This is a genomic window from Mucilaginibacter jinjuensis (assembly GCF_028596025.1).
GTDB lineage: Bacteria > Bacteroidota > Bacteroidia > Sphingobacteriales > Sphingobacteriaceae > Mucilaginibacter > Mucilaginibacter jinjuensis.
In genome coordinates this window covers 4,725,548-4,840,890 of sequence record NZ_CP117167.1, presented here as the reverse complement: position 1 = coordinate 4,840,890, position 115,343 = coordinate 4,725,548, and the positions used below count along the sequence as shown (strand labels likewise).

General features: G+C 42.3%; 103 protein-coding genes and 1 tRNA gene (2 of these 104 running past the window's edge). 48 read left to right on the top strand and 56 right to left on the bottom strand.

Translation table 11 applies throughout. The annotated features are described in order from the left end of the window. Positions 1-1,334 carry the 5' portion of a 30S ribosomal protein S1 gene (gene rpsA, locus PQO05_RS20880; RefSeq protein ID WP_273629389.1) on the bottom strand. 637 nt of this gene lie to the left of the window's left edge, so 1,334 of the gene's 1,971 nt are visible here — the first part of the coding sequence; the start codon lies at positions 1,332-1,334; its stop codon lies beyond the left edge, outside the window. 241 nt (positions 1,335-1,575) lie between these two features. Here rpsA and PQO05_RS20875 point away from each other — a divergent pair, with 241 nt between their 5' ends. After that, positions 1,576-2,832 carry an MFS transporter gene (locus PQO05_RS20875; protein ID WP_273629388.1) on the top strand — a complete coding sequence of 419 codons (1,257 nt, stop codon included), beginning with the start codon at positions 1,576-1,578 and terminating at the stop codon, positions 2,830-2,832. A gap of 7 nt (positions 2,833-2,839) precedes the next feature. Here the strand turns inward: PQO05_RS20875 and PQO05_RS20870 are convergent, their stop codons facing one another. Together PQO05_RS20870 and PQO05_RS20865 are read right to left on the bottom strand one after the other, a co-directional pair. Then, positions 2,840-3,517 (bottom strand): hypothetical protein, encoded by a 678-nt coding sequence (locus PQO05_RS20870; protein WP_273629387.1) that lies wholly within the window; start codon positions 3,515-3,517, stop codon positions 2,840-2,842. A gap of 355 nt (positions 3,518-3,872) precedes the next feature. After that, on the bottom strand, positions 3,873-4,904 hold the full coding sequence (locus PQO05_RS20865) for an IS110 family RNA-guided transposase (protein ID WP_273629386.1): 1,032 nt from the start codon (positions 4,902-4,904) through the stop codon (positions 3,873-3,875). A gap of 805 nt (positions 4,905-5,709) precedes the next feature. On the opposite strand from PQO05_RS20865, the gene tyrS reads away from it, so the two are divergent. Continuing rightward, positions 5,710-6,993, top strand: a complete 1,284-nt coding sequence (tyrS, locus tag PQO05_RS20860) for a tyrosine--tRNA ligase (protein WP_273629385.1) — start codon at positions 5,710-5,712, stop codon at positions 6,991-6,993. A gap of 71 nt (positions 6,994-7,064) precedes the next feature. On the opposite strand, the gene PQO05_RS20855 is transcribed toward tyrS, so the two are convergent. Both PQO05_RS20855 and PQO05_RS20850 read right to left on the bottom strand, forming a co-directional pair. Continuing rightward, positions 7,065-7,715, bottom strand: coding sequence for a PH domain-containing protein (locus PQO05_RS20855; RefSeq protein ID WP_273629384.1), 651 nt, complete (start codon positions 7,713-7,715; stop codon positions 7,065-7,067). Positions 7,716-7,769: 54 nt separating this feature from the next. Then, positions 7,770-8,756: a long-chain-fatty-acid--protein ligase gene (locus PQO05_RS20850; RefSeq protein WP_273629383.1), complete on the bottom strand. Its 987-nt coding sequence runs from the start codon at positions 8,754-8,756 to the stop codon at positions 7,770-7,772. Between the two features lie 164 nt (positions 8,757-8,920). On the opposite strand from PQO05_RS20850, the gene PQO05_RS20845 reads away from it, so the two are divergent. Then, positions 8,921-9,133 carry a hypothetical protein gene (locus PQO05_RS20845; RefSeq protein ID WP_273629382.1) on the top strand — a complete coding sequence of 71 codons (213 nt, stop codon included), beginning with the start codon at positions 8,921-8,923 and terminating at the stop codon, positions 9,131-9,133. A gap of 74 nt (positions 9,134-9,207) precedes the next feature. Here the strand turns inward: PQO05_RS20845 and PQO05_RS20840 are convergent, their stop codons facing one another. From PQO05_RS20840 to PQO05_RS20780, 13 genes are all read right to left on the bottom strand, one after another. Further along, positions 9,208-9,546, bottom strand: coding sequence for a hypothetical protein (locus tag PQO05_RS20840; RefSeq protein WP_273629381.1), 339 nt, complete (start codon positions 9,544-9,546; stop codon positions 9,208-9,210). After that, positions 9,546-11,996, bottom strand: a complete 2,451-nt coding sequence (locus tag PQO05_RS20835) for a penicillin acylase family protein (protein ID WP_273629380.1) — start codon at positions 11,994-11,996, stop codon at positions 9,546-9,548. The genes PQO05_RS20840 and PQO05_RS20835 overlap by 1 nt, the downstream gene beginning before the upstream one ends. Positions 11,997-12,178: 182 nt before the next feature. After that, positions 12,179-12,373: a hypothetical protein gene (locus PQO05_RS20830; RefSeq protein ID WP_273629379.1), complete on the bottom strand. Its 195-nt coding sequence runs from the start codon at positions 12,371-12,373 to the stop codon at positions 12,179-12,181. A gap of 5 nt (positions 12,374-12,378) precedes the next feature. Beyond that, a complete protein-coding gene (glgB, locus tag PQO05_RS20825; protein WP_273633542.1) occupies positions 12,379-14,280 on the bottom strand; it encodes a 1,4-alpha-glucan branching protein GlgB in 1,902 nt (633 codons plus the stop codon). 468 nt (positions 14,281-14,748) lie between these two features. Next, a complete protein-coding gene (locus PQO05_RS20820; protein WP_273629378.1) occupies positions 14,749-15,519 on the bottom strand; it encodes an SDR family NAD(P)-dependent oxidoreductase in 771 nt (256 codons plus the stop codon). Between the two features lie 59 nt (positions 15,520-15,578). Continuing rightward, the gene (locus PQO05_RS20815; RefSeq protein ID WP_273629377.1) at positions 15,579-16,160 is read right to left on the bottom strand and encodes a sigma-70 family RNA polymerase sigma factor; all 582 of its coding nucleotides are present in this window, start codon (positions 16,158-16,160) and stop codon (positions 15,579-15,581) included. Positions 16,161-16,257: 97 nt separating this feature from the next. Then, a complete protein-coding gene (locus PQO05_RS20810) occupies positions 16,258-17,085 on the bottom strand; it encodes a hypothetical protein (protein WP_273629376.1) in 828 nt (275 codons plus the stop codon). 130 nt (positions 17,086-17,215) lie between these two features. Further along, the gene (locus PQO05_RS20805) at positions 17,216-19,681 is read right to left on the bottom strand and encodes a glycoside hydrolase family 31 protein (protein ID WP_273629375.1); all 2,466 of its coding nucleotides are present in this window, start codon (positions 19,679-19,681) and stop codon (positions 17,216-17,218) included. Positions 19,682-19,770: 89 nt separating this feature from the next. After that, positions 19,771-21,147 carry an MFS transporter gene (locus tag PQO05_RS20800; RefSeq protein ID WP_273629374.1) on the bottom strand — a complete coding sequence of 459 codons (1,377 nt, stop codon included), beginning with the start codon at positions 21,145-21,147 and terminating at the stop codon, positions 19,771-19,773. A 204-nt stretch (positions 21,148-21,351) separates the two neighbouring features. Next, positions 21,352-23,166 (bottom strand): alpha-amylase family glycosyl hydrolase, encoded by a 1,815-nt coding sequence (locus tag PQO05_RS20795; protein ID WP_273629373.1) that lies wholly within the window; start codon positions 23,164-23,166, stop codon positions 21,352-21,354. Between the two features lie 16 nt (positions 23,167-23,182). Next, positions 23,183-25,492 carry a glycoside hydrolase family 65 protein gene (locus tag PQO05_RS20790; protein WP_273629372.1) on the bottom strand — a complete coding sequence of 770 codons (2,310 nt, stop codon included), beginning with the start codon at positions 25,490-25,492 and terminating at the stop codon, positions 23,183-23,185. A 167-nt stretch (positions 25,493-25,659) separates the two neighbouring features. Next, complete coding sequence (gene pgmB, locus PQO05_RS20785) at positions 25,660-26,310, bottom strand: beta-phosphoglucomutase (protein WP_273629371.1); 651 nt, start codon at positions 26,308-26,310, stop codon at positions 25,660-25,662. A gap of 13 nt (positions 26,311-26,323) precedes the next feature. Next, positions 26,324-28,183, bottom strand: coding sequence for a glycoside hydrolase family 13 protein (locus PQO05_RS20780; protein ID WP_273629370.1), 1,860 nt, complete (start codon positions 28,181-28,183; stop codon positions 26,324-26,326). A 147-nt stretch (positions 28,184-28,330) separates the two neighbouring features. Here PQO05_RS20780 and PQO05_RS20775 point away from each other — a divergent pair, with 147 nt between their 5' ends. After that, positions 28,331-28,798, top strand: a complete 468-nt coding sequence (locus tag PQO05_RS20775; protein WP_273629369.1) for an SAM-dependent methyltransferase — start codon at positions 28,331-28,333, stop codon at positions 28,796-28,798. Positions 28,799-29,023: 225 nt separating this feature from the next. Here PQO05_RS20775 and PQO05_RS20770 read toward each other — a convergent pair whose 3' ends face one another. The 4 genes from PQO05_RS20770 to pfkA form a co-directional block, all read right to left on the bottom strand. Continuing rightward, positions 29,024-30,082: a hypothetical protein gene (locus PQO05_RS20770; protein ID WP_273629368.1), complete on the bottom strand. Its 1,059-nt coding sequence runs from the start codon at positions 30,080-30,082 to the stop codon at positions 29,024-29,026. Positions 30,083-30,258: 176 nt separating this feature from the next. Then, on the bottom strand, positions 30,259-31,254 hold the full coding sequence (gene gap / locus PQO05_RS20765) for a type I glyceraldehyde-3-phosphate dehydrogenase (RefSeq protein ID WP_273629367.1): 996 nt from the start codon (positions 31,252-31,254) through the stop codon (positions 30,259-30,261). Positions 31,255-31,260: 6 nt separating this feature from the next. After that, positions 31,261-32,109 (bottom strand): hypothetical protein, encoded by an 849-nt coding sequence (locus PQO05_RS20760; protein WP_273629366.1) that lies wholly within the window; start codon positions 32,107-32,109, stop codon positions 31,261-31,263. Between the two features lie 13 nt (positions 32,110-32,122). After that, a complete protein-coding gene (gene pfkA, locus PQO05_RS20755) occupies positions 32,123-33,109 on the bottom strand; it encodes a 6-phosphofructokinase (RefSeq protein ID WP_273629365.1) in 987 nt (328 codons plus the stop codon). A 126-nt stretch (positions 33,110-33,235) separates the two neighbouring features. On the opposite strand from pfkA, the gene PQO05_RS20750 reads away from it, so the two are divergent. Further along, positions 33,236-33,931, top strand: coding sequence for an NUDIX hydrolase (locus tag PQO05_RS20750; RefSeq protein WP_273629364.1), 696 nt, complete (start codon positions 33,236-33,238; stop codon positions 33,929-33,931). A 75-nt stretch (positions 33,932-34,006) separates the two neighbouring features. On the opposite strand, the gene PQO05_RS20745 is transcribed toward PQO05_RS20750, so the two are convergent. Then, on the bottom strand, positions 34,007-34,867 hold the full coding sequence (locus PQO05_RS20745) for an N-acetylglucosamine kinase (RefSeq protein WP_273629363.1): 861 nt from the start codon (positions 34,865-34,867) through the stop codon (positions 34,007-34,009). Between the two features lie 306 nt (positions 34,868-35,173). On the opposite strand from PQO05_RS20745, the gene PQO05_RS20740 reads away from it, so the two are divergent. The 4 genes from PQO05_RS20740 to PQO05_RS20725 all read left to right on the top strand — a co-directional run bounded on the left by PQO05_RS20740 (position 35,174) and on the right by PQO05_RS20725 (position 37,528). Beyond that, positions 35,174-35,326: a glycine zipper domain-containing protein gene (locus PQO05_RS20740; RefSeq protein ID WP_273629362.1), complete on the top strand. Its 153-nt coding sequence runs from the start codon at positions 35,174-35,176 to the stop codon at positions 35,324-35,326. Between the two features lie 288 nt (positions 35,327-35,614). Further along, positions 35,615-36,121, top strand: a complete 507-nt coding sequence (locus tag PQO05_RS20735) for a hypothetical protein (RefSeq protein ID WP_273629361.1) — start codon at positions 35,615-35,617, stop codon at positions 36,119-36,121. Between the two features lie 94 nt (positions 36,122-36,215). Continuing rightward, positions 36,216-37,097: a hypothetical protein gene (locus PQO05_RS20730; protein ID WP_273629360.1), complete on the top strand. Its 882-nt coding sequence runs from the start codon at positions 36,216-36,218 to the stop codon at positions 37,095-37,097. Next, positions 37,094-37,528 (top strand): hypothetical protein, encoded by a 435-nt coding sequence (locus PQO05_RS20725; protein ID WP_273629359.1) that lies wholly within the window; start codon positions 37,094-37,096, stop codon positions 37,526-37,528. Before PQO05_RS20730 ends, PQO05_RS20725 begins: the two co-directional genes overlap by 4 nt. A gap of 15 nt (positions 37,529-37,543) precedes the next feature. Here PQO05_RS20725 and PQO05_RS20720 read toward each other — a convergent pair whose 3' ends face one another. The 3 genes from PQO05_RS20720 to PQO05_RS20710 are packed head-to-tail and all read right to left on the bottom strand — an operon-like array spanning position 37,544 to position 39,127. Further along, entirely contained in the window at positions 37,544-37,669 is a 126-nt protein-coding gene (locus tag PQO05_RS20720; RefSeq protein WP_273629358.1) for a hypothetical protein, read from the bottom strand. Between the two features lies 1 nt (position 37,670). Next, entirely contained in the window at positions 37,671-38,648 is a 978-nt protein-coding gene (locus tag PQO05_RS20715) for an EamA family transporter (RefSeq protein ID WP_273629357.1), read from the bottom strand. Then, positions 38,645-39,127, bottom strand: coding sequence for a DoxX family membrane protein (locus tag PQO05_RS20710; protein WP_273629356.1), 483 nt, complete (start codon positions 39,125-39,127; stop codon positions 38,645-38,647). The genes PQO05_RS20715 and PQO05_RS20710 overlap by 4 nt, the downstream gene beginning before the upstream one ends. A gap of 84 nt (positions 39,128-39,211) precedes the next feature. On the opposite strand from PQO05_RS20710, the gene pdxR reads away from it, so the two are divergent. Next, the gene (gene pdxR / locus PQO05_RS20705) at positions 39,212-40,693 is read left to right on the top strand and encodes a MocR-like pyridoxine biosynthesis transcription factor PdxR (RefSeq protein ID WP_273629355.1); all 1,482 of its coding nucleotides are present in this window, start codon (positions 39,212-39,214) and stop codon (positions 40,691-40,693) included. Between the two features lie 283 nt (positions 40,694-40,976). After that, positions 40,977-42,770 (top strand): hypothetical protein, encoded by a 1,794-nt coding sequence (locus PQO05_RS20700; protein WP_273629354.1) that lies wholly within the window; start codon positions 40,977-40,979, stop codon positions 42,768-42,770. Between the two features lie 57 nt (positions 42,771-42,827). Here the strand turns inward: PQO05_RS20700 and PQO05_RS20695 are convergent, their stop codons facing one another. The 5 genes from PQO05_RS20695 to PQO05_RS20675 form a co-directional block, all read right to left on the bottom strand. Further along, complete coding sequence (locus tag PQO05_RS20695) at positions 42,828-43,214, bottom strand: hypothetical protein (RefSeq protein ID WP_273629352.1); 387 nt, start codon at positions 43,212-43,214, stop codon at positions 42,828-42,830. A 94-nt stretch (positions 43,215-43,308) separates the two neighbouring features. Further along, positions 43,309-43,548, bottom strand: a complete 240-nt coding sequence (locus tag PQO05_RS20690) for a hypothetical protein (protein ID WP_273629351.1) — start codon at positions 43,546-43,548, stop codon at positions 43,309-43,311. Positions 43,549-43,715: 167 nt separating this feature from the next. After that, positions 43,716-45,176 (bottom strand): Dyp-type peroxidase, encoded by a 1,461-nt coding sequence (locus PQO05_RS20685; RefSeq protein WP_273629350.1) that lies wholly within the window; start codon positions 45,174-45,176, stop codon positions 43,716-43,718. 73 nt (positions 45,177-45,249) lie between these two features. After that, positions 45,250-45,717: a hypothetical protein gene (locus PQO05_RS20680; protein ID WP_273629349.1), complete on the bottom strand. Its 468-nt coding sequence runs from the start codon at positions 45,715-45,717 to the stop codon at positions 45,250-45,252. 307 nt (positions 45,718-46,024) lie between these two features. Further along, positions 46,025-46,098 (bottom strand) — tRNA-Arg (locus PQO05_RS20675). A gap of 132 nt (positions 46,099-46,230) precedes the next feature. Between PQO05_RS20675 and PQO05_RS20670 the strand changes: the two genes are divergently transcribed. Beyond that, positions 46,231-46,605 (top strand): hypothetical protein, encoded by a 375-nt coding sequence (locus PQO05_RS20670; RefSeq protein WP_273629348.1) that lies wholly within the window; start codon positions 46,231-46,233, stop codon positions 46,603-46,605. A gap of 6 nt (positions 46,606-46,611) precedes the next feature. On the opposite strand, the gene PQO05_RS20665 is transcribed toward PQO05_RS20670, so the two are convergent. Genes PQO05_RS20665 through PQO05_RS20640 form a run of 6 tightly spaced genes read right to left on the bottom strand, consistent with a single transcriptional unit; the run spans position 46,612 to position 53,808 of the window. Continuing rightward, positions 46,612-49,239 carry a glycoside hydrolase family 2 TIM barrel-domain containing protein gene (locus PQO05_RS20665; RefSeq protein ID WP_273629346.1) on the bottom strand — a complete coding sequence of 876 codons (2,628 nt, stop codon included), beginning with the start codon at positions 49,237-49,239 and terminating at the stop codon, positions 46,612-46,614. Positions 49,240-49,263: 24 nt separating this feature from the next. Continuing rightward, the gene (locus PQO05_RS20660) at positions 49,264-50,358 is read right to left on the bottom strand and encodes an alginate lyase family protein (RefSeq protein WP_273629345.1); all 1,095 of its coding nucleotides are present in this window, start codon (positions 50,356-50,358) and stop codon (positions 49,264-49,266) included. Between the two features lie 9 nt (positions 50,359-50,367). Continuing rightward, a complete protein-coding gene (gene uxuA / locus PQO05_RS20655) occupies positions 50,368-51,555 on the bottom strand; it encodes a mannonate dehydratase (RefSeq protein WP_273629344.1) in 1,188 nt (395 codons plus the stop codon). A 39-nt stretch (positions 51,556-51,594) separates the two neighbouring features. Further along, the gene (locus PQO05_RS20650) at positions 51,595-51,957 is read right to left on the bottom strand and encodes a cupin domain-containing protein (protein WP_273629343.1); all 363 of its coding nucleotides are present in this window, start codon (positions 51,955-51,957) and stop codon (positions 51,595-51,597) included. Between the two features lie 4 nt (positions 51,958-51,961). Next, positions 51,962-53,188 (bottom strand): glycoside hydrolase family 88 protein, encoded by a 1,227-nt coding sequence (locus PQO05_RS20645; RefSeq protein ID WP_273629342.1) that lies wholly within the window; start codon positions 53,186-53,188, stop codon positions 51,962-51,964. An 11-nt stretch (positions 53,189-53,199) separates the two neighbouring features. Beyond that, complete coding sequence (locus PQO05_RS20640; RefSeq protein ID WP_273629341.1) at positions 53,200-53,808, bottom strand: NanQ anomerase/TabA/YiaL family protein; 609 nt, start codon at positions 53,806-53,808, stop codon at positions 53,200-53,202. 288 nt (positions 53,809-54,096) lie between these two features. Between PQO05_RS20640 and kduI the strand changes: the two genes are divergently transcribed. From kduI to PQO05_RS20570, 14 genes are all read left to right on the top strand, one after another. Next, entirely contained in the window at positions 54,097-54,930 is an 834-nt protein-coding gene (gene kduI / locus PQO05_RS20635) for a 5-dehydro-4-deoxy-D-glucuronate isomerase (RefSeq protein WP_273629340.1), read from the top strand. Positions 54,931-54,971: 41 nt separating this feature from the next. Beyond that, complete coding sequence (locus tag PQO05_RS20630) at positions 54,972-55,787, top strand: SDR family oxidoreductase (RefSeq protein ID WP_273629339.1); 816 nt, start codon at positions 54,972-54,974, stop codon at positions 55,785-55,787. Between the two features lie 42 nt (positions 55,788-55,829). Next, a complete protein-coding gene (locus PQO05_RS20625; RefSeq protein ID WP_273629338.1) occupies positions 55,830-56,867 on the top strand; it encodes a sugar kinase in 1,038 nt (345 codons plus the stop codon). Next, a complete protein-coding gene (locus tag PQO05_RS20620; RefSeq protein WP_273629337.1) occupies positions 56,857-57,516 on the top strand; it encodes a beta/alpha barrel domain-containing protein in 660 nt (219 codons plus the stop codon). Before PQO05_RS20625 ends, PQO05_RS20620 begins: the two co-directional genes overlap by 11 nt. Positions 57,517-57,534: 18 nt before the next feature. After that, on the top strand, positions 57,535-58,887 hold the full coding sequence (locus PQO05_RS20615; protein WP_273629336.1) for an MFS transporter: 1,353 nt from the start codon (positions 57,535-57,537) through the stop codon (positions 58,885-58,887). A gap of 95 nt (positions 58,888-58,982) precedes the next feature. Beyond that, a complete protein-coding gene (locus tag PQO05_RS20610; RefSeq protein WP_273629335.1) occupies positions 58,983-60,017 on the top strand; it encodes a LacI family DNA-binding transcriptional regulator in 1,035 nt (344 codons plus the stop codon). A gap of 248 nt (positions 60,018-60,265) precedes the next feature. After that, positions 60,266-61,063 (top strand): DUF4350 domain-containing protein, encoded by a 798-nt coding sequence (locus tag PQO05_RS20605; RefSeq protein ID WP_273629334.1) that lies wholly within the window; start codon positions 60,266-60,268, stop codon positions 61,061-61,063. Between the two features lie 185 nt (positions 61,064-61,248). Continuing rightward, the gene (locus PQO05_RS20600; protein WP_273629333.1) at positions 61,249-64,392 is read left to right on the top strand and encodes a SusC/RagA family TonB-linked outer membrane protein; all 3,144 of its coding nucleotides are present in this window, start codon (positions 61,249-61,251) and stop codon (positions 64,390-64,392) included. Between the two features lie 18 nt (positions 64,393-64,410). After that, positions 64,411-65,865: a RagB/SusD family nutrient uptake outer membrane protein gene (locus PQO05_RS20595; protein WP_273629332.1), complete on the top strand. Its 1,455-nt coding sequence runs from the start codon at positions 64,411-64,413 to the stop codon at positions 65,863-65,865. 42 nt (positions 65,866-65,907) lie between these two features. After that, positions 65,908-67,077 carry an alginate lyase family protein gene (locus tag PQO05_RS20590; RefSeq protein WP_273629331.1) on the top strand — a complete coding sequence of 390 codons (1,170 nt, stop codon included), beginning with the start codon at positions 65,908-65,910 and terminating at the stop codon, positions 67,075-67,077. 12 nt (positions 67,078-67,089) lie between these two features. Next, positions 67,090-69,561: a glycoside hydrolase family 2 protein gene (locus PQO05_RS20585; RefSeq protein ID WP_420490364.1), complete on the top strand. Its 2,472-nt coding sequence runs from the start codon at positions 67,090-67,092 to the stop codon at positions 69,559-69,561. Between the two features lie 3 nt (positions 69,562-69,564). Continuing rightward, the gene (locus PQO05_RS20580) at positions 69,565-70,734 is read left to right on the top strand and encodes an alginate lyase family protein (protein WP_273629330.1); all 1,170 of its coding nucleotides are present in this window, start codon (positions 69,565-69,567) and stop codon (positions 70,732-70,734) included. A 64-nt stretch (positions 70,735-70,798) separates the two neighbouring features. Next, positions 70,799-71,848: a glycoside hydrolase family 130 protein gene (locus PQO05_RS20575; RefSeq protein ID WP_273629329.1), complete on the top strand. Its 1,050-nt coding sequence runs from the start codon at positions 70,799-70,801 to the stop codon at positions 71,846-71,848. Positions 71,849-71,901: 53 nt separating this feature from the next. After that, positions 71,902-72,051 (top strand): hypothetical protein, encoded by a 150-nt coding sequence (locus tag PQO05_RS20570; RefSeq protein WP_273629328.1) that lies wholly within the window; start codon positions 71,902-71,904, stop codon positions 72,049-72,051. A 1-nt stretch (position 72,052) separates the two neighbouring features. Here the strand turns inward: PQO05_RS20570 and PQO05_RS20565 are convergent, their stop codons facing one another. Together PQO05_RS20565 and PQO05_RS20560 are read right to left on the bottom strand one after the other, a co-directional pair. Beyond that, entirely contained in the window at positions 72,053-72,541 is a 489-nt protein-coding gene (locus PQO05_RS20565) for a hypothetical protein (protein WP_273629327.1), read from the bottom strand. Between the two features lie 138 nt (positions 72,542-72,679). Beyond that, positions 72,680-75,019, bottom strand: coding sequence for a glycoside hydrolase family 3 protein (locus tag PQO05_RS20560; RefSeq protein WP_273629326.1), 2,340 nt, complete (start codon positions 75,017-75,019; stop codon positions 72,680-72,682). A 161-nt stretch (positions 75,020-75,180) separates the two neighbouring features. On the opposite strand from PQO05_RS20560, the gene PQO05_RS20555 reads away from it, so the two are divergent. The 4 genes from PQO05_RS20555 to PQO05_RS20540 are packed head-to-tail and all read left to right on the top strand — an operon-like array spanning position 75,181 to position 78,950. Continuing rightward, positions 75,181-75,873, top strand: a complete 693-nt coding sequence (locus PQO05_RS20555) for an aspartate/glutamate racemase family protein (protein ID WP_273629325.1) — start codon at positions 75,181-75,183, stop codon at positions 75,871-75,873. A 1-nt stretch (position 75,874) separates the two neighbouring features. Further along, on the top strand, positions 75,875-76,213 hold the full coding sequence (locus PQO05_RS20550) for a hypothetical protein (protein WP_273629324.1): 339 nt from the start codon (positions 75,875-75,877) through the stop codon (positions 76,211-76,213). 8 nt (positions 76,214-76,221) lie between these two features. Next, complete coding sequence (locus PQO05_RS20545) at positions 76,222-78,411, top strand: penicillin acylase family protein (RefSeq protein ID WP_273629323.1); 2,190 nt, start codon at positions 76,222-76,224, stop codon at positions 78,409-78,411. 41 nt (positions 78,412-78,452) lie between these two features. After that, the gene (locus PQO05_RS20540) at positions 78,453-78,950 is read left to right on the top strand and encodes a hypothetical protein (protein WP_273629322.1); all 498 of its coding nucleotides are present in this window, start codon (positions 78,453-78,455) and stop codon (positions 78,948-78,950) included. Here PQO05_RS20540 and PQO05_RS20535 read toward each other — a convergent pair. The 4 genes from PQO05_RS20535 to PQO05_RS20520 form a co-directional block, all read right to left on the bottom strand. Next, complete coding sequence (locus PQO05_RS20535; protein ID WP_273629321.1) at positions 78,947-79,681, bottom strand: DUF481 domain-containing protein; 735 nt, start codon at positions 79,679-79,681, stop codon at positions 78,947-78,949. The genes PQO05_RS20540 and PQO05_RS20535 overlap by 4 nt on opposite strands. 140 nt (positions 79,682-79,821) lie before the next feature. After that, the gene (locus PQO05_RS20530; protein WP_273629320.1) at positions 79,822-80,061 is read right to left on the bottom strand and encodes a hypothetical protein; all 240 of its coding nucleotides are present in this window, start codon (positions 80,059-80,061) and stop codon (positions 79,822-79,824) included. Between the two features lie 131 nt (positions 80,062-80,192). Then, complete coding sequence (gene trxA, locus PQO05_RS20525; protein WP_273629319.1) at positions 80,193-80,489, bottom strand: thioredoxin; 297 nt, start codon at positions 80,487-80,489, stop codon at positions 80,193-80,195. Positions 80,490-80,501: 12 nt separating this feature from the next. Continuing rightward, positions 80,502-81,023, bottom strand: a complete 522-nt coding sequence (locus PQO05_RS20520) for a hypothetical protein (protein ID WP_273629318.1) — start codon at positions 81,021-81,023, stop codon at positions 80,502-80,504. A gap of 264 nt (positions 81,024-81,287) precedes the next feature. Between PQO05_RS20520 and PQO05_RS20515 the strand changes: the two genes are divergently transcribed. After that, positions 81,288-82,430 carry a GAF domain-containing protein gene (locus tag PQO05_RS20515; protein WP_273629317.1) on the top strand — a complete coding sequence of 381 codons (1,143 nt, stop codon included), beginning with the start codon at positions 81,288-81,290 and terminating at the stop codon, positions 82,428-82,430. Here PQO05_RS20515 and PQO05_RS20510 read toward each other — a convergent pair. The 3 genes from PQO05_RS20510 to PQO05_RS20500 all read right to left on the bottom strand — a co-directional run bounded on the left by PQO05_RS20510 (position 82,423) and on the right by PQO05_RS20500 (position 83,973). Beyond that, positions 82,423-82,929: a MarR family winged helix-turn-helix transcriptional regulator gene (locus tag PQO05_RS20510; RefSeq protein WP_273629316.1), complete on the bottom strand. Its 507-nt coding sequence runs from the start codon at positions 82,927-82,929 to the stop codon at positions 82,423-82,425. The two genes, PQO05_RS20515 and PQO05_RS20510, sit on opposite strands and share 8 nt — an antisense overlap. Before the next feature lie 8 nt (positions 82,930-82,937). Then, on the bottom strand, positions 82,938-83,435 hold the full coding sequence (locus tag PQO05_RS20505) for a GNAT family N-acetyltransferase (protein WP_273629315.1): 498 nt from the start codon (positions 83,433-83,435) through the stop codon (positions 82,938-82,940). Between the two features lie 172 nt (positions 83,436-83,607). Beyond that, positions 83,608-83,973: a hypothetical protein gene (locus PQO05_RS20500; RefSeq protein ID WP_273629314.1), complete on the bottom strand. Its 366-nt coding sequence runs from the start codon at positions 83,971-83,973 to the stop codon at positions 83,608-83,610. Positions 83,974-84,348: 375 nt separating this feature from the next. On the opposite strand from PQO05_RS20500, the gene PQO05_RS20495 reads away from it, so the two are divergent. Then, complete coding sequence (locus tag PQO05_RS20495) at positions 84,349-86,157, top strand: PAS domain S-box protein (RefSeq protein WP_273629313.1); 1,809 nt, start codon at positions 84,349-84,351, stop codon at positions 86,155-86,157. A 222-nt stretch (positions 86,158-86,379) separates the two neighbouring features. Beyond that, on the top strand, positions 86,380-86,733 hold the full coding sequence (locus tag PQO05_RS20490; RefSeq protein ID WP_273629312.1) for a YtxH domain-containing protein: 354 nt from the start codon (positions 86,380-86,382) through the stop codon (positions 86,731-86,733). A 194-nt stretch (positions 86,734-86,927) separates the two neighbouring features. Here the strand turns inward: PQO05_RS20490 and PQO05_RS20485 are convergent, their stop codons facing one another. After that, a complete protein-coding gene (locus PQO05_RS20485) occupies positions 86,928-87,446 on the bottom strand; it encodes a DUF892 family protein (protein WP_273629311.1) in 519 nt (172 codons plus the stop codon). 202 nt (positions 87,447-87,648) lie between these two features. Between PQO05_RS20485 and PQO05_RS20480 the strand changes: the two genes are divergently transcribed. Further along, entirely contained in the window at positions 87,649-87,894 is a 246-nt protein-coding gene (locus tag PQO05_RS20480) for a hypothetical protein (protein WP_273629310.1), read from the top strand. Between the two features lie 25 nt (positions 87,895-87,919). Further along, positions 87,920-88,867 (top strand): Smr/MutS family protein, encoded by a 948-nt coding sequence (locus tag PQO05_RS20475; RefSeq protein WP_273629309.1) that lies wholly within the window; start codon positions 87,920-87,922, stop codon positions 88,865-88,867. A 180-nt stretch (positions 88,868-89,047) separates the two neighbouring features. Here the strand turns inward: PQO05_RS20475 and PQO05_RS20470 are convergent, their stop codons facing one another. Continuing rightward, the gene (locus tag PQO05_RS20470) at positions 89,048-91,420 is read right to left on the bottom strand and encodes an ABC transporter permease (protein ID WP_273629308.1); all 2,373 of its coding nucleotides are present in this window, start codon (positions 91,418-91,420) and stop codon (positions 89,048-89,050) included. Positions 91,421-91,768: 348 nt separating this feature from the next. On the opposite strand from PQO05_RS20470, the gene PQO05_RS20465 reads away from it, so the two are divergent. From PQO05_RS20465 to PQO05_RS20450, 4 genes are all read left to right on the top strand, one after another. Then, positions 91,769-92,587: an N-acetylmuramoyl-L-alanine amidase family protein gene (locus PQO05_RS20465; RefSeq protein ID WP_273629307.1), complete on the top strand. Its 819-nt coding sequence runs from the start codon at positions 91,769-91,771 to the stop codon at positions 92,585-92,587. 105 nt (positions 92,588-92,692) lie between these two features. Continuing rightward, positions 92,693-93,328 carry a peroxiredoxin gene (locus tag PQO05_RS20460; RefSeq protein ID WP_273629306.1) on the top strand — a complete coding sequence of 212 codons (636 nt, stop codon included), beginning with the start codon at positions 92,693-92,695 and terminating at the stop codon, positions 93,326-93,328. Between the two features lie 61 nt (positions 93,329-93,389). Then, positions 93,390-93,932 carry a peroxiredoxin family protein gene (locus PQO05_RS20455; protein WP_273629305.1) on the top strand — a complete coding sequence of 181 codons (543 nt, stop codon included), beginning with the start codon at positions 93,390-93,392 and terminating at the stop codon, positions 93,930-93,932. Positions 93,933-94,258: 326 nt separating this feature from the next. Next, positions 94,259-95,725 (top strand): glycoside hydrolase family 30 protein, encoded by a 1,467-nt coding sequence (locus PQO05_RS20450; RefSeq protein ID WP_273629304.1) that lies wholly within the window; start codon positions 94,259-94,261, stop codon positions 95,723-95,725. Between the two features lie 262 nt (positions 95,726-95,987). Here the strand turns inward: PQO05_RS20450 and PQO05_RS20445 are convergent, their stop codons facing one another. From PQO05_RS20445 to PQO05_RS20415, 7 genes are all read right to left on the bottom strand, one after another. Next, positions 95,988-96,821 carry a sterol desaturase family protein gene (locus PQO05_RS20445; RefSeq protein ID WP_273629303.1) on the bottom strand — a complete coding sequence of 278 codons (834 nt, stop codon included), beginning with the start codon at positions 96,819-96,821 and terminating at the stop codon, positions 95,988-95,990. Positions 96,822-96,928: 107 nt separating this feature from the next. Further along, positions 96,929-97,933 carry a YncE family protein gene (locus PQO05_RS20440; RefSeq protein WP_273629302.1) on the bottom strand — a complete coding sequence of 335 codons (1,005 nt, stop codon included), beginning with the start codon at positions 97,931-97,933 and terminating at the stop codon, positions 96,929-96,931. A 47-nt stretch (positions 97,934-97,980) separates the two neighbouring features. Next, on the bottom strand, positions 97,981-101,040 hold the full coding sequence (locus tag PQO05_RS20435; protein ID WP_273629301.1) for an efflux RND transporter permease subunit: 3,060 nt from the start codon (positions 101,038-101,040) through the stop codon (positions 97,981-97,983). Continuing rightward, positions 101,040-101,984, bottom strand: a complete 945-nt coding sequence (locus PQO05_RS20430) for an efflux RND transporter periplasmic adaptor subunit (RefSeq protein ID WP_273629300.1) — start codon at positions 101,982-101,984, stop codon at positions 101,040-101,042. The genes PQO05_RS20435 and PQO05_RS20430 overlap by 1 nt, the downstream gene beginning before the upstream one ends. 1 nt (position 101,985) lies before the next feature. Further along, positions 101,986-103,221, bottom strand: a complete 1,236-nt coding sequence (locus PQO05_RS20425) for a TolC family protein (RefSeq protein ID WP_273629299.1) — start codon at positions 103,219-103,221, stop codon at positions 101,986-101,988. A 77-nt stretch (positions 103,222-103,298) separates the two neighbouring features. Then, positions 103,299-104,555 (bottom strand): sensor histidine kinase, encoded by a 1,257-nt coding sequence (locus PQO05_RS20420; RefSeq protein WP_273629298.1) that lies wholly within the window; start codon positions 104,553-104,555, stop codon positions 103,299-103,301. Next, a complete protein-coding gene (locus PQO05_RS20415; protein WP_273629297.1) occupies positions 104,556-105,230 on the bottom strand; it encodes a response regulator transcription factor in 675 nt (224 codons plus the stop codon). A gap of 223 nt (positions 105,231-105,453) precedes the next feature. On the opposite strand from PQO05_RS20415, the gene PQO05_RS20410 reads away from it, so the two are divergent. The 9 genes from PQO05_RS20410 (at position 105,454) to PQO05_RS20370 (ending at position 113,701) form a co-directional block, all read left to right on the top strand. Continuing rightward, positions 105,454-105,867, top strand: coding sequence for an EamA family transporter (locus PQO05_RS20410; protein WP_273629296.1), 414 nt, complete (start codon positions 105,454-105,456; stop codon positions 105,865-105,867). A 21-nt stretch (positions 105,868-105,888) separates the two neighbouring features. Further along, a complete protein-coding gene (locus tag PQO05_RS20405) occupies positions 105,889-106,467 on the top strand; it encodes a peroxiredoxin (RefSeq protein ID WP_273629295.1) in 579 nt (192 codons plus the stop codon). Then, positions 106,464-106,799, top strand: a complete 336-nt coding sequence (locus PQO05_RS20400; protein WP_273629294.1) for a DUF1475 family protein — start codon at positions 106,464-106,466, stop codon at positions 106,797-106,799. The genes PQO05_RS20405 and PQO05_RS20400 overlap by 4 nt, the downstream gene beginning before the upstream one ends. After that, entirely contained in the window at positions 106,792-107,586 is a 795-nt protein-coding gene (locus PQO05_RS20395) for a DUF1295 domain-containing protein (protein ID WP_273629293.1), read from the top strand. The genes PQO05_RS20400 and PQO05_RS20395 overlap by 8 nt, the downstream gene beginning before the upstream one ends. Positions 107,587-107,872: 286 nt before the next feature. Next, positions 107,873-108,916, top strand: a complete 1,044-nt coding sequence (locus PQO05_RS20390) for an SAM-dependent methyltransferase (RefSeq protein ID WP_273629292.1) — start codon at positions 107,873-107,875, stop codon at positions 108,914-108,916. After that, positions 108,904-110,052: an alpha/beta hydrolase gene (locus tag PQO05_RS20385; RefSeq protein ID WP_273629291.1), complete on the top strand. Its 1,149-nt coding sequence runs from the start codon at positions 108,904-108,906 to the stop codon at positions 110,050-110,052. Before PQO05_RS20390 ends, PQO05_RS20385 begins: the two co-directional genes overlap by 13 nt. A gap of 163 nt (positions 110,053-110,215) precedes the next feature. Next, a complete protein-coding gene (locus PQO05_RS20380; protein ID WP_273629290.1) occupies positions 110,216-111,559 on the top strand; it encodes an NAD(P)/FAD-dependent oxidoreductase in 1,344 nt (447 codons plus the stop codon). 14 nt (positions 111,560-111,573) lie between these two features. Next, a complete protein-coding gene (locus tag PQO05_RS20375) occupies positions 111,574-112,389 on the top strand; it encodes a DUF1365 domain-containing protein (RefSeq protein WP_273629289.1) in 816 nt (271 codons plus the stop codon). A 31-nt stretch (positions 112,390-112,420) separates the two neighbouring features. After that, a complete protein-coding gene (locus PQO05_RS20370; RefSeq protein ID WP_273629288.1) occupies positions 112,421-113,701 on the top strand; it encodes an SAM-dependent methyltransferase in 1,281 nt (426 codons plus the stop codon). A 138-nt stretch (positions 113,702-113,839) separates the two neighbouring features. Here PQO05_RS20370 and PQO05_RS20365 read toward each other — a convergent pair whose 3' ends face one another. After that, positions 113,840-115,343: the 3' portion of a response regulator gene (locus PQO05_RS20365; protein WP_273629287.1), read on the bottom strand. It continues 851 nt past the right edge of the window; 1,504 of the gene's 2,355 nt are visible here — the last part of the coding sequence; the start codon falls outside the window, past its right edge — the gene reads right to left on this strand; its stop codon occupies positions 113,840-113,842.

The following is a 115,343-nucleotide window of genomic DNA, read 5'->3' as shown; positions in this document are numbered from 1 at the left end:
TCAACAAACACACCAAAGTTGGTCATGTTTTTAACTGTAGCGATGTGTTGTGTACCAACAGCATAACGCTCAGCAGCTTGTTGCCATGGATCAGGAGTTAATTGTTTAATACCTAATGACATTTTGCGCTCTTCGCGATCTAATGTCAATACTTGAGCTTCAACTTCGTCGCCAACTTTCAAGAATTCTTGTGGGTTGCGTAAGTTTTGAGACCATGACATTTCTGACACGTGGATCAAACCTTCAACACCCGGGATGATTTCTAAGAATGCGCCGTAATCAGCAACAGTTACAATTTTACCTTTAACCTTAGAACCGATAACGATAGCCTCGTCAAGGTTTTGCCAAGGGTGTGGAGTTAATTGTTTTAAACCAAGGGCGATACGTTTTTTCTCGTCATCAAAGTCAAGAACAACCACGTTGATTTTTTGATCAAGTGATAATACTTCTCTTGGATGCTCGATACGGCCCCATGAAATGTCAGTAATGTGCAGTAAGCCGTCAACGCCACCAAGGTCGATGAATACACCGAAGTCAGTGATGTTTTTAACTGTACCTTCCAATACCTGGCCTTTTTCAAGTTTGGCAACAATTTCAGTTTTTTGGTTTTCTAAATCGTCTTCAATCAGCACTTTGTGCGATACCACTACGTTTTTAAACTCGTGGTTGATTTTAACAACTTTGAATTCCATTGTTTTACCAACGTACACATCGTAATCACGGATAGGTTTGATATCGATTTGTGAACCTGGTAAGAAGGCTTCAACGCCCATTATATCAACAATTAAACCACCTTTAGTTCTGCTCTTCACAAAACCAGTGATGATCTCATCATTGTCCAGAGCTGCATTAATGCGCTCCCATGATTTCTGAGTTTTCGCACGTTTGCGTGATAATACTAACTGACCGTTAGCATCTTCTTGTGATTCTACGAATACATCAACAGTATCACCTACTTTAAGGTCTGGAGTATCGCGGAATTCTGATAATGATACCATACCATCAGATTTAAATCCGATGTTTAATACCACATCTTTGTTATTGATGTTTACAACTGTACCAGTGATAATCTCACCTTGGTTAATTGAAGAAAAGGTACCATCGTACAATTTCTCAAATTTCTCGCGGTCTGAATCGCTGTAGTTACCAAATTTTTTGTCATCAGCATCCCAGTCAAAATCGCCTGCGATAACGGTAACTTTAGATTTGATTTCATCAATAGAAATTGAATCAGCTTCTGACTCAATGCTTTCTTTTTCTGTCGGAAGACCTACTGTTTCCAGTTCAGCCTGCTTAGACTTTAATTCTTTTTCTGCTTCTTGTTTTTTTGCCATTAAATAAATTGTCTCCTTTTCCCAAGTCAATTGGGACTGCAAAGGTACGGATATATTTTTGGTAGATAAAAATATTTTTAATGTTAATTGCTGATTTTGAGCAAGTTTTTTATTGAAACAGAGAGGCTAACACTTACATAGAAGCGATTGCCTAAGTAAAAACCATGTTATAAACACCGATTTTTACATTCCACAAATTTTCGGCAAACATAAAACAGCGATACTTGTCGTTTTATTTACTATGTCCGCCACATTCAGATCATTAAAATACCCCAACTTTCGTCTTTATTTCGTAGGCCAATCGCTCTCGCTCATTGGCACCTGGATGGAGCGTATAGCCGTTAACTGGCTCGTTTACACCGTTACACATTCTGCCTTAATGCTCGGCGTGGTTAACTTCTGCGGGCAAATACCCACTATGCTACTTTCGCCTTACGGAGGTGCAATTGTAGACAGAAACAACCGTTACAAAGTATTATTAACCACGCAAATAGCCGCTATGATACAGGCCAGCATTATGGCTGCGCTGATACTATCGCATGTATATTATATGCCAGCCATTATTGCGCTAAGTATCGTATTGGGGATTATAAACGCCTTTGATACCCCGGCAAGGCAATCGCTCATGATCAGGCTGATTGATGATAAAAGCGACCTGCAGAATGCTATTGCGCTCAATTCGTCAATGGTTAATGTGGCCCGGTTGATTGGCCCTGCTGTAGCGGGAGTATTGCTTACTACTGTTGGTATGGGTGTATGCTTTTTGGTAAATGCCATTAGTTTTATTGCCGTAATAGTTTCGTTATTAATGATGAAACTGGCACCCGAAAAGGTGAACAAAGCCGTAGGCAGTATTTGGGAAAACTTAAAAGGCGGTTACCAATACCTTAAAGGAGAACAAAATATTAAACTGATGATTTTGCTGATGGCCTGCGTAAGCTTTTTCACTATGACTTACAGTACGCTGTTGCCCATCTTTGCTAAAGATGTATTTCATGGCAATGCCTCAACCTATAGCTGGCTTAACAGTGTATCTGGCTTGGGGGCACTTTGCGGGGCCGTGTATATGGCTTCTTTAAAATCGACAGAGAATTTGCGTAAAACCGTAATTATAGCCTCTATGATATGTGGAGCGAGTATTGCTGCTTTTGCATGCAGTCCGCAGTTATGGCTGGCACTCATATTTATAGCAACCGGCGGTTTGGGGATGATGATCCAGATTGCGGGTACTAATACCTTTATACAAACCACCGTTGCACCACAAATGCGTGGCCGCGTTATCAGTTATTATGTAATGGCTTTTATGGGCGTGCAGCCTATAGGCAGTTTCTTTGCAGGGTTGGCTGCGCACCATTTTAACGTTCGGTATGTGCTATTTTTTCAGGGTATTGCCGGGTTAATTTCAGCTATTATGTTTGGGTTGTTTTTTAAACGGGCGAAGGAACGCCGGATTGCATTGGCTGCTGTACAACCTCCGGGTGCCGAATTGATTCCGTAAGAAGTTCTTAATTAGATTGCACCGTAAGGCTGTTGCTAATCTGATCGAATATTTCCACAAACACAGGTTCCATCAATAGGCGGTAATCTACAATAATATGGCTCATTTCGGCTTCCTGTTCGGGAGTGAAGGGGTGATGCCATATGCGCATGCAAATCCTTTTCAATGCATAGGCTACCTGTGCGGTATCGATATAGGTATGCAGATAGCGGCTCTTTTTAAAGCCTTCGAAAAACTTCATGAAAACATCGGGGTTTTTCATCCCGCTGTAGATCAGAAATTCATAAATGATGTGGCGTTCACAGCCATCCAGGTGATCGTAAAAACCATCAACGGTAATTTCACCTGTGGTAAGCAGCAGGTTATCCAATATCAGTTCTGATGCAATATGCCCCAAAAAGAACGGCTTAACCGGCGACCCAACCAATGCCGGCAACAAAGCCAGTTTGAGCTGATGCGAATGATATTTGAAAAAATCGGATGAGTGGAAATACCTGTCCACATCCAAATGCTTTTGCCAGCCGCCAATTAAACTTTGGATCCGGTTATCGGGGTGGCGCAGTTTTTCGGGATGCAATATGATTGATTTATCTGCATTCTTCAACAGATCAGGCAGTACAGTGCCTAATACATGGTAACAATCGGTGGTATCCTTGTCGAAATAAAAATGAGATAGAAAATTCATACAGCATAGGCAAAATAGCCATTTAAAAACGGATATGGAAATTTTAGTGTGGGTTTTGTGTGATGATTTTGTTAAAAGTATGCTTACTGATCTGCCTTTTATCTTCACACGTCATTGCGAGGAACGAAGCAATCTCAGACCGATTAGTAGTAACTGGGGTAATGCAGAACTATTATGAATGAGTTATGGCATTATTAAAGTCAGTCCCGCTCAATCGCCGCGGGTTGGCTTGTTACTTTGTAGCCACAAAGATTCTGTGTTAAGTATCAAATATATTTTACATTTGTTTTATTAAAGGCGGCTTATGTCAGCTTGTTTAGGGCGGTCAACTTTTTAGTTGTATCGCCCTAACTCTTTAAAATGGTATTTCAATTGCTTTGTGCAGGTATCCAATGTCATAAATTTGACCAGTCTTTGCAATGATATAAGTTAGCTCCAGCAGCTTTCTCTGTATGGCTACTATGGCTTTCATTTTGATCCCATGCTTAGCTATTAACCTGGCGAATACAGCCCTAAAGCGTTCATCGTTTCTTATAGCAGCCAATGCGGGCAAATGCATGGCCTTTCGCAAATGTTTGTTCCCTTTTTTAGATATCCTTGGTTTGCCCTTTACAGAAGTTCCGGATTGCTTTTCCTGGACATCGAGCCCGGCGTAACTGACCAATTGTTTTTTACTTCGGATGAGTTCAAAACCATTCGTTTCAGCAAGTACGGTTACTGCTGTGAGGGTTCCTATGCCGGGTATGGAGGTAATGGTCTTAACCTGCTTAACCAATTGCGGATCATTTTTTATTAATTCTGCCAGTTCTGCTTTGATGTCTTTCTCCTGTCTGTTGAGTAATGTTATCCGCTCATTAACCCTGCTAATACTTCTTTCATTAGGAAAAGCTTCTGCCAGTTCAGCGTGTAGCTGATTTTTAAGCATAGTACGTTCGCCTATCAATTGGTCCCGCTCACGGGTCAGCTGCCTTAAGTCTTTGAATACTTTTTTGGGCCGCTGCCAAATCTCCAGCTTCCTTTCCAGGCCAAACCTGGTTATCGCCTGAGACGCGCTTTTGTCCGTGATCGTCTTAACATCAAGTGTTCTTACATAATTACTGATCTTGTTCGGCAATATAATACTTACCAAGTCTCCCCGATCTGAAAGATAATAAGCCAGGGCTTCATGATAAACCCCGGTGGCTTCCATCGCATAAAGTATCTTTACCTGATCTGAAAATAGCTTCTCTGTCCATTGTATAAGTTGGGAAAAGCCTTTCTTATTGTTACTAAATGTTTTGCCGGCGATCAGTTCGATATTGGTATCCTGGTCCATTTGACCAAGTGATACAACTAATTCATCCTTTGCCACGTCGATTCCGACTGTTTGTTTGAGTAGATTGATCATGTGTTCGCTAAGTTTAAACCTTAAGTGATAACCTTCCTTCGTCTTTTCTCCTGGTGGATATACTGGCTGTATAGATATACCATACGCCTTACATTCTGTTCAGACGCTAAAAGGCAAAAAAGAGGAGGCAGTATCTTTGTGTGAACATGCTTGTAATTGCTGTTTGTAACCAAACCTGCTCTCACTCTTCTTCACTTAATTAGAATACAAACATAGGAGTAACCAAAAGGCTCATCGGCAAAAGGCTTCTTTTCACACAAGGCCATACCACGCAAGCATTCAGAACACACAGGCCGGGATCTTTTGCCCTACTTGCGTTCGCTCAATCCAACCCTTCTGCAAAATCTCCAATGCCTCTTTCCGGCGCACAGGCCACCAATGTTCTGCCCGCTTTTGGCCGAAGCTGTTTGCCGACGTTAGAAGAAAAAGCAAGAATATAGAGTCAAGAAGCAAGATAAAAAATCTGGAAAGAAAACATTAGGACAATCAAAAGGAGCGTGGGGGTGAAAGAAAAGCGTGGCCGTGAAGTGGATATGTGCGGTGGAGCTTTTTTCTTTCTTGATTTTTGGTTACTTTTTATCAAGAAAAAGTAACTAAGCCCCTGCGGCTATGAGCAGACTAACGTTAATCTCAAAGCACAGACGTTGATCGTTACCTTAAACACTAATTAAAGCACAGCCTCTGTATTGTTCGCGATTGCTTCGTTCCTCGCAATGACGTGCGAGGAGGAAATGCACTCAAAAACGAACCACTCTCCCAATTTTACCTTCATTATTCTATCTTTGCAATCCTTATTTATACGATAATGAACTTTGTTGAAGAATTAACCTGGCGTGGCATGTTGCATACGATTATGCCGGGTACCGAAGAAATGCTGAATAAAGGCATGGCTTCAGGATATATTGGTTTTGATCCTACTGCCGATTCATTGCACGTGGGCCACTTAACCCAAATCATGACTTTGATCCACTTTCAGCGTGCTGGCCATAAGCCTTACGCGTTAGTAGGTGGTGCAACCGGTATGGTGGGCGATCCTTCTGGTAAATCTGCAGAGCGTAATTTACTATCTGAAGATATATTACAGCACAATTTAGAATGTGTAGAGAAGCAACTGGCTAAATTCTTAGATTTTGAAAGCGGTGCCAATAGTGCCGAGATGGTTAACAACTATGATTGGTTTAAGAACTTTACCTTCCTTGATTTTATCCGCGATGTAGGTAAACACATTACCGTTAACTATATGATGGCTAAAGATTCTGTAAAGAAACGCCTGGAGGGAGAAACCGGGATGTCGTTCACAGAGTTTACTTACCAACTGGTGCAGGGTTATGATTTTTACTACTTGTGGAAACATAAAAACTGCCAGTTACAAATGGGCGGTAGCGACCAGTGGGGTAACATTGTAACCGGTACAGAATTTATCCGTCGTAAAGATGCGGGTGAGGCTTTTGCCTTAACTACCCAGCTGATTAAAAAAGCAGACGGTACTAAATTCGGTAAAACAGAGAGCGGCGCGGTTTGGTTAGATCCGGCTAAAACATCGCCATACAATTTTTATCAGTTTTGGTTAAACACTACCGATGTTGATGCTAAAAGCTATATCCGCATATTTACCCTGTTTGAGCAGGATGTAATTGTTGCAATAGAGGCCGAGCATGAGCAAGCGCCACACCAGCGTGCATTGCAAAAAGCATTGGCAAAAGATATTACCATCCGTGTACATGGCGAGCAGGCTTATGAGAAAGCCATCAAGTCGTCTGAGTTTTTATTCGGTAACGTTGGTATCGAGTTTTTGAATGAGCTGAATGATGACGAGATTAAAGGTTTATTCGAAGGCGTTCCACACTACACCGTTTCTACATCAGAACTGGCAGAAGGTATTAACGCTGTAGAATTACTGGCTGCCAAAACAGTGGTATTCCCATCAAAAGGAGAGGCTAAAAAAATGATCCAGGCTGGTGGTACTGCCATGAATAAAACAAAGATTGCTTCAACTGAGCAAACATTTAGCTCTGCTGATCTGATCAACGGTAAATTCCTGATCGCACAAAAAGGAAAGAAAAACTACTTTTTGATTATTGCTGAATAATTAGCTTTTTCGATATAAAAAGAAAGCCCTTAGATCATCTCTAAGGGCTTTCTTTTTATCATATAAGTCGATTAAAAATCGCTTAGTAAATCTAATTTTTTAGCGTTGTACTCTTCCTGAGAGATTAAACCGTTATCGAAAAGCACTTTTAGTTTTTTCAATTTTTCGGTCAGCTCATCTGGCTTTGCTGCAACAACAGGTTCCGGTACATGTACTGGCTCAGGTATGGGTGCAGGTGCTGGCGGGGCAACTGGCGCAGGTGCTACTGGTTGTTGTGCAACCGGCTGCTGTGGTTCAGAAATATTGATGATATGGCCTTCTTGTCTTTCTACACGGCGGCGCTCTTCTTCACGGCATTGCTGCGAGAATTGGTAAAGCTTGCGTGCCTGTACTTTAGGCAAATAATCAACACCCATTTCGGCACCTTTAGTGGTGGTAACAGTAAATACCGCGCCGATAATTTCTTCCTTAACGTTTACATCGGCAATATCTTTCCAGGTAAAGTCCAGAAATTTGATAGACAGGCCCAGGTTTGCAGGGGTAAAAAACAGCACACGCCTGTTGGTAACCGCAATACAATCTGGCAAAATGTTTACCAAAGGTTTTTTCTGGGTGGCAATATATAGGGTTTCTTCGCCAACAGGCAATAACTCCCTTAAGCGTGAATATACTTTTTCAACTGCTTTAGGTTCCTGCTGGTCACTTAAAAATTTATCGATCATGTTGAGTTTGATTTTATAAACCGGGGCAAAAATAATTAAAATTATGAGCTAACATCAAGCAATCAGCAAATTACATCCGCGAATGTCGGCATTATCAAAGCGGCCCAATACTTCAAACGAACCATCGGCATAAATCTTACCCAAATCCTGCGTTGCAATAAACGAGCAGGAGTTAATATTAGCCAGATCGATGATGTTGATACCGCCTGTTCGATTGCCTGTTAGCGTAGTGATTGGGTCGTTGGTATCGCGCAAAATGATCTTCATCCAGAGTGGACAATTGAAAATACCTACACCTTTTGAATAGGCTTGCGAAAGTAATTCCGTCATCCCATATTCCGAATGGATATGTTTAACACCGAAACCATTACTCAGCGTTTCATGCAGTTCCTCGCGGATCATCTCTTTTCGTCGGCCTTTCATACCACCGGTTTCCATTACGATGAGTTCGGGGAAGTCGATTTGATATTGCTCAACAAAATCCAGCAAGGCAAAAGTAACGCCAATCAATAGCGTTGGCTTACCTGCCAATTGCTGTTTTTGTAATTGCTGATAAAGGTCTTCGTGATTATAGAGATAGAAACCGCTATCCGGGTTTTCTGATTGTTTGATCAGGTCATCGGCCATATAAATGAGCGATGAACCCTCGCGCTCCAAGTAGGATGGGAGCAGGGCCAGCACACAATAATTGCGGATGTCGCCATAAAACAACTCGAACGCACGCCGGAAACTTTGCTCATACCAGCTTACATCGGTTACGATATGACGGCTGGTAATCATCCCCGTAGTGCCCGAACTTGTAAAGGTAACCTGAGCTTCATCTGTAGAACTTACAATCTCCTGCGATTTAAAGAATTCTACCGGCAAAAAAGGGATTTTATAAATATCATTAACCGAAGCCGGATCAATATTTAAGCCCCTGATAAACTGGCTGTAAATGGCATTGTTTTCGGCCTGAAACCTGAAAACCTGTAAGGCGGTTTCGTCAAACTGCCGCCTATTGCTGATAGAAAATATTTGTTGCTGATTGGGCTTTTGCACAGTACAAAGATAATAATCATAAGATGCCTTCTGAAAACTATAACATCATCATAATTACATCTTTAATTAATTTAAACTATAATTATTAATTAAAAAATAATAAATATGAAACTTATTTTCGTCTGAGTAGTTGAGTAGAGACAATAAACTTAAATTATAAAATAATGCCAAACACTAAACACAGCCACCACGAAGACGCGGCTAAACACCATGATGAAGCTGCAAAAAGCCATCGTGCTGCACACAAAGAACACACAGAAGGTAACGACGAGAAAGCCGCTCACCATGCACAAAAAGCACAAGGCCATCATACACAAGCTGGCGAACATGCTAAAGAAGCTTCAAAGAAACATGCTACCAAGCATGCTTCTAAATAAGCCCTCACTAAACTAAAAGCAAATGGCCGCGATAGTTATCGTGGCCATTTGTATTTTAAGAAATTGAATATTTATTACACATGGGTAAAGGCTCGTTTAACCAATAAACCCGATAAAGCCGACATACCGCCCACTATACCACCGATCAGCATGGTGATAACCAATAACCAGATCCAGCCCGGCAGGTGAACCATTTTGGCAACGCGATCGGCCAGGATATGATCATTCGGCACACTTTTCAATAAAGCATGTACCCCCCAAACCGCAGCCACTGCTAGAAAGCCCGACCAAAACGATTGTGCCGCAGTTCTCCCTGCGTAAATAGTGGCTACAAAAGCAATAATGGCAGCCGCCCACCAGGTAAATAAAAACCCGCTGCAAAAGGTGGCAATGAATATGATTACAAACAGCATTATTTAGCGCTTAAAGTTAAGGTTGATTTTATTTTGTTCGATTGCTCGTTTGGCGATTGCATAAACAGTAATTCATTCAGCTTACCATCCTGCCATGTTTTTAGCATATCATCGTAAAAGTAACTTCCGGGATTACCAGATTCGCCACCGGGGAAAATACCGTAGCCTTTTACGTTAGGCCCCAGTTGCACTACCATGCGCCATGACGGGCCGTGTCCGTCTACCAATGCATTTACAGTTGATCCTGTTCCGCCGGCTTTAAACTTCCCTAAACCAAAACCCGGAATATTGGCCAGGTGGTTAATGTAAGTTTCTTTTACATTGCCCCATTGCCATTTGCTGTTGCCCGGTTTGCCATACTTATGCATTAACTGACTAACCGTTGCTGCGAAAGAATTACTCAAAACCTCACCAGCTGTTTCTACTACGGGAGTTTTAGTATTATTGAACCATTTGGATGTTGGGTCTTTCAGCAACAGCTGTACTGTACGGTCGCGGCTTGGCCATTTCAAATTGTTATTATCAGTAAGTTTCCCAAATTGATCTTGCCAGGTTTGGGTGTAAAAGTTGAGCCACCAGGTATTAAAAATGGTTGCGCCAACCTCATCGGCGTCAAACCTTTTGTTCCAGCTTTTAAGGATGTTGAGTACCTGGATCTGTGTTTCATCCAGTTTTGTAGGGTCGATATATTTCAACATTTCGGCCAATACATCTTGTGCAAAAATGCTGTAGTTATCAGTCTGCAATACACGCATGCTATCAACAGTAGCCTTTTGCATAGCAGCCAGTCGGGTATTAATGCGTTTGCCACGCTCATAAGGGCCAAATTGCCAGTTGATATAATAAGGATAGCTCGGATCGGTAGACGATTGATTGGCCGAACTTAAATAGCCCTGCGCCGGGTTTTTAGCCGTAGGGTTTTGTGATGCCGGGATCCAGCCATGCCAGTCGTTAGCCGGGTCGGTGCCATCCAGAATAAATTTGCCCTGATCTTTAAATTTTAACGGTAGCTTACCATTAGGTGTAATGGCAATATCTTTATCGGCACTGGCGAAAATAAAGTTTTGCGCAGGAGCCGTATAGTAAGTTAATGCTTCGCGATAATCGTCGTAATTTTTACCGCGGTTAAGTAGGTAGAAAGTTTTAAACTCGTTTGATTCATCGTGCGCTATCCATCGTAATGCAGTGCCCACTGGGATATTTTCATAGGAATCAGCAGGTTTTTTGCCTGCGTTTTCATAAACCACCGGGCCGTGGTGCGTGTACAAAACGGTATCATATAAAGGTTTTTCGCCACGAATGTTAATTACCTCCACACGGCGGGTAACCTTATTCCATTTGTTATTGTACCAATATTCGTTTTTAGTGTTATCCTTAAATTTAATCTGATACCAATCCAGTACATCCGCATCAACATTGGTTACACCCCAGCTAATTTTGTTATTATAACCAATAACCACACAAGGAGCTCCCGGCAAAGTAACACCATAAACATTTACGCCCGGTGCCTCCAGTTGCATCTGATACCAGATAGATGGCAGCGTTAAATTTAAATGCGGATCATTAGCCAGAATAGGGTAGCCGCTGGCTGTTTTACTGCCTGCAATTACCCAGTTATTACTACCAATGCCTTCCACCTTTTGTATGGTTTTAATATCGCTTTGCTCGGCCAGGAAAGTTTTTGATGGTTGGGGGATAGGCAGTGGTTTAAAATCCCATTTAGTACCTACAGGGATGATCGGATCCTCGCGGAAAGGATAATCAGGAAACAAGTCTTTAACTGTTGCTGCGCCGAATTTTTTTAAAGTACTGGTCATCAAAAACTCGTCGGAACCACCAGCCAGCGTTTCAGACATTAATTTTAAGAGAAATGCACAGTTAATGGGTTTCCACTCCTCAGGCGCGTAATCCAGTATTTTAAATTCTATCGGGTAATCGCGCGGACTTAGGTTGCGGATGTAACTGTTAACCCCTTCGGTATAAGCATTAATAACCTCACGCATTACAGGGTCTTTCATCATTCCCTTTAATGTATTTTCGGCACCATAAACCATCCCCATGCGGCGGTGGTAACGGTCGACCTCCAGTGCTTTGGGACCAACCACTTCTGATAACCTGCCTGATGCACTGCGGGTTTGAATATCCATTTGCCAAAGCCTGTCGCGGGCGGTAATATAGCCTTGTGCCAGGTAAAGGTCATGATTGTTTTTCGCGAAAATATGCGGGATCATATTGCTATCAAACCGGATGGTAACCGGCTGCTGTAAGCCTTCGATCTTTAAATCTTCAGCAACTAAAATGTGTTTGCTTTCCGAGTTTTGCCAGAAGCCATTGGCAGGGTTTAAGAAATTACCAAGAGGTAAATTGCTAAGTAATTCAAACCGATGTTGCAAAGCCCAGATCAGCGCTAAAGTTACAGCAACAGAAAAGATAGCCTTAAAATATTTCATTCGTATTTCGGATTTCGAATTTTCAATTTCGAATTTACCTTAAAGATACATGATCCTGCGTCATTTCAGATGTTGAATGTTCAATTTCGGAGTTAAATACATGGATATATTTATCCTAATCGAATTGGAATTGTGCTGAGGAGGATAAATTCGAAATTGAACATTCGAAATCCGAAATCAAACTACATCATTTCCTTATCCTTTTTCTCATGATAAGTTTTATTAGCCAGATAAAACAACACAATCACCATAAAGACTTCTAACGCAACTGATGTAAACTGAACGGCGGGGTAGGTGCTTGCAATGTTGTAAATCAACAATGCAAGCGCTATAATGCCTCCTATTAGATATAGATAAAAGAATCTCGAATTTGTCATCCTAATTATCCTTGTTTTTTAAATATCGATACAGCCAGTGGTGGCACAGTAATACGGATCGAATTTTCGCGGCCATGCCAGCTTTCAGTTTCAGAGTTTACAGCATCGTAATTGATAATGCCGCTACCCCAATATGCTTCCTGATCTGAGTTGAATATCTCTTTCCATTGGCCAGCCGCTGGTACGCCGATACGGAAATCGTAACGCACAACAGGGGTCATATTTAATACAACTACCAGGTCGTTTTTTGCATCGTTGCCTTTGCGCACGTAAACGAGGATGGAGTCGTCGGCATTGCCACCATCAATCCACTCGAAACCATGCCAGTCGAATTGTTTTTCGTACAAGGCTGGCTCGGTTTTGTATAACTGGTTGAGGCCTTTAACTGTTTCTTTAATGCCGTTATGGCTATCGTACTGCAGTAAATGCCAGTCTAACGAGTGCTGATAATTCCACTCGCCGCTTTGGCCAAACTCGCTGCCCATAAACAACAGTTTTGTGCCCGGGTGTGTAAACATATAGCCGTAAAGCAAACGCAGGTTGGCAAAACGTTGCCAATCGTCGCCCGGCATTTTGCCCAGCATAGAGCCTTTGCCATAAACTACCTCATCGTGCGAGAAAGGCAGCATAAAGTTTTCGGTAAAGGCGTAGATCAAACTAAAGGTGATCTGGTTGTGATGATACTTCCGGTGAACCGGGTTTTCGCTGAAATATTTGATACTATCGTGCATCCAACCCATCATCCATTTCATGCCGAAGCCTAAGCCGCCTGCATATACCGGGCGACTAACGCCGGTAAACGAAGTAGACTCTTCGGCAATGTTTTGTACATCCGGGAAATGCTGGTAAACGGCCTCATTGAATTCTTTGAGGAAAGAAATCGCCTCGAGGTTTTCATTTCCACCGAAAACGTTTTGTTCCCATTCGCCATGCTTGCGCGAGTAGTCGAGGTAAAGCATAGATGCCACAGCATCAACACGTAAACCATCCACATGGTAACGGTCGAGCCAAAAGAAGGCATTACTGATTAAAAACGCGCGGACTTCATTTCGGCCGTAATTGAAAATGTATGACTTCCAATCGGGGTGAAAGCCTTTGTTTGGATCGGCATGCTCATATAAATGTGTCCCATCGAAATTATATAAGCCATGCGCATCGCCCGGGAAGTGAGATGGAACCCAGTCCAGGATAACGCCTATGCCTGCTTTGTGTAATTCTTCTACCAGATACATCAAATCCTGCGGCGAGCCATAGCGCGATGATGCAGCGTAATACCCTGTGATCTGATAGCCCCAGCTTGGATAATAGGGGTGCTCCATTATCGGCATAAACTCTACGTGTGTAAAGCCCAGCTCTTTAACATACGGCACCAGTTTATCGGCCAGTTGGCGGTAATTCAAAAACTCATCCGGGCTTTCGGGGCTGCGTGCCCACGAACCGATGTGTACTTCGTATACCGAGTATGGTTTGTGCAGACTATTATTTTGGCGGCGATCGTACATCCATTCCTCGTCCTTCCACTCATAATAAGTGTCGGTTACGATGGATGCGGTGCTTGGCGGTATTTCCCAGCGCAGGGCAAATGGGTCGCCTTTTTGCAGGTCTTCGCCTGTATTTGAGTTGATAAAATATTTATAAACCTCGCCATTACCTATGTGCGGAATAAAACCCTCCCAGATACCCGAGCCATCCCAACGGGCATTCAGCGGGTGAGAACCTGCGCTCCAATAGTTAAAGTTACCAATCACCGAAACGTATTTGGCATTAGGTGCCCAAACTGCAAAGTAAGTACCAATTACACCCTGATGCTCTACCACGTGCGAACCCAGTTTCTCGTACAACTTAAAGTGTTTGCCCGATTTAAATAAAGCAATATCAAAATCGGTAAAGCGGGTATAGAATTCCATATAGCCAGCGTGGTCGCCGGTAATGGTTAGCGCTTCCGTTGGGTTACCATCTTCTGCAACTGTCTTTACCTTTTTTGGTGCCTTGGCAGGTTTAAGAGTTGATATTTTACCGGCTTCGGTTGGTTTCGATGCAGCTTTTTTGGTAGCAGCCGGTTTGGGTGTTTTTATAGGTTCAGTTTCAGGAAACGGAGCTGCATCAGCGCCCTTTGATGATTTTTTAACTGTTGGTTCTGTTTTAGTTTTATTAGTTTGCTTTGCCATAGGTTTAGCATTAAAGGCCGGTATGGATTAAGTTGTGATGGTGGCCTTTTTAAGTTGAACGTAAATATATGCTGCTTGTTTGTGCAAGCCCATGTAAAGTAGCAATATTGTTTGTTACCTGAAAGTATTTACGCTAAACTGGCAGAATTATATAGATAAAAGCCGCCTGATCAATTCAGCGGCTTTTATCTATATCAAACAAAGCTATTAATTACGGCCTGCCATTACACCGCCGTCTATATCCCAAACAGCACCGGTAACCCATGATGCCTGGTCTGATAACAAGAAGCAGACGGTTTGTGCAATATCATCGGGCCTGCCAACTTTGCCAATAGGGTGGAAGCTGTTAAAGCCTTGCAGGGTTTCTTCAATTTTATCTTTTTCGATAAAAGCGCCATAAATAGGCGTTACCACAACAGCCGGCGATACCGCATTTACCCTGATGTGGCTACTGGCCAGTTCCATAGCCAAATGCTGTGTTAAGCTGTGCAAGCCTGCCTTAGCCATAGAGTAGGCAGATGACGGCGTTGCCAGGATAGCCTGTTTAGCCCACATAGAACCGATATTAACAATAGCGCCATATTGATGCGCAATCATGTTTTTTACTACCTGCTGGGTTATAAAATAAGTGGCTTTGTTTAAGTCGAGGTATTTATCGTAATCGCTGGTGGTGTGCTCAATAAAACTTTTAGGGTTAAATACACCTGCCGCATTTACCAGTAAATCGGTACGATTAAGGTTTTTAACATAGTCGATAACCTTTTCTACATCGACCCAATTGGTTAAGTCGGCCTTAAAAGTTTTTACCTGTCCGTAAGCTGAAAGTTCTTGTTGTGCTTCATCTAATTTGGTTTGAGATTGGCCGATAATGGCTACCCACTCTGCACCCTGTTCTAACAATAGTTTAGCTGTTGCTTTACCCATGCCACTGCTACCGCCTACAATAAGCGCAGTTTTGTTATTGAATTGCTGATTCATAAAGAGATTTTTTAAATTCATCCCTATGACTGGCAACCCCGAAAAAGATGCAGGAAAATTTAAAATAGTTTTTCGAGCCGCATTTTTTCTGCCTGCAACTCCTTGCATTGTGGTTTAATATCGAAACTTATCATCTCACCATTTTCATCAAAGGCTACCGCGCAGCATTCCAGAAAACGCTCTTTAAGTTTTACCCGGCCGCGTTGTATGCGCGATTTGGTGTTTACCAGGCTAAGATTTAGTTTTTCGGCAATGTCTTTCTGGCTCATATCTCCCAAATCGTACATAGCCAATGGAATGGCGTACTCCTGGGGTAATAATTGAAGTAAAGCTTTGATATAAACAGATGCTTCGCCTATGGCCGATTCGCTGTTTTCTTCCTCTACCAGGTCATCAATCAATGGCTGATGCTTCCCGGCCTTTTTGTAATAGTCGATAATGGTGTTGGAAGCTATTTTATAAAGCCATGCTTTTAAATATAGCACAGTTTTGCCCTTTGAACAGTATTGATAGCTTTTTAAAAGCACTTCTTGTAGCAGGTCTTTAGCATCCTGCTCATACGGTAAGCGATTCAGGATAAAACGGTAAAGGGATGATTTATATTCTTCCCAAATTTCAAATATGTTGCAATCCTGAACCAATGCTTTAACTGTTTAGTTTGAAACATCAAAACTACACGATACTATTTAACTGTTTTGTCATTATTTAGTGCTGAGTATTAAAACTAAACATGTATTTCTATTTGTTATAAATCGGTGTTCTTTTTGCCAGGTACGATAATGTAACCTTATAGGCATCTACACCCGGCCAAAATGCCTGGTGGCTTTTGGTGAATATTTTTGTGCCGTGATCGTAAATATTCATCAAAATTATTGTGGTGTAGTTATCGTATGAACTCGAACTCCCCGAACTATAAGTGGTTGTTTTATCTTTCGAATCTGTTTTCTTTGTTGTTGATGTGCTGCTGCCACCGCCGGTTGTTGTTGAGCTTGCATGATTAAGTGTAACTACACCGGTTACCAGATATTCAACTCCTAACATGTGGCATAAGTCGTCCATCGTGTAGCCTTTGATAGTTTCGGGAGTTACATTATTTCTAAACAAGATTACATTGGTATTTGCCGGATCCTGGAACTTCATGCTCACTGCTTTTTGTGCAAAATTAGTATAGCAATCATTTTGTATCTGGGTTTGCATAGCTTCAGAACCTGGTTGGCCGCCCACAATTAATCCAAATGGTAGTATAGCCACCTGATTTTTGGTATCTGCGGGTGCTGCCTGGGCTGGGTTTACCGGCAAGTTCGGTTGTGTTTGTGGCTGATTAAATATCTCGACCCTGCCGCTGGCAAAAGTTACTTTGGCTATATCTGCCTTTTTTACGGTGTAGCTTAATGTTTCTCCCTTATAAGTGAATTTGATGTTATCTTCATTGATCTCGGTTATTTTACCCACCATTTCATCACCTGTAGTTTTTACTACTACATCATACTTATCGGCATTGGTTTGTGCAAAAGTTTTAAACAGGGATATTAATGCGATAAAACAAATAAGGATAGCTCTTTTCATATTGAATAGATTTGATTTAGAAATAAGATCAGGATATAAAAATCAGCCTGGGGCAGTGCTGTTTTAACTAAGATAATATATCCCAATATAAAGGGCAAGAAAAAAGCCCCATTTTTAGCGGGGCTTTTAATTATTTCACAATTTCGATATGCTTAAAGTTTTTAGAGAATTTAAACTCGTAGCATTTCTCTTCGGTCAGTACAAAATCTGTTACGGTTTTGCCATCTACAATTATTTTAGAAGGCTTAAACGGCAAACCGATTAATTTGAAATGATAGTTTTCGTATCGCGGTGTGTACAGGCCTTCCAGGCTCTGCTCAATGGTAAGTAGGGTATCTTTGCCGGTAACAATAAACTTTTTCTCGAGGTAGATATCCTGTTCGTAGGCAAAGGTTTCGCCGTAATCTTCAAACAGGAATGAGTTTACTTCGTGATCGGCATAGTAAACGTTCAACTTTACTTCTTCAATTTCTTTTTCACCTACGTACTGCATTACCGGGTATTCTGGTATTACAGCACCGGCTTTAATAAATACCGGGATGGTTTCGAGCGGGGTAGGTACCATTACTTCGGCACCGCCGGTTACCAATTCATTGTCCCAGAAATTATACCATTGGCCTTTTGGCAGATATACCGGGCGTTTGGTTTGGCCGGGCTCCATAACCGGGCAAACCAAAATTTTATCGCCGTAAGTAAACTCATCCTGGCGGGCTTGATTGGTTAATACATCCTGTTCTTGTAAAACTACCGGGCGTAATATCGGGAAGCCATAGCGGTGGTGTTCCCAAAAGGTAGAATACATATATGGCAGCAGGCGGTAACGCAGCTCAATAAATTTACGATTGATAGAAGTGTAAGGGTCTCCAAAACTCCATGGTTCACGTTCTTTAGTATCGCCGGCAGAGTGCGCACGCATAAACGGTGAGAAAGCACCAAACTGGATCCAGCGCGTAAACAGTTCGCCATCAGGTTCGCCGCTAAAGCCGCCAATATCTGTACCGCAGAACGGTACGCCCGACATTGACAAACGCTGGCACTGTATATTACCCAAACGCAAATGCTCCCATGAGGCTACGTTGTCGCCAGTCCAAACCGAGGCGTAACGTTGCAAGCCTGAGTAACCTGCACGGGTGATGGTAAACGGACGCTTATTTTTCATCAACTTGCGCAAACCTTCGTAGGTAGCGCGTACCATTTGCATCCCGTAAACATTGTGTGCCTTACGGTGAGATCCGCGGAAACCATCATACTGGTGGCGAACATCATCAGGGAAAGTACCTGCGCCAAAAACGGCAGGTTCGTTCATATCATTCCATACACCGGCAACGCCAAGCTGTACCAGTTCGTCAAACAAACCACCCCACCATTCACGAACCTCTGGGTTGGTAAAATCAGGAAACTGGCAACGACCAGGCCATACGTGGCCTTCCATAAAATAATCATCACAACGGCGGCAGAAATAACGTTTCTCTTTACCCTCTTTAAACACGCTGTAATTATCGTCTACACGGATACCCGGGTCAATAATTACCACAGTTTTAAAACCATCAGCAGCCAATTCCTTAATCATTTTTTTAGGATCAGGGAAATATTTGCGGTTCCAGGTAAAGCAACGGTAACCATCCATGTAATCAATATCGAGGTAGATACCATCGCAAGGGATCTGGTTGGCGCGGAAACCTTTGGCAACAGACATCACCTTACTCTCGGGATAATAGCTCCAGCGACATTGGTGGTAACCCAGCGCCCAAAGCGGCGGCATAGGGTGGGTGCCGGTTAAAAGATGATAACGTTTTACCACGTCCATCATGTGCGGGCCGTGGATGTAGTAATATTGCAATTCGCCGCCATCTGCCCAGAAACTGGTTTTGTTACGGTCTTCCGACCCAAAATCAAATGTGGCTTTAAATGTATTATCAAAGAAAATACCGTGAGCGATACCTTCGTTTAAACTTATGTAGAAAGGGATACTACGGTAAAGCGGATCCTGGTTCCAGCCGAAAGAGTAGGCATCGGTATTCCAGTTTTTAAACCTGCGGCCGCGAAGGTTAAGGTCTGATGCTTTATCGCCCAGGCCGTAAAATGCTTCATCGGGGTGGCAAACTTTTGTGCCGAATACGTAATAGCCACCAAACTGCGTATTTTCTTCCCAGTGCATTGGTACTGCATCCTGGTTGGTAACGTGGTTTTGAGTATCAGAAAAAGAGATATGAAAATCTATTTTACGGATGTGGCAATTTACTGTACTGGTTGATACGCGGTATTCCGATTCATCTTCATGCAGCGAAAAAACAGTGGCTTTTTGCTCGTGTTTAGGTACTGCGTAAGAGAACTCTTCGAGAAAAACACCGTGTGGCGCTAACCTGACCCGTATAATTTCATCGCTTACAACCGTAATTTCAACCCGGGCTTCGCTGTCGGTAAAGAAGAATTTATTACCGGCTGCTTTAACATCGGTAACGATGCCTAAATATTTTTTAACAATGGGCTTTAACCCGAGCACAGGATTGTTAAGGTGATGAAATTCATCGTCTTCCTCTTCTCCTATAATTTTACTCCCTAATAAATCGTCGGGATCAAGTATATTTTCGTCCATGAACCTTATTTCTTGGTGATCAATAGTGTCTCAGCTTAAAGAAGCCAATATATTGATATTTACCAACAATTAAGCCAACAAATGTCAATCTAACGGTCTGCTAATGCTTTCTTAACACTGATATCCTTGCTATCCTGTACAAACAATACAGAGAGAGCCGCGCAAAGCATAAAAATGCCTGCTAAAACGATTGCATATATCGCCTGGCCACCATAAAAATATTTTACGATAGGCCCGCCGAAAAATCCGTTAACAATTTGAGGGAAGGTGATAAAGAAGTTAAAAATTCCCATATAAACCCCCATTTTCTTAGCCGGGATAGAGCTCGACAGGATGGCGTAAGGCATAGCCAATATACTACCCCAGGCCAAACCGATACCTACCATGGGAAGAATTAACCACATCGGGTCTGCAATGAAAAATATTGATAATAAGCTGATTCCACCAAGAACTAAGGAGAAAGCGTGCGCCTGTTTACGGCTGGTAGCTTTAGCTAATGAAGGCAATATTAAAGCATAAATGGCCGATACGCCATTATAAACACCAAACAAAATACCCACCCAGTTACCGGCTTCGCTATATTTTGCCGATGAGGTATCGCCCGCAGGTACGTGGTAAATGTGTGCCGCAATGGCCGGGGTGGTAAATACCCACATTGAGAAAAGCGCGAACCAGGAGAAAAACTGCACCAGACCCAATTGCTTCATGGTTTTGGGCATGCGTTTCAGGTCGCCTAAAATTTCTGCTATGCCGCTTTTGGGTTTTTCTTCTGCTTCTTCTGCCGGGTGAAATTTGGCATATTCTTCAGGAGAGTATTCTTTGGTGCGGATGATAGTCCATAGTACGGTAAGCAGCAGGATAGTTCCGCCGAGATAGAAAGAATATTTAACGTTATCCTCAACCTGCCCGGCTGGAGCGGTAGATTGAACATGGAACCAATGCGTGAAAATATAAGGCAGACAAGAGCCTACCACAGCACCTAAACCAATTAAACAGGTTTGTACCGAGAAACCGATACTCCGCTGGCTATCGGGCAAGTTATCGGCAACCAAAGCACGGAAGGGTTCCATGGCCACATTAAACGAGGCATCCATAATCATTAGCATACCTGCACCAACCAAAATAGGAGGGGCGATTGAGGCAATAGCGGCCGAGTTAGGCATCAGAAACAAAGCGATAGCCGATAAAATAGCACCGGTTAAAAAATATGGCCGGCGACGGCCCAAACGGTTCCAGGTACGGTCACTATAATGGCCAATAATGGGCTGAACGATCATCCCTGTTATCGGCGCAGCCAGCCAAAACCAGGATAAATGCTCCACATCGGCACCAAATTTTTGAAGGATGCGGCTGGCATTACCGTTCTGCAATGCAAAACCAAACTGGATGCCCAGAAAGCCGAAGCTCATGTTCCAGATCTGCCAAAAACTTAATTTAGGTTTTTGGGCTATAGCGGGTTTACTCATTTAATCAGGGTTTATTTTATTGGTTCACTGGTTCATTAGTTCAATCGTTCATTGGTTGGGAACGGGTGAACTTTGTTTCTTCTTCTTTTTTCTCTCTTCTCTTCACGCGTCATTGCGAGGAACGAAGCAATCCCCGGCCTACAGAGCCGCTCTGTACAGTTCGCGATTGCTTCGTTCCTCGCAATGACGGGTTGGGGTAAATCCTCAAAACTTCAACATCACTCCACTGCTTGCCGGTAACGTGATATCCAATCCATTATTAATATCGTTAGCTCTGTAAGAGGTGCCATTCAACAAATCGGTGAAATTTACAGCCCCGCTTACATGTAACTGCTGCAGTAAATCGGCTGGCAGTTTCACATTTAAATGCTGCTCATTACGGTTAAAGTTGCTTATTACCAACACCTTTTGCTTATCGGTGTAGCGCAAGTACATATATACGCGCGTATTGAACCCTGTGTTGTGTTCATTCGCGATCATTAATTCGTAAAACTTGCCGCTGCTTAGCGCTTCGTTATCTTTAACGGTGTTTAATAATTTACTGTAGAAGTTGCGGAGGTTTTTCTGATCTTCTGATAACTGTCCGCCATCAAATTTGCCGTTGTTCAGCCATTTTTGATGCTCGGGTACACCCCAGTAATCGAAGATACTGCTGCGGCCATCTGCTCCGCTAAAACCTTCGGCAGTGGTGGCTGGTTCGCCAACTTCCTGACCGAAGTAGATCATTACCGGGCCGGTGTTTAGTGTGGCCGTAACAATCATCCCCGGAACGGCTAGCCAAGGGTTGCCTGCAAAATCATTAGAAGCAATGCGCTGCTCATCATGGTTTTCCATAAAGCGGATCATGTGCGCGTCCATGCCTTTGCAATCGTGGTTCCAAACAGCGTTTATGTCCCAGGTGGTGGCATTACCTTCGTTACGCACTAATCTTTTAATGGCATCGTATAAGCCCACCTTATCATATAGATAATCAAAATGTCCCTTAAATAAGTAATGTCCATATTCGTTTTTATTGTAGGCTTCGCCGATGAAAATGAGATTAGGATGTGTTTCCTTTAACTTCGGGATCACCCATGCCCAAAACTCAACAGGCACCATCTCCACCATATCGCAACGGAAACCGTCGATGCCTTTGTTACTCCAGAAGTTAAGGATGTCGTACATTTTTTGCCATACCGGTGGAATAGGGTCGAAGTGCCCGGTGCGGTTATTGGCATAGTCGACACCGTAGTTTAGTTTCAGGGTTTCGAACCAGTCATCAATAGATGGGCTAGCTGTAAAAGCATCGTTACCGGTTGCTTTGGCAGGGTTTTCATCAAAGTGGCCGTCTTTCAGTGAACTATGGAAATCATCTCCACCCGGGTTATATCCCCCTGGAACCTTAAATGGCTGACCAGGGATATAATAGAAATCATTTTTCGGATCGAAGCTTTTGGTTTTGTCATCATCCTCACCAAAATTGCGAACCCCAGCCGGCATTACATCCGAGTGGTAGGTACGGGCAACGTGGTTGGGGATAAAATCCATCAGCACCTGCATGCCGTTGGTGTGGGTACGTTTAATCAATGCTTCGTATTCGGCCATGCGGTTTTTGACATCGACGGCCAGATCGGGATCAACATCGTAATAATCTTTAACCGCGTAAGGAGAGCCAGCACGCCCTTTCACCACATCCGGATCATCAGGGTGAATGCCATAAGCCGAATAGTCGGTCATGGTGGCATGCTCAATTACGCCGGTATACCAAACGTGGGTAAAGCCCATTTTTTTGAGCTCCTGTAAACCGGCATCGGTAATGTCGTTAAACTTGCCAACGCCATTTTCTTCGATAGAGCCGTAAAACTTGTTTACAGTTTTGGCATTGCCAAACAGCCGCGGTAGCAGCTGATATATCACCAATTTATGATTCGGATCGGATTGCATACTTTTCTTTGTTTTTGAATGATTAGCCTTTGGTTGCGCTACTGCAATAACAGCAGGCAACAATGCAGCCAATATCAAAAAGTTTCTCCTTTTCATGAATAGCATTTTGCTATTAAGCTTCTAAAATGACATCGGCATTGGCTTTTACCACCTGCTCTTTGCCATGTACTATTACTATGGTTTCTGCTTCAGAATGGTTGGTGATCTGTACACCCTCTTTGCTTACTTTAACATTTAGCAAAGCGCCACGGAAACCAACATGGAACGAGAACGAGTTCCACTTAGCCGGTAAAAACGGTTGGAATGATAACTTGCCATCCTTAACACGCATACCGCCAAAACCTTCCACTACCGACATCCAGGTGCCTGCCATTGATGTGGTGTGGCAACCATCTTCGGTATCATTGTTATAATCGTCCAGGTCTAAACGTGAGGTACGCAGGTAAAACTCGTAAGCACGTGCTTCATCACCCAGTTTGGCGGCCAAAATAGCGTGCACGCATGGCGACAATGACGACTCATGCACGGTACGCGGCTCATAAAAATCAAAGTTTCTGCGGATGGTTTCCAGATCGTACTCATCTTCGAAGAAATAAATACCTTGTAAAACATCAGCCTGTTTAATAAAGCATGAACGCAGAATACGATCCCAGCTCCATTTTTGGTTGATAGGGCGTTGCGAAGCAGGCAGATCTTTAACTAGGATCTGCTCTTTATCCAGATAGCCGTCTTGCTGTAAAAACACACCCAGCTTTTCTGAATATGGATAGTACATTTTTTCAATAATGTCATTCCATTTTGCAGATTCTGCTTCGGCATTAAAGCTGATCTTTTCTACCAATGCATTGTATTTTGCAGCATCAGTAGTTTTAACCTGTTCGGCAACTTCCAGTGCATATTTCATACACCAAACGGCCAGTTTGCTGGTGTACCAGTTGTTGTTAATGTTGTTTTCGTATTCGTTTGGCCCGGTAACACCCAGCATTACATATTGTTGCTTATCATCGCTCCAGTTAACGCGTTGCGACCAGAAACGGGCAATAGCAATTAATACCTCCAAACCATAATCGGCCAGGTAAGCATCATCAGCAGTATAACGTACATAATTGAAGATGGCGTAAGCGATGGCACCGTTACGGTGAATTTCTTCGAAGGTAATTTCCCACTCGTTATGGCATTCGGTACCATCCATGGTAACCATGGGGTATAGTGCCGCGCCGTTGTTGAAACCAAGTGAAGCAGCATTTTCAATCGCTTTGCCCAGTTGTTTGTAGCGATAAAGCAGCAAGTTGCGGGTAACTTTTTGATCGGCAGTTGCCAGGTAAAAAGGCACGCAATAAGCTTCGGTATCCCAGTAGGTAGAGCCTCCGTATTTTTCGCCGGTAAAACCTTTGGGGCCGATGTTTAAACGATCGTCCTCGCCGGTATAAGTTTGATTCAGTTGGAATATATTGAAGCGGATACCTTGTTGTGCAGAGGCATCGCCTTCGATAATAATATCATTGTGTTTCCATTTCTCGGCCCATGCTGCGGCTTGTTCGGCCAGCATGATATCGAAACCTTTGGCTGCAATGCGTTGAAGTGTTTCGTTTAAAACTTGCTCTAACTGATCGGCAGGGTGGTTTTGTGACGATATGTTAGCCGCGTATTTGTAAATAGTAACAGGTTGGTTTTGGCTTGCCAGTATTGTAGTTTGCAGCGCAACATATTTCTCTTTTTCGATAGGCTGGAAGATAGGTTGACTTGCATGGCTGTGCTCGTTAACACTAACCAGCATCCCGGTTGCCACTTCGAAACCAGTTTTTTTGGTACGAAGCTGTACAAATGCGCCATTAGCAGATGTGCCTTTTTTTACCTCGTCCCAAAACTTCTCGTCGTAGTTGGCATCCTTGTTTTTAACATCGCCATCAACATAAGGCGTAATGGTAACTGCACCGCTGAAGTTTAACGGGGTAATGGTATAACGGATAGCACCCGTTTCGTCATCGGCCATGCTGCAAAAACGGGTAGACTCAACAGCTACCTGCTTACCGCTTTTGGTAGTGGCTGTGAAGTTACGTTTCAAAAAGCCCTCCTGCATATTAAGCTCACGGCTGAATTGCTGGATGCTGCATTGCGACAAATCCAATTGTTCGCCTTCGATGGTAATATCAATGCCTATCCAGTTGGCTGCATTTAATACCTTGGCAAAATACTCCGGGTAGCCGTTTTTCCACCAGCCAACACGGGTTTTATCGGGGTAGTAAACACCGGCTACGTAGTTGCCTTGCAGGGTATCGCCGCTGTAGGCTTCCTCAAAATTGGCACGCTGGCCCATACGGCCGTTACCCAGACTAAATATGCTTTCTGAAATCTTATTGTAATGAGGATCAAACCCTTCTTCGATAATCTTCCACTCATCAACTTTGATGTAATCTTTCATGTATAATTCTTGTAATAAGTCTTATTTATATGGTTCTAACGTTTAACCTACCTCTTTGTCATTTCGAACGATAGTGAGAAATCTTCTGCGATTGTAAGGCGTTGAACTTAGCAGGAGCAGAAGATTCCTCGTTATACTCGGAATGACAAATAGGAGGATAAGCGCTCTTATAATTTCTTCAATTTCTCAATCGTCATTTTATCCAATCCGCTAATCACCAAATCGGCCTGGTTCAATGTTTCCGGCGAACCGATGCCCACGGCTTTCATACCGCCATTTTTAGCAGCCTGTACACCGGCAATAGCATCTTCAAAAACAACGCATTCAGCAGGGGCAGCGCCTAATGCTTCGGCTCCTTTTAAAAATACTTCCGGATCGGGTTTTGGTGCGCTTACATGGTTGCCATCAACAATGGTATCAAACAGGTGCGCTATGCCAACTTTGTTTAATATGGTCATGGAGTTTTTACTGGCAGATCCTAAGGCAGTTTTTAATCCTGCTGCACGGCATGCTTCCAGGAAATTCAAAGCTCCGGGCAAAATTTCGGCCGGGGTCATTTGATTGATCATATCCACATACCACTCGTTTTTGCGGGTAGCCAGTTCTGTTTGCTCGGCTTCGGTTTTAGTAACGCCGCCCCAGCCTAAAATAAGTTGCAGGGAGCGCACACGGCTTACGCCTTTTAGCTGTTCGTTCTGCTCTTCGGTAAAATCGAAGCCCAGTTCATTAGCCAGGCGTTTCCAGGCTTTATAGTGGTAAACTGCAGTATCAACAATCACGCCGTCGAGGTCGAATATGCAGGCTTTTATATCAGTCATTGTAATAGTCAAATTATTTGTTTGCTGGCAAAAGCTCCAGTATTAAAGTTGATTTGCCGGGAATAGTTAAGTTGTTTAAATCGATGGTTTCATCGCTGATTACATTTTTGGCTTTTTTAACGCCTTTAATGCGTTCGGCAAAGTAATCTGTGGTGGTACTGGCTTCTTTTTCGTTGCTGTTGTAAACTATCATCACAGTCTTTTGATCATCGTATCTAAAGTACACATAAATACCCTTTTGCGGTATAAATTGCATCAATTTACCGGTTTGTATGGCGGGAGTGTTTTTGCGGTAATTAGCCAGTTTGCGCACGTAGTTAAAGGCATCGTTTTCTTTCTCGCTGCGGCCTTCGGCTGTAAACTTATTCACTTTATCTTCCTTCCAGCCACCGGCAAAATCTTCGCGAACGAGACCATCAGGGTTTGATTCGCCTTTCATCAAAATCTCGTCACCATAATACATTTGCGGTACACCACGCATGGTCATCAGTATGGCCATACCCGATTTGTATTTGGCATAATCTTCGTGTATGGTTGACAGGAAACGGCTCATATCATGGTTATCCAAAAAGATGGTATTTTTGGTCGGGTCGGCATATAAAAAGTCTTGCGCTATAACGGCGTAGAGGCGGTTAACGCCATCAGTCCAGCCATCTTTACCATTCAGTGCTTCGATGATGGCATCTTTTACTACACCATCGGTAACACCCGGTAAATGGGTATCAAAGCCACGGTTAACTTTATCGCCCTGTACAAAGAAAGCCTGGTTAGCTACACTCCATACCAATGTTTCGCCGAAGATAGAAAGGTGAGGGAATTCGCGTTGCACATCCTGAGCCCATTTAGCCATGTAAGCAGCATCATTATAAGGATAGGTATCCAAGCGGAAACCATCTATACCGGCATACTCAACCCACCAGATATGGTTTTGGGTAAGGTAGTTTTGTACGTAAATGTTGTTCTCATTCAAATCGGCCATGCGCTTGTCAAACCAGCCGTCTAACATGATCTTTTTATCAATTGCTGAGGCATGTGGGTCTTCTACAGCCATATCCCTGAAATTAGAGTTGGTGTATTTGGGCCACTGGTGTACCCAGCTTTTCATCGGCATATCCTGTATCAGGTAAGATTCTGTGCCGATGTGGTTATGAACCAGATCTTTAATAACTTTTAAACCCATGGCGTGGCATTTCTCCACATATTGTTTGTACAACTCGTTGGTGCCGTAGCGCGGGTCTATTTTATAATAATCGGTAACAGCATAGCCGTGGTAAGAAGCGTGGGGTTCATCGTTTTCAATCTCCGGGGTCATCCAAACTGCGGTTACGCCCAAATCTTTCAGGTAATCCAGGTGGTTTATTAAACCCTGAATGTCGCCACCATGGCGGCTATACATCGAGTCGCGGTGCAGGCCGGTTTCGCGCATACCGGGTACCACATCATTTTTGGTATTGCCGTTCGAGAAACGATCGGGCATCAGCAAATAAATTAAGTCTTTATTGGTTACACCTTGTGCGCGGTTGGCATCATGGTTACGAGCCCTCAACGTATAGCTGTAAGTTAAATCCTTTTCGCCCTTTTTAACAAACTTTATCGGGAACGTTCCCGGAACTACAGTAGAAAAAAGCTTAAGATCGATGAATAAGTAATTAGAATTTTCAACTTTATGCACCGCAACCAGCTTCACACCAGGGTATGAAAGTTGTACATCGCGGCTTGCAATATTGTTGCCATGCACTATCAGTTGCAGGTTAGGGTTGGCCATGCCAGTCCACCAAAACATGGGTTCTACGCGTTCTAAGGCAGGTATTTGGGCGCGTAAGCCCAAAGCCAGCAGTATACAGCAGGCAGTTAGCAGTAACGGTTTTCTCATAAAATTCATTTGTTATCAGGAATATAATTGGAGCGGTAGTGGCAAAGCTTTCCCGCGTTTCAAATTTATAATAAAATTGATTCGTTGCGGGAAAAAGTGAAAATTGTTTACTTTAAACTAAAAGTTACAAATTTTCGCCGTTTTGATATGAATATTACCCTGCAACCTATTGCTTATATCAGCAACAAAAGAGTCACCGCAACTGATGATTTTTGGGGAGATACCATCTCTGAAATTACGCTTGCAGAACACATCCCGACCGAAGCTTTTGATGGTATTGAGAGTTTCTCGCAGCTGGAGATAATTTATTATTTCGACAAGGCCGATCCTGCAAAAATTGTTTACTCGGGACACCCGCGTGGTAACAAGGCCTGGCCATTGCTGGGCATTTTTGCACAACGTAAAAAAGACAGGCCAAACCAGATCGGTTTATGCATGGTTCAATTGATTGAGCATAATGGCCGTACGCTTAAAGTGAAATATCTCGATGCTATTGAAGGTACACCGGTGCTGGATATTAAACCTGTTTTTAAAGAGTTTAAAGTGCCCGGAGAAATTAGGCAGCCACAATGGGTAGGGGAGCTGATGGTTGATTACTGGAAGCCGGAAAAATAGATGCGAAAATGAGGCATTGGGAAAAGAAGACATAATGAGGGAGACACAAAAAGCGGGAGACACAAGGTATTGTGTCTCTACGTTTAATATTCTTGAACAGGTACAAGGTTCTGTATTTACGTAGAGGCACAAGACCTTGTGTCTCTATCCAATGACGAAATAATATAAAAGATCTGTATTTATATAGAGACACAATATTTTGTGTTTCCTGAAGAATATAAATGTTTACCTACGTTCCATCTCCTCAAAAGATTCCTGATTTACAGTATTAAGCATTCCTGCCTCTTTTAACACATACAATGCATCAACTGTAACCCATTCATTGAGTTTGGTTTTGCTTGTTGCACCCCAGTTTACATAGTCGGCACCCAAATGCAGCGCGTTTGATGTTTTGTAGAAGGCTCTTTCTACCGGCCAGCCGCCTTTTGCGAGTTGTTTGCCTTGCAATAATTCTATAGCAGCATTACAGCGGGGGTCGGTAATAAAGCCTGTTTCGGCCATTACTTTTAGTGCGCCTAATATATCGTAGTGCCAGTATAAGGGGTAGTGCAGTTTGGTAAATTCGGGGTGAATAGTGAGCTCGGTTTGCTGACGTTTGTAGAGGTGTCTTTTCAAAAATACATCTGCCGCACGTTCTGCCGCTTTTGCAGCTTGCGGGCAACCGCTAATTTTTGCATATAAAGCCAGGCCGCGTAGTGGGAGCAGGGTTTCCATAAAGGAAGAATTTTCGGCATCCGGGTTTTTATCGCAGTTCCAGCCGCCATCGGGCCATTGCCATTTAAGGAGCAGTTGAACCAGTTCATCAATGCGCGAATCTGACAAGCCCAGTTTTAACAGCATGTAAAGTACGTTGCCCTGTTGTGAGGCGCACCTGCGGTAGCGGCCATGCATTATGGGTACACCTATTTGCTGGTAAGCCTGCGATTTGCTTTCGGCAATATATTCTTTATGAAATGTTTCGGAAAGCCAGAATTCGAGCAATTGATCCCGTATGGGTTCTAGCGAAGGATCGCCTTGAGGATAACCGATATCGGCCAGAGTAGCCAGTATCCAGTGCGCGCCCTGCCATTTATCGTAAACATTACGCTGGGAGAATATTTTACCACTGGTATCCTGTCGCGCCAACAATCTCTGAACGCGCACAGAGGTTTTAACCTCTTGCTGAAGTTGCTGAATAGCTGCCGACGCCGGGTCCTGGCCCAGCACATTCACCCTTACCTTATAACGGATAGAAAGCTCGGGCGACCGCAGCAAATGATTGATAATCGTTTGATGGTCAGTCAATAGTAAATAGTTAGTTAGGGTATCGCAAGCACAATTTACATTTTTTAGTTTTAAAATACAACTAACATTGTTAAACAAAATAGGAATGAGAAATTATTGATAATCTAAAGCCTATAAAATACAAAAGCCGTCCCAACATCAGTCGGGACGGCTTTTGAATATGTAGTGGAAACTAATTACAGTTTACCGATCTCTTGAACTAAATCAATGATTTTGTTTGAATAACCCCACTCGTTATCGTACCAAGATACAACTTTAACGAAGTTATCATTTAAAGCAATACCTGCTTTAGCATCAAAAATTGAAGTGCGTGCATCGCCTTTGAAATCTTCAGATACAACTTCATCTTCAGTGTAACCAAGGATACCTTTCATTTCACCTTCAGCAGCTTCTTTCATAGCAGCTTTAACTTGCTCGTAAGTAGCAGGAGTTTTTAAGCGTACGGTTAAGTCAACAACAGATACGTCAGCAACTGGTACACGGAAGCTCATACCAGTTAATTTACCTTTTAATTCAGGTAAAACTAAACCTACAGCTTTAGCAGCACCGGTTGATGAAGGGATGATATTTTGGTAAGCACCACGGCCACCTCTCCAGTCTTTTGCAGACGGACCATCAACTGTTTTCTGAGTTGCAGTAACAGCGTGGATTGTGCTCATTAAACCTTCTTCGATACCAAATTTATCGTTTAATACTTTAGCGATAGGAGCTAAACAGTTGGTAGTACATGAAGCGTTAGAAACGATAGTTTGTTCTGCTTTTAATGATTTGTGGTTAACACCCATTACGAAAGTAGGGGTGTCATCTTTTGCCGGGGCAGACATAACTACTTTTTTAGCACCTGCATCGATATGTTTTTGTGCAGTTTCCTGAGTTAAGAATAAACCGGTTGATTCGATAACAACCTCCGCACCTACTTCATTCCATTTAAGGTTAGCAGGGTCTTTTTCTGCAGTTACGCGGATGGTTTTGCCATTAACAACCAGGTGGCCACCTTCAACTTCAACAGTGCCAGTGAATTTACCGTGAGTTGAATCGTATTTCAACATATAAGCCATATAATCTGGCTCAATAAGGTCGTTAATACCTACTACTTCAATGTCAGGTCTTTCAATTGCAACTCTGAATGCCAGACGGCCGATACGGCCAAAGCCGTTGATTCCTATTTTCATGATTTTTTAATTTTTATTTGAATAGTATGTTAATAGATTATTGATAGGTTCTCTGATAATGTTACCAACGCCAATACCTGCAGCAGCGGTTGTTTCACGAAGCTCCTCTTGAAAAATCGCGGCAATTGAACCTGTAAAATGTACAGGAGTGCCTGGATACTCGTTTTGCAAAGGCAGCAAATAGGTGTCGATCAGTAACTCAAAACCTTGTTTTATCTTATTTTTAATGTAAGGGTCGGCGTGGTTTTCCGTATAGAAATCTGTGAACGAGCTCAGAAACAGGGCAGGCTGGCGCAAACGGTAAACTTTTTCGAGAATAGTTTTACGGTCGGCATCGTAGCGGTGCTCAAACTTCTTTTTTAAATTTTCAGGCAGTGTTTCGTTCATAAAAGCCTTAATCAATTGCCTTCCCAGCCAATTGGCCGATCCTTCATCGGCAAGTATATAACCTAAACCGTAATTATTGGGTTTAAGCTTTTTACCATCATACCAGGCGGCGTTTGAGCCGCTGCCGCAAATACAAACTATGCCCTTGCTGTTTTTGCAGCAGGCAATTGCGGCGGCAAGCATATCATGCTCAACAGATATTTTGGCGAATTTAAAAAAAGCAGACATAGATTTGCTAATCAAATCTTTTAATTCTGCAGTTGATGCCCCGGCGCTAAAAAAGTAAACACGTTTTACTTCTTCGGCGTGGTGTATCAGGTTGATGTTTTTATTGAGTAATTGCAGAATATGCTTCTCATCATTAAACTGCGGATTGATGCTGCTTGTTTTAAAGGACGCAATTGTTTTACCCTTGTTTGACAAGCGCCAGTCGGCAATGTGTGATCCGCTATATACTACTGCAATCATTCGTTTCCCTGTGTCAGATTGATAAGATCTCTACCATCTGCATCAAATCTTCCTCCAATTTGTACTCATGCACCTTTAAGGCCTCTTCTAATGAGGTGAGCCTGACAGAATTACCTTTAAGGCCTGCCATTTTTTGCGTTTCGCCATTAAGCAAACCTAAAACGGCAGCATAACCTAAACGGCTACCCAAAATACGGTCGAAAGCGCTTGGGCTGCCACCACGTTGTAAGTGACCTAAAATGGTAACTTTTACATCGTAGTTTTTAACCTCTTCTTTCACCATCTGGGCAACATCATAAGCACCGCCATGTTTATCACCTTCGGCAACAATTACTATGCTCGATGATTTTTTGTTGTGCTCGCCGGCTTTAAGGCCTTCAATGAGCTCATGTATGGCAGTTTCTTTCTCTGGCAATAAGATTGCTTCGGCACCGCATGATATACCGGCACGTAAAGCAATACAACCAGAGTCGCGTCCCATTACCTCAATAAAGAATAAACGGTCGTGTGCATCAGCAGTATCACGGATCTTATCCAGCGCTTCAATAACAGTATTGGTTGCGGTATCAAACCCTAAGGTATAATCGGTACCGCAAAGGTCGTTGTCAATAGTACCCGGTACGCCCATAACGGCAATGTCCGGATATTTCTTCGAGAAACGCAGCGCGCCGGTAAAGGTACCATCGCCCCCAATTACAACTAATGCATCAATACCTTGCGCTTTAAGGTTGTTGTAAGCAATTTCCATACCCTCATCGGTACGGAAAGGCAGGCAACGCGCAGTTTTAAGGATGGTGCCTCCCAGGTCGAGAATGTTACTCACCGAGCGGGGCGACATGTCATACATGTTGTTATCAATTAAACCCTGGTAGCCTTGTCTTATACCAACAACTTCGAGTTTATGGTAAATGGCCGTGCGTACTACAGCTCTGATGCAGGGATTCATACCGGGGGCATCACCACCGGAGGTCAGAACAGCAATTTTTTTTATTTTACTCATTTTTTCAGGTACCCTGGAAAATTCGCCCTAAGATAATGTGTATATTCAACACGATGTAATTTTTATTTATTTTTTTCCATTTCAAAATTACAACTATATTTAAATCCTTAATAAAACCTAAATAGTTTGGAAGTAAAATTACCTGAATTCGATTCCGTCTTTTCAATTGACTGCGTAATATTTGGCTTCGAAGCAGGAGAGCTGAAGATATTACTTATTGAACGTAACGAAGAGCCATTTAAAGATTGGCTGGCGTTGCCCGGATATATTGTGGAGCAAAACGAGAGTATTGACACCGCTGCCGAGCGTATTTTGTATGAGCTAACAGGCTTGCGCGATTTGCACATGGAGCAGTTTCACACCTTTGGCGAGGTAAACCGCCACCCGCAGGGGCGCGTTATAACCGTTGCTTATTATGCTTTAATACGTATTAATGGCCAAAAAGAGCTGCGCCCTGTAACGCAATATGCTAAAAAAGCTTTCTGGCACCCGGTTGCCGAATTGCCTAAACTTGCCTTTGACCACAGCGAGATCTTTAAAACCGGCTTTAATAAAATCCGCAGGAGATTGAGCTACCAGCCGATTGCTTTTGAGTTGCTGCCTGAGAAGTTTACGCTTACGCAACTGCAGATGTTGTACGAAGCCATCCTGAGTAAAAAACTGGATAAACGTAACTTCAGAAAAAAGATGTTGAGCTACGGCTTTTTGAAAGAGCTGGACGAAAAACAGAAAGGTGTATCGTATCGCGCTGCCAAATTATACAAATTTGATAAGCGTAAGTACACAAAAATATTTCAGAACGAGCTTACGGCCGAGATTTAAGCCTGATAAAAATCAAAAAGAAAAGGCGTTAATGTTAATTAACGCCTTTTTTATGCAATGAGATTTTTAAATCTCTTATAACTGGCTTGGTGAAAGCTCCAGGTGGTATTTAACCAGGCTATCTATAGGCGAGCGGATAATATTACCCACTACCATGCCATGCTCGGTAACAACTTCTTCTAATACGTTGCGGAAGTTATAACCTACAGAGCCGATACAGTTAAAAGTATATTTTTGATAATCCGGGTAATGAGTTACCAGGTTACGGAAAAAGTCTTCGAATGAGGTACGTACCAGGTTACGTGAGTACTCGATGTGTACGTTATTGTCATAAACAAACTTGCTGAAGCTTGCACAAAAGCGGTTAGCCAACGGCTGTGAATAAACGCGGTCGTTCACTTCATCAGGTGTAAGTTTAAATGTTTCCCAGAAAAGGCTGCGAACAGCTTCCGGCATATAACCTCTTAAATAATCGATCAGTAATTTTTTACCGATGTAGCAACCACTGCCTTCGTCGCCCAAAATGTAAGCGCCAGAATCAATGTTGTGGGCAATTTTTTTACCATCGTAAATACAAGTGTTGGTACCTGTACCTAAAATGGCAGCAAAGCCTTCGTTGTTGCCAAGCAAAGCACGTGCAGCAGCCAGTAAATCGTGGCCGATGTTAACTTTTGCTTTGGTAAATACCGCTTGCATAGCTTCCTCAACAATTTTGTTTTTTTCTGGTACAGAGCAGCCTGCGCCGTAGTAATCAACTTCCGTAATCTGATCTTTATCCAGATCAATAGGTAAGCTTTCGTTCAGGGACTGAATGATGTACTCAGTACTTGCAAAATAAGGATTGTAACCTTCGGTATTAAAGTAAACCTTTTTACCGTCTTCTGTAACCAAACACCAGTTTGTTTTTGTTGAGCCGCCGTCAGCGATGATGATCATGATTGTATTTTTGTTTAAAAATCGGTTAAAAGTATGATTTACTAATTGTAAAAAAAACACTTTGTACTTTTTTTACACAAAAGCCTTAACATTTCATTAACAATAATAGGTTTAAAAGGCCGTAAGGACATAATACTAAAATGAAAATTTTGTAAAGGAAATCGATTTTATTCTGATATTCTTCTAAAAAAAGTAAACTTTCTATATCATAATGGTGGGCTTTCGAACCGGCTTTTTTCAAAATGAAATAGTCGGGCGCTTATCTCAACGCTTTGGTTATTTTCGCAAAAAAATTATATTTAAGCTATGAACAAGAGAAACGGTTCGTTGGGTGTTGGCGTGGCCATTGGTGTTGCATTAGGTTTGGCTATGCGCAGCCTGGGCTTAGGCATTGCCATCGGCGTGGCTTTTGGTATAGCGCTCGATGGCTTGTATGCAAGGAAAGGCAAAAATCAGTAGCCCTTAACTAATCACCATAACACGCCCTATACTGCTGCATCGATTTATTGAAAATCTCCATTGCATTTCCATTTAAATTCTGATTATCGAAGGCCCCATATAAAGTATCGAACTGAAGCCAGGCTGTTTTTTGGTCGAAGATTTTTTAAATTTTTGGCTTAACAAACATGTTTCATCTAAATGAGAATTTAATGCGAGTATTAATAGATAATTGTTTTTGATAAAATAGTTTTAGTTGTCAACTATTTGAAAAAAATGATCTTGGAATCAAAACCAAACCTATCACAAATGAAACGACAGCTAAAATTCAAGCTAATTTTCTCAATTCTCATTTTTTTACTTATTTCATCAGCTCTCATATTGGGTTGTAAAAAAGAGATTTCTTCAACTCAATCAGAAGCAGTATCTGTTAAAAGGACTGATGCAGAGCTGATTGCTGATGCAAAAGCTTATTTTGAAAAGGAGATTGATATTGTTCAGGACGATAAAACTAATGCAACTGCTAATGCGGTAAAAACGCTTCGTCAAAAATTAAATAAGAAAACGGTTTTTAAAAATGCCTTTACTGAAGAAATGCCAATAGGTAAGATTGTAACAGTACCAGTAAGTTATGATGATAAAGAACTTTACGTAGGTAACAGGAATAACTTTGCCAAACTCTCGGCATCGACATTTTTAATTACTTACACTGATAAGAATAAGCGAAAGCAAGTTGAATTAGTTACAAAGATTCCTGATCAGGAATTTTTAAATGATACAACAAAAGCATTAAAGTTCTGGTATCGTAAGTGTTGAGGATTGGCACGGAAATTTTTTAAGAGCTTTTAAATATCGAAATGGAAATATTATAGCCACCCTGGGAGCTCCTGAAAATACCATTAGCTCAGGATTGCAAAAAAGTGTTAATACAATAAAGAAAGGGAATGATCTGATCTGTTACACCATCACATGGTGGAGTTATGCGATTGTTGCCGCGATACCCACCAAACAGATTAATACAATACTTTGCTGCAACTTTATAGATTCAGAAATGTTTTGCCAACAAACGGGTAGCTCGGGAGCCGGTAACAATATTAACGATCAAATAAATTACGGCAATGTTGGTGGTGGTGGATCTACAACGAATCCTGGAGGAGGGGCCGGCTGTGGATTTGCAACAAGTACAGCAATTAAAAACGGTAAAACAAGTAATGACGTTACAGACCCTTGCCCTCCGACTCCTGATTTACCATATTTAGCAGAAATGCTTGATACTACAGGCTTGTCAAGGTTTCCTAAACTCAAAGAGTTAGCTGCCGATCTTCCTGGATTTTTGAAGAAATATCCTAATATTACAAAAGCAATAGCTTATTACACCGGTTTTACAGAAGCTCAGGTAACTGCAATGATGAAACCGGGAGCAGGTCCCAAAATCACAGTTGTACCTAATTTGGTGAGCTCGAACGGTACATATTCAGTGGGTGAGTATAATCCAGAAACACGGGAATTAAGAATTTCAGAAAGTTTCGCACTTGGCTTGCAAGTAGTAACATCACCTAATGCCCAACAGGCTACGGCACTGTTACTAGCTATAACTGCCATGCACGAATTTATTCACTATGGACGTGACGCGAACCATTTAACTTATAATGCTACGGACATACATGGGTATAATGTCGAGGCAGGATGGGAGTTTGAGTACAATATCAGCTATCAATACAACACTGGTATAACAGCGTCGAATGCATTTACCTGGGTAAAGTTTTATCCTTATAATTTTGATTTACAATGAAAAATTTAATTTATGTAATTGTGCTATGGATGCTATTAGGTTGTAACCATAAAAGCACCGCTATAAATGACACAAAGGATACAGTTGATTTGTTAAAATCTGTTCTTCTTTCAAAGCAATTTATAAGAACACTGACCTCTGAAAAAGATACTATTTATATTCTTAAAACAAAGTTTTATCGGAAAAGCTGGCCCTTGCAAATTGGCCAACACCAAATTGTTTACATCGATGATAACCAACAAGCGAGAACCATAAGTACATATCCACATGTAGATGGCAGGATGCGTTATGGAATTTCTGATTTTAAAATTAATAAAGATTCAGCAGTTATTATGATTTGGCAATTTACAACACCAATTTACATCAGGTATCATTTTGAAAAAAATACCGGTTCTTGGAAAATAAAATCTCATGAGATGGGTATACAATAAACGATAGCCTTGTTTTTAGCCCTGGCCATTTTCACAGATATACTGGCGGTCATCATTGCAGATGGTACAAAGCTGCGGCACCATTTTACCGGGTGGGTATTGGGTGCCGCAGGTGGTGCATATTTGAGTGTTAGACAGCATTTTAAACTTTATTAACCTGTGGGTTGCAAATAAACATCGGAAGCCGGAAGCTGAGTTTGTATTTGGGCAGATTGATTAACAATACGCTGAAAAGGATAACAATTAAGCCGAAAACCTGTAAGCCCGAAATACTTTCATCAGCGAAACTTACTCCTAATAGCACTGCAATTACCGGGTTGATGTAAGAGTGTAAACTTACTTGTGTGGCAGGCCTTACCTGCAATAGCCAAACGTAAGCAGTAAACGCGGCGATAGAACCAAACACAATGAGATAAGCAATAGCCAGCCATGATTGCAGCGGAACCGTGTTTAAATGAAAACTACTAAACTCATGATGGGCCATAGCTGCAGGGATAAAAAATAAACCTGCAATAAGCATTTGCCACGCCGTACTTAAACGGGTTGAAAAATTGCTGCTGCTATGTTTTTTTGAATATAAGCTGCCGCCCGACCAGGCAATTGGGCCACACAATAAAAGGGCTAATCCTCCCAGTACCGATTTATCTACATTGCCCGAAAGCGATTTAAATAACGATTCGCCAAAAAGTAGAAGCACGCCGGTAAAGCCAATTAATAATCCCCAAACGGTGAATTTATTTTTAAGATTGGTGCGCCAGTTGGGTTTATCCAGAATAACAAACCAGATAGGGTTAACCGAAACCATAATGGCTACCAGAGCACTAGGCAGCTTCTGTTCAACCCATATTACTATGCCAACGGACATAAATAATACAAAGAACCCGCTGATACCTGCGTTGATTACATCTTTTTTGATCCATAATTTTTCGCCTTTTATTTTACTCCAGATCAGCATAATGGCACCGGCGGTTAAGAAGCGTACCGCGCCCAGAAGCATTGGCGGGAAGCCGTGCACTGCCATGCCGATAAAGAAATAAGTTGATCCCCATACGATAAATACCGTGGCAAAGGCCAGCAGTACTAACCAGGCAGGGGCTTTTTGATTTGATGTTGTGTTCATGATATTTGATTTTGAGTAGGTGTGAAGATTGGGTTGGTTGCGTGTAGACGTGCATCAATACTATAAGCATAGTAGGGCAGGGTTGACAACAGGAAACTGGCAGCACTCAGCGTGAAAACAGAATAGCCCAGTGGAGATTCAATCCCGAAAGAGATAGCCATAGCCAGTGCAAAACATAAACTCAATATACCGCTGCCAATAGCTGCATAGCGGGTAAATAAACCCAGGAGTAACATTAAGCCGAAAACACCTTCGCCCAGCGTAGCCATAACAGCCAGCGCCGGAACCCATGTAGTTGGTACAAAAGATATCACCTGGCGGGTGTAGGCAACAAAATGCCCCCAGTCGCCCCAGCCTACATGTGGTTGTCCGTGGCGGCCTAGTAGGCCAAGGCGGTCTGCAACTTCCCACAGGTAGGCCACAGCAATTGCTATGCGAAGGTATAGTGCGTATAATTTTGAGGCTGAGTGCATTTGCATGGTGTGATTTGTTTGCTTATTCAAAAATACCTTACATTTGGACTATGGTTGTAGTCCAAAATTTACAAACAAAGTAGTCCAGGTATGGCTTTAATTGAGAGTTTATTAAGCATTGATAAAGAGTTGCCGGTATCGGCATACTTGCAGGTTGCCAATGGTATTATAGCCTACATCAGGCAGGGAACTTTAAAGCCGGGTGCAGCCCTACCTGCAAGCCGGGTTTTGGCTAAATCGCTAAATGTACACCGCAAAACCATTGTGGCAGCTTATGATGAATTGTATGCACAAAGCTGGGTAGAGGTTTATCCGCGGAAAGGAATTTTTGTAGCCAATAACCTGCCCGATGTTGCGCCAAGGCCGATTCTGAAGATCGGACAAAGTACCGGGTTGGCTAAGGAAACCTTTTTCGGCATTGATAAACACATTGATGTTGCCTACCCTTTTGTAAAAGCCGTAGAGGGTAACCTGGTAATTAACGGCGGCTTTCCGGATATTCGTATAGCACCTGTAGAACTGTTGGTGCGCGAGTACCGGCGCTTTGCGGCATACAAATTCACCCCTAAATATTTGATGTATGGGCTTGAGCAAGGATCAGAAAATTTGCGAAATGAGATGGCGCGTTTCCTGTCAGAAACCCGTGGCCTGCAGGTGAGTGCCGATGATATACTGATCACCAAAGGGGTCCAGATGGCCTTGTATTTAACGGCCCAGGTATTGCTCAGTAAAAACGATGTGGTGATAGTTGGCGACCCCGGCTTCTCGGGTGCTAATGATGTTTTTGAGCAGGCTGGCGCCAAATTAGAGTTAGTACCCGTTGATGATTGCGGTATGAATATGGACGCGGTAGAAGCCATCTGTCAAAAGAAAAAGGTAAGGATGCTTTACGTAATACCACATCACCACACCCCAACTACCACAACGTTAAGCTCGCAGCGGCGCATGCGTTTGCTGGAACTGGCCATGAAATATAAGTTTGCCATTATTGAAGATGATTACGATTTCGATTTCCAATACACCTGCAGCCCGATACTTCCCCTCGCCAGTGCAGATTATTATGGTAGTGTAATTTATGTAGGCTCATTCTGCAAGGTTATTGCGCCCGGCATCCGCATTGGTTTTATGGTAGCGCCTAAAAACTTTATAAAAGAAGCTACGATGCTCCGCAGATTAATAGACCGACAGGGCGAACATTTGCTGGAAGAGGCCATGGCTAACCTGCTCAAAAACGGCGACATTGGACGCCATCTTAAAAAAGCAAACAAGCTTTATCACGAACGGCGGGACATGCTTTGCCAGTTAATGCGGGAACAATTAAGCGAATACGTTTCTTTTAAAACTCCCGACGGCGGCTTTGCGGCCTGGGTTACTTACCGGGATGATATTGATGCCACAAAAGTATCTCAAATTGCCTCTGAGATGGGTTTGTCTATCAGCAGCGGTGTCGACTATTATTATGATCCTAATTATAAGAATCAATCAATACGGGTAGGCTTTGCTTCTTTGAACGAGGCAGAAATGAATGAAGCCTTATCTATATGGAAAAAAGCAATTGAAAGGGCTATTTAATATATATGTAATAATCAGCCTGATCGTATTTATATAATTGTTATACAAATTATTATGTATTATAAATAAGTATGTATTTGTAACTTATTTTAATATATATTCGTATTAATAATAAACCTAAATCTATGATGTTATGAGCAATTGTAACATGCCTTTTTCGAAAGGCTTAAACGCGTTTGACGCTTCTCCACCAATCTTCGGGCATTTAGTCCGTAACTTTTTCGGATGCTCTTTTTCCGGATAACCTATCGAATCAATATAAACCCTAAATCCTAAAAAATCAATGAAATCTTCAATTAAAGCATTTGCCGTTGTTGCGGCATTCGGCGGTATTATGTGGGGCGGTTGCCTCATGAATAAAACTGCTGCTGTTGTATCAGGCGGCTTACCGCAAGATGTGCTGGATACTTGCCCAATCACTTCCACCGATTTTAATACCTGGTTTGCATCGGGCAAGGCCACACAAAATGGTGTGGTAACCCCGGCTAACAGCGTAACCTTTCAGCATCGTAACAATTGCGATTTTTACCAATGGTCTGAGCGGATGTTTTTATGGCTTACCTCGCCTGCGCCATCTAATTACGGTGGTGGTGGTACTGTAATGGCATCGCCGGTATTTTATGATGTTTCGCCCGAAGATTCAGCCGGGCATCGTGTATTGATACCGCATGTGGCTAATGTACCCGTATCAATGACCGGGCATATTGTTAAGAACGGACCAGACAGGTTGCCGGTTATCAAAGATAAATCGGGCAAATTGTTTGAGGTAGAAGACGCGAAACCAACGCTCAAAGCAAAAGCGCTGGTACAAAGTACGGCCGGTGCTATTGAAGTTGATCATGTGACCGAAGACAGTAAAGGCGTTATTACCTTTCTGGACAAAGCCAATAACGTTATTAAAAATCCAAAAGCAATTCTTCGTCACAAAAACAGCCACATGAATATCCTGGAGCGTTTTGCAGTCGGTAAGAAATTTGTTTTGCTGGATGCCAATGGTAATGTAGTAGAATCTGAAGCAGGGCAAGCCACCGGCGATGTGCTGATGGACAGGAACGGCTCGCTGGTTTACTATCTGAGTATGGTTAATGATGTTTATGCCTGGTATTTAACCGGTGCTTATAATCAACAGTTGGGCGATAGTCAGTTTCCAACCACAGCCGGTGCCCGCGATAGTATCTGTAAAATAGCGAGAGCTAATCACAAAATACTACCCGATTCTAACGCATTGGCAATGGAACTTAAAACATCTTGGGTAGAAGCCAGTACGCTTAAAGATCCGCAGAATTACGTAACCATTACTGCTGTAATACCAACTTATGATACAACCAGCAAAACAAAATGGGTACCAAACGGGCATAAAACAGTTAAAATGGCTATGATAGGTGTGCACATTGTAGGCAGTGTTGCCGGACACCCGGAGATGATCTGGGCTACCTTTGAGCAAAAAAATAATACGCCAAATGCAGCTTATGCTTACGTTGATGTAAACCATAATGTAAAGCAAGTACCGCAAGATACAGGCTCACATTGGTTGTTTAATACCAATACTGCTGATACCCCCTACAATAATAGCCACATGCAGGTTCAGTATTTTAATAATGTGGCCACAGATACTATCGTTGCCATTCATGACACAACAATTTCGGCAAGTAATACCTTGATGACCATGCCGTGGGGCAGCGCAGCCGATTCGGTAACCAACCCCGAGAATAAAAGTTCGGCAGCATCTAACAGCGAGGTTATTGCCGTTAATAATTCGATCCAGAAACTTTTGGTTGGAAATGATATACGCAAAAATTACCTGTTTATAGGTGCCACCTGGACCAGTGGAGGTGCGCCACCCAACGGAAAAAGTTATGGTGCGCCTGATACTACTGCCGGTGTTGCAATTGGTACCAATGTTTTGGCTAACACTACGATGGAAACTTATTTTCAAAACCCAAGCAGATCATGCTTATTCTGCCACTCTAACCAGGAAACGCCGTCTTTAACGCCAGGTACGCTAAGCCATATTTACTCGGCTATACAGCCACTAATTACCATGCACGATTTTATGAATAAGAAAAAGAAGAAATAATATTTATCATTATAAACAAGAAAAGGGCACCCTTTTCTTGTTTATAATGAATTTCCTTTATGGCATTACCTGGATAGCAGGTTTTACTGAAATAACACTATCAACTACAAAGTTGCTAACGCCGCGCCATGGTAAAGTGTGAAAGTATTCTTTATAATGTAGCTCCATAAATGCCCCCGCATTTTTATTGAGCTGATCTGCAACTTTCTGATCTGTAACAGAAAATGAAAATTGGTTAGATTGTATTGAACTGCCTGGTGTGCCTTTTAATCCTGTTTGTATTAAACGGCCTTCGTAGGTTTTAAATATATATCCTTTGTGCACAAATTGGTTCATAGTGCCGGCTTTAACACCATCGCCAAAAACAAAATAATACCGGTAATAAAATATGCCGCTTAATACTAGTATCAGAACTATTATAATAATGGGTACTATTCGTTTCATAATTAGTGTTTTAAATGCAGAACAATAATAACAAAAAATGCAATAGCTATGCTACTTGTGTTGTAGCAAAGTATTGCATTTTTGGTTGCAAATTTTACAAATTAAAATATTGGTCAATCTTTTCGCCAATATTATCAATGTCAGTTTGGGTAAGTTCTGTGGAATTTACTGCTACATATTTTCCGTTAGCGCTTTTGGCAATGCTGCCCAAACGGTTACGGCCCTGGGTTAAAAAGTAAGTGCTTTTAGCGGCATCTGGCATGTATTCTTTATGGGCAACAATATTGCTGGGTTCGCCCGCAATAAGGCATTGTATGTCTATCCAATCGTTCATAGCTATGTTTTTTTATACCAACAGTATTATGTGGTGCTGGTTTGGTGTAAAGCTAATCAAAATTGTAAGTACAAGGTTTTAAGCCAGTAATAATAATGATCAAGCCTCTCAATTTATGTTGAAAGGCTTGATCAACAATTTTAGTAATCAGATCGGGTACCTGAAGGCTATTTAGGAATATGCCCTTCAGCTATCCCCTTAAGTGATGAGATAGAGGGTAGCAGAAAGTAAGCTGTACCGCGCGTAACTACAAACTGAGGCAAAATACCGGTTGATTTTGGCCCCGGTACAGGCAGTACAACATTTTTGCCGTTAGCCATCGGGATGGTAAAAGTAGGGTCGATGTTATTACCGATAGGATCTGCACTGCGGTTGGCGATCAAGGGATCTTGCGTATTGAAATCGGGGCTGAACACATCACTAAAATTATTAGTGTTGATCCAACTATACAACGTTTCAAACTGCCCGCTGATATCCCCGCATAAAAACAGGCCGATAAGCCCGCGGTCGGCATCGGTATTATCATCAAGCAAGGGCGGTCCGTAAGCCATGCCGCGCCTTAGTATACGTGGCACAAGGGTTGATCCAGCAGCATCAACAGGTTCATCGCGAGGGTTAGCCACGCGTGTATGCGCAGCAAAAGGGCAGCGTAATCCCTGCGAATCATTGTTAACGGCCTGTTCATATCCAAAATCGGTACTCTTGGAGGTATCATGCTCAGGCATATCAGGCGAAAGCACAAGAGGCGAACCTTGCCGCCAGCGGCCGCAAATTTTTGCAGCAATCCATTCGACAGTTGTGTCTTTTTCTTTAGGGTTGATCTGTTGTGCCTGGTCTTCTAAAAAATTATCAAAAGTGACTACATCCTGGTACAGTACCCGGAAAGCGTTATAACAGCCATTTTTAGCAAACACAGCTTCGGGGCCATTGAGCGGTCCGGGGATGGGATTGGGTAGTGTGCTGTAGCCGATCAGGAAATTATTCAGATCTGCTTGGTCTGTACCTGCCGGGTTGTCATTCAGGTCGGGTTCGTCTATAGAATCCCTGTACTTGAAATGAATATAATCAGAAGGTATTAATGGATATTGCTCCAGCCTGCCTGTTTTTGATTTTAGTGGTAATAATTCGGTCACCGTACCTTTGCTGTTTTTTGCAGCTGTGGTTATCATATCAACAATACTATCCTGTGCGCCGGGGTTCATAGCGTAGGCATGCACAATGCAATGCACATCCTCGTTAGCAAATTTATTATTCCACCATTTAGATGGATCGCCATCCCCATAATCGCCAAGTGATAGCTGGGCACTATTAACATCCCATGGGCCGCGTTTAAATGTGGTAGAGAAGTTAGAATTATAAACGTTAAGATCTGACCTGACAATTGCAATGCCTCCGGCTGTGAGGCCAATATTCAGCATCATCTCTGGTTTTAGCGGTCCCCAGTCCTCAGCGTTTTGCAGGTGGGGCATTAAGGCTTTGAAAAAATGCCTGACACTGGTAAGATCGGCAGGTTTACTACTAAACTTAAATAACAGGTGTACAGAACAGGGATGCGTGTAGCCGCGAATAATTAGCCCCTGTATATCGGCCAGGTTAGGCCCGGGCGTAGTTTTTTTTAAAGCAGTCATAAAACTAAATTTAAAGGATGAAAAAAGCAGCCGGGTTGTTTTGCCCGGCTGGTGTATCTTAATTATTCCTTAACTATTTAGCTTTAGTAGCTGGTTTAAACTTGGCAACTATTTGTTTTACCGATTGTGGGTAAGCAAAATACAAATCGGCAGGTTTACTCACATTGCGATCATTAATAAAATTGGAGAAAATGTCGAAAGTGATTTTGTTAGGGTCAGTCGGGAAATCTTTAGGCTTGTTTGCCCATAAACCAATAAGAACAATAAATGCAGCTTTAATACCCGGCGAGTTTTCATAAAACGCTTGTAGGTAAGTGTCCATGTTACCATCAAATTCAGTTATTACCAATACCCCGGCTATACCCTGGCCATTGGTGTTAGGTACAAGGGCGATGCGGGCGTAATGAACAATGGCCATTTTATCTAACTGTTTCTTAGTTTCAGGGTTGTTAAAGTGGCTTTGTGCATAAGTTGCTGCTGCTTGTGCCTCCGCAGTTTGGTAAATAGGCACATACATGGTTAGTGGATTAGTATTTTGCATAATAGGTTTGGTTAGCTGCCTACTCTTTGATCCCGTTTTCGGCTACGCGGTGATATTTAAGAAATCTTGTAGAAGATCAATAAACCGGGATACAAAATGCTTTGCCCAGGGTTATAAATGGTTGATCTAATCTAAAATTATATTAGGCTAATTACCTAATAATTAAGTGTTTATTATAGGGTGATAACAGCTTTTTTTAAAACTGATAATATTGATAGGACATGGGTTAATTTGGGATTAACCGCTGGTCAGGAAATCTGTTATTTTAACCAATAAAAAAAGCCACCCGTTGAGAGTAGCTTTTTTGTGATTCCATCAGGATTCGAACCTGAGACCTACTGCTTAGAAGGCAGTTGCTCTATCCAGCTGAGCTATGGAACCATGCAAATATTTTTGCGAGTGCAAATATGCGAAAAATGTACCTTTAAAGCAACAGTTAAATTACATTTTGATTGATAGGGTAATATGTCATTAAGAAATATGTAAATTAGAGCATACTTATTGCCTTAGCCTATGAAAAAGAATTTATTGTTGTTGTTAAGTTTCTGCTTCAGTGTAACAACAGTTTTGGCACAAGTTACATCTCCACCGGCAAAATCAGATTCTGCAAAGGCTATTGTCCGTATTTGTGCGGTTAACAGGGGGAAAGCATTATCGGTTTTATTCGTAATTAAGTCAAAGAATGGAGAAGTTAGAGTTAAAGGTGGTAACGTGTTGTCAAATATAAATCCACAGGCAATCAAATCTATCAATGTATTAAAAGATAGTACAGCAACCAGAAAATATGGCAATGAAGCCCGTGATGGTGTAGTGGAAGCTGTTATTGATGATGATAAATACCCCGATCTTTATAAACAAATAGAAAAAGAAGTCGCAAAGAAAAACTGATTCCTCTTAATCTTTAATTCTCCTCAGCTGTATTGCATTTAATATCGGCTCACCTTTAATGGGTTTGAAACTGATATTAATGCCATTATTACCGATAACAGTTACCTCTGTTTTCTCTGTTCCGGCCGTAAGTGAGCCATATTTACTTGCCGCATTAAAGGTTGCCAGTAACGGCTTATCATTTGCCGATATGTCAAAAATACGTTCCTGTGATGTTTCCTTATTGGTGGTGTTATCCAGGTTGTAAGCTAATGCTTCTTTGGTTTTGTCTGTCGTAAGTTCGGCGAAATGTAAGGTAATTTCATAACGACCAGCCGGCACGTCGAATCTATAGCCCTGTATGCCTACCTGTTGAGTTTGGTAAATAGGGTCGTCGTTGGTGTTGATGATATTACGGTCGGTACCATAACTCTGGCGACTGTTGCCCTTCATGGCATAAGCTACACCGCCAATACTGCCGAAGCTGCCTGGTTTATAACTCTGATCGGGTTGCCAGATGTTTTGGTTTTGATCGATATAAAAACGTTTAGCTCCTAACAGGATGTTGATGTGTAAATCGGGTTGATTGTCTGCCTGTAATTTAGCAGGGATGAGGTTAAAATTAATGGTTGCTGCATCGGTGCAAGTTTGGTTACCTGCAATGGCTTCTATCTTATTTAACCTATTTTTAAAAGGCACATTGAACACAGTCATGCCATCAATAATATCTTTACTGCCTAAATTGATACCATTGACTTTTAGATTGACTTTCGACGTATTACTAAAAACCGTTACAGCCTGCGTACAAACAGATTGATTTAAACTATCGCTTACACCGGCCCTGATTTGCCATGTTGATATTTTAACAAATGGCTTTTTAGCCAGGTTAGCCTGATAGTAGTAGTAGGTGTCTTTAGGCTTTCTATCCCAGGTCAGCAAACCTTTATTGTTGATGTGGGGCATGGTTTCATCACGGGTTTCGGAGTTGAAATCGGCGAGGTTCCATACGGCAGCACCTGCTACAAATGGGCGTTCTTCAATCGCTTTCAAATATACTTTATGAAAGTCGACAGCATATTCTACGCTTTTATCAAATTTAATAGGCTGGGTAGCGTGGATTCGCGGATCGGCATCTGCACCAAATTCTGAAATGATAACAGGTAAGGCAGGAAAGTCTTTGTGGAAACTGTCCAGGAACTTAGCAAAATCTGAAGTCTGTCCCCCATACCAGCCGCTATATAAATTCCATCCGATGATCTGCGGAATTTGCACCAGGCCAACCGAGCGGTATTTGTTATAATCGCCGTGGCAGGCAATCATGGTATAGCGCGATGGATCTTCTTTGTGGGTTAAGCTATCCAGTGTTTGTGCCAGCTTTTTAATGTTGGCGAAGTATACCTGCTGGCGGGCTTTATCATCACCAAACTTAGGCCTCAACAGCACCTCATTCATATAAGCCCAGATAACTACACTTGGGTGATTGAAGTTCTGACGGATCATCTCCACCTGCATGTTTTTGCAGGTTTCGGTAAAGGCTTCGTTTTCTGTTATGGCATTTATAACCGGAATTTCTACCGAAGCGAGTATCCCCAGCTTATCACATGTTTCTAGGATTTTTGGGTCTTGCGGATAGTGCGACACACGGATAAAATTGCCGCCCATTTGTTTAATTAGTTCGACATCGCGCTCATTATAATTCGAAGGGATAGCATTACCAAAACCTTCAATATCCTGGTGCCTGCTGGTGCCCACTAATTTCAATGGCTTACCGTTCAGGAAGAAACCTTTCTCGCCATCAAATTTAAACCAGCGGAAACCTAACGGATTGGTGATTTCATCTAAAACCGCCCCTGTTTTGGCATCAACCAATTGTGTGCGCACCAGGTATAAATGCGGATCTTCAGGCGACCATAAATGCGGCTTAGCAATAGCCGGAATATTTTGAGTGAAATCAGACGATGTTAAATTGCTTTTTACTTTGGCTACTGTCTTAGCGCCATCAGATATGGTGGTTATTAATGATAGATGGGCTGTTGATCCTTCAATTTGACCGGTAATTTTTACAGAAGCTTTTGATGCAGAAACTTCCGGCGTAGTAATAAAAACACCATTAGCAGCGTGGCTTAAACTGAAATGACTTTTATTGGTAGCCACCAGGTACACATTGCGATAAATACCACCGTAAAAAGTAAAGTCGGCACTTAAGGGAGGGATATTTTCGTTAAAGCTGTTATCAACCTTTACAGCAATTTCATTAGTCTGATTTGCACCGATTTTTAAGTATTGATCGGCCTCTACACAGAAACGGGTATAGCCACCTTTGTGGCTACCGGCTTTATGACCATTAATGTAGACTTCGGTTTCTTGATTCGCACCGTTAAAATAAAGGAACAGGCTTTTGCCTTTATAGCTATCATTCAATGTTAAAGTCTTTCTATACCAACATGCTCCGCGATAATAGCCGGGCGTATCGTCCATCACATCATCCTTGTTCCAGGTGTGGGGCAGGTTGATGTTTTGTAGATGCGTGCTATCCTTATTGAATTTCCAGCCTTTATCCAGATTAATTTGCGTGCGTGATTGTGAGAACGCAGCAGCTTTTATTAAAACAAGTACAGCGAAAAAGAAAAGAACTTTAACCGTTTGGTTTGTCATGGTAGAGGCGGGTAGATTTTATTTTTAACGTTTAGGCTTCTTTCTTACTTCGTTTAATACCAGTTGCCAGTTTAAATATTGCGGGTCTTGGGCTGCTTTTTTAATGGTGCTGATGTAGCTGGGATCGAAATACGAAGCCAGTGATAACAAGTAGATGCCGCTTTTGGGTTCGAACAAAGTACCTGCCTCATAACCTTTTTCGTGGTTCTCGGCACGTTTTTTATCAAATGCTACCGTGCTTTTCACAAACTCGCCGTGCGTTTTTTCGCCGGTCATGTAGGGGATCATAAAGTCTGAACACTTTTTGATGGATGAACCGTTTGGTGTTTGATAATTGAAATAGTTTTTACCTGTTGCGCGGTATAATACGATGCAAGTGCTTAACAGCGGCTCAATATCATAGGTATGATAGTGGAAGGCATCGCGTTCAATAAAATCGTGTGTGGTGCCATCGGCATTCAAGTTTACTGCCAGTTGTTTTTCAAGTTCGGTGGTAATGTAGGTGTCGTATTTGTCGGTATGTAGGGTATAAGCAATCAAGGCAATCATCTTAATCCGGTGAGAGTTCCAGTTGTTGATGGCTGTGCCTTTGCCTGGCTTGGCCGACACGCTGTTTACTTCCGAATCAGCAATGCTATCAAACCATTGGTCTATCAGTGTTTTGTTTTCTGCCGATAGTTCAGCTCTCACCAAATCATAGCCAGTAACCATATCTTCGAGTTTGGTTTCGTCGATTGGGTCGCCGGTGGCTTTGTTGGTTCTGGCCCAGGCAGTCAGGAAATCTGTGGCTTTATCCAGATAATCCTTCTTGCCGCTAATACGATAAGCAAATGCCAGCGCATAAACTTTATAGCAATCCTGTGCTGCTTTTAAGCTTGCAGTTTTAGCCGGGTTGCCTTCGAGTAATCCCTGTGAAGTTATTTTCTCAATTGGGTTCGGTGTTTCTGTGAATGCTTTATCGGCTGCTGATTGTATGGGTTCGTAAACCTTTTTGTAGGCTTCATTTTTGTCGATCGAAACCTTTAATTGTTTTAGTTCGTCTTTATTCAAACTTGCAAATTGCGCTTTTGCACTCATCACAAAAGTCAAAAATCCCACAGCCAGCAGCAGCTTTTTCATTAGCAGAAATTAATAGTTAAACGCTTTTTTAATACCCAGTTCCAAGCCGCGTAATTCGGCTAAACCGCGTAAACGGCCAATGGCAGAATAACCCGGATTGGTTTTCTTATGCAGATCATCCAGCATTTTATGGCCATGATCGGGACGGAAAGGCATACTTAAATCTTCGCGACCGGCTGCTTTACGTTTCTGCTGTTCTTCTAACAAGGCTTTCATTACCGCATACATATCCACATCGCCAGCCAAATGGTCGGCTTCGTGGAAGTTGCCAAACTCATCGCGTTTGGTACTGCGTAAGTGAATGAAATGGATCCGGTCGCCGAGGCGTTGAACCATGCCCGGCAGATCATTATCAGCATTTACACCGAAAGAACCGGTGCAGAATGTTAAGCCGTTATTGCGGCTGTCTACAGCATTATAAATATCTTCAATATCTTTCTCATTGCTCACCACACGTGGTAAACCTAAAATAGGGTAGGGAGGGTCATCCGGGTGGATACACATCACCACACCGGCTTCCTCGGCAGTGGGGATTACCTGTTGTAAAAAATGAGCCAGGTTGGCTTTCAATTCCTGCGGACCAACGTTATTGTACGATGCCAGCACTTTCAGAAACTCTTCCAAAGTATAACCTTCTTCCGATCCTGGTAACCCGGCTATAATATTTTTAACCAAAAGCTTTTTAGCTTCTTCGCTCATGCTGGCATGGCGGGTTTTGGCTTTTTCTATAATTATATCGGTATAGCTTTTCTCCGCATCCGGGCGTTTCAGTATCAGCATATCAAATGCCGCAAACTCAGCCAGATCGAAGTTTAAAGCAGTCGAACCATCAGGCATCGGGTAATCCAGATCGGTACGTGTCCAGTCCAATACGGGCATAAAATTGTAGCATACTATGTTAATGCCGCACTGGCCCAGATTAGCTAAGCTTTGCTTATAGTTATCAATATACAGCTGGTAATTGCCGCTGCGTTTTTTGATATCCTCGTGTACGGGTACACTTTCAACCACACTCCAGGTTAACCCGGCAGCTTCAACAATGGCTTTTCTTTTTTGGATCTCCTCAACCGGCCAAACTTCGCCGTTGGGGATATGGTGCAGGGCTGTAACCACGCCTGTTGCGCCTGCCTGTTTTACATCTGCCAAAGAAACCGGATCATTCGGGCCGTACCAGCGCCAGGTTTGTTCTAAACTCATTTTTGTATTCTGTATTAATGCTTTCGGGGCGAATATATATTACAGCGCGTACTTTTCGCTATCGGTTTGTATAAAGTCCCATCTGCAGGGGCTAAATGAATCAACCAGCATGCCTTCTTCCAAACAAACACAGCCGTGTACAGTGTAAGGCGGCACATAATAACCATCGCCTTTGTTAATTATTTTCTTGGTATCGCCAATGGTCATCTCGAAAGATCCACTTTCTACGTAGCTGGCCTGCGCATGCGGGTGGCTATGTGGTTCCCCCACACCGCCTTTTTCAAACTTTACTTTTACCAGCATCAGTTTATCATCATAGCCTAATACCTGGCGTTGTACACCGGGGCCGGTTATTTCCCAGCCGGCTTGTTGTTCGTTCTGGAATAAATTACTTTGTATCATTTCACTAATTATTTAAAGTGCCGGCGGCGTTAATAACAGGTTTTTTATCGGCTAAATGTTTCTGGCGAAGCAGGGCTTCCAGGTAATAGTAATCAGCATAAATAATTGGCACATCAATCTCGCTTTTAGCAGGTTTGTGGCCGGTACTGTGCAGCAATAAAAAGCCGTGGGCACTATCGGGTTTTGCCTGGTAATGTTCACTCAGGCTTTTAATAATTTTATCAGCATTGGCTTTATAGGTTTTGCCATTGCTGCTGTAAGTGCTCAGCTCAAACAACGCTGAAGCCATAATGCTGGCCGCCGATGCATCGCGCGGAACGTTAGGGATTGCGGTGTCATTGTAATCCCAGTAAGGTACCAAATCCTTAGTCATGTTAGGGTTGCTGAAAATGAACTTGGCAATGTTCTCGGCTTGCTGTAAATAGGCTTTATTGCCGGTTTCGCGATAGCATAAAGTATAGCCATACAATCCCCAGGCTTGTCCGCGCGCCCATGCCGATTCATCTGCAAAGCCCTGGTGGGTTTGCTTGTGCAATACCTTGCCGGTTTCAGGATCATAATCAATTACGTGGTATGAGCTATAATCGGCACGGAAATGATTCTTCATGGTTGTATTGGCATGCGTTACCGCAATCTTATAAAAGCTCGAATCGCCGCTTAGCTTGGTAGCCTCAAACAAAAGTTCGAGGTTCATCATGTTGTCGATAATTACCGGGTATTTCCATTCCCTGCGGTTATCCCACGATTTAATGCAGCCAACTGTCGGGTTGAAGCGCGTACAAAGCGTTTTTGCGGCTTCGATAATTACATCTTTGTAATGGGCATCATGCGTTAAACGGTAGGCATTACCTACACTGCAATAAACCTTAAAGCCCATATCGTGTGTGCCGCCGTTGGTTTTTTCGCCTTCCATTATAGTGGTAAAAGGGATGGCTTTTTCTTTCCATTCCGGCTTGCCGGTAAACTCATATAGATACCATAGTTCGCCTGCAAAAAAGCCGCTGCACCAGTCTTTGCTGTTTACCAGTGCCAGGCTGCCATCAGGGTTAATATTACGGGGCGAAAATACGCCGGGCTTGGTAGCGGTAGCTTTAGCCTGTGCGGTTTCTTTCAGCAATACTTCTGTTTGATGCTGGGCAAAATCAAAAGCTTTATCGATAGATTTCTGTGCAAAAGCACCTAATGCCAGTGTTTGCAGTAATAATGCAGGGATTGCAAATTTAATCTTCATCCGTAAGTCGATTAATTAGCCATGTGAATTTTGATTACCAGTTTCTTCACCACATCGTAGCCATCAACCTTCATGTTAGGCTTGTGTACATCGTTAGGGAAAAACAGGAAAAAAGTACTTGGCTCGGCAGTATGCACTGTGCCGGTTGCACTATAGTTTGCTACATCCTTTGCAGCATCGTAAGGTTTGGTTACGGTTGCTGTGCTTAGTGGAGTAACCTCGATATTCTCTTTACCCTTAATTACATATTGCAGGTCGATGTATTTTTGGTGCGATTCCCAACCTGCTTTAGCAGGTTCTTTTGATGGCGCTTCAGTAATAGATGCATAAGCGTTATCGCCATCAATAGGATATTTACCGGGGGCGATGGTATTGAGATCGGTGTTTTTAAGATAGGTAAAAACGCTATCCCATAAAGCCTTGTGGGCATGGTATTGTTTGTAAAATTCAACCGCATCAACAGATGGGTCTACATTTTGGCTGATGCCGTTATTCCATGTTTTGCTTTGCAGCCATTTTTTAGCTTCCTTCTCATTAGGTTGTTGTGCTAAGGCAATATTTTCTATCATAAAAAAACTAATTGCGAATAAAATTACCGGTAATACTAATCTCGTTTTCATAGGTAAAAGCAGGGTTGGTTAACCGTTTGGTTATGTTTAATAATTGGTTTGTTGTGCCGTTTCCGGATATTACAACGGTCAATATTACGACGTATTCATCTTAAATTAACCAATCCTGCCCTATATTTCTACGCAAACGTTATCGGAAAACAGGGTGTTGTAACCGTTAAAAAGTTTCCGATAACGTTTGCGTAGAAATAACAATCCATTTGTTTTTAATTAAACATTGAGAGTTGTAGAATTGCTAAACCATTATAAAAAGTTAAATCCCTTTAAAGCATATATCCCTTGAAAGTATTACATAGCGTACACCCTGATGATTTTAAAACCTATCAGACCGCGTTGATCCGTGAGCGTTTTCTGGCTGACGGAATTGTACAAGCAGATCAAATCAATTGTGTTTACACCCATTACGACCGTATGATTGTTGGCGGTGTAAACCCGGAGAACAAAACGATTGAACTGGAGAACTACCCAAACCTGCGTGCCGAATACTTTCTGGAGCGCCGCGAAATAGGTATCATTAACGTAGGTAACGGCGCAGGTACAGTTACTGCCGATGGTGTTGCTTACGACTTAAACAAACTGGACTGCCTTTATATTGGTAAAGGAACTAAGCAGGTAACTTTTGCTGCTAAAGATGCTGCGAACCCGCCGGTATTCTTTTTACTATCGGCCCCGGCGCATAAAACCTATCCAACCACTTTAATGACTAACGAACAAGCCGTTAAAGTAAACGCAGGTGATATTACAACTGCCAATCATCGTACCATTAATAAATACATTCATTTAGAAGGTATACAAAGCTGCCAGCTGGTAATGGGCTTAACTATTTTGCATGGCGGCAGTGTTTGGAACACCATGCCACCGCACGTGCACGACAGAAGGATGGAAGCTTACTTCTACTTTGACGTACCGCAAGGCCAGCGTATTTTCCATTACATGGGCGAGGGCACAGAGACCCGTCATATTTTAATGGATAATTACGACGCAGTGGTATCGCCACCGTGGAGCATTCACTCGGGCGTGGGCACAGCAAGCTATAGCTTTATATGGGGCATGGCCGGCGAAAATCTAGATTATACAGATATGGATGCTTTAAGCATCCCGGAAATACGATAAGAACCTAAACCTTATCACTACAAACAAAAAGATTTTAATACGTGGAAAATAACTATTCATTAAAAGGTAAGGTAATTGTTGTTACCGGTGGCACAGGTATACTTGGCAATTCGTTTGTAAATGGCATTGTTGAGGCCGGTGGCGCAGTAGCCATATTGGGCCGTAACAAACAGGTAGCTGAAGAACGTGCTGAAGCTATTAATAAAAACGGTGGCCAGGCTATTGGCGTTGTTGCCGATGTTTTGGACGAAGCTGCCTTGCAGGAAGCAAAAGCTACCATCCTTGCCAAGTTTGGCCGTATCGATGGCTTGGTTAACGCGGCGGGTGGTAATATGCCCGAAGGTGTTTTAGCGCCCGAAGATGATATTTTTAAAATGAACATCGACGGTATGAAACGTGTACTTGATGTAAATCTTTGGGGTACATTAATACCTACACAGGTTTTCGGCGAAGCTATTGCGCAGAGCGGAAAAGGCAGCATCGTTAACATATCATCCATGAACTCTAAGCAAGCCGTTACCAAAGTGCTGGGCTATAATATGGGTAAGGCTGCTGTTGATTGCTATAACCAATGGTTTGCCGTTGAACTGGCTAACCGTTATGGTGATGCCATCCGCATGAATGCATTAGCTCCAGGCTTTTTCTTAACCGAACAAAATAAAAACTTACTGACTACTCCGGATGGCGGTTATACTGCACGCGGCGAATCAGTGATCCGCAAAACACCTTTCAAACGTTTTGGTCGTCCGGATGAATTGATCGGTGCGTTGGTTTGGTTACTGAGTGATGCATCGGCCTTTGTAACAGGTTCGATGGTTTGCATAGATGGTGGGTTCTCAATTTTTAGTGGTGTTTAAATTTAATTACATTTAAACACCAATAAATACTGATTAATAAACATGGGATTACAGGTTGATACTTCCGGTGCGGTTTTAACATTTGGCGAAATGCTGCTCAGGATTTGTCCGGATGGGGATAGTAACTGGCTGAAAGAAAACAACCTGCCGGTTTATGTTGGCGGTGCCGAGCTTAACGTGGCAACTGCGCTGGCCAAATGGGATATCGAATCTAAATACTTTACGGCATTGCCGGCCAATGGCATGTCGGAGCAATTGATCGGGTATCTCAATCAGCGTAATATTGATACTTCAGCCATTTACCATGGCGGCAGCCGTTTGGGCTTGTTCTTTTTAACCAAAGGCAGCGACATGAAGCATGATGCCCTCATCTACGACCGCGCCCACTCAGCTTTTGCTGAACTGAAGCCGGGAATGATTAATTGGGACGAGGCTTTGGCGGGCGTAAGGTGGTTTCACTTTAGTGCCATTTGCCCGGCTTTGACACAGCAAACGGCAGATCTGTGTGAGGAAGCTTTAGAAGCAGCATCGAGATTAGGAATTACCATATCTGTCGATATGAATTACCGCGCCAAATTATGGCAGTACGGTAAAGACCCTAAAGAAATTATGCCGCGGCTGGTTAAATATTGCGACCTAATAATGGGCAATGTTTGGGCATCAGAAAAAATGCTGGGCATACCGGTTACGCCGGATGTGAGCGAATCGGGACAGAAGAGTTTATACCTGAAATCGGCATTGCTGAGTTCGGAAGAGATTATGAAGCAGTATCCAAAATGTAAGGCGGTGGCTAATACCTTTAGGTTTGATGGGGGGAAGGACATCAATTACTACTGCGCATTATACACCGACGGTCATTTATACCACTCGGCCGAATACCAGGCCGATACTATTGTTGATAAAGTAGGCAGCGGTGATTGCTTTATGGCAGGGTTGATCTATGGTTTTTGCAATCAGCTGGCACCATCAGAGGTGCTTGACTTTGCAACTGCAGCCGCTTTCGAAAAATTATTTATCTGGGGCGATGCCACAACCAGCACCGTTCATCAAATTAAAGAAGCTATTAAGTATGAAAACTAAGCAGGATATTTTAGATAGCATTTTAACCCAGGGTATGCTGCCGCTGTTTTATCATAAAAGTGAAGAGGTAAGCATCGAGGTAACCCGTACCCTGTACAAAGCAGGCATCCGCGTTATTGAATATACTAACCGTGGCGAGGCAGCGCTTGATAACTTTAAGGCACTGGTACGCCTGCAACAGGAAGAGTTGCCTGAATTGATCTTAGGTATCGGCACCATAAAAACTGCACAGCAGGCAACAGATTATGTTGATGCCGGGGCGCATTTTTTAATCTCGCCAATAGTTAGTCCAGAGGTTGCCGCAGTAGCTGCTAAAAATGATTTAATGTGGGTTCCCGGTTGTATGACACCGACCGAAATTCACCAGGCGCAGCAATTTGGCGCATTGTTGATTAAAATTTTTCCGGCTAATATTCTGGGGCCAGCGTTTGTGTCATCAATAAAAGAATTATTTCCGGGGCAATTATTTATGCCAACGGGTGGTGTGGAGCTGGAGCACGAAAACATTTCGGGCTGGTTCCATGCAGGTGTGTGCGCAGTTGGGATGGGAAGCAAACTGATCACCAAAAATGTATTGGAATACAAAGAATACGACCAATTATATACAGAAACCTTGCGGGCATTGCAGATAGTGCAAAGCGCAAGATAAACCAACCTAATTAAAATTATGGGAAAAAGTAACGTAGGCAAATACAGATGGGTGATTGCATCTCTTCTGCTGTTTTCTACTACAATCAATTACATGGATCGCCAGGTAATCAGTTACCTGAAAGAGTTCTTCTGTTCGCCGGTTGCTACCGGTGGTTTCGGGTGGACTAATACACAATACGCTAACGTTACCTCCTTTTTCACAGCCTTTTATGCCGGTGTTACCATTGTAGCCGGTTTAGTGATAGATAGAATCGGTACTAAACTGGGTTTAGCATTTTCATTAATTATCTGGTCGGTTTTTGGTATACTGAATGCCTTTGCTGGCGCTACAGTTGCCTTGCACGTGGTAATCCGCAGCTTGTTTGGTTTGGGCGAGGCCGGTAACTTCCCGGCATCTATCAAAACAGTGGCCGAGTGGTTCCCTAAAAAAGAACGTGCACTGGCTACAGGTATCTTCAACAGCGGATCTAATATTGGTGCCATGATTGCCTCTTTGTTTGTGCCCTGGTGTTTGGGTTATTTCGGTACCGAGCATGGATGGAAATATGCCTACATTATTACCGGCGCATCTGGTTTTGTGTGGTTAATCTTTTGGTTCTTATTGTACAATCCACCATCAAAAACAAAAGCTTTATCGCAGGAGGAATACGACTATATCCACAGTGATGACCTGGCTATGCATGTAGCCGGTTCTGAAGATGTGGCAGTGCGCGAGAAAGTCTCATGGGGTAGTTTATTTAAATACAAACAAACCTGGGCATTTTTTACAGGTAAGTTTTTGACTGATGGGATATGGTGGTTCCTGCTTTTCTGGTTGCCCGATTATTTGAAGAAACAATTCGGAATGACGGGCCATGAGGTAATGCTGCCAACTTTTATCGTATACGGTACCGCCATATTCGGCAGTGTGTTCGGTGGTAGTATCCCTATGTTTTTCATCAACAAAGGCATGGAGGTTTACAAAGCAAGGATGACGGCTATGTTGATTATTGCTGTTATACCAATCACGCTTTTATCAACCCAATACTTTGCTAATAAAGATGCATTTGGCAGCAATGCCGTAATATTTGCTGTGGCAGTGATTTGCCTGGGTGCGGCTGCGCATCAGGCATGGTCTGCTAACTTGTTTACTACGGTATCAGATATGTTCCCTAAAAAAGCAGTGGGTTCGGTTACCGGTATTGGCGGCATGGCGGGTGGTATTGGCGGTGTGTTGGTACAACAACTGGCCGGCCACTTAACCGATTTTTATAAAGCAACACCACATATTGCTTATGGTATTATGTTTATGGTTTGCGCCTTCGCATACGTTATTGCATGGACTATTATGAAGACTTTAGTACCGAGATTTAAACAGATTGATTTATAATTCCATAGGCCTGTTTTGCCGCATTTGCTCAAGTTTATTTATATTGGCGGATTGTTTAGGTGAATGCGTCCGCATGAGCCAGGGGGGAGGCCAATATGAATTTTAATGCGATAACAATACGTGACATTGCCAAAGAATTAAATCTTTCTGTTTCAACGGTATCAAAAGCGTTGCGGGATAGTCATGAGATTAGCGAAAAGACCAAGAAATTGGTTATGGAGTATGCCCGCGAGAAAAATTATCGACCTAACCCAATCGCTCAAAGCTTGAAACAAGGCCTCAGCAAATCAATCGGTATTGTTGTTTCTACCATCGAAAACCAGTTTTTTTCGCAGGTAATTAACGGTATCGAATCGGTTGCTTATAAGGAAGGCTACAATGTGATCATCACCCAAACCCATGAGTCGTATGACCTGGAAGTGAAAAACGTTGGGCACTTAACGCACCGTTCTATTGATGGTCTGTTGATCTCGCTTTCTACCGAAACCAAAGACATTGAACACCTGCAAAGGTTGCACAGGCAAGGATTACCCATTGTTTTCTTTGATCGCGTAAGCAACGAGATTGATACCCACAAAGTAATTGCCGATAATTACCGGGGTGGGTATAATGCCACCAAACACCTGATCGAATCGGGATTTGACCGGATAGCGCATATTACCAGCCCCCCAAATATTTCTATCACTAAAGAGCGTTTAGCAGGTTATCACCAGGCATTAGCAGATGCGGGAGTAACTTTGCCTGATAACTACATTAAGTATTGCCCGCACGGTGGCCGCGATATCAGCGAAATTGAGAACGCATTAAACGAACTATTGGCACTGGACCCCAAACCCAATGCTATTTTCACCACATCAGACAGGATCACTACAACCACACTTTTCCTGATCAATAAGATGGGCATAAAGATTCCGGAAGAGATTGCCTTGGCCGGATACACTAACACCACCTTGGCCGATGTTTTAAATCCCCCGCTTACTTCTGTCTATCAACCGGGCTTCGAAATAGGCCAAAAGGCAACCGAGATGCTGATTAGCTTAATTACAAGCAAGCGCCCGGTTACCGAATTTCAAACGGCGGTATTGCCTACGCAATTATTCGTGCGTAAGTCTTCAATCAAAAAATCATAACAAACAGAACGCTTCATTACGTATCTCTCAATATACTTAGTGTGTTGAGAGAAAACTAATTTTTGGTGCATGAAACGGTTTAATACTATTCATTTTAGTTGAGCTGTTGCGAAAACGATTTCGTAAATAAATAAGTCAAAACTCTTCAAATCCTTATCTAATCAGGTATTTTTGATAAGTGCAGATGATCTAACACCAATAGTACCAATTGTAAACGCTGCACTCTCTTTTATTAATTTGTGATTTAAATGATACGTAAACTAATCTTTAGTACGCTCTTCGTGTTGTTAATTGTTTGTCGCGCAACATTTGCCCAAACAGTTACACTTGATTATTATTTCAACCATGAAACGCATATTAAAGATGGTGCGCCTCAAAGATTTCACTACTTGTGGGATGATAAAGCCAATACCGGCTTTTCTATCTGGGGTGATATTTTTAAACAACAAGGTGCTGTATTAGATACCTTGGGTAATGCGCCAACAGTGGCTAATTTGAAAGGTTCAAGCGTTTATATTATTGTTGATCCCGACACTAAGAAGGAAAATCCAAAGCCGAATTATATCCGTAGCGAAGATGCAGATCAGATAGCAGAGTGGGTAAAAGCTGGTGGCGTACTGGTTTTAATGGCCAACGATAGCGCCAATGTAGAGCTGCCTCACTTTAATATTTTAGCCGGCCGTTTCGGGATGCATTTTAATAACGATTTGCAAAATCATGTAATAGACGATGCCCACTTTGCAGATGGCGCAGTGGAGATGGTTAACAACCCTATATTCAAGACTACTAAGAAAGCTTTTCTGAAAGATGTATGCAGTATTGAATTGAAAGGTAAAGCAAAGCCTGCTTTTAAAGCTGCAAATGGCGCTGTAATTGCCGCCACTGTACAATACGGCAAAGGAATAGTGTTTGCCGTAGGCGACCCCTGGTTATATAACGAATACGTGAACGGCCGTTTACCTGCCGGCTATGATAATGATAATGCCGCCCGTGATTTGGCCAAATGGCTATTGGCGCAGGCCAACAGTAAGAAGACTAATCAATAAACCTCAAATAGTTTACTAAATTTTTAATGGATGGAAGAGTAAAGAAAGACTAATCATTAAACCGGGGTGCTGGCACATGCCCGATTTATAAAAGTCCCGCTCATTACCAAAAAATGAACAACGCGAGTTGTATGGGAACCTTTTTGTCAAAAAAATTAAAAAGTTTATTCAAAACAGCATATAATATGAAGAGAAGACCTTTACATTTAGATATACTTAAGCGTACTATTTTACCGGCTGTGCTCATACTGGGCAGTGTTTCGGTAGGTAACGCTAAAGCGCATCATGCATTAGCAAGTGTGGCATATAAAGCTGCGCCCTCGCTAAACAAAGCAGCAGCGCCAATAAAAGTAACCGGTGTAGTAACCGACGATAAAAACCTGCCCTTACCAGGTGCAAACGTAATTATTAAAGGTACCAAGCAGGGTACAACAACTGATGTTAGCGGCCGCTATACCATTACTGCCGATGAGGGTGCCACGCTGGTGATCTCATCTGTAGGTTATGATCCTAAAGAGATTCCATTGCAAGGGCGTACCAAATTGGATGTACAATTATTAACCAACGCCAAAAGCCTTAACGAGGTTGTGGTAGTTGGTTACGGTACCCAAAAGAAACGCGATGTAACCGGCTCGGTAGGTTCGGTAGCATTAACCAACGTTGCTAAAACGCCGGTTTTTGGTACAGCACAATTACTACAGGGCCAGGTGAGCGGCGTGCAGGTAACGCAATCTAACTCGCAACCGGGCGCATCGTTTACTGTGCGGATCCGTGGTACAAACTCTATCAACTTCAGCAGTGATCCATTGTACGTAGTTGATGGTTTTGCAGGTGCAGATATTACCGCTTTAAATCCCAACGATATTGCTTCGATGGACGTGCTAAAAGATGCATCATCAACAGCTATATACGGTAACCGTGGTGCCAATGGTGTGGTAATTATAACCACTAAATCAGGCTCGGTAGGCCGTAAAACTGTATCGGCTGATGTTTACTCAGGCTTTCAGCAAGTAGGCAAAACATTGGATATGATGAATGCCCAGCAGTTTGCTACTTACCTGAACAGGGTAACGGCTATTATTACGCCTGCTGCAGCCTTACCATTTACACAAGATCAGATCAATAATTTGGGCGAAGGTACCAACTGGCAAAAAGAACTATTCAGAACTGCACCGGTAACCAATGCCAACCTTTCTATCACAGGAGGTAGTGAGGATACCAAATTTTTGGTAAGCGGTAGTTTCTTCGATCAGCAGGGTATCATCATTAACTCGGGTTACAAACGTGGTACCTTAAGATTTAATCTTACCCACAATGTGAGCAGTAAAATTCACTTTGGTATGAACTCACAGGTGTCTTATGATCAGCAAAATCTGGCTAACGTAAATACTACAGGTGGTAGTACAGGTGGTACATTGTTAGATGCATTACGTGCCAGCCCAACCGTACCTGTTTATGATGCAACTGGTGCCTATACTTTCCAAAACGGACCAACAGGTTATACAACGGTATTAGGTAACCCGGTTGCTGCAGCACGTTTAAATACAGATGTTGCAACCAATATGCGTATCTTCTTTAACGGTTATGGCGATTACGACATTATGAAAGGCCTTAAGCTGAAAATAAGCATCGGTACAGATGATAAGTACAACCACGAAAAAATCTTCAGACCGAGCACTACTTATTTAGGTGCACAGAGTGGTGGCTATGCCCAAATCATCAACCCAGAAAACTTTAACTGGTTAAATGAAAACACGCTGAGTTATAATACAGTGATCAATAAAATTCACTCTATCAGCGCGGTGGCCGGTTTTACTTATCAGGAGTTTAAGTACAATACAAGCAGTGCTATTGCCCAGCAGTTAACTACTAATAACCTGGGTACAGATAACCTTTCGGTAGGTTCGAGCTTGTCTTCATCATCAAGTGCTAATAAAAATACACTGGCTTCATTTATCGGTCGTGTAAACTATAGTTTGATGGATAAATACTTGTTAACGGCATCTATCCGTCGTGATGGTTCGTCAGAACTGGGTGACTCTCACAAATGGGGAACATTCCCATCTGGTGCTGTGGCATGGCGCATCTCTAATGAAGATTTCCTGAAAGACGTTCACGCGATCAGTGATTTGAAATTACGCGGTGGTTATGGCGAAACCGGTAACTCAAACATCGGCCCGTATAATTCATTATCGCAATATTCTTTCAATAGCTATGTGCTTAACGGTGTGCGTGTGGTTGGTACCTCACCAAACAACATTGGTAATGCTAACCTGCAATGGGAATCAACCAAATCATACAACATTGGTGTTGATTTGGGCTTATTCCAAAACCGCATCACCTTTAACGCCGATTACTACGATAAAAAAACTTCAGAACTGTTGTTCTACCGTACTATCCCGTCAACTTCTGGGTTTAACACAGCTTTGGGTAATTTACCGGGTAACAACATCGAGAATAAAGGTTTCGAGTTTAACTTAAATACGGTTAACATCACCAGCAAAAACGTTAAGTGGACTACCAATTTTAACTTCTCGCGTAACATGAACAAGGTGCTTAACCTTGGCGGCATCCCTTACCAGTTAACCGGTAACGTAAGCTCGAGCTTATATCCTGGTGGTAACAGCGCAGGTATTTTGCAGGTGGGTAAACCAATCGGTTCATTCTACGGCTATGTGTTTGATGGTATATGGCAAAGCCAGGCCGAGATTACAGCAAGTGGTATAACAACACCTGTAAAACCGGGCGATCCTAAATACAAAGACCTGAATGGCGACCATTTGATCAACGGATCCGACCGTACTATTATTGGCCAGGCAGTGCCTAAATTTAGCTATGGCTTTAACTCAAACCTAACCGTTGGCCGCTTTAACCTGTTTGTATTAATACAAGGCGTTTACGGTAACCAGATTATGAATGAGAACTTAATTGAAGGCGAAAACGGTACTGTAGCTGATAATAAACTGGCTTATGTATTGACAGATAGCTGGAACGGACCAGGTACAAGCAATACCCTACCAAGTGTAGGTAGTACCCTGCGCCGCAGCTTAGGCCCAACCAGCGATATTTTGGAGAGCGGCAGTTACCTGCGTTTCAAAACCATTACACTGACTTATGATTTGCCTTTATCGAAACTTACACCGGTGTTTAGAACAGCAAGTATTTATGCAACAGGCCAAAACTTGTTTACCATAACCAAATACAAAGGTTACGATCCGGAGGTTAACTCTTATTCAAATTCGAGCGGTAACTATACTTCATTGGGTACAGATTATAACCCATATCCAAACATCAAAACATACACTTTGGGCGTAAGACTTGGTTTTTAATCAATTAAGAAAAACAACATGAAAAAGAGATATATATTATTTGCTTTAGCTGGTCTGGTACTGGCATCATGCAAAAAGCAGTTAGAAGAAAAGCCATACAGTATTTTAACCAATACTAACTTTTATACCAACGCAACAGATGCACAAGCTGCTATAAACGGTGTGCTTAGCCAGTTGCAGCCGCAGGCTTACTATCAGCGTACTATTTACATTATGACAGAGCTTTCGGGCGATTGCCTGGTGCCGCTGCTTACGCAAAATCAGGAACGTATTGATATGTACAAGCTTACCTACGGGCCAACCAATATTGAAATTACCAACTGGTGGCAAAATAGTTATAAACTGATAAGCCGTGCCAATGATGTGATTGCCAATGTGCCTAAAATTAATATGGATGTTACTGCCAGAAACAATATTGTTGGTAATGCCATGTTTTTACGTGGTATGGCTTACTTTGACCTGGTACGCTCATTTGGTGATGTACCTTTAATTACTGCACCAATTGTAAGCACATCAGACCCTAATTTATTACCTGCGCGTGCAGCTTCAAGTGCGGTTTATGCACAGGTGATCAGCGATTTAAAATATGCTGAAGCCAATTGCTTAACAGAAGATAAAATTACCTCTGCCAATAAAGGGATGGTTTCATCAGCTGCAGCTTCTGGTATGTTAGCAAGAGTATACCTGCAACGTGCAAGTACTAAATTTGCTGATGCCAACGATAACCAAAATGCTTTGGCAGAGTGTAACAAGGTAATTAATGCCGGTACATACAAACTAATGGCCGATTATACCGATGTGTTTAACTGGGATAAAAAATACTATCCAACTCAAACAGAGAATATCTTCTCGGTACAATTTGGTAACAACAGTACAAGCACTACACAAAACATTACCATCCGTATGTTTTCGCCTGCCGGCTTAGGTGGTTCGGGTTCGTTTACTGCTAATCCATGGTTGTTTAATAGCGCCTATTTTGGCCCGGATAAAAGAAAGGCCTGGAATGTTTCTAACAAAGTAGGTACAACTACGGTTACGCCATACATCTACAAATACCGCGATCCGCAGTGGGTATCGGGTTCAAACAACTCACGCATGAACTGGATTGTGTTGCGTTATGCCGATATATTAATGATGCAATCCGAAGCGATGAACAACATTAACCCGGGTGATCCTACCAAGTTTGATGGCTTAAATGCGGTTAGGGACCGTGCCGGGATGAATGCTTATCATCTTACTTTAGCTAATACGCCAACTGCAAGTGCATTTATTGATACTTTGGCAAAAGACCGTGCACGCGAACTTTGTGTAGAAGGCCACCGCCGTTGGGACTTATTGAGATGGGGTAAATTTAAATCGGTAATTCAGGCGGTTAATGGTTTCACAGCACAGGATTATCAATTATTACTGCCGCTTCCACAAACTGAGATGGATGCGAACCCTAATTTAAAACCACAAAATCCAGGATATTAATAATATATGCCGATGCTAAGAAATTTTGCACGAGCATTGATTTTGAGTTTAGTTTTTATTACTACCGGCTTTGCGCAAGGCAAAGCCGGTAATTTTAGTTTTATACTACTCGATGGACAGGTGCTCAATAAGCTGAATAATAATTACCACGAACGCGATACCGCCGCTGTAAAAGAAGTAAACAGGCTTATTCGCGAAGCAGATAGTCTGTTAAAAGCAGGCCCGTATTCGGTTACTTTCGAGAAAACTAAACTCGCGCCAAGTGGCAATAAGCACGATTATGTGAGCCAGGCGCCATACTGGTGGGCTGATTCATCAAAAGCAAACGGCAAACCTTATATCCGCAAGGATGGCCGCCGTAACCCTGAGATTTATTTATTGCATGATGCCAGCCAGATGGGTAAAATGAGCAGCAGTGTTAAACACTTAGCGCTGGCATATTACTTTACAGGTAACCAACAATATGCCGAAAAAGCGCGTCAACTTTTAAAAGTTTGGTTTATAGATGCCGATACCCGCATGAACCCGAATTTAAATTATGCCCAATATATTCCGGGAATAAACGATGGAAGGGGAATAGGCATTATTGAAACTGTAGGCCTAACCAGCGTTCCTGATGCTATTACCCTTTTACAAACCAGTAAGTATTTCGATGCTGCTTTTATAGCAGGTATCAAACAATGGTACAGAGCGTATGCCAACTGGTTGCTTACCAGTAAGAACGGTAAGGCCGAACGTTCGCAAATTAACAACCACGGCACCAATTACGATATGCAGCTGGCCAATTTTGCCTTATTCATTGGTAATAAGATACTGGCCATTAAGGTGATTCGGGAGTTTACCATCCCGCGTATCGACCAGCAATTTACTACCGATGGTATGCAACCTTTGGAACTGGTGCGTACCAAATCATGGGATTACAATACCATGAATCTCAATGCCTGGTGCAAGCTGGCCGTGATTGCCGATCATCTGAACATCGATCTATGGCATGAGCAAACGTTGGATGGCAAAGGAATTAAAGGCGCTATTCAATTTTTATTGCCTTACGCTTTGGGGCAAAAACAATGGACTTACCCCGAGATCGGCAAGTTTGACTATGGCAATATGAAACACATTGTACATGCTGCTAAGGATAAATATCCCGATGTTTCTTTTAAAGAATTTTACAACAAATTTCCGGCTGATAGCCAGTTACAATTGCTCAATTAATCTCTACTACCTATGTTAACTATAAAAAGGGCAAGTTTATTTTTATTGATCCTGATAATGTGTTGCGGAAGCTCAACCTTCGCGCAGCAAAAAACGCGTTTAAATAATAACTGGGAGTTTTTAAAGCAGGATCTCGGCGGCATTTGGGAAGCAGTTCGCCCGGTAACTGCAGGCAACCCCGAAAGCTTACCGATATGGAGCAACGTAACCCTGCCGCATTGCTTCAACGCCCGCGATGCCGTTGACCCCGATGTAAACTATTACCAGGGTCCGGGATGGTATCGTACTAAACTGGATATTAATAACCCTTATCCAAACGGTAGAACCATTCTACATTTCGAAGGTGCTGGTCAGCGTACCGAGGTTTATGTATATACAACCAAAGTTGGCTCACATTTGGGTGGCTACGATGAATGGTCGGTTGATATAACCACGGCAGTTGAAGATTTTAAAAAGACCGATGCCTTCAAAAAGCAATTCAAAGGTAAAATCCCGTTAGAGATCCGCTGCGATAACTCGCGCGATCTGGAAACGATCCCTTCGCAATTATCAGATTTTAATGTGTATGGTGGACTATATCGTTACCTGAATTTGGTTTATCAACCACAGGTAGGCATCGATAAATTATATGCCAATGCCAGCGTGGATACGATAACCAAGTCATGTTGGGTTAATGCGCAGATCAGCCTTTATAATCCCGATAATATTAAACAAGTTAACGGCGAACTAAAGGTAAAAGATGCTACTGGCAAAGTAGTTTTAAAAGCGCCATATTCATCAAATGATGTTAGTGATAAAGCCTTTTCGATAGCCAAACTAAAAATCAGCAAGCCTCATTTATGGACACCTGATGATCCTTATTTGTATACAATCGAAGTAACAGCTTCGGCTAACGGACAAACTTTTACGCAGACCGAAAAGATCGGTTTCCGCAGTTTCTTATTTGCGGATAAAGGCCCGTTTTATCTAAATGGTAAACGTTTGTTATTACAGGGCACCCATCGTCACGAAGACCACGCCGGTGTAGCCGCTGCTATGACCGATAGTATGATGCACCAGGAAATGCAGCTGATGAAAGATATGGGCGTTAACTTTATCCGCCTCGGCCATTACCAGCAATCGCGTATTATTTTAAACCTGTGTGATAGTTTGGGTATTTTAGTTTGGGAAGAAGAGCCCTGGTGCCGTGGCGGTTTAGGCGGCGATCAGTATAAAAATCAGGCGCGCAGCATGCTCACCAATATGATTCAGCAACACTATAATCACCCGTCTATTATTTTATGGGGATTAGGTAATGAGAACGATTGGGAAGGTGATTTTCCTGAATATGATAAGGCCAAGATCCACGCTTTTATGAGCGAGCAGAACGACCTGGCCCACAAGCTCGATCCGTCGCGTAAAACCACACTACGCCGTTGCGATTTTTGTAAGGATATTCCGGATGTGTATTCGCCATCTATCTGGGCTGGCTGGTACCGGGGCGTATATACTGAGTACAAAAAGGCTACTGAAGATGAGTTTAATAAAGTGCCGCACTTTTTCCACGCGGAATGGGGGGGAGATAGCCACGCGCTTCGCCATTCTGAAAACCCGGACAACGCTTTAGCTAAAATTAAAACAGGCACAGGCACCGACGAACGCTCTGGTGATGCTTCACTGATTGGCGGTGCAGCCCGTGTATCAAAAGATGGCGATTGGAGCGAAAGTTATATCTGTAACCTGTTCGACTGGCACCTGAAAGAGCAGGAAACGATGCCCTGGTTAACAGGCTCAGCTTTTTGGGTGTTTAAAGATTTCTCTACGCCCATCCGCCCCGATAACCCGGTCCCTTACATGAACCAAAAGGGTGTGGTAGAGCGCGATTTTACGAAGAAAGAAGCCTATTACGTTTTTCAATCTTACTGGACTAAAAAGCCGATGGCGCACATTTACGGCCATACCTGGCCAATTCGCTGGGGTGATGAAGGTGAGCAGAAAATGGTAAAAGTATACTCTAATGCCGATAATGCCGAGCTGTTTGTAAACGGCAAAAGTTATGGCGTAAAGAAACGTAATAGTCAGGATTTTCCGGCGGCAGGTTTGCGCTGGTTAGTGGTATTTAATAAAGGCAAAAACGATATTAAGGTAGTTGCCCACAAAGGCAAGGTGACGGTTACTGATATCATCAGCCAGATCTACCAAACCGAGAAATGGGAGAAACCAGCCAAACTGGTGCTCACCAAAATTGCTGATAAAAATGGCATAGCTACCGTTCAGGTAACCTTGTTGGATAGCAAGGGCGTGCAATGCCTCGATGCCATTAACTGGATCAATTTCTCCTTAACCGGCGACGGTATTTTGCTGGATGATTTAGGTACATCGAGCGGTTCCCGCAAGGTAGAGGCTTACAACGGCCGGGCAATTATCAGCATAAAAACAAATGGAGGTTACAGTATGATTGGCGTACAATCGCCTGGATTGAAAACGGTATTTTTAAATTTATAAGCGATGAAACTTAGATTATCCATCATATTGTTGAGCACAGTTTTACTGCTGAATAGTTTTACTACAGATCAATCAGTTAAGCAGCAGGCAACTGAAACTTTAAAGCCTTACATTTTAAAAGAAGCAGCCTGGGCTATGCTGCAACAGCCAATTACGGTTACTGCCGAAACCAGCCCGCGCAGCAGCGGCGGCAAGCACGATTTTTATTCGGAAGGTGATTATTGGTGGCCTAATCCAACTGATCCAAATGGACCGTATATTCAAAAAGATGGCTTGACCAACCCGCAGAATTTTGTGGCGCATCGGTTGGCGATGATTAGGTTTAGCCGGATTATTGGCGCTTTAGCATCAGCCTACAAAATTACACATGATGAAAAATATGTAAAGCAAGCCGTAGTGCATCTCAAAGCCTGGTTTATCGATCCAGAAACTTTAATGAACCCTAACTTACAATATGCGCAAGCCATAAAAGGCGTGGCAACAGGCAGAGGAATTGGTATTATTGATACCATCCAGTTGATGGAAGTTGTGCAGGGTATAGAGGCAATGGAAAATTCATCTTCGTTAAATAAGGAAACACTGGCAGGTATTAAATCATGGTTCAGCCAATATCTAACCTGGTTAACTACTCACCCATACGGCAAGGATGAAATGAATGCCAAGAACAACCACGGTACTTGCTGGACGATGCAGACTGCCTGTTTCGCCAAATTTACCGGCAACCAGGAGTTGATGAAGTTTTGTTCAGATCGGTATAAAGAAGTGCTGTTACCAACCCAAATGGCTACAGATGGCAGCTTTCCATTGGAATTAAAACGTACCAAGCCTTATGGTTATTCGATCTTTAATTTGGATGCTATGACAACGATTTGCCAAATCTTAAGTACCAAAGACAACGATCTGTGGAACTACCAAACTACCGATGGTAAATCAATCAAAAAAGGGGTTGAGTTTTTGTATCCATACCTGAAAGATAAAAATAGCTGGCCTTACCCGCACGACGTAATGCATTGGGAAAGCTGGCCAACAGCGCAGCCATCATTGATTTTTGGTGCAGCGGCTTATCAGAACCAGCAATGGTTATTAACCTGGAAAACTTTAGACCATGACCCGCAGGATGAGGAGATTATCCGTAACCTCCCTGTTCGGCATCCGTTGATTTGGTTGAATTAGTGATTTCGGCCAACAAATAAATGTTTTGAGGGTTTCTTTAATGTATTTAGAGAAACCCTTTTTTATGGCAGATTTAGCAAAACGATTCCCCGAAAATCCCTTATTACGCCCGGCGCATGTACACCCAAGCGCCGATGGCATGCAGGTGATTTGTTTATTGAATCCCGGCGTGTTTCGGTTCGATGAGAAAATCTGGTTGATTGTTCGTGTGGCAGAAAATACAGCTGCCAAAGAGGGGATGATCCTGATCCCAGTGATTAATGATGAAGGTAAAACTTCGATCATAGAAATTCCTGAAAAGCATCCCGAGTTGATTAATACCGATGCAAGAGTGGTACGGTTTCAAGGCCTGGATTATCTTACCACCTTATCGCACCTGCGCTTGCTTTGCAGCGATGATGGCATTCACTTTCATGAATCCGAAGGTTATGAACCGCTCTTCGGTAAAGGGATGCTCGAGGCTTTTGGGATAGAAGATTGCCGGGTTACTTATCTCGACAATAAATACTGGTTAACATACACCGCCGTATCGGCAAACGGGGTAACGGTAGGGTTACGCACCACTACCGATTGGAAAACTTTCGAATCGCATGGCGTTATCTTCCCTCCACACAATAAAGATTGCGCCATTTTTGAGGAAAAGATAAACGGCAAATATTACGCCCTGCACCGCCCAAGCAGCGTGGATCTGGGCGGAAACTTCATTTGGCTGGCCGAATCGCCGGATGGCATCCATTGGGGTAACCATAAGTGCATCATCAAAACCCGAAAAGATAGTTGGGACGATGCCCGTGTAGGCGCAGGAGCTGCCCCGATAAAAACCGATAAAGGCTGGTTAGAAATTTATCATGGCGCTAACTACAAACACCAATATTGCCTAGGCGCTGTTTTGTTGGATCTGAATGATCCATCTAAAATTATAGCCCGTAGTAAAGAACCCCTGATGGTACCTACCGAAGATTATGAAACCAGCGGTTTTTTCGGCAACGTAGTATTTACCAACGGTCATATTGTTGATGGTGATACCATTACCCTGTATTATGGCGCAGCTGATGAATTTGTTTGTGCGGCTAAGTTTTCGATAGCGGAAATATTAGAAACACTTGGTGTATAGCTCTTGTATTTTAAAAGGATAATTAATAGTTTTAATTATTCGATTTAAAATAAATGGAAAAACGTAAAGGCCTTATCTGGCGAATAATATTGATAGCTATAATTTACTCCTTGTTAAGCCATTGGGACGATGTAAAACGCGGCTTCATCGATGGCCTGAATGATGGTCATACCACGGCCATGAACACTAGGTCGGCTAAATAAATCAGATAAAAATATAGTCCGATTCGTGGAAAAATGGTCCCGGTTTTACTACTTCAAAATCATTTGCTTCGTACGTTAGCGCTACACCTGCGGCAAATATCAGGTGGGCCAGAAAAAGTTGTTTATAGAAATTCTTTACATCAACACCCGGTGGGTTTGGATGCGCTTTAAATGTAGTGTTCCAGATCAGGATGCCAGATAAACCACCTACTGATCCTAACAACAAAGCATTCGCCAAAGTAGGGCGTGTCTTTTTTAATTGGAGATATTTATCATAAATAGCAGTAAAGCCTACGCCCACACCCAAATGTGAAGCCCATCCGGCAGCCATTGCGGTATCTTTATCAAGTGTTGTTATTCGGTTAAGTAACTGACCTAATATTACAGGTTCGATAAAATTCTTTTTGGCAGCTTTGGTAACTGCATAGCTAAACAAGGTCATTACCGTTGTGCCCGCTGTTGCTGCTGTAAATATCTTTTTGAGGTTCATAGCTGCTTTATTTATCAATAAAACAGACCTTCGGTTTAAATGTTCTTATAGCGATTAGGAATATTTAATCGACTGATTGAAATAAAAAATCCCTGCCGCAAATCTGCAACAGGGATCATCTTATTATCTTTTGGTCAATTAGTTAACTTTTGTGTTATGCTGATATTTAGCAGTTCGGGTATCTTTAATAACACCCTTCCAGTTTAAACCGTAGGCGAAATCGTAAACATGGCCTTCACTGTCTTTATAGCATTTCATGTCTAAAGGCAAATCTTCGGCCTGGTGTTCAACAGTTGCCATATCTGCAGGCATTTGTAATGGTAACAAGCCCGATGGTTCTGTTTTGCCTGTCAATACATCTAATACAGCCTGATCTTGTACACCAAACTGCACTAACAAGGCGCTGGCATCCTGCTCAAATTCGCCGAATACGGTGGCGTTATTCATCATTACAGATACAATAACCGGTTTGCCTTTCATTTTGGTGTAGGTATCGGTCACCATATTTAAATCGGTTGTATTGATAGCTGTTGATGTTTTGCCTTTGTAACTGCGGTTAGCAGATTTCTCCAGCGGATCGCCGCCTGCAATGCTGGTTGCGCGGGCACCTGTAGCGGTATAGGGTTTATACTGCAAACTGATAGGCAGGTAACCATTGCCGCCGTTTTTAAGATCGTCGGCACTATAACCACCTTGTGATGCAGGGCTGTTGATAAATACCAGAGCATAATCAGCCTCGTCGGGATTATCAGTTACATTAAAGTACTTTTTAACCACAGCCAAACTTACCGGGTAATCTAATTTCTCCGGATAAGGGATCCCCAAAAAGTTTTTCCCGGCCGGCGTAAATTGTTTAGGTACATAAACTGTTTTATTTTTGGTAAGAGGTAATACGTTGCCCTTATTTTTCAGCATCACAATTGATTTAAGCTGAGCTTCATAACCCGCCGCCATAAACTCTGGTTTGCCCACAGTTGCCTGTGTTTCATCAGGATTCAAATAAGGGTTTTCGAATAGGCCGGTCCTGAAGATATTCTTTAACAAACGCACGGCCGATTGCTCAAAACGTTTGCGCATAAATGCTTCGCCATACTCTTTAACGCCCATTTGGTAAGCTGCCAGTACAGGTGCCGCATCGCTGTTGCCACCAAACTGGTCAACACCTGCTATTAAAGCTTTGTAGTGGCGTTCGGCTACGGTCAGTTTCTCTACTCCCCATGATTTTCCGGAAAGGAACTGATCAACTGCCGTTTCATCGGCAGTAACCAGCCAGTCGGTACAAACTACCCCGTCATATTTATACTTGCCGCGCAGCATATCATTAATAATGTACTTATTATAGTTATTACCCACGTTCTCACCATTTTTGGTATCCTGTGCGTAAGAAATAGTATAGTAAGGCATTACTGCCGATGCTTCACCAGTTTTACCTTTCAGCTTAAAAGCGCCTTCTGTAAAAGGCACCACATTTTTTTCGAACTGATGCGCCGGGTAAACCGCATACTTGCCATAACCATAATGTGCATCACGGCCACCTTCGCCACTGCCACCGCTTGGCCAGTGTTTTACCATTGCGTTTACGCTGTTATAGCCCCAGCCGCCAGAGATTTCTTTACTGCCTTCCGAAGTCTGGAAACCATCAATGTAAGCCCTTGCCATATCAGTAGCCAGTTGCGGGTCTTCGCCAAAAGTACCGCTTACACGCCACCAACGTGGTTCGCTGGCAATATCAACTTGTGGCGATAGGGCAGTGGCGATACCCAAAGCGCGATATTCTGAAGCCGCAATATGCCCGAAACCTTCCGTAACAGCAGGATCAAAAGTGGCTGCCATCCCTAACGAGCCAGGCCACATGGAAATTTGACCGCCCGCACCTGCGTTAAATTCGGCCGATGCCACGATGCCGTGACGAGGATCTGAACTGTTATTGGCCGGGATACCTAAACCAATACCTTCGGTGAGGGCCTGCATATTATTGTTCCACTCCGCAGCAATGGCAGGCGATTGTACAGAAGTAACCAGTACGTGCCTTACGTTATCCTTGGTTAAAAAGTCGGCTTGCTGATCGGTTAGGTCTGATGCCTTAGCCCCGCTCTCAGAAAATGCCTTACCATGATAAGTACCTGTAAACGGACCGGCCGGAGGTGCAGGGATAGGTTGGTGACGGCTGTATAACATCAACCCGGCAATTTGCTCCACGCTCATTTTACTGGCCAGGTCTTTGGCGCGTACATCGAAGGGTAAACGCCAGTCTTCGTACTTATCCAGTTTGCCGTTTTTGTTGAGGTCTTTAAAAGCAAGGCCATCAACCGTTAAAATTTTAACACCCGAGGCAGGGGAGTAACCCAGTGTTTGGCCGCCCTGGTTTTTTACAACAGTATAAGTACCCGCAGGTGTGCTGGTGTATTTTTGCTGCGCATAGGCCATTGACGTACCCAGCATAGCCATGATAAACGCGTACGAAGGAATTTTCTTCATAAAATGCTTAATTGATTTAATCTAATTGGTTTTTAGGGTTGGTTTCGAACCTTAATTTTATTGATATTAGCCACATACAAACGTTTCTGATCTGCTGCTTAATCAATGTGTTAAATTAACACAATAAACTTAAAAAGCAATTCTAAAAAAATAATTATTGCATGAAAACTATTGGTTTAATCGGGGGCATGTCGTGGGAGAGTTCGGTGTTGTATTATCAACTCATCAACAGAAAAGTAAACTCAGTTTTGGGTGGTGTACACTCGGGCAAATCGATTCTTTTTACAGTTGATTTTGAAGAGATTGCCGACTTGCAGCGCAAAAGCGATTGGGATACTTTAGCAGAGAAGATGATAGATGCCGCCAAGGCCTTACAAGGTGCCGGTGCTGATATGGTGTTAATTTGCGCTAATACGATGCACAAGGTATCTTCGGAAGTTGAGAGTAGTATAGATATCCCCCTGATTCATATTGGTGATGTTACTGCTGAAGCTATTAAGCAACAAGGTTTAAAAAAGATCGGTTTGCTGGGAACGAAGTATACCATGGAGCAGGATTTTATCAAGAACCGCATCGTAAATCAAGGTATCGAGGTGATTATTCCGGAAGAAGCTGATCGTGAGATAATTCATGACGTGATCTACACTGAACTGGCTAAGGGTATCATCAGCGATGATTCGCGCAAAGCTTATTTGAACATTATTGATAAACTGGTAGCCGAAGGCGCAGAAGGTGTGATACTGGGTTGTACCGAAATTGGTATGCTGATAAAGCCAACGGATACCACAATTCCTACGTTTGATACTACAATTATTCACGCCGAAAAAGCAGTTGAACTGGCTTTAGAGAAATAAGATGTCCGACAAGATTAAACTTATTCTGACTATGTTGGGGTTTTTGCTTGTAGTTATAGGAGGTTTGTATTGGATAAGTGTTTTTGCAAGGCAAAATAAAATACAAGGAATAGAAGCTATGAATCATGGTGTTGGCTATTCCAAAGGAATTATTACTGATTTTCATAGTTACAAAGGACATACTTTGACTGTTAGTTATAAGCTTAACGGGAGAAGTTATGAATACGATGGAGGATGGGATAGAAACCCGAAAAGGCTCAATAAAGGTGATTCGATCTCGTTTAAATATGCCCGGTCTAATCCTGAAATGATACTTACTGAATTGAATGACGATTATTAGAATTTTCGATGAAAAGAATTTTTACGCTTCTAACCTTTTTGTTACCTATTGCGGGTTATGCACAATTCAATAAAACTGATGCACAGCGTTGTGAGATACAGGCCAAACAAGTAACCATTATTCGTGATGATTACGGTGTGCCGCACATTTACGGTAAAACAGATGCTGATGTTGTTTTCGGACTGATGTATACACAGTGCGAAGATAATTTTAAAGGCATAGAGCGTAATTACTTATACCAATTAGGCCGCCAGGCCGAGGCTGACGGAGAAAGCCGCTTATACGAAGATTTGCAGATGCAGCTGATTGCCGATACTGCCGATGCGATAAAAGATTATAAAGCCAGTCCAATCTGGTTTAGAAAATTGATGAATGCCTTTGCCGATGGTATTAACTATTACTTGTACAAACATCCCGAAGTAAAACCGCTCGTATTTAAGCATTATGAACCGTGGTTTCCATTGATGTTTACGGATGGGAGTGTGGCTGCTACTAATTATGGCGATATTACATTGCAGGAGTCTCAGCAGTTTTATAGCAAAGGCCCGCAGCAAATGGGTGCAACTTTGCCCGGCTTAAAGCGTGAAATTGTAGAGGAGGTTGATAAGCGCGAGATGGGCTCTAACGGTTTTGCCATATCGCCAAGCAAATCAAAATCTGGTTACGCCATGCTGTATATTAACCCGCATGTGCCGTTTTATTTCCGTTCGGAGGTGCAGTTGGTGAGCGATGAGGGGTTGAACGTTTATGGCGCGGTTACCTGGGGGCAGTTTTTTGTTTACCAAGGCTTTAATCAGCATTGCGGCTGGATGCACACCTCGAGCTATGCCGACGTAGCAGATGTTTATGCCGAAAAGGTAATTAACAAAAGTGGCAAATGGGTTTACGAATATAACGGCGCACAAAAGCCGGTAACAGAGAAACAAGTTAAATTGACTTATTTAAAAGATGGCCAACAGGCAACCAGGCAATTCACCGGCTACCTAACGCATCACGGCCCGGTGCTGGCCAGTAGGGATGGCAGGTGGCTGGCTTTGAAACATTATAACCGTTCGTACAATGCCTTGCTCGAATCGTGGTTAATTACCAAAGCCAATAACCTGGCAGAGTACCGTAAGGCTATGGAACTGCGTGCCAACACCAGTAACAATACTGTTTATGCGGATGATAAAGGTAACACCGCTTTTTGGTACGGTGATTTTATGCCGAAACGTAACCCCAAGTACGATTGGCGTCAACCTGTTGACGGAACAACATCTGCTACCGAATGGCAGGGTACACACTCGATAGACGAGATTGTACATGTATACAACCCGATAAGCGGCTGGATCCAGAATTGTAATTCTACACCATTTACTTCGGCAGGAAAAGATAGCCCTGATAAGGATAAATACCCGCAGTATATGGCTCCTGATGGGCAGAATTATCGCGGGGTAACAGCTGCTAAGTTGTTGGCGGCATCAGGTAAGTTATCAATGGATGATATGATTGCTACGGGTTATAACCGTTATCTTTCAGCATTCGACGTGTTGCTGCCCGATCTGGTTAGTGCTTATAACCAATCAACCGATACATTGAAGCAACATTTGGTTGAACCGATGCAGGAGTTGCAGAAATGGGATAAAGTCTCTGCTGCAAATTCTATCGCTACTACTTTGGCCGTAGAGTGGGGCACCTTGATGTTTAAGAATCTACCCAAAGCTACATCGACAGAGGCAGGTACTTATCAGGCAGACCGGGTGGATAGTATGCTGCATAAAACTTCAGGCCATCAAGAGTTAGAGTACTTAAATGAAGTTGTAAAAAGCCTGCAAAACCGTTTTGGAACCTGGAAGGTAAAGTGGGGCGATGTTAACCGTTATCAGCGCCCGGTTAATGGCGTGTTTGATGATAATGCACCGAGCTTGCCTGCTGCATCTACAGCGAGTACCTTCGGGCAATTGCCATCATTTGTGAGCCGTACACAGAATACACAAAAACGTTATGGTTATTCAGGTAACAGCTTTATCGCTGCCGTTGAATTTGGGCCGAAGATTAAAGCCAAGACGATTGAAACGGGCGGAACATCATTCGACCCCACATCGAAACACTTTACAGATCAGGCACAAGGCTACCTGGATGGTAAGTTTAAGGACGTATTTTTTTATAAAGAAGACGTGCTTAAACATGCCGAAAAAACCTATCACCCGGGTTCATAAATCAACGCGTATTTTTATATCTTTGAGCTAATAAATTGATAATGAAGAAGTACTTACTCCTTTTAGTAATATTTTTAGGTTTCTCTAAAGCCGAAGCACAGCATATTAACTTCCAGGATATGCTGAGTTTGGTAGGTGCATCAACCGAGCAAATTAACCAGTTTTTAACTGTAGGTAAAAAGTTCGAGTATTTATCAACTGATATGACACAAGGTATTCCTGTAAATAGATATCAGAATAGGTTTGGCGAAGATGGTTTTCGTGAAACAGTAATTACCGGGATGGGTACGCCGATTGGCGGAGGCAAAACTTTACATGTTTTAAGCTATACCACCACCTCTGTAAAACACATTAACGAACTCATTAAGCAAATAACCAAGTACGGCTACCCTATGACATTTAAGGGTACAGATAACGATAAAACCATTCGCCAGTACGAAAGTGATATGTATGCTGTATCAGTTTATACGCCATTGCCCGGAAAAAATGATTATTACTCGGTAGAGGTACACGAAAAGCGCCTTATCTCGCTCGACTAAAAATATTTCTCGGCGGTCAGCCCGTAACTTAACAGTGAATTCTCACGTGCCGTGCGGTTCATGCGGTTGTAATTGTATGATGTTGTTAGGCTAAGCCACTTTCTCAGTTTCACAGAAAGGTTGGTGGTAGAGCGGATAATATAATCGCTGCCACGTGTAAACGAGTTCTGCACAAAATCGCTGCCATCAAGCACAATAATATCTTTAATTACAAACTTAAAAAGCACCCGGAACGAGTTTCGGTAAGTGTTGTATACATCGTGTGTGTCATCATCTAAAAATAAATCGCCACGGTCGTATAAAATACCATCGCTTAGGTTCAACATAGATACCTTGGTTTTCACAAGATCGTAGGCAACGCCACCACCGGCCTGTAACTGGTTATTAATTTTTAACGATATGCTGGTGGTATAATTAGCCAGCCCCCAGTAGTAAAAACGTGCGCTATCTTTTTGGATATCAAAATCGAGTGAAGTATTGAAATCATTATTCGTGATCTCATGATCGGTTTTACCATAAATCCAGTTGTTATTGAAGTTCATGGCGAGTGATTTCTTCTTAACACCGAACTTAAAGCTATTATTCAGGAGATATGTACTGCTCGATTCGGTTTTATTGATAGAACCTGACGAAGCAAATTTGGTGTAATAATGCGTGGTATCATTAAACTGCGCCAGGCAGTTGTGAGTTATCAGTATAAATAAAAGCAGGAGCAGATGCTTATAAGTCATAAACAGAATGATGTTTATTAGGCAACAACATGCATTCTATTATGTTCGGTTCTAAGTCAAAAGTTAAATAACAAGATCAAAGACGAAAGACAATGGATGATAGATAGGATAACTTAACTATTAACATAATAACTCAATAATTACATTGTCAAATCATGCGTGTTAAAGCATTTGTTAAACAGGTCGGTAATCTGGTTACGATCAGCTTTAGGGCAAGGCTTTTTAAATGATAGCCTCGGCTTAACACGGCTTTTGCTTTCGAACACGGGGAATCCCGGATGTTCTATCTCAAAATAATCCTTGTAGTTGGTTTGATTTATCCGGCTCAGCTGCTGCACTAACTGGCCGAATGTTACTAATCTTCTGTAAAACGGACTCATATTTCATCGCCTTTAATGTTGATTATAAGACAATTAGTATGCCATTTCTGTAGCTGTAATTTCAACAAATGTTTAAGAGTTTTCCACATTGTTAAAATATTTTCTTCGGTATTATCCGTTGAAATTGCAGCCTAAATATGTTGATCGATGATCTGCTTTAGCTGTGCAGCCTGCATCACACCAGATTGGCGCCATTTAGCTTGCCCGTCTTTAAACAAGATGAGTGTGGGTACACCCTGTATTTTATAAGCATCTGCTGTAGATGGGTTTTTGTCAATATCAATCTTTAAAATCTTTATACTGTCGCCCGTCATATCTTTCAGTTGCTTTAAAATAGGGGCCATCATTTTACAAGGCCCGCACCACTCGGCCGAAAAATCGACCAATACCGGTTTCTCATCTTTTAACAGATCTGCAAATGTTGCCATAGTTCTTAGTTTTTAAACACGTACGCCGTCTTTACTTAATTGTATGCCGCCATTGTGCCCAACGTGCACGCTTTCGGCAATGCTGTCGTCATCAATAAAAAGCTTCTCGTTATCAATAGTAATGTGGTGTTCACCAATCATAAAATCGCCGCGTAAGCGCAAAATATGAGTTTCGCCAATATTATGCAATTCATTAAGTACATGGCTCGAAAGTCCTTCGGCAGTATGCTGATCGAGTTGTAAAACATCAAGCACAGTATGCACGGTACCATTGGTAATATGTACCTGGTTATCGGTTCGTTGTACTTTGTATTCAGGATGGTCATAATCATTATCGGCCAGGGCAATGTTATGGCCAAGTGTATCTGTAATGTTGGTGTCTACAACCAGTAATTTGGCTTCCGAACCGTTTGCTGCCGGGGCATAAACACTTTTAATTCTTAATAATTCGATGGCGTTACCATCCTGTACGTAAGTGATAACGGGTTGATCAACGATGAAAGCGTTTGATCCGAGTAGGAATGTGTATTTCATGGCTTGAGCTATTTTCTAATACTTAATAACAAACAGCGCTTAAATGTTTAGGTTGTAAGTAATTAAATTTAGGGTGATAACACGAGGCCTTGCTATAGTGATTTAGCTGATTTTTAATTATTATTGAACAGATGTTCGGAATCAATAATAAGAGTAAAAATAAAAGACTATATTACGTACTAATGCCGAAACTCCCGATACTTAAAAAACGTATATAAAATATAAAAGCACACAAATTTACGCTCAAAGCCCCAACTGAGATCAATGATAAGTAGCGAAAGCAAAAGACTTGAGGCTGTAAGCCGTTTTATGGTATTGAATGACGATATCACTAAAGACCTTAATGATATTGTAAACCTTACAGCCCAGATTTGCGAAACACCCATTGCGATGGTTACGCTTATTGATGAGGACATGCAATGGTTTAAGGCAACCCAAGGCGTGGATATTTACTGTAATACACGTGAGGCATCGTTTTGCCGGTTTACCATTGAACAGGACGAGTTGTTGATTGTACCCGATGCCAGTAAAGACGAACGTTTCAGCAAACATCCTTTTGTTGAAGATGGGCCTAAAATAAGATTTTATGCGGGGGCTAACCTAACCACCCGTGATGGGCATAATGCAGGTACGCTATGTATACTGGATGTAAAACCCAAAGAACTTACCGAAACCCAGCAAACAACATTAAAAGTATTGGCTAAACAGGTAATGAACCTAATGGAGTTAAACTGGAGTTTGCAAACCCTGGATGAAAAACACCAGGAGGTATTAAAGCAAAAGGAAGATGCCGATGCTTCGCAACTGCATTTGAAGGCTATATTCGATAGCTCGAAAGACTTATTTATTTTACTGGGTAAACACCTGAATATCCTGGCGTTTAATAATGCGGCAGCAAAATACTACGATAGGACAATAGGCAAACAGATAATTGCAGGAGCTTTCTTATCGGATTATCTGGAGCCTGTGGTATTAAAAAAACTGGTAAGATATTACAGTGCGGCGTTAGCAGGGCATAATGTACGTACCGAATTTTTTGTCAGAAAAGACACTCCGTATGCCGCCTGGCTCGAGGTTTATTTTACACCGGTTAAAGAAGGAGCAGAAATATCGGGCGTGGCGCTTAATGTATCAGACATAACAGCGCGTAAAAAACACGAAGAACAAATTACGTTGCAAAATGAAGCGCTGCAACGCATAGCCATTATACAATCGCATGAATTGCGCAGGCCGGTAGCTTCATTAATGGGTATAATGGAATTAATTAAATTGGAAGAGGAACATCCTTACGATGACTACGCCTATTTTAAAATGATAGAAACCACTGTAAACGAACTCGACGATAAAATTTGCGGTATAGTTGCCGAATCTGAAACCACGCTTAATAACAGCATTATCGTTAATTAACCTTTTTCTCAGCTTTCAATTCATTAGCTGCCATAATAACCCTGGCGCGCTGGTAAAAGCTTTGTAGCTCCATTTGTTGCTCTACCTCTTCCAGTGCTTTCATCAGGTTGTTCTGGGTTTCGGTTAGTTGTGTAGAGGCGGCTATCATTACTTGCCATACAGGCTCCATCCGGGTTATGAGCGCTTGTCCTTTTTCTGTCAACTGCACCAGTCGCTTACGCTCGTCGGTTTTATCCTTTCCAGATTTTATCAGTTTCTGTTTTTCCAGTTCCTTTAATAGAGTGATGGTAGAAGGGTGTGAATAGCCAATCTCGGCAGCCAACTCAACCACGCTCAAAATAGGCTTTACATGTAGTGTATAAATTACAGGGAACCACTTGGGTTCAAAATCTACGCCATAGGCTTTATAGATCAGCAGGCCGTCCTTACGCATCTGTTCTGCGAGGCGTTGTAAACGGGTGGCAATAGCCAATATGCCCAGGTCGTTAATAACATTCATAGCGTGGTTTATTTGTCCAAATGTAACTGATAAAACATATTGTCGGTAAGCATGAGCGGAAAATACGATGGCAGATCATTAACCGCAATCGGCGTAAAACCATTGCGCTCATAAAACCGGTGTGCAGCTTTTAACTGATGAACTGTGCCCAGATAGATGTGCGTAATTTCCCGTTCGCTGCAATATTGCAGTAATGTATTAAGTAATTGTTGTGCAGTGCCCAGTTCTTTACCACGATACTCCTTTTTCACAAACATCTTACGGATGCAAGCCGAGTTATGGCCACAATTAATAAATGCGATGGTGCCAATCAGTTCGTCGCACATAAAAGCACCCCAGAAATTTCCGCCTCCCTGATGGTAATTGGCTTCGATATCCAACAGATCAAGTTGCTGATTAATAGTGATACTCAATCCGAACTCTTTTTGCTGAATGGTTAAGATCAGGTCTATGATCTCATCGCTGTAGTCATTATAAATGGGTCTGATAGATATTGTATTTTCCATATCAAATAATTATGTGCAAATATATGTAGTTAACTACATATATTTGCACATTTTGACAGACTTTTTTTATTCCCTGAAATTTTAAGCTTTCCAGACCGGGTTAATTCAATAAAAAAATGGCTATACCTTTAAGTATAGCCATTCTCATATTTCTACTATTTAATCTTATCTCTTAGTTCTTATCCAGCGTAAGCTGCGAAGTCTCGGTAACAATAATTTCTGGCTTGCCTTTGTAATCAATTATTTTGCCGGTAATACAAACTTTCTTGTTTAAAAAAATAGTTTCAGGTTCGCCGGTAAATTTTTTACGGTCATCGCCTTTAATAACCACAGTAAGCAGTTCGTTAGGATGTGGTGCGCCAACGTTAAGCAATGTTGTTTTCGAGTTATCGAAATACCTGCCGTCAACAATTTTATCGCAAACCATTACAGTTTCGTTAATGTGTTTTGCAGCATCTTTGGCCTCAATTTTTGTTTGTGCAAATCCTTTAATTGCACCTGCTACAACCAGCAGGCATATTATCACTAATTTTTTCATCTTGTTATCTTGTTGAAGTAAAATTATAATATTAAAACATAAAGCAAAGCTATTAATGGTAACAATTCGGTGCCTTAGGTTGTTGGGTGTTTTAAGGTTTATGAAGGTAAACCATTACACCCCATTATTCGTATTTACTGTGGATATTTGAATGTTGCTAATTAAATAATACCTACATTTAATAGAGGCACTAATATCGCTATGTTTTCCTTTTAATTAAATTATTGTTATTGAGATAATTTTGATGAAATTAGTTAATTCATGATTGATAGTTAATAGTTCATTGTAGAAATAAGCATCGTGCCCCCGACTATGATCTATGAACCATTAACTATAAACTAAAGAAGCCACCAAATACAATCAAAAAGCCAAAGTATGCAGTTGCTAAACCTTTTCGCGCAAAACCCTGCTCCGTTGGCAATTTTGAAAGGCCGTGAAGGGATCTTTGAAGTATTTAATCCTGCATTTATAAAGGTATTAGGCCATGCTGATATTCAGGGTAAACCGCTTAATGAGGTTTGGTCCGTTTTTTATCGCTATTGGAACGATGTATCGGCCCGGGTTTTCGAGCGGGGCGAAACGGTTTATCACTACAGCTACGCTGCCGAGGCCGACTGGCTCAATAACGGTAATAATTATACAGCATATTTCGATTTCGTTTTTTCGCCCAATCGTGATGATACGGGGGTGATAAATGGTGTTTTGGTTACCGGCCTCGATGTAACTAACAGGGTAGTAACGCTAACCCGCCTTGCCCAACAAGAACTGGTATTAAAAAGTGTTACCGAAGCAGCAGCAACCGCACTTTGGATGATTAATGTAAACGGTGATATTACCTACGTTAGCGAAGCCTGGGTGCGCTGGACCGGCAAGCCTGCCGAAGCACATTTGGGTAGGGGATGGCTAAACAGTGTGGTAGAAGAAGACCGCGAACACGTATTCCATCGCTTTGCTTTATACTTTGCTGCTAAAAAGATTTATAATATCGATTTCAGGATTATCCGTGCCGATGGGCATTTACAATGGATTGCGGCAACCGGTAAGCCCCGTTATTCTGCCGAAGGTGAATTTGAAGGGTACGTGGGCTCGTGCATGGATATTACCGAACGGAAGGAAACAGAACGCCACCTGAAAGAAAGCGAAGAACGTTTCCGTAAGATCGCTGACTCGGCTCCTGTATTTATTTGGATGGCCGATACCAGCGGCAAAACTATTTTCTTTAACAGGAGTTGGCTCGAGTTTACGGGAAAAAGTTTCGAAGAATCTGTTAATACCACCGAAACAGAAGAACTGCACCCGGAAGATGCAGAAAAGGTTTATAACATATATAGTGTCGCTTTTGAGAAAAGGGAACCTTATTATCTCGAGTTCAGACTGAAGCGTTACGATGATGTTTATCGTTTTATCGGCATGAAATCGGTACCCCGGTACTCGCCCGACGGTGAGTTTGAAGGGTATATCGGTTCGGGCATGGATATTACCGAAACCAAGGAACATGAGCAGATTAAGAACGAATTTATAGGTATGGCCAGCCATGAGTTGAAAACGCCTATTACTTCAATGAAAGCTTATGTGCAGTTATTGCTCAATATTTATAAGAATGAGGACGATGATGAATTCCTCAAAAAATCGTTGACTACTGTAAACAAGCAGATCAACAAACTTACCCGCCTGATAACCGATTTACTGGACGTATCGAAGATAGAAAGCGGCAGATTAAGCCTTAACAGCGAGGTTTTTGTGATGAACGATTTGCTGAAAGAATGCATCGATGAAGTTCAATATACAGCCCAAAGGCATGATATTGTGCTTGAAGAGGACGCAAGGCTTTCTGTTTATGCTGACCGCGACCGAATTGCCCAGGTGATTACCAATTTGCTTACCAATGCCATCAAATACTCGCCCGAAACAGACCGCATTGATGTACTCATCAGAAATATAGATGGCCAGGTACGTGTAACAGTTCATGATTATGGCATCGGCATTGGCAAAGAGGAACAGGATAAAATTTTCAACCGTTTTTATCGGGTTGAAGGCCGTAATGAGCAAACTTTTTCGGGATTTGGTATTGGGCTGTTTGTAGCCTCAGAGATTATCCGCAGGCATAGCGGCCGCATTTGGGTTGATAGCGAAAAAGGAAAAGGATCATTCTTCTCATTTGAGTTGCCGGTAGTTTATAGTTGATGGTTCATAGATCATAGTGAGCTGCTTATCAACTATAATTTATGAACTGTTTATCTTGCTATGATCTATGAACCATCAACTATAAGCTATCTTCTCCAACATCAGTCCTTTGTCTATTGTCTTTCATCCTTAAGTCCTCTTTTCAACTAATTTCATTTAACTTAAACAGTGGCCTCTGTATTTTGTTAACTTAGAGAATCATCTACTTAAAAGTAAAACGATATGAAAGATCAAACCAAAGTAATAGCAGCGCTTTTAGTGGGTGCTGCGGCGGGTGCCGCGATAGGTTTATTATTGGCCCCCGAAAGCGGAAGCGAATTACGTGAAGACATTGCCGATTATGTGAACGATTTATTTGAGAAAGCAAAAAATCAGGCGCAAAACACCGTTGGCGATGTTAAAGATTACACCAGCAGTGTAGTTGATAAAGCAAAATCGAAATTTAACGGTATTGTTGGCGATGCTAACGATTACAAAGATGAAGCTGTTGATGCTGCACAAGCCAAAGCTGATGAAGCTAAAGATAAAGTGAAAAGTACTGCTAATGATTGGAATAACTCTATCCAACAGGCATAACATATTTTACCGTATAAAGATGGCCCCGGCATGCCGGGGCTTTTTTTGTTGTAATTTTTTAATAAAGTAACGGAAATGTTAAAGCAGTGGGTTGTAAATTCTAAATATTTTTCATTTCTTTGTGATAGTTATTTTAATAGGGGTATTAAATGACTATGAATGAAAGCCGGATCTTAGGACCCGGCTTTTCTTTTTCATAATACCTGGTTTGGCGCGCCGAGGTATTCATCCGCAATCATCAGGAACAGTTTATCGTCATCGCGCGACTCATCAAAACATTCCACCATCAACTGTTCAATCTTTTTATAATTTAACAATGAAGCCAGGCGGCGCAGCATTCGGTACGATATAATGTTTACGTGTTCAACCAATTGCATGTGTACCATAATGTCCATATCGTTTACAATTACCGAATCGGGGTTGTTGCGCAGGTCGCAGGCATTTTGAATGATGGTTTTAATCGGCGCATCTGTAATTTCGGTAGGGGTTACGTTCAGCATTGCGTAGATCTCCTCCATGCGGTTTATCTGCGTTTTTACATCCTTTAGCAATTCCTCGAGCGCTAATTGTAAAACTTTTAATTTTGTTTTCTTAATTACAAGGGGCAGTTGTTCATTTAAATATAGTTTGCCGTCGTAAATTTTATTGAGATAATAAATAAAAAGCTCTTTTTGTATTTCGGGACTTGATGCCTTGTGTGGTGTTGTTTCCATGGTTTAGTTGCTTTAATTTAACTGTTAAAAAAGTATCAGCGAATATTTAATTATATGTTAAAGGTAGCGAATGCATCCCGCTAATTTTCAACTTAATACAATTTGCAGGTTGTAAGGTTTTCTGTAAAATTCTTGTTAAAAATCAACAACACTCCTACTTTTGCTGTAGTATTCTGCGAAAAGCGACCCCAACATCTTAAATATGAATCAGCATAACCGGCCCGGTGGGTCGTTCCACATCTCGTTCGATTTGTACGAGAACGGTGAAGAAACCAACTTACTTGTGTTACCCTGCAACGAAACCTTTATTGTAGTGCAAAATAATGAGCATATCTGTACCATTGTAAAAACTTTTGATGAGCCCGATTATTGGGAACAGCATGCCGGTAACCTGCCCGAAGAAACCATTGAAAAAATGGGTGCGGCCATTACCAATCGCAACGCTTAAATAAAATCCGTTACTTTGTAGCCAGATGAAGTGGAAACTTGGCGATTTTGTGCGTTTTGTAGATGAAAGACGCGAAGGGTATGTTACCCGTATTTTTGATGAGCAAATGATTGGCGTTACCGGCGATGACGATTTCGAAATACCGGTACTGGCCACCAAAGTAACCTCTGTGCATGGCCACCATGCAGGTGGGGGCGGGGCAGAAGAAAGCTCATCAACAACGGCACAATCAACCGCAGCTTTTGTACAGCATGGTGTGCACCTGGCTGTAGTGAGCGATGCGCGTGCAGCTTCGGTAGTGCATTTTCATTTGGTTAATGAAACTTCGTTCGAGTTGTTGGCTACGCTGACTACGCAAAGCCAGGATAAATATAAAGGCGAGTTTTCGGGCATTATTGCACCAAACTCGAGTGTGGATATGTATGCCGCCCAACTGGCAGATATACAGCTTTGGCCTACTTTTGATTTGCAGGTATTATTTTATACCAAGCAGCAGGTAAAGCCACAAAAGCCAATACTGTTTACTGAAAAATTTAAAGCCAAAGATTTTGCCGGAACAAAGAAAACAGTGCCGGTATTAAAACAGGCAGGTTGGCTAATCCGCCTGGATGAAACCGAGTTGGTTATCGATCCGCAGAAGTTAAAAGAAAGCTTCTTTAAGCTTGCCGAAGAAAAAATAGACCTCGATAAACCCCTGCACGATGTTGACCTGCACATTGAAAAACTGCGCGACGATTTCCAGTTTTTAGATAGCAGCGAGATATTGCAGATCCAACTGAATCACTTCCGCAAAATGCTGGATGCCGCCATTGTACACCAGATGCCATCTATCGTGTTTATACACGGCGCAGGCAATGGGATACTAAGGCATGAGATCCACAAACTGCTTGGCCGCAACCAAAAGGTACAAACCTTTATGGATGCCCAGAAAGAGAAATTCGGTTTCGGGGCGACAAGGGTGCTGTTAAAATAATTAGTTAATTTGACAATATGTCGATTTGCTAATTTGTCAATTGAGAACTGAGAAAGTTCAACAAATACAAATGTTAGCAAATCGACATACTAACTAAAGCATTAACAAATTGCCGAATCAACAAATTGTCAAATTGATTAAGCATTAACAAATTGCCGAATTAACAAATCGACAAATTAATCATTCGCTTCTCAAACTCTTCACCGGGTTAATCAACGCCGCTTTAACCGCCTGGAAGCTTACGGTAATTAAAGTAATCAGCAAGGCAACCAATGCTGCCAATACAAACATCCACCATTGGATAGGGGCATGGTAAGCAAAGTTCTCCAGCCATTTACTCATCCCTAACCATGCCAAAGGCGAAGCTATGAGCAGGGAGATAAATACCAGTACCAAAAATTCGCTGGATAATAGTGTAAATAACGAACCCACACTTGCACCCAAAACCTTACGGATCCCAATTTCTTTAAATCGCTGTTCGGCAGTAAACATAGCCAAACCTAATAAACCGAGGCATGAAATAAAGATAGCCAGAAAGGCAAAGGCGTTTGACAACTTACCGATAACCTGCTCATTCTGGTATAGTTTCAGATACTCATCATCAGCAAAATTATAGTTGAAAGGGAAGTTAGGGTTCATCTCTTTACACAAGCTTTCTAAACCGGCCAGCGCTTGCTTGGTTTTACCGGGCTGGGTACGGATTAAAATACTGCCGTAAATATGTTCTTCATCGAGATGGAAAACTAATGGCCTTATTTGCTCATGAAGAGACATGAAATGAAAATCTTTTACGATGCCGATAATAGTACCCTTGTGGCCCCAAAGGATAAACGGTTGCCCTATCGGGTTTTTATAACCGACTCTTTTTAAAGCCGCCTCATTAAGGATGTAGCCAACAGAATCAGTTGCAAATTCTTTAGAATAATCGCGGCCCTGCGCTATCTTTAATTTCATGGTGCGGATAAAGTCATAGCTTACTACCGCCTGGGTAAATTCGATATTAAGGTTAGGGTCTTTACCTGTCCAGTTTACGCCGCCGGTTGTGTTTTCTATATCAGTTGGGTCGTCGCTTACACGGCTTACATCTTCGATGCCCGGCATTTTAAGTGCTTCGGTTTTAAATACATTATACTTGGTTTTTAAATCGCCGCTTATAGGAATGTAAACAAGGTTACCACGATCAAACCCCAGGTTTTTAGACTGTATATAATTGATTTGTCTCGATATAACAATGGTGCCTAATATTAAAACGATAGATAATACAAACTGAAAGATAACCAGTCCTTTACGAAATATTATCGCACCCCATTGTAGTTTTAAAGTTCCTTTTAAAACCTTAATTGGATTAAATGACGACAGGAATAAAGCCGGATAGCTACCGGCAATAAAACCGGTTATTAAAGTTAAGGCAACGAGATTTAACCAAAAGAAAGGCTGATTAAAAGGTAACTCAATTTGTTTTAGGGTAATACTATTAAACAAAGGCAGTAAAAGCACCACTAACAATAATGCGATAATTACCGCTATTGATGTAAGCATCAAAGATTCGCCGATAAACTGTTTTATTAAAGAGCCGCGCAATGCACCTACAACTTTGCGCACGCCAATTTCGCGCGCCCGTTTTACAGAACGGGCTGTGGTAAGGTTCATGAAATTGATACATGCTATCAACAGTATAAAAATGGCAACTATACTAAATAACCTTACATATTCTATGCGGCCACCATCAATTTTACCATCGGTAAACTTGCCGTGCAGGTAAACGCTGCTATATTTCAGCATGCCCAATTCTTCAGTAAACGTGCCTTTCTTCTGTCCTTTGTTCAGGTTATCTAAAAAGTGGGTTAGTTTGCGTTCAACAGATGCAGGGTTGGCATCGGCCCTTAACATAATATAACAGCTGGGTCCGTTGTTCCCCCAATCTTTCGCCCAGGTATGTTCTTCTAAAAAGGTGTACCAGTTAATAAAATAATCAGCTTTCTCGGTCGAGATATTAGGTGGGTTTTCATATACGCCGGTAACGGTAAAGTTTTTATTATTCTCGTACCGGATAGTTTTACCAATAGCCGCTTGCGGGCTACCAAAAAATGCATTGGCCATTTTACGGGAAATAGCAATGCCCGATGGGCTGTTTAGTGCTGTTTTTACATCGCCTTGCAAAAACGGGTAACTAAACATTTGGAAGTAATCGGCGCCTGCAGCATTACCCTGAAACTTAATTATTTTATCGCCCAGCTGAAAGGTATTCCAACTTGGCCAGGCTTCATTTGAAGCAAATTGTATTTCGGGTATCTGTTTCTTCAACTCATCTGATAACTGCCCGGGCACATTATACTGGCCTACTATTTTATGGTCGTAATACTGGCGTTCATAAACAGTATAAAGCCTGTTGCCGTTTTTATGAAAATTATCCATGCTTAACTCGTTTTGTACCCAAAGCAAAATAAGCAGGCTACAGGCCAGGCCAACAGAAAGACCCAGGATATTAATAAATGAGTGCGCTTTATTTTTAATGAGGTTGCGCCAGGCAATTTTGAAGTAATTTTTAATCATAACGCTATTAATGTACAGATGTGCGAATATGCTGATGTGCAGATGCTCATTCAAAATTTGCATATCCGCACATCATTATTATAATAAATGTGCCAATTGTGTAACTTGTTGACTGTCTGATTATTGTATCGAATCCAATCTTTTAACTGTTCGAAACTGAACAGCACCTGTTCGGTTTTATCATTATTAACTAAATGACACAGGTAATTTCGCTGCGTTTCAAAAAATATCAACTCTTACTAAACTTTTAAGTAAGTATTGAGTTAAACACGTAGCCAATTTGATATATAAGTGGTTATAGACTTTTAAAACCAGTTTTTTATAGCATTTTTGCACCTGTATTCTAAAATGACGCCATCTAATCAACTTATCAAATTTATTCGCTCCATTGCAGGAGTCATTATTATTGCGGGCCTTTGCAGTTTTAAATCACAGGCAGATACTACAAAGGGTAGTCCGTTCAGGTTCCACACTATTATTATTGATGCCGGGCACGGCGGGAAAGATCCAGGCGCACATGGCGCTTATTCGGTCGAAAAAAATGTAGCATTGGCTATTGCTTTGAAGCTGGAAAAAGCTTTCCATGAGCAAATGCCTGAGATTAACGCCATACTTACCCGCAGAACAGATACGTTTGTTGAGCTGAAGCAGCGCGCACACATCGCCAATTCAAACAAAGCCAACCTGTTTATTTCTATCCACTGTAACTCATCACCCGTAACAAAGGGCAGTAAAGAGCGTGGCGTATTGTTGCTGGTTTATGGTTTCCACAGGAGTGAAGAACAACGCGAGGCTATCCGTGAGAATGCTTCTATCTATATCGAAAAAAATTACAAGGAGAGTTATGGTGATTACGATCCTAACTCACCGGCTGCGGCTATTATCCTCAATAACTATATGCTTAAATACCGCAAGCAAAGTATTTTGCTGGGGAGCTTATTAAATGAGCAGTTTAAGGATACCGATAACCGCCATAGTTTGGGTGTGAAGGAGCAAGGAGTGCTGGTGCTGGCCCAAAGCGGTATGCCTGCTGTACTGGTTGAGACCGGTTTTATTAATAATACCGAGGACGAAGATTACCTGAACTCTGAAGAAGGACAGAACGCCATTGTACGCTCAATAGTACGGGCGGTTAAGGAGTATAAGGTAAGGATAAGTACCAATTAATTTGTTGCTGTAAATATTTAATGGCAGCTTATTGTAAAAATAACTACCAATGTTGTAGACTTAATATTTAATTTTATAATTTCAAACCATAAAATTAACAACAATATGAGTTTAAGACTGGGCGATAAAGCGCCAAACTTCCAAGCCAAAACCTCAGAAGGGGATATAGATTTTTACGAATTTTTAGGCGATAGCTGGGGCGTACTGTTTTCGCACCCTGCCGATTATACACCGGTTTGTACCACAGAGCTGGGCCGTACCGCTTCATTGAAGCAGGAATTCGATAAACGTAATGTTAAAGTTGCTGCCCTAAGCGTTGATTCGGTTGAATCGCACCTGGAGTGGATCAAAGATATTAACGAAACCCAAAACGTTGAAGTTAACTTCCCGATCATTGCTGATGAGAACCGCGAAATTGCCGAAGCTTATGACATGATCCACCCTAATGCTTCGTTAACGGCAACCGTACGCTCATTGTTTATTATTGCGCCCGATAAAACCATTAAACTGATTATCACTTACCCCGCATCTACCGGCAGAAACTTTGTGGAGATTTTACGCGTAATTGATTCACTGCAGTTAACTGCCAACTACAGCGTAGCTACTCCTGCGGATTGGAAAGATGGTGAAGATGTGGTAGTAGTACCAGCTATTAAAACAGAAGACATTCCTGCAAAGTTCCCTAAAGGCCACGTGATCGTTAAACCTTACCTGCGTTTAACTCCTCAGCCTAATAAATAATTTTTTTTAACAGATGCCATACCTAACCGCATGGCATCTGTTCTTTCAAATATTCATCATCATGAAAAATCTGAGCATTGCATTATTGCTGGTTCTGTTTGCATTTACGGCTAAAAGCCAATCGGCAGACGACCGCGGCTACCTTGTAAAAGTAGGCGACCAGGCACCCGACAATTTTGAACTGGTACTAACCAACGGACAAAAAACTTCGCTGAAACAATTGCGCGGTAAGATAGTGGTATTACAATTTACCGCCAGCTGGTGTTCCGTTTGCCGTACCGAAATGCCTCATCTGGAAAGTGATATATGGAAAGCTTACCAAAACAAAAACGTAGTACTAATTGGTGTTGACCGTGATGAACCGCTGGAAAAAGTCCAAAAGTTTCACGCAGATATGAACCTCACTTACCCGCTGGCTCTTGATCCCGGTGCAGATATATTCGGCCGTTTTGCCGATAAAAAAGCCGGTGTTACCCGCAACGTAGTAATAGATCAGAACGGCAAGATTGTTTACCTAACCCGCCTGTACGATACCAAAGAGTTTAACCAAATGGTAAAGGTTATTGATGGTTTGGTGAAGAACCCGGTTGCGGCTTCGGAGTAAGATTACTGTATTAGATATTTTGAAAAGCCCGCAAGGGCTTTTGTTGTTTAAGGCTTGTGCGTGGGCTTTCCCCTCTTGAGGGGCAGGGGTGTGTTATTCAATGCATGATAAACAACTACATTTAATTTCAATAGGCACTTTATCTATTTATAAGCATTTGTAATAGAAAGCTTTTAGTTAATTTTTAACAAACCTTTGTGTAATTTTAACACGATTAAGATTATTTTTAATATACTTGAACATTAATTGCTGGCTAATGCTATTTCGGCACAACAGCGATAAACCAATATAAACCGAAACGTCTGATCGTATCTATTAAACTTTATATGAAAAAAAGCAATCTTTTTCTTTACGCCACTGTATGTGGGCTGTTTGCTATGCAACCAGGTTTTAGTCAGACTAAAACCGCAGCTAAGTATACTACAGCAAACAAAGCTGTGAAGGTTTACACCACAGCTAAAGGCACCGATTTAAAAATCAGCCCTACTGAGAGCCTTACCTTTACCGACAAGCCTCAGCCTGTTGAAACGGAAGTGTCTGTTTTTGTTGACCCGGATAAAAAGTTCCAAACTTTGCTGGGTATTGGTGGTGCGCTGACTGATGCATCGGCAGAAACTTTCTACAAGTTGCCTAAAGACAAGCAAAAAGAGCTGATGACGGCTTATTTTGATAAAACCAATGGTATCGGCTACACGATGGGCCGCACCCATATCCAAAGCAGCGATTTCTCGAGCGAATCATATAGCTACATTAAAGAAGGTGATGCTGAACTGAAAACTTTTAATATCGATCACGATAAAAAATACCGTATCCCTTTCATTAAAGAGGCGATGAAAACTGCCGGTGGTAAACTAAATATCTTTGTTACGCCATGGAGCCCGCCGGCATTCATGAAAACCAACAACGATGTATTGCACGGTGGTAAACTGAAACCTCAGTTTGCGCAACCATGGGCTAACTTCTACGTAAAGTTCATCAATACGTATGAAAAAGAAGGTATCCCTGTTTGGGGTTTATCGGTACAAAACGAGCCGATGGCAACACAATCATGGGAGTCATGCTTATACACTGCCGATGACGAGCGTGTATTCATTAAAAAATACTTAGGCCCAACATTAGCAAAAGCTGGTTTAGGCAGCAAAAAATTGATGGCATGGGATCATAACCGCGATTTGATGTATCAGCAAGCTTCTACCATTCTGGAAGATCCTGAAGCTGCTAAATATGTTTGGGGTATTGCTTACCACTGGTACGAAACCTGGACAGGTGCTGGCCAGAACTTCGAAAATGAGCGCCGTGTACACGAAGCTTTCCCTGATAAAAACCTGATGTTTACAGAAGGTTGTGTAGAGAAATTTGATTTTTCACGCTTACACGACTGGGCTCTGGGCGAGCGTTACGGTTTATCAATGATTAACGATTTTAACGCAGGTACTGTAGGATGGACCGACTGGAACGTATTATTAGATGAAAAAGGCGGACCAAACCACGTAGGTAACTACTGCTTTGCCCCAATACACGCTGATACACGTACTGGCGAGCTGATCTATACCAACGCGTTCTATTACATTGGCCAAATCTCTAAGTTTGTTAAACCGGGTGCTAAACGCATTACCAGTTCTGCAAGCCGCGACAAACTGTTAACTACTGCTTTCCAAAACCCTGATGGTAAAGTTGTGGTAGTTGTAATGAACTCAACCGATGATAAAATTCCTTACTTTTTATGGATAAAAGGCAAAGCTGCTAAAACAGAAGCATTGCCTCACTCTATGTCTACTTTGGTAGTTGAGTAAGCTGTAAAATGAAATATTGAAAAGCCCGCTGGTGTTTGCCAGCGGGCTTTTTTTGTGGGATAAATATTTTACTCATGCTGCCGCAAGTTTCTAACTTGTGGTAATACTATCGTAAGGTTTCACCTTACAGTAAGCTGAAAGCTTACAATAGTACAGTCACAAGTTACGCTATCGCTAAACTTGCGACAGCATACCTATCTAAAAAGATAAAGCCCCGTTAATAAATCAACGAGGCTCATCTTTCTTGTATTTAGTGGGGTATTTAACTGTGGAACTGATCTCCCGGGCGTTCAAACTTTTGGAACGGAATTTTGAGGATGTTACCAAACTTCGAGTTCATGTTTTCGTCCATGTGGGTATCAATGCCAAAATGGGTGTGTTCTTTGTCTAAATTAGCGTAAGTGCCGAATAACCTGTCCCAGATGCTTAGTACATCGCCATAGTTACGATCTGTGTACGGTAACTGGTAATGATGGTGTACATGGTGCAAGTTGGGTGTGATGAATACCAAACTCGCATACTTGTTAACACGTTCTGATAGCCTGAATTCGGTATGGCCTAAAATATTGGCAAACGTTTGGAAGGTTTGGCGTAAAACCAACACACTCAATAACGGGCCGCATATAAATACCCATAACATTAAGAAGCAAGTGCGCACAACGGTTTCGCAAGGATGTTCGCGCACGGTGGTTGATACATCTACATGCAGATCGCTGTGGTGTACCAGGTGGAATTTCCACAGAAATTCCGTTTTGTGCATTACCACGTGGTAAGTGTATTCGCAAAGATCGAGCATTAAGAACAGGCTGATATAATATACCCATGGATTAGTATGATACGGGATCAAATTAATCAACCCAAAATGATGGCGATTATCCCATGCCGAAATGAGGATCACAAAGCCAGTAAAAAATAACTGGATAGGCAAACCGGTAAAAATAAAGAACACATTGCTGCGCAGGTGTTTTAACTTGCTTTTAGCAGTATTCTTCGACAGAAAAATTTCGGCAAACCATAGCGATATAATTAAAATCGCATATAGGGCTACCTGTACCTCATCTTCATGATGAGCAATAAATGCACGAATCTCGTTCATACTTAATTAGGGGATCAAAGTATGCTTCAAAAATAACAGATGTTTAAAATGTAGAAGCCTATTTTTTTTAGGCTTCATTAAAAGTTCATAAAAGTGTAACGTTTTGGTTACTGCATTTTATAAACCAGTACGTTAAATGTACCGGGTACAACTTTGCGCGGGGTGCCTGCTTCATACTGGGCAACGCTTAAGTATATTTTATGCGTTTTTGGATCTAAAGTCATAGTACGTGCACGTACCTGGGTAGTTAAGGTTTGTGCAACGCTATATTTATCGGCACTTTCCTGTTTGATGATAGTAGTGGTACCATCACCGTTAGATACAAATACCAGTTTGGTTTCAGTATCATAAGCAACGGCATCAACGCCAGCGCCAATAGGCACGGTGGTAATAACTTTGCCTGTGTTGATATCAACCACGCTCATACCTTTATTCTCACGGCAAACGCTGAATGCACGGCTGTTTTTTAAATCTAAAGCCAAACCTGTTGGGCCGCCGCAAGGGGCTAAGCTGTAAGTTTTAAGCACTTTTAAGGCTTTTGAATCAATTACATTGAGGCTGCTTTTATCTTCGAGGTTGTTATAAATTTTGCCTTTGCCATCTGGTACGGCAAACTCTGGTCCGCCACCTAAGGCAACAGTGCCAACCTGTTTTAAAGTAACCGGGTCAACTACCGATGAATTATTGCTCTCGCCATTAAACGAAAATACTTTCTCAGAATACGGATCGTACATAATAGCATCAGGGCCTTGTGCATCAACCGGGATGGTAGTTATTTTCTTCAAAGTTTTCAGATCGAAAGCTACTACAGCATTGGCTTTACCATCGCTGATGAAACCTTTGTTGTGTTTGTTATCAATAGCAATACCGTGTACGCCCTTCATATCGTCAATCATCCCTACAGGTTGATCGGTAGCCAGGTCAACCACGTTAACCATAGTGCCGTGCGATACATATAAACGGTTGTTCACATGGTCGATAGACAGGTAATCGTAACCGCCGTCTCCGGGCAGGGCAATCTTTTTATCGAGCACATAAGTTTGTGCATGTAAGGCAACCGGTAATAAAACAGTAGCCAACAGAACGGCAATACCGCCAGAAATTTTTTTCATGGAGTTTTTTATTTAAAAATGTTGAATGATTCTGTATAAAAATTGGATTACTTAGCCAAGGGTTTTTCAAACTGATGATTCTTGTAAAACAGCCTGATCATACTCGGTAAAACGATCAATAACAAAGGTAAAGCTGCCAGAAAGCCACCAATTACCGCAATAGCCAGTGGCTGATGCAGCTGCGCGCCGGCGCCAATACCCAAAGCCAAAGGCATCAAGGCTATAATAGCACCCAGGGCTGTCATTAATTTAGGGCGAAGACGGGTTGAGATAGAGTACACAATGGCATCATCCACACTGGTTTCCATAGCGCTTTGTTTAAATTGCCAGAAGGTGAAGATGGCATTTTCGCCAATGATCCCCACAATCATAATTAACCCCGTATAGCTGCCCACGTTTAGCGGTGTGCCGGTTAAGTATAAGGCCAAAAAGCTGCCTGCAATACCCAGCACCGAAGTAACCAATATAATTAATGCAATGCGGAACTGTTTGAATAGAAACAAGATCACGCAGAATACTAACAAGCTTGAAGTAACAAGGATAATTAGTAACTCTTTAAACGATTGTTGTTGCTCGGCATAAGCCCCTCCATAGCTAACGTGGTAACCCGGTGGCAGGCTAACTTTTGCTGCAATACCTTTTTGTATAGCAGGCATTACCGTACCCAAATCGCTGTTATCCAGACGGGCACTGATTACACCCATCGATTGCAGGTTTTCCCTGTTCACCTCGGCATCGCCCGAACGCAGCTCAACTTTGGCAAGACTGGTTATCGGAATTAGTTTTCCATTTGGAAGAAACACGTTTAATGATTTTATACCGTCCACATTTAATGTGCGGTTGTTAGGATAAACTATGCGGATGGGCGAAAGCTGTTGTTTCTCAAATAAATTACCTACCACATTACCTTCCAGTGCCGATTGTACCTGGTACTGCAGGTTGGTAGGGTTAAGGTTGTATTGTGCCAGCATGCTATAATGCGGTTCAATGCTTACTGATGGCCCTGCTATTACAATACCATCAAACACGTCGGCTGTGCCTTTAACGCCGCTTACAATGGCTGCTATTTGTTTCGAGAGCGATTGCAGCTTAACTTGGTCGTCGCCAAAAACTTTAATCTCGATGGGTTGGGTTGATGTCATTAAATCGCCCAGCATGTCACCAATAACCTGTCCGAAATCGACACGTAATGCAGGCTGTGAAGCTTCTATTTTTCCTCGCAGATCGCTGATCACTTCTTCTGTTGTTTTCTCGTGCGATTTTTTCAGCTGGATCAAATAATCGCCCGTATTGGGTTCGGTGATAAAGAAACCCATTTGTGTGCCTGTGCGGCGTGAGTAAGCAGATACATCGGGTTCTTTAATGATGATCTTTTCTATCTCGCGTAACATCCGGTCAGTTTCTTCTAGCGAAGTACCGGGAGGCGATGTATAATCGAGCACGATACTACCCTCGTCCATATCAGGTAAAAATCCGGTAGCGAGGTTTGATGGGATCAGCACAATAACTGCTATCAATCCCACCATAATGATGATGCTGATCACCGGTTTCAGGATAAAAAACTCCACCCATTTTTGGCGTTTAACCAAATGCACTTCTTCCTTCTTTGCAGTTTGGCTACCCGGTTTGGGTGGGCGGGTTAGCAACAGGTAAATAACCGGTAAGCCTATCCAGGTAACAAAGAACGAGCACACCAGTGTAATGATCATGGTGTTGGTCATTACGTTAAAGTAAGCACCGGCCACACCCGTCATTAGCATAAAAGGGATGAAGATTACGATGGTACTGATAGATGAACCCACCATAGCTGGGAACAAATAATCAATGGCTTTTTTAAGCAGATGACTGGTCAGTTCATCGGGGTGCTCTTCGTGCGTGCGGTGAATTTGCTCAACCACTACAATTGCGTCATCAATAATTAAACCGATGGCCGCTGCAATAGCGCCCAGTGTCATGATGTTGAAGGTATAACCTTCGGCATATAAAATGAGCAGGGTAAGGCACAGCGTAATTGGTATGGTTATTAAAATAGTTGCGCTTGCTTTGATAGAACGCAGGAAAATAATAGCCACAATAATGGCCAACGCCAACCCGATCCATAAACTATCGGTTACACTTTTGATAGATTCGTTTACAAAATCGGCCTGTACATAGTATGGTTTAATGGTAACACCATTAGGCAGTATTTTTTGCAACTCAACTACCTTTTGGTCCATTGCTGCCGAGAGTGATACCAGGTTTGAATTGGGCTGTTTAATAACCGCTATTAAAACACCTTCGTGGCCGTTGGCGTTAATTTTAGTGTACTCAATACCCGGGTTAATTTGCACATCGGCAATGTCTTTAAGGCGTATTACCCGCTTTTTATTGCTGATTACCATATTGCCCAATTGCTCGGCTGTTGATACAGTTGCATCGGTAACCGTGAGGTACAGCATTTTGTAATCGGCCAGGTAACCTTCAGATTTAATAAAGTTGGTTTGGCCCAGGGTAGTAGTTATAATATCGGGCGTTAAACCCAATGAGCTCATTTTTTGCTGATTAAGCACCAGCCAGTATTCTTTAGTTTTACCACCAATAACCCTGATCTCGGACACACCATCAACCTGCGACAGGAAAGGTTTAATGGTGTAAGTAGCCAATTGCTTTAATTCAATAGGCGATAGGTTATGGCTTTCCAGCGTGTATCCGCTAACCGGCAGGATAGATGGGTTCATCTTCTCCACAGTAACGTTAACATCGGCGGGCATATCATTCTTGATCTGGTTAATAGCCGATTCGATGCGCTGCTGGCTTAAATCGATATCCGCATTCCAGTTCATAAAGGCCGAAATTTCGCAGCTGCCGCGGCTGGTGGTACTGCGCACATATTGCAGATCGGGTACCTGTTTAATTGCGTTTTCCAACGGTTTGGTAACCGTAACCATCATTTTGTTTACGGGTTGCAGGCCTTCATCGGCAATGATCTTAATCTTCGGGAAAGTAATCTCGGGGAAAAGCGAGGTTTGTAGCTTTGAATAGGAAAACAAACCGCCCATTATAATAATGGCCAATATTAAACTGATAGGTTTGCGGTGCGAAATGAAAAAATTGTTGAACCCGTTCATTACTTTACAATTTTAACTTTAGCGGTATCAGCCAGGCCATAATTGCCGGTCACCACAATTTTATCTTTGGGTTGAAATTTAGGCGAAAGGATCTCTGTGCGGTCACTGGTTTCAATCCCTTTGGTAATAGGCACTTTAATGGCAGTGGTATCATTAATCAATTTCATTACCCAAAACTCGGTCTGGGTTTCGTTGGCTAAAACAGCTGCCTTTGGTAACGATACCGTATTGTTTTTCTCCGATTTGATCAACCTTGCCCTGGCAATCAGATTTTCGGGAATCGGGTGGTTGTTGTTTACCCTCAGTACAACACTCTGGGCTTGCGATGCGGTATCAACAGCAGGCATTAATGAACTTACCTGGGCATTTAATTTTTCGCCATCGGGCAGGGTTAAGGTTAGCGATTTATTATTGGCAAGCGTGCTGCGTAGTTCATAAGGCAACTGCAGCAGAAACACAAAGCTCGAACCCTCGTTAATAATGGCCAGTTGCTCTCCATCCTGCACATAATCGCCGCTTTGGTGGCTCAGCTGGGTAATGTAACCGCTTGCCGAAGCCTTAATTTTATTGATACCCGTAAATTTAAAGGTGGTATCCAGAATGCTGATATGGTTACCAATGCTTTGCGCTTCTTTGGTTTTCAGCACAAATAACAGCTGGCCTTTAGTTACATACTGGCCCGGTTGTACGTTACTTTTTTCTATATAGCCATTAATATTGGCCTTTACATAGTTTTTTTGCAGGTAGGTTGATGTGGCATTTACATCAATATAATTGGCCAGTGAAGTATCGCCAATGGTTGTAACGGTAACCGGTGTTTGCGATTTTACAGCGGCATCTTCATCCGCTGCGTCGTCGGCTTTGCCTTTGCAGGCTTGCAGGCAAACCGCAATGCAAAGTGCAAGCGATAATTTAAAGAATGCGTTATGGTTTAAAAATTTCATGCTATCGGTTGTAGTAATTAAACTGATTGATCAATTGCAGGCGGCTAATGGTGGTTTGTGTGTACAAATTTTTCACAGCCAGGTAGTTGTTAATGGCGAGTATCAGGTCCGAGATCTTCAAATCGCCTGTGCGCATTAGCTCGGTATCAACCTTAATCAGGCTTTCAGTATACCGCATCTGGTCTTTAATCTGGGTAATCAGCTTTTCGTTTTCGGCAATCTGCTGCGTATACTGGTCTATCTGCTGGTGATACTGATTATAGAAAAACGCCTTATAGGTTAAGCGGGTATCTTCCTCGAGGCTTAGTTTTTTATACTGCAATTTGCGCAAGCCACCATCATAAATAGGCACTATCAAGCTAAAGCCTGCACTGGTACCAAAGTTTTTATAAGCCTGGTAACTCAAATCAGAATTATAACCACCATCGGCAAAAATGTTAAGCTTGGGTTTGTAGCTGTAATCAATAAGTTTGCGGCTATTATTTAAGCGCAGGCTATCCAGTTTATACTGTTTAAAAAAAACACTGCTGTTAACCCCGGGCAATATGGCTTTGGTAATAGCAGGCTCAGCAAGTTCGGCAAACGTGGTGTCGCGGATGCCAGAAAGATAGTTAAGCAGGGCAAAATCATTTTTATACTGCAACCTGCTTTGTGCCAGTTGGAGTTGTTGTTGTTGCAGGGTAACCAAAAAGGTAAGATAATCGCTTTGGCGGTATACGTTAGATCGGGTTAACCTTTTGAGTAGGTCTTCTTCCTTACTCAGCAGATCTACTACTTCCTGGTTAAACTTGTATTGCTGTAAATCGCCGTAAGCAGTAATGTATTGGGCGATGACATTCTTCTTTAAATCCTGCTCATTCAGGTGGATGATATTGCCTAGTGAATCGCGTGATAGTTGCAGTGCATAGTACTGCGATTTAAGATAACCACTGCCGATAAAGGTTTTGTTGGCGCTTATCAAAGCATCTACACTTTGCCCGTTGGTAATTGCGGTAGCATAACCATAGCCACGAATAACCGGTGCATACAAGCCACCACCATTGCCGTTGATCTGCGGTTTTAACCCGGCTTTTATCTTCAGGCTGTCTAATTGCGAAGACAGGATCTGGTTATTCAGGTCTTTAAGTAAGGGACTGTTTGTGAGGCTCTGATTTACATAATAGTCGAGCGTATGGGTTTGAGCCAATAATGAATTATGCAGCAGCAAACAAAGAATAAAACTTAGAATGTATTTCATTTAAAATTAGTATCGCAACGAAGTACGTGAGCAATTTTGGATTTATTCTGGAAACAACTACAAGATACGTTTCATACTCAATCTTTGAAAGAGATGGTCATAATATGGTAGGGATCATCGTATTGATAGTTTAAGCCGAGACCATAATTTTCACAAATTTGTCTCGAAATGGTGAGCCCCAAACCGGTACCTTCTGAGTGCGACGATTTGTTGAAACGCTTAAATATATCGTTGCTATCTAAAGCCTGGTTTTTGCCGGTATTTTTGATAACCAGTTTTTGTGCATTAAGCCAGATGTCGATATAGCCATGCTCTACATTATGCCTGATGGCATTGCTGAGCAAATTATTGAGCAGTATTTCTAAAAGCGATTTACTGATATGGAGATATTTGTCGGCAAGGTTAATGGTAACCTTAATGTTTTTATCAGCATAAATTTCGCTGAACTGGGCCAATAGTTGCTCTATAACTTCTTTAACGTTTATATCCTGATCGTCATTAATAAGGTTGTTTTCAATTTTAACCAGCAATAACATAGAGCGGTTAAGGCGTGTAAGGCGCGAAACAGATTCATACAGATCGCTCAGTAATTTACTTTGCTGTTCGTTAAAAATATCAGTTTGTAAAAGTGTATCAAGCTTTGAGTTGATGACCGCGATAGGGGTGAGCAGCTCGTGCGAGGCATTTTCGGTAAAGGCCTTTAAATCCTGGTAATCATTCTTCGCCTTGGCCGACATGGTTGCGATAGCGCTGTTGAGCTCATTAAACTCACTGGTGTTGGATGATACGGCAGGGATGTTTTTTTTATCAGTAATATTAAAAGATCGCAGGTTATTTAATATCAGGTAAAACGGTTTCCACAGGCGGTTGATGGTTAATCGGTTAATTACAAACAAGCTGATCACCAAAAGTAATATTACCGCAATGGTGATAGAAAAGATGATGCGGATGAGATATTCTGTCTCTACCTTTGATTCAACTACCAGTATCTGGTAATTGTTGTTGCCCACTTTTACCGAACTGATAAGGCCACGGCCAGATTCGGGCTCCTTTTCTTTTTGATCAATATAAGTGGTATCAATAAATCTGCGGACAATGGTTTGGCCGTTGGCCGGACTAAAAGAGATCTGCTGATCGTCTGACTTATAAACCTCGGGTAAGTTATGGTTGATACGAACGTGTTCGAAGATTTCGTTCTCTTCTACCAGAAGGTCTTTGTCTACCTGGTTGGTTAAGATAATGCTTACTGCCTGGTAATAAATTATCCCGGTAAAAAGCATCACGATCACCGTAGTGATCAGATTGATACGGTTATACTTGGTAAGCAGCCTCATCTATTCAGCAAATTTATACCCCATGCCATAAGCGGCATGAATATAATCATTACTGCCAGCCTCAACCAGTTTCTTACGCAGATTTTTAATGTGCGAATAAATGAAATCGAAGTTATCGGCCATGTCAAACTCATCGCCCCAAAGGTGTTCAGCAATGGCGTTCTTGGATACTACCTTGCCTTTATTGGCTATAAAGTACAATAGAAGGGCATATTCTTTACGCGTTAGCTTAACCGGATTTTTCCCCACGTCGACGGTTTTGGCTTGCAGGTCGATCTCAATTTCGTTAAACGTCATGATATTGTTACCATTGTACGATTTACGGCGGATGATAGCCGCTACCCTTGCACGCAATTCAGATAGGTGAAAAGGTTTAACGAGGTAATCGTCGGCACCGAGGTCAAGGCCTTCAAGACGATCGTCTAACGAGTCTTTGGCCGAGATGATCAATATGCCATCGGTATGCCCTTTGGCCTTCAGGTCTTTCAATATGCTGATGCCATTGCCGCCTGGCAGGGTAATGTCCAGCAAAATACAATCGTAACGGTACATATTTACCTTGGCCATAGCCGAGGGATAATCGCTTGCGCTTTCGCAAATATTACCGGCTTCGGTAAAATACTCCTGCATGCTTTCGCGCAGGCCCTGTTCGTCTTCAATAATCAGTAACTTCAAACTACAAATCCTAATTTAATCTAAAATTAAGGATTAATGTTGTAGAAATTCTGTTCATAACGGTCATTGGTCAATTGGCATTGGTCATTAATGTCTTATTACTTATTTAGTAAAACACAATTAAATATAGATAAGTTCAACTGACAACTGACAACTGACAACTGACAACTGACAACTGACAACTGACAACTGACAACTCACTAACTCAAAACTCATAACTACTATGTGGTGGATATACGCGCTTCTCTCAGCTTTTTTTGCAGCCCTTACGGCTATTTTTGCCAAAGTAGGTATTAAAGGTGTTGATACCAATGTGGCTACTGCCATACGCACGGTTATTATTTTAATTGTGGCCTGGGGCATTGTACTGTTTAAAGGCAGCCAGGGTAGCATTGGTACTTTAACCCGTAACAACTGGATCTTCATTGTACTCTCCGGCTTGGCAACAGGTCTATCCTGGATCTTTTATTTCAAAGCCCTACAACTGGGCGAAGTCTCGCAGGTGGCACCGGTTGATAAACTGAGCGTGGCACTGGCCATTGTGCTATCCATCGTGTTTTTGGGCGAACCATTGACCTGGAAAAATGCGATTGGCGCACTGCTGATTATCAGCGGCACATTGGTGCTGATCTTTTAATTCGATTAACACAAATCGCTTATGAGCTGGTTTACCGTATATTATATTATGACCAATAAACTTAACCGGCTTTTATTATTGCTGTTGTTGCCATTCTTAATGGCTGCGACAGTAAAAGCGCAAACTAAAAAGCATCTCGAAGTAGGCGACCCCGCACCTGTTTTTACGCTGAAAGACCAGGACGGCAAAATGTTTGATATGAAAAGCGAGATCGGTAAGCAGATTCTCGTAATCTACTTTTACCCGAAGGACGAGAGCATGGTTTGCACCAAAGAAGCCTGCTCATTCCGCGATAGTTTTAATGATTTTACCAAGGCGGGAGCTAAGGTTATCGGCATTAACTCGGGTACTGTGGCCAGTCATAAAAGTTTCAGCGAACACTATAAATTACCCTTCATTTTACTAAGTGATCCCGACAATAAAGTGCTCAACCAATTTAAGGTAAAAGGCATGTGGTTCTTCTCGGGGCGACAAACTTTTGTCATCGGGCTGGATGGCAAAGTTGCTTTTCAGTACAGCGCCATGCTGGAGGGTAAAGAGCATTCGGACCAGGCTTTGGCGTATATCAAATCTCAAAAACAAATAAGCCGCAACCAATGATCACTTTTCTAAAGATTTTGTTCAGTATAGTACTGGTTTGGATGTGCTATACTGTGATAACTACGTCAATAAACCATTCCTTATTTAAGGAATGGAATTACCTCGGTTCTATAGCCTGGATGCGTGCTACTTTGTGGGATTTCTATGCCAATGAGTTGGTAATTTACGTGTGGATTTGCTACAAAGAAAAGAACTGGGCTTTGAAGATTTTATGGCTCGTTTTACTCTTCACTTTGGGCAGTATCGGCAGCTGTTTATTTGTACTCATCCAGTTGTTCAGACTGAAACCAAATGAGGGTTTAAAAGAATTTTTCGCGAAGCAAAATGGATAATAACTCGGTGTGGTTCCTGGTGCTTGTAAGTCTGATAACCTGCTGCGTTATTATGGCACTGGTTTGGCTTTGGGCGCATAAAATTAAGAATGCCGGGGTGGTGGATATCTTCTGGTCGTACAATTTCCCGGTTATTGCTGTTATACTTTTAATGCTTGCCCCGGGCTTCGGTACCAGGAAGACGATGATCTGCGCTATGGTGATCATTGCCGGGATCAGGTTAGGCACGCATCTGGCAATCAGAATTATCAGCCACATCAAAGAAGAGGAAGGCCGTTACCAGCAACTCCGTAAAGAGTGGGCGCCCAATGCCGAGCGTAAGTTTTTCTTCTTTTTCCAGTTTCAAGGAATCTCTAATGTGCTGCTGGCCATCCCGTTTTTTTTGAGTGTGATGAACCCCAAACCCGAGCTATCGATATTTGAATATGCCGGTTTTGCGCTCTGGTTCATCAGCGTAACGGGCGAAACCATTGCTGATCGCCAATTGGCCGCTTTCAAAAAAGATTTGGCTAATAAGGGCAAGGTATGCGACATTGGGTTGTGGCATTACTCGCGCCATCCCAATTACTTTTTCGAATGGCTGATGTGGGTTGCTTACTTCGTATTTGCACTCGGTTCGCCGTACGGGTATTTGGGAGTGATTAGTCCGGCTATTATTTTGTATTTGTTGTTGAAGGTTACGGGCATCCCGGCTACGGAAGAGCAGTCTTTGCGCTCGAAAGGAGAGGCCTTTAAAAGATATCAGGCTACTACGAGCGTGTTTGTGCCGTGGTTTAGGAAACGTTAGACGTGTGACGTTTTGCTTTTCAATTCCCCGCTGTCGCAAGTTTAGCGTAGCGTAACTTGTGACTTAAACTATGGTAAGCTTCCAGCTTACCGTAAGGTGAAACCTTACCTAAGAATAACCATCCCGATGATAATCGGGACGGTAGCATTGGTTTTATCATACGTCTAACGTAAAAACAAAAAATCACCGCTCACAATCCGCAACCATTTAAAACACGTAAGCTGTTTAAACAACCAATTATCCCAGAAACGTATCACGTACAACGTAATACGTACAACGTAAAACTATGTGGTACGATAAACTGATAGAACAAAACAAGGTACCCGATGTGCTTTTGCGCCAAGGGATCCGCAAGCTTTTAAAGCAACGTTTGGCAGATGAAAACAAGGGCGGGGTAGAAGAGCAGCAGGCGCATTTGATGGCCTTGATCGCCAAACTAAAGGCTTCGCCAATTGCGGTAAATACTGCCGATGCCAATACACAGCATTATGAGGTGCCGACTGAGTTTTACCAGTACTGTTTAGGCAAGAACCTCAAATATTCATCGGGTTACTGGAAGCCAGGTGTTACCGATATAGATACTTCTGAAACCGATATGCTGGAGCTAAGCTGCCAGCGTGCCGAATTAGAGAATGGGCAGGATGTGCTTGAGTTGGGTTGCGGTTGGGGCTCGTTGTCGCTGTATATGTCGGCCAAGTATAAAGGCAGTAAGTTTACGGTGGTTTCTAATTCTCGTACGCAGAAAATTTATATTGATGAACAGGCTCAGCAACGCGGCATTACAAATTTGACAGTGATTACTGCCGATATCAACGTGTTTACCACCGATCAGAAGTTTGACCGGGTAGTATCGGTAGAAATGTTTGAACACATGCGTAACTACCAGTTGCTGATGGCCAAAGTGGCTTCGTTTTTAAAACCCGAAGGCAAATTGTGGATCCATATTTTTACCCATAAAGAATATGCTTACCTTTTTGAAGTTATTGATGAAACCGATTGGATGAGCAAATACTTTTTTACCGGCGGCATTATGCCGAGCGACGACCTGATGTCGTACTTTAATGATGATATGGCAGTTGAAAAACACTGGCATGTAAACGGCACGCACTACGGCAAAACATCAGAAGCATGGCTGGCAAATATGGACGCGCATAAGAAAGAAATTATACCCCTGTTTGAGCAAACCTATGGTAAAGACCAGGCTACAAAATGGTGGGTATACTGGCGCTTATTTTACATGGCCTGTGCCGAACTCTGGAACTTTAATCACGGCAACGAATGGATTGTAAGCCATTACCTATTTCATAAAACACAAAAATGCCAAGGCTAATCCTGCTCGTAATTTTATTGCTGTTATCGCTGCTTACAGTATTTAAAGCCCCGGCCTACTACCTGTGGCTGGCAGCTATTATGGTGAGTGAATATCCGTTGATATTTGTTGGCATCTCGGTACTGTTAACCTCATGGGGAATCTGGAATGTGCCTTACCGTTTGGCTGGCAACATTATCGGTGTGGTGGCTATAGTACTTTTTCTGTCGCCAATTTTTAGGGCTTACTGGATTTCTAAGGATCTGAAACAGGATATGGTGCAGGACTTAAGCAGGACCGATACCACTAACATCAGCTATCCAAACAGGGCTCCTTTTGCTTTAAGCAAATTGTTTGCTTCAACTCAAACTACACCGTTTAAAACGTTTACTTATGTTACTTATCAGGATACTTCCTTAAAGCTCGATTTCTATCGCTCACGGGTACTGGGTAAGCGGCCTTGTGTACTTGTGGTGCATGGCGGCTCGTGGAGCAGCGGTGATAGCCAGCAGTTGCCCGAGCTAAATAGCTTTTTGGCCGAACGCGGCTACCACGTAGCCAGTATCAACTATCGCTTGGCGCCAAAATATAAAACGCCCGACCCGGTTGAGGATGTTAAAAATTGCCTTAAATACCTGCGCGAACATGCTGATAGTTTACGCATCGATACCAATAAATTTATCCTGTTAGGCCGCTCTGCCGGGGCGCAAATTGCTTTGCTGGCTGGTTATACTTTGCACGATAAATCAATTATTGGAGTGATTGATTTTTATGGCCCGGCTGATATGGTTTGGGGCTACTCGATCCCATCTAATCCGCTCATTATGGATTCGCGCAAGGTAATGGTGAATTACATTGGCGGTAGGTATGAGCAGGTGCCCGATAAGTACAAAACTTGCTCGCCGCTTGAATTTGTAGATAAGCAATCGCCGCCAACACTCATCATTCACGGGCATAACGATGTATTGGTGGCCTACGAACATAGCCGCCGCCTGAACGAAAAGCTACAGCAAAACGGGATTAAACATTATTGGCTTAAACTTCCCTGGGCTACGCACGGGTTCGATTACAATATTAACGGTCCGGGTGGGCAGCTGTCAACCTATGCGGTGGAAACTTTTTTGAATACGATAAGTCAGAGCCCCCCGACCCCCTAAAGGAGGAGGATGTGCAGATGTGGGGATATGCAGATGTGCAAATCCTTGGGAAGGGGTTTCTTCAGATGCTTAGCAAGCGAGTGACCCCTCCCTGCCAAAGCACATACAACCGCACCCCTCCCCAAGGAGGGAAGTTGGCAGTTATACAATTAATTGAATTAAAATGAACAACGATAATCTTAGAACCCCCTTTAGGGGGCGGGGGGCTAATGGGTCGGGGGGCTCTACCGCCATCATCGGTACCGGTATTGCCGGGATGGGCTGCGCGCACTTTTTGCAGAACGTAACTGATCTGACTATCTACGAGCAGAACGATTACATCGGTGGCCATACCAATACTGTAACGGTTGATGAGGATGACAAGCCGGTTTATATTGATACCGGGTTTATGGTATTTAACTATAAAACCTACCCCAATTTATGTAAGCTGTTTAAAGAGATAAATGCGCCTGTTAAAAAGACCGATATGTCGTTCAGTGTGCAGTATGTACCGAGTGGGTTGGAGTATAGCGGTTCGAGTGTAAATCATTTGTTCGCGCAGCGGAAGAATATCTTTAGTCCGAAATATATTAAGATGCTGATGCAAATCGGTAGGTTTAATAAAGAGAGTGTGAAGATACTGGACGATCTCAAGTATGCAAATTACTCTATCGGGCAGTATATCCGTGAGTTTAATTTTGGTGAAGAAATGCTTTGGAAGTACCTGGTGCCCATGAGTTCGGCCGTATGGTCTACCCCGATGGAGCAGATGCTGGATTTTCCGGCGGTAACGCTAATCCGTTTCTTTTTAAATCATGGTTTCCTGGGGCTGGATACACAGCATCAATGGTACACGTTGGATAAAGGCAGTCAATCTTATCGCGAAATATTAATCAAGCCGTTTAAGGATAAGATACATGTGAACCGCAAGGCCATCAAGGTATCTTATCAGGAAGATGGTAAGGCTGTGGTGCATGCCGCTGATGGTACGCAACAGGTTTTCGATCGGGTGATCATCGCTACACACGGCGACCAGGCATTGGCTTTGAGAGATAATCCAACATCACTTGAACAAAGCCTGCTTTCTAATTTTAAATATCAATACAACAAAGCTACCCTGCATACCGACGAAAGCATTATGCCCAAAGCCAAACTGGCCTGGGCCAGCTGGAACTATCGGATACAAGAACAAAACGGCAAGTTAGAACCGAGTACCATTTACTGGATGAACCAACTGCAACAGGTGTCAAACAAAAAGAATTACTTCGTTTCTATTAATCCGCATGATAATATCGATGAGAAAAAGATCATCAAAGAGATTGATTATGAGCATCCCTTGTTTGATGTTCCAGCCATTAACGCACAGGCAGAATTATACAAGCTAAATGAAAGCGGACCGATTTACTATTGCGGCAGTTACTTTAAATACGGTTTTCATGAAGATGCTTTTGCCAGCGCGGTACAACTTTGTTCGCAATTGCTGGGCAAACCGGTTTATGACGATAGCATCATCCAGCCTGCGGTTTAACACGTATATGAGTTATGGCAAAAGCCGCAATTAATTCGTGTTTGTACAAGGCCAGGGTAATGCACCATCGTTTGGCGCCTAAACAGCATAGTTTTTATTACGATATTTTTATGTTTTACCTCGATCTGGATGAGATCGATACGTTGGACAAGAAACTGAGCTGGATGAGCCGTAACCGATTCAACCTATTCAATTTTCGGGATGAAGACCACCTGCAACTACCCAAAGAAAATCCGGATACTTCTAAAAACGTTCGTGAACATATTACCGATTACCTCAAGACGCAGGGTGTGGATATAGGTAATGGCCGCATAATGCTGCTCACCAATTTATGCACATTGGGTTACCAGTTTAACCCGGTATCGTTTTACTTCTGTTATGATGAGAATGATGAGCCGTTTTGCAGCGTGGTAGAAGTATGCAATACCTTCCTCGAAATTAAACCTTACTTCCTGGGAATGGGTACCCAAACCGGCGATAGTTTCCACCTTAATACTACCAAGTATTTCTACGTATCGCCATTTATTGATATGGACACCAATTTCGATTTTAACCTACAAGTGCCGGGTGCAAAGTTAAATATCAGGATTGATGATTTTGATAAAGAAGGCAACCGATTTTTCATCAGCACACTTAATGGCAAACGTGTGCCATTAACCGATGGCAAATTGTTGTATTATTTTTTTAGTTTCCCGTTGATTACGCTTAAGGTTATAGGCTTAATTCACTGGCAGGCTTTAAAGCTTTGGTTAAAGAAATTGCCTTTCCATAAGAAGGCTGAAAATATCCATCTCCAAAAAGGAGTATATCGCCCATATCAGGGTAAATAGCACAATCGGTAAAAACTTTAGTGCATGTATTATGCGTACATACCTAAAAGATTATAAGCCGATTATATTACCCATGTCTGATACATTAACACTTGTCAAAAAAAATAGCTTCTACCAAAATGTGGTATTAGAGGTGCTTTCTAAAATGACCAAAGGTCACCTTTTTTTAACCCTGCCCGATGGTGAAGGTGTTTCAATAGGCACAGGTGAAGGCAATATTTCGGCACGCATTTCTATTAATGATGAAGCCTTCTACAAACGGATTATTTTATACGGCGATATTGGTTTTGGCGAAGCTTATGTAGATGGTTTGTGGGATACCGACAATATTACCAACGTAATAAAATGGGTGTTATTAAATATTGAGAACGCGCCCGGTGTATCGGGTAGTAAAGCACGATCTGTAGCTTTAAACCTGCTGAAATTTTTTAACAAGGTCTATAATTCGAAACGTGCCAATACATTAACAGGATCACGCAAAAATATCTCTGAGCATTACGATCTCAATAACGATTTCTTCGCCAGTTTCCTTGATCCAACTATGACCTACTCGGCCGCCTATTTCTACAAAGAAGGTTTGTCGTTAGAGGAAGCCCAGTACGCAAAATACGAACGTTTATGTCGCCAATTGCATTTGCAACCTACCGACCATGTTTTAGAGATTGGCAGCGGATGGGGCGGTAATGCTATTTATATGGCTAAAAATTATGGTTGCAAAGTAACATCGCTCACCATATCTGAAGAACAATTGAAAATGGCCCGAGAACGTGTAGCGGCCGAAGGTTTAAGCGATAGGGTAGAGATATTAATGAAAGATTATCGCCAGATGGAAGGCCAGTTTGATAAACTGGTTTCAGTAGAAATGCTGGAAGCCGTTGGCCATAAATACCTCGACGGATACTTTAAACGCTGCCACGAAATGCTGAAACCAAACGGTATCCTGGCTATACAGGTAATCACCAGTCCCGATTCGCGTTACAATAGTTTACGCAAAGGAGTGGATTGGATCCAGAAACATATCTTCCCGGGGTCATTGCTGCCATCTGTAGGGGCCATCAATGCTTCCGTAAATCGTACAGGTGATTTTACTTTGGTTGATTTAAAAGACCTTGGCATTGACTATGCCACTACGCTTAAATTATGGCACCAACAGTTTAATGCGAGTTTGCAAAAAGTACGCGTGCTTGGTTTCGATGATCGCTTTATCCGTAAATGGAATTATTACTTATGCTATTGCGAAGCTGCCTTCGCCATGCGCAATATCAATGTAATGCATTTGGTGTATAGCAGGCCCAATAATACTGAAAGATAGAGGCAAGAAGCGAGATCCAAGAAACAAGACAGAACTCCCAAATTGTCATTGCGAGGTACGAAGCAATCTCGTCGCATGCATTATTCGACCTGCATAGTTACGAGATTGCTTCGTACCTCGCAATGACAAGGTTTTTTACTACAAAATCGTCTCGTTATTCAACTGCATTTTCCAGTACCAGTGGGCCAGTTTGGCAATCAGTTCATCAACCTTAATAGGTTTACCTAAATAATCGTCCATGCCGGCTTGCAGGCAATCTTCGCGGTCGCCTTGCATGGTGTTGGCGGTGAGGGCCATGATAACCGGTTGTTTATTTAAGGTGTTTCTGATTACCTGCGTGGCTTCCATGCCGTCCATTTCTGGCATTTGCACGTCCATTAATATCACATCGTACGCTTTGTCAGTAGCCATTTTAACGGCCATGGCGCCATCATCGGCAACGTCGGCTTCGTAGCCCATGCGTTTAAGCACTTGGGTCATTACGCGCTGATTAATCTTGTTGTCTTCGGCGATGAGTATCCGCAGCGGATTTTTCTTGGCAAATTCAGGCGAGATCTTTTGTACACCCGATTCATCTCTTGCAGGCACATCGTTATCGCCTTTTAATGCATCAGAAATATGCTTGCTCAGGATATATTCTTTAACCGGTTTAGTTAAGATAGACGTGTATAGCCCCGGTTTATTCAACTGGGCCTGGTCGCATACCGAACTTAACAACAATACCGGGATGTTGGCATTATGCTTTTTAATTTCGTCTGTAAGTTGATGGCCGTCCATATCAGGCATGTTAAAATCGGTAATCACCAGATCGAAATTACTTTTCTGAAACGCTTCTAAACCTGCAACACTGCCATTGGCGGTGGTGGGCTCCAGCTTCCATTTCTCCATTTGTTTCTTTAAAATGGTAAGGTTGGTATTGTTGTCATCAACCACCAATACTTTACGGCCGGCAAAAGCGCTCATATTATATTGTGTATACGGCGTTAACACCCGTTTGCCGATAGTGGTATGAATGGTAAATATAAATGTAGAACCTTCATTCGGCTTACTCTCTACACTCATATTGCCCTTCATCATTTTAACCAGCTTTTCAGAAATTACAAGCCCAAGCCCGGTGCCGCCATATCGCCGCGTGGTTGATGAATCGCCCTGAGAGAATGCTTTGAACAAGCGCTGTAGTTTTTCTTCGCCAATACCAATACCGGTATCTCGTACTTCAAACTGCAGGTTCATGGAGTTATCGTGGAAAATGCCCACCTTTTTAACGGTAACAAATACTTCACCTTTTTCGGTAAACTTAATGGCATTGCCAATTAGGTTGGTTAATATTTGCTGCAACCGGTTTTTATCGCCCACTATCTGCATGGGCACTTCATCTTCTATCAGGTAACCAACTTCGAGGTTCTTTTTACCGGCGGCGGTGCTGCAAATATCAAGCACATCTTCAATACAACTGCGCATATCAAAGTCGGCAATGTCGAGTTCCATGCTGCCGGCCTCTATTTTCGAATAATCTAAAATATCATTAATTACTACCAGCAAGTTCTCGCCACTGGCGGTGATGGTATCAGTATATAATCGTTGCTGTTCATTTAAAGGCGTATCAGATAACAGGTACGACATGCCGATCACCCCATTCATC

Bases quoted from the DNA above. Each gene is read 5' to 3' on its own strand.
- PQO05_RS20840 (WP_273629381.1), bottom strand. From the start codon at position 9,546: ATGCTGTTTGTAATCATATTCATTGCCACCTTTTGCAGCGGGTTTTTA.
- PQO05_RS20410 (WP_273629296.1), top strand. From the start codon at position 105,454: ATGTGGTGGATATACGCGCTTCTCTCAGCTTTTTTTGCAGCCCTTACG.
- PQO05_RS20875 (WP_273629388.1), top strand. From the start codon at position 1,576: ATGTCCGCCACATTCAGATCATTAAAATACCCCAACTTTCGTCTTTAT.
- PQO05_RS20695 (WP_273629352.1), bottom strand. From the start codon at position 43,214: ATGAAACGAATAGTACCCATTATTATAATAGTTCTGATACTAGTATTA.
- PQO05_RS20405 (WP_273629295.1), top strand. From the start codon at position 105,889: ATGAGCTGGTTTACCGTATATTATATTATGACCAATAAACTTAACCGG.
- PQO05_RS20450 (WP_273629304.1), top strand. From the start codon at position 94,259: ATGAAAAAAAGCAATCTTTTTCTTTACGCCACTGTATGTGGGCTGTTT.
- PQO05_RS20370 (WP_273629288.1), top strand. From the start codon at position 112,421: ATGCGTACATACCTAAAAGATTATAAGCCGATTATATTACCCATGTCT.
- PQO05_RS20620 (WP_273629337.1), top strand. From the start codon at position 56,857: ATGAAAACTAAGCAGGATATTTTAGATAGCATTTTAACCCAGGGTATG.
- PQO05_RS20495 (WP_273629313.1), top strand. From the start codon at position 84,349: ATGCAGTTGCTAAACCTTTTCGCGCAAAACCCTGCTCCGTTGGCAATT.
- pfkA (WP_273629365.1), bottom strand. From the start codon at position 33,109: ATGAGTAAAATAAAAAAAATTGCTGTTCTGACCTCCGGTGGTGATGCC.
- PQO05_RS20460 (WP_273629306.1), top strand. From the start codon at position 92,693: ATGAGTTTAAGACTGGGCGATAAAGCGCCAAACTTCCAAGCCAAAACC.
- PQO05_RS20500 (WP_273629314.1), bottom strand. From the start codon at position 83,973: ATGAAAAAATTAGTGATAATATGCCTGCTGGTTGTAGCAGGTGCAATT.
- PQO05_RS20605 (WP_273629334.1), top strand. From the start codon at position 60,266: ATGATACGTAAACTAATCTTTAGTACGCTCTTCGTGTTGTTAATTGTT.
- PQO05_RS20640 (WP_273629341.1), bottom strand. From the start codon at position 53,808: ATGAAAACGAGATTAGTATTACCGGTAATTTTATTCGCAATTAGTTTT.
- PQO05_RS20445 (WP_273629303.1), bottom strand. From the start codon at position 96,821: ATGAACGAGATTCGTGCATTTATTGCTCATCATGAAGATGAGGTACAG.
- PQO05_RS20685 (WP_273629350.1), bottom strand. From the start codon at position 45,176: ATGACTGCTTTAAAAAAAACTACGCCCGGGCCTAACCTGGCCGATATA.
- PQO05_RS20845 (WP_273629382.1), top strand. From the start codon at position 8,921: ATGCCAAACACTAAACACAGCCACCACGAAGACGCGGCTAAACACCAT.
- PQO05_RS20470 (WP_273629308.1), bottom strand. From the start codon at position 91,420: ATGATTAAAAATTACTTCAAAATTGCCTGGCGCAACCTCATTAAAAAT.
- PQO05_RS20865 (WP_273629386.1), bottom strand. From the start codon at position 4,904: ATGATCAATCTACTCAAACAAACAGTCGGAATCGACGTGGCAAAGGAT.
- PQO05_RS20505 (WP_273629315.1), bottom strand. From the start codon at position 83,435: ATGGAAAATACAATATCTATCAGACCCATTTATAATGACTACAGCGAT.
- PQO05_RS20545 (WP_273629323.1), top strand. From the start codon at position 76,222: ATGAAAAGAATTTTTACGCTTCTAACCTTTTTGTTACCTATTGCGGGT.
- PQO05_RS20835 (WP_273629380.1), bottom strand. From the start codon at position 11,996: ATGAAATATTTTAAGGCTATCTTTTCTGTTGCTGTAACTTTAGCGCTG.
- PQO05_RS20520 (WP_273629318.1), bottom strand. From the start codon at position 81,023: ATGAAATACACATTCCTACTCGGATCAAACGCTTTCATCGTTGATCAA.
- PQO05_RS20425 (WP_273629299.1), bottom strand. From the start codon at position 103,221: ATGAAATACATTCTAAGTTTTATTCTTTGTTTGCTGCTGCATAATTCA.
- PQO05_RS20805 (WP_273629375.1), bottom strand. From the start codon at position 19,681: ATGGACGAAAATATACTTGATCCCGACGATTTATTAGGGAGTAAAATT.
- PQO05_RS20515 (WP_273629317.1), top strand. From the start codon at position 81,288: ATGATAAGTAGCGAAAGCAAAAGACTTGAGGCTGTAAGCCGTTTTATG.
- PQO05_RS20565 (WP_273629327.1), bottom strand. From the start codon at position 72,541: ATGAACCTCAAAAAGATATTTACAGCAGCAACAGCGGGCACAACGGTA.
- PQO05_RS20650 (WP_273629343.1), bottom strand. From the start codon at position 51,957: ATGATACAAAGTAATTTATTCCAGAACGAACAACAAGCCGGCTGGGAA.
- PQO05_RS20380 (WP_273629290.1), top strand. From the start codon at position 110,216: ATGAACAACGATAATCTTAGAACCCCCTTTAGGGGGCGGGGGGCTAAT.
- PQO05_RS20665 (WP_273629346.1), bottom strand. From the start codon at position 49,239: ATGACAAACCAAACGGTTAAAGTTCTTTTCTTTTTCGCTGTACTTGTT.
- PQO05_RS20615 (WP_273629336.1), top strand. From the start codon at position 57,535: ATGGGAAAAAGTAACGTAGGCAAATACAGATGGGTGATTGCATCTCTT.
- PQO05_RS20400 (WP_273629294.1), top strand. From the start codon at position 106,464: ATGATCACTTTTCTAAAGATTTTGTTCAGTATAGTACTGGTTTGGATG.
- tyrS (WP_273629385.1), top strand. From the start codon at position 5,710: ATGAACTTTGTTGAAGAATTAACCTGGCGTGGCATGTTGCATACGATT.
- PQO05_RS20780 (WP_273629370.1), bottom strand. From the start codon at position 28,183: ATGAGAAAACCGTTACTGCTAACTGCCTGCTGTATACTGCTGGCTTTG.
- PQO05_RS20690 (WP_273629351.1), bottom strand. From the start codon at position 43,548: ATGAACGATTGGATAGACATACAATGCCTTATTGCGGGCGAACCCAGC.
- PQO05_RS20485 (WP_273629311.1), bottom strand. From the start codon at position 87,446: ATGGAAACAACACCACACAAGGCATCAAGTCCCGAAATACAAAAAGAG.
- PQO05_RS20550 (WP_273629324.1), top strand. From the start codon at position 75,875: ATGTCCGACAAGATTAAACTTATTCTGACTATGTTGGGGTTTTTGCTT.
- PQO05_RS20790 (WP_273629372.1), bottom strand. From the start codon at position 25,492: ATGAAAGATTACATCAAAGTTGATGAGTGGAAGATTATCGAAGAAGGG.
- PQO05_RS20800 (WP_273629374.1), bottom strand. From the start codon at position 21,147: ATGAGTAAACCCGCTATAGCCCAAAAACCTAAATTAAGTTTTTGGCAG.
- PQO05_RS20440 (WP_273629302.1), bottom strand. From the start codon at position 97,933: ATGAAAAAAATTTCTGGCGGTATTGCCGTTCTGTTGGCTACTGTTTTA.
- PQO05_RS20375 (WP_273629289.1), top strand. From the start codon at position 111,574: ATGGCAAAAGCCGCAATTAATTCGTGTTTGTACAAGGCCAGGGTAATG.
- pdxR (WP_273629355.1), top strand. From the start codon at position 39,212: ATGGCTTTAATTGAGAGTTTATTAAGCATTGATAAAGAGTTGCCGGTA.
- PQO05_RS20560 (WP_273629326.1), bottom strand. From the start codon at position 75,019: ATGAAGAAAATTCCTTCGTACGCGTTTATCATGGCTATGCTGGGTACG.
- uxuA (WP_273629344.1), bottom strand. From the start codon at position 51,555: ATGAGTTTAGAACAAACCTGGCGCTGGTACGGCCCGAATGATCCGGTT.
- PQO05_RS20600 (WP_273629333.1), top strand. From the start codon at position 61,249: ATGAAGAGAAGACCTTTACATTTAGATATACTTAAGCGTACTATTTTA.
- PQO05_RS20430 (WP_273629300.1), bottom strand. From the start codon at position 101,984: ATGAAATTTTTAAACCATAACGCATTCTTTAAATTATCGCTTGCACTT.
- PQO05_RS20570 (WP_273629328.1), top strand. From the start codon at position 71,902: ATGGAAAAACGTAAAGGCCTTATCTGGCGAATAATATTGATAGCTATA.
- PQO05_RS20490 (WP_273629312.1), top strand. From the start codon at position 86,380: ATGAAAGATCAAACCAAAGTAATAGCAGCGCTTTTAGTGGGTGCTGCG.
- PQO05_RS20740 (WP_273629362.1), top strand. From the start codon at position 35,174: ATGAACAAGAGAAACGGTTCGTTGGGTGTTGGCGTGGCCATTGGTGTT.
- PQO05_RS20480 (WP_273629310.1), top strand. From the start codon at position 87,649: ATGAATCAGCATAACCGGCCCGGTGGGTCGTTCCACATCTCGTTCGAT.
- PQO05_RS20745 (WP_273629363.1), bottom strand. From the start codon at position 34,867: ATGATCATCATCGCTGACGGCGGCTCAACAAAAACAAACTGGTGTTTG.
- PQO05_RS20395 (WP_273629293.1), top strand. From the start codon at position 106,792: ATGGATAATAACTCGGTGTGGTTCCTGGTGCTTGTAAGTCTGATAACC.
- PQO05_RS20795 (WP_273629373.1), bottom strand. From the start codon at position 23,166: ATGAAAAGGAGAAACTTTTTGATATTGGCTGCATTGTTGCCTGCTGTT.
- PQO05_RS20715 (WP_273629357.1), bottom strand. From the start codon at position 38,648: ATGAACACAACATCAAATCAAAAAGCCCCTGCCTGGTTAGTACTGCTG.
- PQO05_RS20420 (WP_273629298.1), bottom strand. From the start codon at position 104,555: ATGAGGCTGCTTACCAAGTATAACCGTATCAATCTGATCACTACGGTG.
- PQO05_RS20610 (WP_273629335.1), top strand. From the start codon at position 58,983: ATGAATTTTAATGCGATAACAATACGTGACATTGCCAAAGAATTAAAT.
- PQO05_RS20725 (WP_273629359.1), top strand. From the start codon at position 37,094: ATGAAAAATTTAATTTATGTAATTGTGCTATGGATGCTATTAGGTTGT.
- PQO05_RS20555 (WP_273629325.1), top strand. From the start codon at position 75,181: ATGAAAACTATTGGTTTAATCGGGGGCATGTCGTGGGAGAGTTCGGTG.
- pgmB (WP_273629371.1), bottom strand. From the start codon at position 26,310: ATGACTGATATAAAAGCCTGCATATTCGACCTCGACGGCGTGATTGTT.
- PQO05_RS20820 (WP_273629378.1), bottom strand. From the start codon at position 15,519: ATGAATCAGCAATTCAATAACAAAACTGCGCTTATTGTAGGCGGTAGC.
- PQO05_RS20830 (WP_273629379.1), bottom strand. From the start codon at position 12,373: ATGACAAATTCGAGATTCTTTTATCTATATCTAATAGGAGGCATTATA.
- PQO05_RS20540 (WP_273629322.1), top strand. From the start codon at position 78,453: ATGAAGAAGTACTTACTCCTTTTAGTAATATTTTTAGGTTTCTCTAAA.
- PQO05_RS20810 (WP_273629376.1), bottom strand. From the start codon at position 17,085: ATGAAAAGAGCTATCCTTATTTGTTTTATCGCATTAATATCCCTGTTT.
- PQO05_RS20465 (WP_273629307.1), top strand. From the start codon at position 91,769: ATGACGCCATCTAATCAACTTATCAAATTTATTCGCTCCATTGCAGGA.
- PQO05_RS20870 (WP_273629387.1), bottom strand. From the start codon at position 3,517: ATGAATTTTCTATCTCATTTTTATTTCGACAAGGATACCACCGATTGT.
- PQO05_RS20670 (WP_273629348.1), top strand. From the start codon at position 46,231: ATGAAAAAGAATTTATTGTTGTTGTTAAGTTTCTGCTTCAGTGTAACA.
- gap (WP_273629367.1), bottom strand. From the start codon at position 31,254: ATGAAAATAGGAATCAACGGCTTTGGCCGTATCGGCCGTCTGGCATTC.
- PQO05_RS20385 (WP_273629291.1), top strand. From the start codon at position 108,904: ATGCCAAGGCTAATCCTGCTCGTAATTTTATTGCTGTTATCGCTGCTT.
- PQO05_RS20455 (WP_273629305.1), top strand. From the start codon at position 93,390: ATGAAAAATCTGAGCATTGCATTATTGCTGGTTCTGTTTGCATTTACG.
- PQO05_RS20435 (WP_273629301.1), bottom strand. From the start codon at position 101,040: ATGAACGGGTTCAACAATTTTTTCATTTCGCACCGCAAACCTATCAGT.
- PQO05_RS20645 (WP_273629342.1), bottom strand. From the start codon at position 53,188: ATGAAGATTAAATTTGCAATCCCTGCATTATTACTGCAAACACTGGCA.
- PQO05_RS20855 (WP_273629384.1), bottom strand. From the start codon at position 7,715: ATGATCGATAAATTTTTAAGTGACCAGCAGGAACCTAAAGCAGTTGAA.
- glgB (WP_273633542.1), bottom strand. From the start codon at position 14,280: ATGGAATTCTATACCCGCTTTACCGATTTTGATATTGCTTTATTTAAA.
- PQO05_RS20535 (WP_273629321.1), bottom strand. From the start codon at position 79,681: ATGACTTATAAGCATCTGCTCCTGCTTTTATTTATACTGATAACTCAC.
- PQO05_RS20475 (WP_273629309.1), top strand. From the start codon at position 87,920: ATGAAGTGGAAACTTGGCGATTTTGTGCGTTTTGTAGATGAAAGACGC.
- PQO05_RS20735 (WP_273629361.1), top strand. From the start codon at position 35,615: ATGAAACGACAGCTAAAATTCAAGCTAATTTTCTCAATTCTCATTTTT.
- PQO05_RS20700 (WP_273629354.1), top strand. From the start codon at position 40,977: ATGAAATCTTCAATTAAAGCATTTGCCGTTGTTGCGGCATTCGGCGGT.
- PQO05_RS20390 (WP_273629292.1), top strand. From the start codon at position 107,873: ATGTGGTACGATAAACTGATAGAACAAAACAAGGTACCCGATGTGCTT.
- PQO05_RS20710 (WP_273629356.1), bottom strand. From the start codon at position 39,127: ATGCAAATGCACTCAGCCTCAAAATTATACGCACTATACCTTCGCATA.
- PQO05_RS20595 (WP_273629332.1), top strand. From the start codon at position 64,411: ATGAAAAAGAGATATATATTATTTGCTTTAGCTGGTCTGGTACTGGCA.
- PQO05_RS20660 (WP_273629345.1), bottom strand. From the start codon at position 50,358: ATGAAAAAGCTGCTGCTGGCTGTGGGATTTTTGACTTTTGTGATGAGT.
- PQO05_RS20585 (WP_420490364.1), top strand. From the start codon at position 67,090: ATGTTAACTATAAAAAGGGCAAGTTTATTTTTATTGATCCTGATAATG.
- PQO05_RS20530 (WP_273629320.1), bottom strand. From the start codon at position 80,061: ATGAGTCCGTTTTACAGAAGATTAGTAACATTCGGCCAGTTAGTGCAG.
- PQO05_RS20760 (WP_273629366.1), bottom strand. From the start codon at position 32,109: ATGATTGCAGTAGTATATAGCGGATCACACATTGCCGACTGGCGCTTG.
- trxA (WP_273629319.1), bottom strand. From the start codon at position 80,489: ATGGCAACATTTGCAGATCTGTTAAAAGATGAGAAACCGGTATTGGTC.
- PQO05_RS20720 (WP_273629358.1), bottom strand. From the start codon at position 37,669: ATGCTGTCTAACACTCAAATATGCACCACCTGCGGCACCCAATACCCA.
- PQO05_RS20625 (WP_273629338.1), top strand. From the start codon at position 55,830: ATGGGATTACAGGTTGATACTTCCGGTGCGGTTTTAACATTTGGCGAA.
- PQO05_RS20580 (WP_273629330.1), top strand. From the start codon at position 69,565: ATGAAACTTAGATTATCCATCATATTGTTGAGCACAGTTTTACTGCTG.
- PQO05_RS20680 (WP_273629349.1), bottom strand. From the start codon at position 45,717: ATGCAAAATACTAATCCACTAACCATGTATGTGCCTATTTACCAAACT.
- PQO05_RS20510 (WP_273629316.1), bottom strand. From the start codon at position 82,929: ATGAATGTTATTAACGACCTGGGCATATTGGCTATTGCCACCCGTTTA.
- PQO05_RS20775 (WP_273629369.1), top strand. From the start codon at position 28,331: ATGAATATTACCCTGCAACCTATTGCTTATATCAGCAACAAAAGAGTC.
- PQO05_RS20575 (WP_273629329.1), top strand. From the start codon at position 70,799: ATGGCAGATTTAGCAAAACGATTCCCCGAAAATCCCTTATTACGCCCG.